This window comes from Paracoccus sp. (in: a-proteobacteria) (assembly GCF_030538655.1).
Lineage (GTDB): Bacteria > Pseudomonadota > Alphaproteobacteria > Rhodobacterales > Rhodobacteraceae > Paracoccus.
This window is the reverse complement of sequence record NZ_JAUNTO010000003.1, coordinates 56,593-170,184: the sequence shown is the minus strand read 5'-3', so window position 1 is coordinate 170,184 and position 113,592 is coordinate 56,593. Positions and strand designations below refer to the sequence as shown.

Genomic DNA, 113,592 nt, shown 5'->3' with positions numbered 1-113,592 from the left:
GGTGGTCCGCCACGGCGGCGCCGGGCTGATGGTCAGCGAGATGGTCGCCTCGACGGAAATGGTCACGCCCCGCCCCTCGACCCGTGCCGCCGTGCGCGCCAAGGCCCTGACCGAGAGCGATGCGCCCGTCAGCGTCCAGATCGCCGGGCGCGAAGCCGGGGCGATGGCCGAAACCGCGCGGATCGTTGCAGGAATGGGGGCGCGGGTCATCGACATCAACATGGGCTGCCCGGCGAAAAAGGTCACGGGCGGTTTGTCGGGCGCGGCCTTGATGCGCGATCTGGATCTGGCGCTGTCGCTGATTGCCGCCGTGCGCGATGCGGTCGCGGTGCCGGTTACGGTCAAGATGCGGCTGGGCTGGGACGACGACTGCCTGAACGCTGCCGAACTGGCCGCGCGCGCAACCGATGCGGGGGTGGCGATGCTGACCGTGCATGGTCGCACGCGGGCGCAGTTCTATACCGGGCAGGCCGATTGGGCGGCGATCCGCGAAGTGGCGAACCTGCCGGGGCGACCACCTTTGGTCGCCAATGGCGATGTGGTCGATGCCGCCAGTGCCCGTGCCGCGCTGGATCAGTCGGGGGCCGATGCGGTGATGGTCGGGCGAGGTGCGCAGGGCGCACCGTGGCGGCTGGCGCAGATCGCGCATCAGTTGTGCGGCACGTCTGCGCCGGTGATCCCGGTGGGCGCGGCTTTGGCCGATTCGGTGGCGGCGCATTACGATGAGATTCTGTCGCTCTATGGCCGCGACCTGGGCCTGCGCGTCGCGCGCAAGCATCTGGGCTGGTATGCCGATGCCAACCGTGCCGATCCGGCGGGCCGCGCCGCGCTGATGCGCGCGCCGGACACGGCGGCAGCCTTTGCGCTGATCCGTTCGGTTTATGCGGATGCGGCGGGCGATCCCTCGGCGCAGGTGGCCGCATGACGCCCGCTGCCCCCACCCCGGTCTTTCCCGGCGCGGAATGGGAGGCGCTGCCGCTGCCCGCGCTGATTCTGGATGCCGAGGGTCGGGTGTTGGCCATCAACGAAGCGGCCGAGGTCTGGTTGAATTTGTCGCGCCGCAGCCTGCTGGGCCAGCGGATCGAGGATGAAGGCAAGGCCAGCCGTTTGCGCATCGCCCCTTCGCTGGATGATCTGATCGCACGGGCCTTTGCCGCGGATGATGCGCAGATCCTGCCGGGGGTGCGCTTTGACATCGGCGACCGGGCGGGGCGGCATCGGTCGCGCGTCGGCACGCTGCACGCCGCGCGCACGCCGCGCGGTTCGGGCGTCACGCTGATGATCGTGCCTGATAGCGAGGCCAATCAGCGCAAGGTCAAGACGGCGGCCCGCAGCGCCATCGGCATGGCCGAAATGCTGGCGCATGAGATCAAGAACCCGCTGGCGGGTATTCGCGGCGCGGCGCAGTTGATGGCGATGAACGCCTCGCCCGAGGATCGCGAGATGGCGGAAATGATCGTCGCTGAATCGCGCCGCATCGTGTCGCTGCTGGATCAGGTGGAACGGTTCGGCGATACCTCGCCGCCGCATCAGGTGGCGGTGAATGTGCATGACGTGCTGGAACGGGTGCGCCGGTCTGCGCTGGCGGGCTTTGCGCGTGGTCTGACGCTGGTGGCGGAATATGACCCTTCGCTGCCACCTGCGATGATTGATGCGGATCAGATGACGCAGGTGTGCCTGAATCTGGTGAAAAATGCCGCCGAGGCGATCAGCGCATCGGGCACCGGCGGCACGATCCGGTTGCGCAGCCTGTATGACGGCGGGGTGCGGCTGACTGGCCCCGTCAGCCGCCCGTTGCCCTTGCAGATCGAGATCGAGGATGATGGCCCCGGCCTGCCGCCCGAAATCGCCGATCAGGTGTTTGAACCCTTTGTTTCGGGGCGGGAAAATGGCACCGGGCTGGGGCTGGCGCTGGTCAGCAAGATCATCACCGATCACGGTGCCGCCATCCGGGTCGAATCGCGCCCCGGACGCACAGTTTTCCGCATTTCGCTGCCAAAAGTCGCTTGAGAAAGGATATGTCATGGACGGAACGGTTCTGATTGCCGATGACGACCGCACCATCCGCACCGTATTGACGCAGGCGCTGACGCGCGCGGGGTGCCGTGTTCACGCCACCGGATCGCTGGCCCAGCTGGCCAAATGGGTCGAGGAAGGGCGCGGTGATCTGGTCATCACGGATGTGATGATGCCCGATGGCAACGGTATCGACCGGATTCCGGCCATGCACAAGGCGCGGCCCGATCTGCCGGTGATCGTGATTTCGGCGCAGAATACCATCGTTACCGCCATCCGCGCGACCGAGGCGGCGGCCTTTGATTATCTGCCCAAGCCGTTCGATCTGCCCGAACTGATGGCCAAGGCCGGGCAGGCGCTGTCGCGCCGTCCGCGCCGCAGGCCCGACCCTGCGCCTGATACGGCGGCGGCGCTGCCGACCGGAGATGGCGTGCCGGTGCTGGTCGACGAAGGTTCCGCCACCGGCGCCGCGCTGCCGCTGATCGGGGCGGCCCCCGCCATGCAGGCGCTGTTTCGGATGGTGGCGCGGGTGCTGAACGCTGATTTGCCGGTGATGATCGCGGGCGAGGCGGGCGTCGGTAAAACCATGGTGGCGCGATCATTTCACGATCTGTCGGAACGGGCGGGGCGCGGCTTTGCCGTGCTGACAGCGGCGGATGCGGGGGATGCCGCCATCGCCACGGCTGCCGCGCGGGCGGCGGGGGGCACGCTGGTCATCGAAAATCCGGTCGGCTTTGACGCCGCCGCGCAGGCCCGTCTGATCGGCATGATCGAGGGATGGGAATCCGGTCCGGGGGCCGACCGTGCGCCACGCATCGTATCCACCACCGGGCCTGATCCGCAGGCTGATGTGGCTGCGGGCCGGTTGCGCGCGGATCTGTATTACCGGCTGGCCGGGGTGATGGTGGCGGTGCCGCCGCTGCGTGCCCGCGTCGATGACATCCTGCCGCTGGCGCGTCACTTGCTGACCCGCGCGGCTGCGCAGGGCCTGCCGGAACGCAGCCTGTCCGACGAAGCGGCGGCCCTGCTGCGCGCCCATCCCTTTCCGGGCAACGTGCGCGAACTGGAAAACCTGACCCGCCGTCTGGCCCTGACCGCCAGTTCCGCCGCCATCAGCGCCGCCGAGGTGCGCGAGGTGTTGGCCCAGTCCACCGCCTATGGCGTGCCTGCCGGTCTGGGCGGCGAGGGGCTGGCGCAGGGCGGGCAGGCCGCAGCCAGCGTTACCGCTTCGCCCCCGCCAGCCGGGGCACGGCTGGCGGATTCGGTCGAGGCGCATCTGCAACGCTATTTCGATCTGCATGGCGATGCGCTGCCGCCGCCGGGCCTGTATGATCGCATTTTGCGCGAAATCGAAAAGCCGCTGTTGCAGGTGGCGCTGGACGCCACGGGCGGAAATCAGCTGCGCTGTGCCGATCTTTTGGGGATCAATCGCAATACTTTGCGCAAGAAATTGACCGAACTGAATATCGAGGTGACAAGGCGCCGCAAACTGATGTAAAACCGCCACATGTGACAGCGGCACCGTATCGCCGCTGCAACAGGTAGCGCCGCAAAAGACGGCGAGGCGGGACATATGACAGGCCGGCTGGCAGGCACGACTCGGAACAGACTGGCGCGGCTGCGCCGTCATCGCCGCCTTGTAAATGCGGGGGTTTTTCTGCTGTTCGCGGTTGGCGTGGTGCTGGTCGCGGCAACGGTTCTGGTGCTTGGTCCCTTTGGCGCCCGGTCACAGGGGCGGGTGCTGCGCTTTGTGCTGCTGCTGGACCTGCTTTATCTGATCGTGCTGATCGGCATTGTCGCCGCGCGTCTGGCGCGCATGGTCAGCGACCGCCGCGCGCTTGCCACCGGATCGCGGCTGCATACGCGTCTGGTCGCGGTCTTTACCGGCCTGACGCTGGTGCCTACGGTGTTGGTGGCCGTCATGGCCGGGTTTCTGGTTAACATCGGGCTTGAGGCGTGGTTTTCCGACCGGGTGCAACAGGTCGTCACCACCTCGCAGGCCGCTGCCGAGGCGTATCACGACGAACACCGCCGCGATCTGACCGAGGATGCGCTGGCTCTTGCCGGGGTGCTGACCCGCGCGGGCCGCGCCAACCCGCTGATCGAAGACGGCGTGCTGCGCGAATTGCTGGCGCAGGGGCAGGGGCTGATTCAGCGCGGGCTGCGTGAAGCCTATATCATCGACGGCGCAGGCACGATCCGCGCACGCGGTGAACGCAGCTATCTGTTCTGGTATGAACAGCCCGCCCCCGCCGAACTGGACGGCGCACAGGCCAACGGGTTGGTTTTGCTGGAGGATTGGCCGAATAACGAATACCGCGCGCTGGTGTCGCTGTCGCCTTTGGCCGATCGTTATCTGTATGTGACCCGCGATGTTGACGGTCGGCTGCTGGGCCTTTTGGACGATACCCGCGCCACCGTGGGCGAATACCGTCAGCTTGAACAGACGCGGGGGCGGCTGCTGGCAGAGTTTTCGGCCGTGTATCTGGGCTTTGCGCTGCTGCTGGTGGCCGCGGCGATCTGGCTGGGCTTCTGGTTTGCTTCGCGCCTGTCGCGCCCCATCGGTCTTTTGGCCGAGGCAAGCGAAGAGGTCGGCGGCGGTAATTTCGATTTCCAGATCCCCGAACCCGACACAGGGGACGAGATCCAGACCCTGGGCGAAGCCTTTAACCGCATGACCCGCCAGTTGAAAACGCAGCGCGAGGAACTGATCGAAAGCTATCGCAGCAGCGATGAACAGCGGCGGTTGTTCGACAACGTGCTGTCCTCGGTCACGTCCGGTGTGATCGGGCTGGATGCTGCGGGCGAGATCGACTTTCTGAACCGTTCCGCCATGCGGCTGCTGGGGCTGGATGCGGCGCGTGATATTGACGCGCTGCTGGCCGAGGCGGTGCCGGAATTCGCGCCGCTGTTCGACCGGCTGTCCGCATCCGTGGCGGAAACCGTGCAGGACGAGGTGCGCCTGAACCGTCAGGGCCGCGTCGAAAGCCTGCTGGTGCGGATGGCGGTGCGTCGAGGCGCGGGGGGCGGGGTCGAGGGCTATGTGGTGGCCTTTGACGATGTGACCGAACTGGTCAGCGCGCAGCGTATGGCCGCCTGGGGCGATGTGGCCCGCCGCGTTGCACATGAGATCAAGAATCCGCTGACGCCCATCCAACTGTCGGCCGAACGTCTGCGCCGCAAATTCGGCGCCCTGGCGGGCGAGGCTGACCGGGCGGTTCTGGATCAATATGTCGATGTCATCATCCGCCAGACCGGCGATCTGCGCCGCATTGTGGATGAGTTCAGCCGCTTTGCCCGGATGCCCGAACCTGACCGCGCCGAAACCGACCTTGCCCGGCTGCTGCGCGATTCCGTGCTGATGCAGCAGGATGCGCTGAAAGGTGCGGTGCAGGCCGATATTCCCGATGATCCGGTGATCGTCGATTGTGATGCAGGCATGATGGCGCAGGTCTTTACCAATCTGCTGAAAAACGCCGGTGAAGCGGTCGAGGAACGCGCCGGTGCCGCGCCCGACGGCTGGCAGCCGCGCATCACCGTGCGCATGGACGCCGCCCCCGATACCGTCACCATCGGCATTCAGGATAACGGCATTGGTCTGCCGCAGGATCGCACCCGCCTGTTCGAACCCTATGTGACGATGAAATCGCAAGGCACCGGCCTTGGCCTGCCGATCTGCAAAAAGATCGTCGAGGAACATGGCGGCAGCCTGACCCTTTCCGATGCCGAAGGCCAGCCCGGCGCTTTGGCCGAAATCCGCCTTCCGCGGGAACGCAACCCGGTGCGCGGAACCGCGCGCCGCCACAAACAAGAACAGACAGGCACGACATGAGCGACATCCTGATCGTCGATGACGAACGCGACATTCGCGAACTGATCGCGGATATTCTGGGCGACGAGGGCTTTCAGACCCGCACCGCCGCCAATTCAGACGAGGCGATCAGCGCGCTGAACGCCGCCGAACCGGCGCTGATGATTCTGGACATCTGGCTGAAAGACAGCCGGATGGACGGCATCGACATCCTGAAACAGGTGAAACGCAACAACCCCGAAGTGCCGGTGGTTATCATATCCGGTCATGGCAATATCGAAATCGCCGTCGCCGCGATCAAGCAGGGCGCTTATGACTTTATCGAAAAGCCCTTCAATATCGACCAGTTGATGGTCGTCATCAACCGCGCGATGGAAACCAGCCGTCTGCGCCGCGAAAACTCTGCGCTGAAAAAGGGCGAGACGCGCGGGGCCGAGATGCTGGGCAATTCGGCCGCGTTCCGCCGGTTGCGCGACAATCTGGACAAGGTGGCCAAATCGAACGGTCGGGTGATGCTGACCGGCGAACCGGGCGCGGGCAAGGAACTGGCCGCCCGCTATGTCCACCAGCACAGTCCGCGCGCCGATGCGCCCTTTGTCACCGTCCCCTGCGCCTCGATCGCGCCCGAGCGGATGGAGGAGGTGCTGTTTGGCCGCGAAACCCCCGAACGCGGGGTCGAACCCGGCCTGCTGGAACAGGCCCATGGCGGGGTGATCTATTTCGACGAAGTGGCCGATATGCCGCTGGGCACCCAGCCCAAAATTCTGCGGGTGCTGACCGAACAACAGTTTCAGCGGGCTGGTGGTGCCGACAAGGTGCGCGTTGATCTGCGTGTCATTTCGTCCACGCATCGCGATCTGCCCACCGAAATCGCCGCCGGGCGGTTCCGGCAGGAACTGTTCGACCGGCTGAACGTGGTGCCGGTCGTGGTGCCCGCCCTGTCCGACCGGCGCGACGACATCGGCCCGCTGGCCAGCCACTTCATCGACCGTTTCCACGATGAACAGGGGCTGCCCGCCCGCGAATTGCCCGATGAAACCGTGGCCGCACTGCAAGCGATGCGCTGGCCTGGCAACATTCGGCAGTTGCGCAACGTGATCGAGCGGGTGCTGATTCTGGGCGACGGCACCGGCCCGATTCAGCCCGCCGAGCTGGAACCGCAGGGCGCGACGCCCGACAACAGTGAAACCCTGTCGCTTGGCCCGCAGATCACCGCCATGGCCCTGCGCGAAGCCCGCGAGATGTTTGAACGCGAATACCTGCTGGCGCAGATCAACCGATTTGGCGGCAATATCAGCCGCACCGCGCAATTCGTCGGGATGGAGCGCAGCGCCCTGCATCGCAAGCTGAAATCACTGGGTGTCGTCGGCGGTGTGCGCGGTGAAGATGACGAGATCAGCGGCAAATAACCGCGCCAGTCAAACCCAGCGCAGCGTCAGGGCGGTTTTCGTCCACGATACGTAAACCGCCCCGTGATCGCGCCTTGCGTCGCAAAGTCGCTGCTTGCAAGGGAAAGCCCGGCCGCAGGGCCGGGCTGGCAGGGCAAAGCGCCCTGTGTCGTGGAATGCAATCAGTTCGGGATCGCGGCGGTGATGCCCTCGACGTAAAAGTTCATCCCGGCCAGTTCCTGATCGGTGGCAACCTGCCCATCAGCCAGCCAATCGCTGCCATCCTGTTTTTTCAACGGCCCGGTGAAGGGGTGATAATCGCCCGCTGCGATCTGGTCTCGCAGCGCCTCGGCCTCGGCCTTGACCTCGGCGGGCACGGCGTCGGTGATGTCGCCGATGACGACTTCGCCATCGCCGATACCCAGCCAGACGCCTTGGCTTTCCCAGGTGCCGTCCAGAACCTGACCGACGCGCTTGATATAATAGGGGTCCCAGTGGTCGATGATCGAGGCCACGCGCGGGTTGGGCGCAAAGTTCGACATATCCGACGCCTGACCAAAGCCCAGAACCCCGGCTTCCTGCGCCTTGGCCAGCGGTGCGGTGGAATCGGTGTGCTGCATGAACACATCCACACCTTCGGCGATCAGGGCGGCGGCGGCGTCAGCCTCTTTCGCGGGGTCGAACCAGCTATAGACCCAGACCACCCGCATTTCGACATCCGGGTTCACCTTTTTCGCGTGGATATATGCGGCGTTGATACCTTGGATCACCTCGGGGATCGGGAACGACCCGATATAGCCGATCTTGTTCGATTTGGTCATGCGGCCCGCGATGGTGCCGATCACCGCGCGGCCTTCGTAAAAGCGCGCGTCATAGGTGGATACGTTTTCCGCCGTCTTATAGCCGGTGGCATGTTCGAATTTCACATCCGGGAACCGCTGCGCCACGTTGATGGTGGCGTCCATAAACCCGAACGAGGTGGCAAAGATCAGCTTGTTCCCCGCCAGCGCCAGTTGTGTCAGCGCGCGTTCGGCATCGGCGCCTTCGGGGACGGATTCGATATAGCTGGTCTCGATCCGGTCGCCATATTCAGCCTCGATCGCCTGACGGCCCAGATCGTGCTGATAGGTCCAGCCGCCGTCGCCGACCGGGCCGACATAGATAAAGCCGACCTTCAGCGGTTCGTCCTGCGCGATGGCCGGGATGGCCAGCGACAGCATCGCGGCGGCGCTGACCGCGCCAAGGATTGTCCTGCGTTTCATTTCACCCTCTCTGTTGGCGCTTTATCGCAGCGCGTGGAAATTCTGGCCCAGTGATCCGGGCGCGCCGCCACCTGCGCGGCGGCTGTATTTTTGCCGGGCTGAAATCAGCACCAGCACGATAATCGTGGCAAGATAGGGCGCCATCGACAACAGTTGCACCGGCACGGCGACCCCCGCGGCTTGCAGGCGCAATTGCAGCACGGTGACGCCGCCGAACAGCCATGCCCCGGCCAGCACGCCAAGCGGCGTCCAGCCGGAAAACACCACGATGGCCAGCGCGATCCAGCCCGCGCCCGCCGTCATGCCCTCGGTCCATTGCAGCACGGTGGCGATCGAGATAAACGCCCCGCCGATCCCCGCCATGGCCCCGCCAAAGGCAATCGCCCCCATGCGTATGGCGCGAACCGGATAGCCCAGCCCATGTGCGGCCTCGTGGTTTTCGCCGACGGCGCGCAGGATCAGCCCGGCGCGCGACCGCGACAGGAACCACCAGATCAGCGGCACCATGGCCAGCCCGACCCAGATAATCCAGTTCAGCCCCAGCGGTCCGGCGGCCATCGCGGGCGCCTTGACCCCTTCGTAGTTGCGCCCGAACATCGCGGCCAGTCCCAGCCCGAACAGCGTCAGTGCCAGACCGGATGCGACCTGATTGGCCAGCAGATGCTGCGTGACCACCCCGAACAGCAGCGACACGAGCGCCCCGGTCAGCGCGGCGGCGGCAAAGCCGATGAACGGATTGCCGGTGACATAGGCCGCTGCAAAGCCCGCCAGCGCGCCAGTAATCATCATCCCCTCGACCCCAAGATTCAGCACGCCCGCGCGTTCCACCACCAACTCGCCAAGCGCGGCGAACAGGATGGGGGTGCTGGCGGCCAGCAGCATCAGGAACAGCGATAGCGGGTCGATCATGCCACAGTTCCTTTATAGACAGCGCAAATAGCGGTCATCACAGGTTTCCTCGCAAGATCAGTAACAGCATCAGCGCGAAACCCGACCAATATGCAGCGCGTTCGGTCCAGTGGGTGGCTGTGACGGGCGCGGGTTGTTTGGTGACTTTAGTCGACACGGGATGCCCATTGACCCATTGCCACAGCCATTTGATCGTCTTGAACGGCAGGACAAAAACTGCCCATCCCAACAGATGATAGACGCCCGCGATGGCGATCAGCCCGGCAAACAGCATGATCCCCTCAAGGGGCGAGGACAGCTGTATAAAAAACATTGCGACAGTCAGCAAGAAACCGAACATGCCGCCGAAAAAAAGACCTAAAAGAAACGTGCCAAGAAAACTTAGGGGGCTCGGGATCGCTGCGGGCAGATGATCGTGACCCTTCATGCGGGCGTCCTCCAACGCACCCGGAACCGGGTCAGCAGATCAAAGGCCAGCAGAAAGAACAGCAGCATCCCCTGAAACACCTGCACGCTGGCGGCGGGCAGGTTCAGCATCAGCTGCGCCAATTCCCCGCCGATATAGGTCAGCGCCAGCAGCAACCCGGCCAACAGGATGCCCACAGGGTGCAGCCGCCCCAGAAAGGCGACGATGATCGCGGTAAAGCCATAACCCACGCCGATCTTGTCGGTGATCTGGCCTGCGGGGCCTGCCGCCTCGAACAGGCCGGCCATTCCGGCCAATGCGCCCGACAGGCCAAGACAAAAAGCCACCAGCACCTGCGGTCTGACCCCGGCAAAGCGGGCCGCGCGCGGGGCAAGACCAGCGGCGCGGATGTGCAGGCCGCGAATGTGGCGGTCCATCAGCAGCCATGTCGCCAGCACCGCCACCATTGCCGCGACCACGCCCCAATGCGCGCCGGTCCCTGCGATCAGCTCCGGGTTCGATGCGGCAGGATATTGCTGCAAATTGCGCGATCCGGGAAAGCCGAAACCCTCGGGGTTGCGCATCGGGCCAAAGGCCATCCACGCGGCCACCCGTTGCGCCACATAGACCAGCATCAGCGACACCAGAATTTCCGACGCCCCGAACCAGTTTTTCAACAGCGCCGGGATCATCCCCCAGGCCCATCCGCCCGCCGCGCCTGCGATAACCATGGCCGGGAAAATCCACCAGCCCGGCGCGGGATACATGGCCAAAGCCACCGCCGCGCCGCAGATCGCACCGATGATATACTGCCCCTCGGCGCCGATGTTCCAGATGCCCGCGCGAAAGCCCACCGCCAGCCCCGAAGCGATCAGAATCAGCGGCGCGGCCTTGATCAGCAGTTGCGGCCGGGAATAGCTGGCTGCCGCGCCGAACAGCGGATCGAAAAAGATCGTGCGGATCGCTGCCACCGGGTCAAAGCCCATCAGCGCGAACAACAGTCCGCCGGTCAGCATCGTGGCCAGCACCGCCGCTACCGGCGCGCCGAACTGCCACAGGCGCGATCCCTGACGACGTGGCTCCAGCCGGATCATATCCGCGCCTCGGCCATGCCATGCGCCCCGCCCAGCATCAGGCCGATCTGGTCCAGCGTCAGCCCTTCGGTCGGGCGGGGTTCGGACAGGCGGCCTTCGTTCAGGGCGCAAAAACGGTCAGATAGTTCCATAAGCTCGTCCAGATCCTGAGAAATCACGATCACCCCCGCCCCCGCGCGCGCCAGATCCAGCAAAGACTGACGCACGGCGGCGGCGGCCCCTGCATCCACGCCCCATGTCGGCTGGTTCACCACCAGAACGCGGGGGTTTTGCAACACCTCGCGCCCGATAACAAATTTTTGCAGGTTGCCCCCCGACAGCGCCCGCGCCGCCGTGCCGGGGCCGGGGGTGCGCACGTCGAAATCGCGGATCACCCGTTCGGCAAAGGCGCGGGCCGCGCCCCGGTCGATCAGCCCGCCGTGCAACAGCGACTGGCGCTGTGCAGCGGTCAGAATGGCGTTATCGGTCAGGCTGAAATCCGGCACGGCGGCATGGCCCAGTCGATCCTCGGGCGCGGCCAGCAGCCCGGCGGTGCGGCGCGCTTCTGGCCCCGATTGTGACAGATCGTGCCCGTCCAGCGTGATGGTGCCGGGGTGCGACGTCACCTCGCCCGACAGCGCGGCCAGCAGTTCTTCCTGTCCGTTCCCGGCGACACCGCCGATGCCCAACACCTCGCCCGCACGAACGATCAGGCTGATGTCGCGCAGGGCCGTGCCCTCGGCCGTGGGGGCGGGCAGCGACAGTCCGCGCACCGCCAGCAGATCCGCGCCCGCCTGACGCCCGCTGCGGTCGATCTGGCGCATTTCCGCGCCGACCATCATCGCCGCCAGTTCGCGCGCCGAATGCTGGCGCGGATCGACCGAGCCGACCACGCGGCCATGCCGCAGGATCGTGGCGTGATCGCAATGGCCGCGGATTTCCTCTAACTTATGGCTGATATACAGGATTGCCGTGCCGCGATCGGCCAGCTTGCGCAGGGTCGAAAACAGCAGGTCCGATTCCTGCGGGGTCAGCACGCTGGTCGGTTCGTCCATAATCAGCAGCCGGGGGTTTTGCAGCAGGCAGCGGATGATTTCGACCCGTTGACGTTCGCCCGCCGACAGCGTGGCCACCAGACGCCCCGGCACCAAGGGCAGGCCGAAATCGCGGCTGACCTGCGCGATTCGGTCGGCCAGTTCGCGGCGGGGCGGCGGGTTTTCCATGCCAAGCGCCACGTTTTCCGCCACGCTGAGCGCGTCGAACAGGCTGAAATGCTGAAAGACCATCGCCACGCCTGCGGCGCGGGCAGCACGCGGATCGGCGGGGATATGGGGGCGGCCAACCAGTTCCATGCGACCATCATCGGGCCGCACAAGGCCATAGATCATCTTGACCAGTGTTGATTTCCCGGCGCCATTTTCGCCCAGCAACGCATGGATTTCGCCCGGCGCGACGGTGAAGGACACGTCGTCATTCGCCCGGACACCGGGATAGGACTTGCCCAAGCCCTCTGCGCGAAAGATCGGCTGGTCCACACCCGCCCCCTTGATATTTGTCCGTCCGGTCAGATTAGCCCTGAACCGGCGTAACCGGCAATTGCACAGATCGTGCGTCGCGCCTAGGTTGCCGTCATGTCACAGCCCGCCGATCTGCCCCGCTTTATTCACCTGCGCTGCCATTCCGAGCATTCTTTGCTGGAAGGTGCCATTCCCGTAGGCAAGCTGGCCAAGCTGGCCGCTGCTGCCGGAATGCCCGCCGTGGCGCTGACCGATACCAACGCCATGTTCGCGGCGCTGGAATTTTCCGTCAAGGCGGTGGGCGAGGGCGTGCAGCCGATTATCGGCTGTCAGATCACGCTGGCCCCCGATGGCGCGCCTGCCGGGCCGGTGGTGGCGCTGGCGCAGAACAGGGCGGGCTGGCTGAACCTGATGGCGCTGTCATCCTGCCTGTATCTGCGGCAGGGCGGTGCCGCGCCGCATGTCACGGTCGAGGAACTGGCCGCCCATGCCGAGGGGCTGATTCTGTTGACCGGCGGGGCAGAAGGCAGCATCGGGCAGATGATCGCCGCCGGTCACGCGGATGCGGCGCGCGATCTGGCGCAGCAACTGGCGGCGGCCTTTCCGGGGCGGCTGTATGTGGAATTGCAGCGCCATCACGATGCGGGCGGCAACCCCGTCCCGGCCGAGTCGGCGTCGGAACCCGGCCTGATCGCGCTGGCCTATGATCTGGCCCTGCCGCTGGTCGCCACCAATGACGTCTATTTCCCCAAGCCTGAAATGTATGAGGCGCATGACGCGCTGATCTGTATCGCTGAAAAGGCCTATGTCGATCAGCCGCAGCCCCGTCGCCGCCTGACGCCGCAGCATTACTTCAAAACCCCCGAGGAAATGGCGCTGCTGTTCGCCGATCTGCCCGAGGCGCTGGAAAATACCGTCGAAATCGCCCGCCGCTGCGCCTTTGCCGTGGCCAAACATGCGCCCATTTTGCCGCGCTTCGCCGATGACGAGGTGAACGAACTGCGCCGTCAGGCCAAACAGGGGCTGGCTGACCGGCTGGCGGTGATTCCTCATGCTGTGCCGGTCGAGGAATATGAAAAACGGCTGGATTTCGAACTGGGCATCATCGAACAGATGGGCTTTCCCGGCTATTTCCTGATCGTGGCCGATTTCATCAAATGGGCCAAGGACCACGATATTCCGGTCGGGCCGGGGCGGGGGTCGGGCGCGGGGTCTCTGGTCGCTTATGCGCTGACGATCACCGACCTTGACCCGCTGCGCTATCACCTGCTGTTTGAACGGTTCTTGAACCCGGAACGGGTGTCGATGCCGGATTTCGACATCGACTTTTGTATGGATCGCCGGGAGGAGGTGATCCACTACGTCCAGCAAAAATACGGCGCGGATAAGGTGGGGCAGATCATCACCTTTGGTGCGCTGCTGTCCAAGGCGGCGGTGCGCGACGTGGGCCGGGTGTTACAGATGCCCTTTGGTCAGGTGGATCGCCTGTCCAAGATGATCCCGGTCGAGGGGGTCAAGCCGGTTTCCATCACCAAGGCCCGCGCCGACGAACCCCGCCTGCGCGAAGCCGCCCGCGAAGAAGTCGTCGCCCGCCTGCTGGATTACGCCGAACAGCTTGAGGGTCTGTATCGCAACGCATCCACCCATGCCGCCGGGGTGGTGATTGGCGACCGCCCGCTGGATCAGCTGGTGCCGCTGTATCGCGATCCGGCATCGGATATGCCGGCGACTCAGTTCAATATGAAATGGGTTGAACAGGCCGGGCTGGTCAAATTCGACTTTCTGGGCCTGAAAACCCTGACCGTCATTCAAAACGCCGTCGATCTGATTAACGGCGGTGGCCGGGCGCTGCATATCGCCGCCGATGGCCGCCGCCTGTATGACCCGCCCGAGGGCGCGGAAAATCAGATCAACGCCATCCCGCTGGATGACAAGCCCAGCTACGACCTGTTCGCATCGGCCCGCACGGTGGCAGTGTTTCAGGTGGAATCCAGCGGCATGATGGACGCGCTGCGCCGGATGCGCCCGACCTGTATCGAGGACATCGTGGCGCTGGTCGCCCTGTATCGCCCCGGTCCAATGGAAAACATCCCGACCTATTGCGAGGTCAAGAACGGACTGCGCGATCTGGAATCCATCCATCCCAGCATCGACCATATCCTTGCCGAAACGCAGGGCATCATCGTTTATCAGGAACAGGTGATGCAGATCGCACAGGTGATGGCGGGTTACAGCCTTGGCGGGGCCGACCTGCTGCGCCGCGCGATGGGCAAAAAGATCGCCGAGGAAATGGCCAAGGAGCGGCCGAAATTCGTCGATGGCGCGGTGGCGAACGGGGTCAACGCGAAAAAGGCGGGCGAAGTTTTCGACCTTTTGGAAAAGTTTGCCAATTACGGTTTTAACAAGTCCCACGCGGCGGCCTATGCCGTGGTCAGCTATCAGACCGCATGGCTCAAGGCGAACCACCCGGTCGAATTCATGGCGGCGGTGATGAACTGCGACATCCATCTGACTGACAAGCTGGCGGTCTATAAACGCGAGGTGGATCGCATGGGCATCGAGATCGTGCCGCCTTGCGTCAATCGCTCGGCGCCGCGGTTCACGGTGGTGGATGGGCGCATCCACTATGCCCTTGGCGCGCTGAAGGGCGTGGGGATCGAGGCGATGCGGCTGATTGCCGATGCGCGCGGCGACACGCCCTTTGCCGATCTGACCGATTTCGCCCGTCGCGTCGATATGAAGCGGGTGGGCAAGCGCCCGTTGGAAATGCTGGCCCGCGCCGGGGCCTTTGACGCGCTGGATGCGAACCGTGCCCGCGTGCTGAAATCGCTGGATGCGCTGGTCGCGTGGTCGGCGGCGGTGCAGGAACAGGCGGCCTCGAACCAGTCGTCGCTGTTCGGTGGTGGCGAGGATCTGCCGCCGCCCCGCCCGGCGACCGCCGCTGTCTGGCTGCCGACCGAAAAGCTGGGCGAGGAACATACCGCCATCGGTTTCTATCTGTCGGGGCATCCGCTGGACGATTACCTGCCCGCCCTGCGTCGAAAAAAGGTGCAGACTCTGGCGGAAATCGTGGCGGATGCGGCAGGTGGTCCGCTGGTGGCCAATATTGCCGGCACTGTCGGCGCGCGGCAGGAACGCAAATCGGCCAAGGGCACGCAATACGCCTTTGTCAGCCTGTCCGACCCGACCGGCCTGTATGAAGTGACGGTGTTTTCCGACCTGCTGAACGCCAACCGCGACAAGTTAGAGCCGGGGCAGAATGTGGTCTTGCAGGTCAAGGTCGAACCCTCGGGGGATGAGGTCAAGCTGCTGGCCAACAGCGTCACTCTGCTGGATCAGGTAATTGCCGATGCGGGGGCGGGTGCGCTGGCGGTGGAAATCGCAGATGCAGGCGTGGTGCCACAACTGGCCGAGATGTTGGCCCAGATCGGGCAGGCGGTCAGCGCCAGCCCCCGCGCGCGCGGCCCGATCCTGCTGCGCCTGCCTGACGCCGGGCGGATCGTGGAAATTCAGGTGGCCGATAACCTGCCTGTCACCCCGCCCGCGCGACAGATGCTGCGCGCCGTTCCCGGCGTGCTGGACGTGATCGAACAATGAACCGCCGCGCGAGGTGGGCGGGTCGCATTAGGGCCACTCGGGCAGGCAAGCGGCCCGTTCGCGGTGCCTGGCGGGGCGAAGTCGCGTCACAACAGCGATGCGACACGTAGGCAGCGGGTGTTACAACCCGCGCCCTTCCTCGGGCCACAGCACGTTGCCATATGCGGCCCGCAGATCGGCCTTGACCACCTTGCCGGTGGCCCCCAGCGGCAGGGCCTCGACAAAGATCACCATGTCGGGGATTTGCCAGCTTGGCACCTTGCCCTTGTAAAATTCCAGCAGTTCCGTCTCTTCAAGGCCGGATTGCGGGCGGCGCTGCACGATGACCACCGGGCGTTCGTCCCATTTCGGATGCCGCGCGGCGATGGCGGCGGCATTGGCGACCTTGGGATGGGCGATGGCGATGTTTTCCAACTCGACCGTGGAAATCCACTCGCCCCCGGACTTGATGATGTCCTTGGATCGGTCGCGGATAATCATGAAGCCGTCGGCGTCGATGGTGGCGATGTCGCCGGTGTCGAACCAGCCATCCCATGTCAGCGCCGATTTTTCCTGTGCAAAATAGGTGTCCACGATCCAGTGCCCCTTGATCTGTAATTCACCCTGCGTCTGCCCGTCATGCGGCAAGGGCTGGCCGTCCTCGCCCAGAATCCGCAACTGCACCCCCAGCAGCGGGCGGCCTTGCCCCTGCCGGATGAGGTCGGCCTGATCGGCGGGCAGGGCGTCGTGCTTGGCCAGAGGGAAGTTCATCGTCCCCAGCGGGCTGGTTTCCGTCATGCCCCACGCGTGGATCAACTCGATGTTGTGGCGGTCGCGAAAGGCTGCGCGCATCGACGGGGGCAGGGCCGATCCGCCAACGACTGTGCGCGTCATCGACGACACATCCGCCCCCGTCGCCTCGATCCCGGCCAGCAGGCCCATCCAGATCGTCGGCACGCCCGCTGATAGCGTGACCCGTTCGGCCTCAATCAACCGGGCCAGGTTTTCGCCGTCCAGCCGCGGGCCGGGCAGCACCAACCGCGCGCCGGTGGCGGCGGCCATATAGGGCGTGCCCCATGCGTTGACGTGGAACATCGGCACCGCCGGCATCACCGTATCACGCGCGGTGACGCCAAAGCCTTCTGCCTGATTGCCGACCAGCGCGTGGAGCAGGGTCGAGCGGTGCGAATAGACCACGCCCTTGGGGTTGCCGGTCGTCCCCGAGGTATAGCACAGCGAGGACGGCGCGGTTTCGTCGATCTCGGGCCAGGGAAAGGCGGGATCGCCCTCGGCCAGCAATTCGTCGTGAAACAGCAGGCCGTCGATCTGGGCGGCGGCGGCATCATCACGCGGCCCCAACAGCACCACGGCGCGCAGGTTGGGCAGTTGGTCACGGATTTTCGCCACCAGCGGCATAAAGGTGGCGTCGATGAACAGCATCCGGTCGGTGGCGTCGTTGATGATGAACACCATCTGTTCCGGCGACAGGCGCGGGTTGATGGTGTGACAGACCAACCCTGCCCCCGGAACGCCGAAATACAGTTGCAGGTGGCGCATGTTGTTCCACGCCAGTGTGCCGATACGGTCACCCGGCTCCAGCCCCCGCGCCAGCAGGGCCGAGGCCAGACGCCGCGCGTTCTGCCCCAACTCGCCCCATGAGGTGCGGTCGAAACCGCCCTCGGTCCGGGCCGACACGATTTCAGTGCCGCCGTGATACAGTTCGGCATGTTCCAGCAGGCTGCTGATAAGCAGGTGTTTGTGCATCATGCGGCCAAGCAGCATGTTTATCCCCCCGAATTCCTCTGGGTTCGTATGATGCTGTTGGGCTGCGGCACTGTCCAGCGGCCATTCGACGCATGGCAGACATGCGCCGGCAAACTGGTAAGGCGGGGCCGGGCTACCTATCTGAGTGGAATGAAAACCTCGATCCTTGACCTTTCCCCCGTGACCGAGGGGTCTGACCCCGCCGCGTCGTTCCGTAACTCGATCCGTCTGGCGCAGGCCGCCGAGGGTTGGGGCTATCACCGCTTTTGGTTGGCCGAGCATCACAACATGGCCGGAATCGCCAGCGCCGCGACGGCGGTGCTGATCGGGCATGTGGCCGAACATACGAAAACCATCCGCGTCGGCGCGGGCGGGATCATGCTGCCCAACCACGCGCCGCTGGCCGTGGCCGAGGCGTTCGGCACGCTGGCCACCATCCACGGCCCGCGCATTGACCTGGGGCTGGGGCGCGCGCCGGGCGGTGATGGCGCGGTGATGATGGCGCTGCGCCGGGGCATGGCGCGCAACGACCAGTTCCCCGATGATGTGATCGAGCTGCTGACCTATCTGGGCGATCCGCAGCCGGGTGCCCGTGTCGCGGCGCATCCGGGGCAGGGCACATATGTGCCGGTGTGGATTTTGGGGTCGTCGCTGTATGGCGCATCTCTGGCGGCGGCGCTTGGGCTGCCCTATGCTTTTGCCAGCCACTTTGCCCCCGGCGATCTGGATCAGGCGGTGCGGCTATATCGTGAAAAATTCCAGCCCGGCCCGTGGGGCGATCAGCCGCGCTTTATGCTGGCCGCCAACCTGATCGCGGCCGATACCGACGAACAGGCCGCACGGCTGCGCACCAGCCAGCAGATCAGCTTTTACCGGCTGCGCAGCGGCAATCCCGGCCTGATGCCGCCGCCGGTCGATGATCTGGATGCGGTGGTGCCGCCCCAGCATCAGGCGGCGGTGAACGCCGCGCTGGCCGTCAGCGCCGTGGGTGGCCCCGATACCGTGCGCACTCAGCTTGGCGCGCTGATCGACCGCTATCGCCCGGACGAGCTGATCCTTGCCGGACATATCTTTGACCCCGAGGCGCGGCTGCGCAGCTATCAGATCGGTGCAGAAGTCCTTGGCCTGACGCCGGTTTCCGACTAACCGGGCGTATGGACGACAGATTCGAGATATTCCTGGCCTGCGCGCCGGGGCTGGAACCCGTGTTGCTGGCCGAGGCGCGGGCCATCTGGCCCGATGCCGCACAGGTCGCGGGCGGAGTCACGATCACCGGCGGCTGGTCCGATGTCTGGCGCGCGAACCTGAACCTGCGCGGGGCGACGCGGGTTTTGGCGCGGATCGGGTCGTTCCGGGCGATGCACCTTGCGCAACTGGACAAACGCGCCCGCAAATTCGATTGGGCCGCAGTGCTGCGCCGCGATGTGCCGGTGCGCGTTGATACCACTTGCCGCGCCTCGCGCATCTATCACGCGGGCGCAGCCAGCCAACGCATCGCCCGCGCCATCGCCGAAACCCTTGGCGCGCCGGTGGTGGACAAGGGCGAGGCTATTACGATCAAGGCCCGGATCGAGGATGATCTGGTCACGATCAGCGTCGATACCAGCGGCGATTCCCTGCACAAACGCGGCCATAAGGCGGCGGTGTCCAAGGCGCCGATGCGCGAAACGCTGGCGGCGCTGTTCCTGCGCGACTGCGGCTTTTCCGGGGCAGAACCCGTGCTGGACCCGATGTGCGGTTCCGGCACCTTTGTGATCGAAGCGGCAGAGATCGCCGCCGGGCTGCAACCGGGCCGCACGCGCGACTTTGCCTTTCAGCAGCTGGCCACAGCCGATCCCGCAGCCCTTGCCACACTGCGCCAGCCCATTCCGGTCCGCACCCCCGCCGCGCGCTTTTACGGCAGCGACCGTGACGCAGGGGCCATCCGCGCCGCCAGCCAGAACGCCCAATCGGCGGGCGTAGGCGGGTGGTGCGATTTCCAGACCCTTCCCGTCTCGGCCCTCGAACGCCCCGAGGGCCCGCCCGGTCTGGTGATCGTCAACCCGCCCTATGGTGCGCGGATCGGCAATAAAGGTCCGCTGTTCGGCCTGCATGCCGCGCTTGGCAAAACCCTGCTGGACAAATTCGGCGGCTGGCGCGTCGGCATCGTCACCAGCGAGGCTGGCCTTGCCCGTGCCACCGGATTGCCGCTGCTGCCGCCCGGCCCGATCGTGGACCACGGCGGCCTGAAAATCCGCCTGCACCGCACCAACCCGCTGCCCTGAAGGCATATTTGGTCTTCAAATATCCGACGGGATCGCCGGGTCGCCGCCACCAGTTCGAGGCGGCCCGGCGATGGGGCGGGAAACCCCCCGGCTTTTGTGCGGCGTGCTAAACCCCCAGCCGATCCCGCAACGCAAACCAGCTCATCCCCGCGACCAGCAGCGGCCAGCGCAGCAAGGCACCGCCCGGAAATGGCGGCACCGGGATCGTGGCCAGCGTGTCAAAGCCCGCCGCCTGCCCGCGCACCGCCTCGGCCATCAGCCGCCCGGCCAGTGTCGCCATGGCAACGCCGTGACCGGAATAGCCTCCGGCGGCCAGAGTATTCGGCGCAGGCCGCATCAGGCAGGGCATCCGGTTCATGGTGATGGCCAGCGTGCCGCCCCAGGCGTGGGTCAGTTCGACATCCTTCAGCCCCGGATAGACCGACAGCAGATGCGGGCGCACCTTGGCGCGAATGTCGGCTGGGAAACGATAGCCCAGATTCTCGCCGCCGCCAAAGATCAGTCGGCCATCTTCTGACAGCCGCCAGTAATTCACCACAAACTTGCTATCCGCGACGGCGATGTTTTCCGCCAGCACCTGCGCCGCACGATCCCCCAGTGGCGCGGTGGCGACGATGAAATTGTTGATCGGCATCACTCGCGCCGCCACCCGTCGGTCCAGCCCGCCCAGATAGCCGTTGCCCGCCAGAATGACGTGATCGGCCAGCACCCGGCCGTGATCGCATTGCACCACGCTGGGCCTGCCCGCCGCGTGGCGGATGTCGCGCACCAGCGAGGCTTCAAAAATCTGCGCCCCGGCATCCTGCGCCAGCCGCGCCATGCCGATGGCCAGATTCAGCGGATGCACATGCCCCGCCCCCCGGTCCAGATCGCCGCCGATATAGGCATCCGAGGGGACCAAGGCGCGAAACGCCTCGCGGTCCAGCGGCTGCACCTGATCGTAACCGTAATCGCGGGCCAGACGCTCGGCCATGTCATGGGCGTGGCGCACCTCTGCCGCCGTGCGGCAGGCATGGGCCACGCCGTCATGCACGGCCACCCCGGCCTGCGCGGCCAGATCGCGGGTCAGTGCCTTGGCATCTTCGGCCATGTCCCACAGCTTGCGCGCGGTATCGCGGCCATAGCGCGTTTCCAGCCAGTCCACCTCTTGCCGCTGGCCCGACCCGATCTGTCCGCCATTGCGTCCCGAAGCGCCAAAGCCGACGCGATGCGCCTCGATCACCGCAACCGACAGCCCCGCCCGCGCCAGATGCAGCGCCGCCGACAGGCCGGTGTAACCCGCACCGATCACCGCCACATCGGCGCGCTGTTCCCCGCGCAAGGGTGGCTGCGGATCAAAGGGCAGCCGCGTTTCGGCATACAGGCTGGGCGGGTATTGCCCGGCGCGATCATTGGCAAACAGCAGGTTCATGGCAAGCCTCTGAGATGATCCACAGTGCAGGAAAGCCACAGGCGGGCAGGGCTGGCTTCAGCGCGCCACCTCTGGTCGGATTTCCCTTTGCGCCACAGCATAGCGGGTCACACCGGCCAAGGCGATGTCTGGCGCGTCAAAGGGACGCGTGTCGGATGTTGTAATGGCTGTCGGGGTGTGTTCTGATCGCAAACCGCCTATATCCGTGCCAGCCCGCCGTCCGGGGGGCTGGCTGTCAGGATGTCGCCATGTCTCTTTCTCGTCGCCGCATGGATGTTGCCCGGATGAAGGCGCGGGCGCGAAAGATTTATCCGCACGACAAAAAGGCCAAAGTGGCACATCATCTGGCGCTGTGTTCGTGCTGGATGTGCGGCAATCCGCGCCGCTATCTGGGCGAAGCGACCATGCAGGAACGCAAGGCCCCAAAGGCTGCGGATTGGGAATAGCCTGTCGCGCGCGTGGAAACGATCATCGGCGCTGCGGCAGGCCCCGCGCAGCCGCACAGATCACGCCGCCCGTGTGCCTTGTCGGGGGCAACGATGCCACATGGAAATCACACGTTCAGCAGCAGATGTTCGCGTTCCCACGGGCTGATGACCTGCAAGAATTCTTTGTATTCATTGCGCTTGACCGATTCGTAGACGTCCACGAACTCGCTGCCCAAGACGCCGCGCATCGGTTCGCTTTCAACCATCAGGTCCAGTGCGTCGCCAAGGTTATAGGGCAGTTCGTCCTGCGACATATAGGCATCGCCAAGGCATTCCGGGCGCGGGTCTTCGGCTTCGGTCAGGCCCAGATAACCGCAGGCCAGCGATGCGGCCAGCCCCAGATAGGGGTTGCAATCCATCCCCGCCAGCCGGTTTTCCACCCGCCGCGATTCCGGGCTGGAAATTGGCACGCGCAAGCCCGTGGTGCGGTTGTCGCGGCCCCATTCCAGATTGATCGGCGCTGCAAAATCAGGGACATAGCGGCGATAGCTGTTCACATAAGGGGCCAGCAGGGCGACGGCGGCGGGCAGGTGTTTCTGCATCCCGGCGATGAAGTGCAGAAACTCGGGCGCCTCGCGGCCCTGCGCGTCGGAAAAGATATTCTTGCCGGTCTGTGCGTCCACCACGGAATGGTGAATGTGCATGGCGCTGCCCGGCTCGCCCTCGATCGGCTTGGCCATGAAGGTGGCGAAACAGTCGTGGCGCAGCGCAGCCTCGCGGATCAGGCGCTTGAAGTAGAAAATCTCGTCCGCCAGCGCCACCGGGTCGCCGTGGTTCAGGTTGATTTCGACCTGACCCGCGCCGCCCTCTTGCAGGATGCCGTCGATCTCGAACCCCTGCGCCTCGGCGAAATCATAGATGTCGTCGATGACCTTGCCGTATTCGTCCACCGCCGACATGGAATAGGCCTGTTTCGCCGCCGCCCGCCGCCCCGTGCGGCCCATCGGCGGGATGATCGGCTGGTTCGGGTCGATGTTGCGGGCGACGAGAAAGAACTCCATTTCCGGCGCGACGACGGGCCGCCAGCCGCGTTCTTCATACAGGCTGACGATGCGTTTCAGCACATTGCGCGGCGCGATGGGGACGGGCTGGCCCTGCTGGTCCAGCACGTCATGGATCACCTGCATCGTGTAATCGGCGGTCCAGGGCGCGGCGGTGGCGGTGGAAAAATCAGGCCGCAGCACCATGTCGGGTTCGGTAAAGGCGCCCTGCGGGTTGTCGGCCCATTCCCCGGTGATCGTCTGCAAAAAGATCGAGTTCGGCAGGTAGAATTTTTCCTGCCGCGCGAATTTCGATGCGGGCATGGCCTTGCCACGTGCCACACCGGCGATGTCGGCAACGATACATTCCACCTCGTCCAGCCGCTTGCCTTCGGCATAGCGGCGGGCGGCGGTAGGGGTGTGGTTCAACCAGTCGGGGGTCATGGGTCACCTGTTGCAGCGGCCAGCGCCGGATGAGTTTCAGTAAGCGCAGCTTTGACATTGGCGCGGTCGGTGGCGCTGCGGTTCTGGCCGGCTTTCCATTTGCCTTTGATGTCGGTGATGGCGATCTCGACCCCGACGATGCCGCGTTTCATGGCGGTGATGTAGCTGCCCGGCGCGTCGGTCACGGCCCAAGGCTCGGGCAGCGCGGTTTCCATCTGCCGGGTCAGCGCGTCGATCTGATCGCCCAGCCAATCCGCGTCATCGCGCAGGTAGGCGATGCCGCGCACCTGCACCATCAGATAGTTCCACGTCGGCACGACCTTGCCGGTTTGCGCCTTCGCCTCATACAGCGCCGGGGTGATATAGGCCTGCGGCCCCTGAAAGACCACCAGCACATCGGCCCCGTCAAGCCCGCTCAGTTGTGGGTTGGCGCGGGCCAGATGCGCGCGCAGCCAACCGTCAGCGGTCATCTGGAACGGCACTGCATTCGCGGTCAGCGCCCCGGCGTTCGAGATCAGTAAACCCAGCGGATGCGCCGCGATCAGGCCCGCCAGCATTTCGGGCCGGGTTTCCGCGAAATGGGGCGGGCAATACATCAGGCCGCCTGTCTTGGCTGTTTGAAGAACGCCTCGATCCGGTCTGCAATCATGCCGCTGGATTTCGCCTCGTCCATGCGGGCGCGGGCCTGTTCCAGCAAGGCGTCAGGGACGGCGCCGCCTCGAAACTCCATCAGCCCGCCGACGAAGCGATCCTCGAATTCCGGGTGGGCCTGCACGGTAAAGGCCCGGTCGCCGTAAACCAGCGCGGCGTTTTCGCAAAAGCCGTTGCGGGCAAGCACGATGGCATCCGGTGGCAGGGCCGTCACCTGATCCTGATGCCAGGCGTTCAGCGTAACCGGCTGGCCGTCAAAGTCGTAATCCTGCGCGCCCACGGCCCAACCGCCCGCGTATTTTTCAACCGTGCCGCCCAAAGCTTGCGCGATGATCTGATGGCCAAAGCAGATGCCGACCATCGGCACATGGGCGGCATAGGCGCGGCGGATGAAATCTTCCAGTGGCGGGATAAAGGCGTGATCTTCATAAGCGCCGTGGCGCGATCCGGTCAGCAGCCAGCCATCGGCGTCGTGGATGGATGCCGGGAACTGCATGTCCTCGACATGGTAATGGCTGAAATCAAAGCCCCGCCCGGCCAGCATCCGGGTGAACATATCGGGGTAATCACCCATCTCTGATTTAAGCAGATCGGGCGACTGGCCGCATTGAAGGATACCGATGCGCATGGGAACCTTTGGGTTTTTGCTTTGCGCCAAGGGTATGTGCCGCGCGGGGGGCTTGCAAGAGGCGCGGTTGCAGCGGGGGCGCTTCGCCCCCCGCACCCCCCGAGGATATTTTCAAACGAAAGACGGGCTGGCCGTGCTGCAATGGGCGCGCTAGGCTGAGCAAAATTACAGTGAGGATCGCCCATGCCCGGCCTGCGCCCTGATATTGACCCCGATGGTTTGCTGGAATTTTCGGTGGTGTTCACCGACCGGTCGCTGAACCATATGTCGCAGAAATTTCAGGCGGTGATGCGTGATCTGTCGTCATCGCTGCGCGAGGTTTACGGGGCCGATCAGGTCGCCATCGTGCCGGGCGGCGGCACCTATGCGATGGAATCGGTGGCGCGGCAGTTCGGGCGCGATGCCCATGCGCTGATCCTGCGGAACGGCTGGTTCAGCTATCGCTGGAGCCAGATCTTTGAGGCAGGCGGTTTTGCGCGCGAGGTGACGGTGGCCAAGGCGCGGCCCGCAGGGAACGAGCCGCAGCCCGCCTATGCGCCTGCGCCCATCGAGGATGTGGTGCAGCAGATCCGCGAGGCGCGGCCCGATGTGGTGTTCGCGCCGCATGTGGAAACCTCGGCCGGGCTGATCCTGCCCGATGATTACATCACCGCGCTGGCCGCCGCCGCGCACGAGGTGGGAGCGCTGATGGTGCTGGACTGCATCGCATCCGGCGCGATCTGGGTGGATATGGCGGCGACCGGCGTGGATGTGCTGATCTCGGCCCCGCAGAAAGGCTGGTCGGCGTCGCCCGCCGCCGGGCTGGTGATGCTGTCAAAACAGGCAGCGGCGCGGCTGGCGGAAACCGACAGCGACAGCTTTGCCTTGGACCTGAAGAAATGGCGCGCGATCATGGCCGCTTATGAGGATGGCGGCCACGCCTATCACGCCACCATGCCGACCGATGCGCTGGTCGGGCTGCACAGCGCCATCGAGGAAACCCGCGCCATGGGGTTCGAGGCCGCGCGCGAAGCGCAATGGCGCCTGGGCGAGAGTGTGCGGGCGATGCTGGCCGAACGCGGCATCCGCTCGGTGGCGGCCAAGGGTTTTGGTGCGCCGGGGGTAGTGGTGTCCTACACTAGTGATCCCGACATCAAATCAGGCAAGAAATTCGCCGCCGAGGGGATGCAGATCGCCGCCGGCGTGCCTTTGCAGGTGGGCGAGGGTGTGGATTTTTCGACCTTCCGCCTTGGCCTGTTCGGGCTGGACAAGTTGCAGGATGTGGACGGCACCATCGCCCGGCTGCGCGCTGTGCTGGACAAGGTGCTGCGCTAAGCCTCGTCTTTCGTTTCCAAATATCCTTTGGGATGAGGAGATCAGGAAAAGGTCCGGTGGCCCTTTTCCCCGACCCTGGGGCGTAGCCTATTCCTCGTATTGGCCGTGCTTGTTCACCCGGCCTTCGGGCAATTCGCCCCCGGCGTTCATATTGGCGCGGTTCCACAGGATCGAGCTGACAAAGGCCATGGCGATGAAGCTGGCACCCAGCAGGCCGGTGATCGCCTCGGGGATGTGCCACATGGTCTGACCGAACATGATGATCGACAGGATCAGGATCGACCAGAACGCGCCGTGTTCCAGATAGCGGAACTCGGCCAGCGTGCCGCGCTCGACCAGCATCACCGTCATCGAACGCACATACATCGCCCCGATGCCGAGGCCGATGGCGATCAGGAACAGGTTTTGCGTCAGTGCGAACGCCCCGATCACGCCGTCAAAGCTGAAGCTGGCGTCCAGAACCTCAAGATAGAGGAACCCGCCCAGACCGGCCTGCGCGGCCCCGCCTTTGCCCGGTGCACCCCAGCGGTCCAGCACCGCGCCAAGCGCATCGACGGCCAGATAGGTGACGATCCCCCAGATGGCGGCGAACATGAAGGTCGGCTCGTCCCGCACCGGCAGCAGCCAGACGAAAAACAGGATGCAGATCAGCACAAAGCCGACCTCCATCCCACGGATCGACCCGGCCTTGCGAAGCTGCCGTTCCAGCCCGCCGATCCAATCGACTTCTTTGGACTGGTCAAAGAAATAATTCAGCGCCACCAACATCAGGAACGCCCCGCCAAAGGCGGCGATGGGCAGATGCGCGTCGCCGATCAGTTCGGCATAACGCTCGGGCTGGGTCGCGGCCAGCTTGATCGCCGCGATTGGCCCGATCTGCGCCGCGATCACGACGATCAGCAGCGGAAACAGCACCCGCATCCCAAAGACGGCGATCAGGATACCCCAGGTCAGGAACCGCCGTTGCCAGACCGGCGTCATCTGTTGCAGTTTGTTCGCGTTCACGATGGCATTGTCGAAGGACAGCGAGATTTCCAGCACCGCCAGCACTGCCGCGATAAACAGGAACGACAACATCCCGCCCATGGTGCCGCTGTATTGCCAGCCCAAAAGCCCGGCCAATGCAATTCCGGCGACGGTTACGATAAGGGGCCACTTCAGATAGGAAAGGGTCGAGCGCATGTTGCATCCTGTGCCGGTTTGGCGGTCAGTTAGGAGGCCGCTGACAGCACTGCAAGGGCGGGTGTCATGATTGCGCGATTTTGTTGCTGCGGCACATCGCATTTGCGCGAAAAGGGATGAAAATGACGAAATATCGCCGCTTTGCGATTTATTACACGCCCCCGCCCGGTGATCTGGCGCGGTTCGGGGCGGCTTGGCTGGGCTGGGACAGCGCGGCGGGGCGGGCGGTGGATCACCCCGCGTTAAGGGGGCTGGACCCTGCGCAGATCGCCGCGCTGACCGCTGTGCCTCGCCGTTACGGGTTCCATGCCACGCTGAGGCCGCCCTTCGCGGCGGTGCGTGGCGAGGGGGCGCTGGCCGAGGATCTGGCGGCGCTGGCCGCGCGGTTGCCGCCGGTGGATGCGGGTGATCTGGCGTTGGCACGGATCGGCGGGTTTCTGGCGCTGGTTCCGCAGGCGCAGCCCGGTGCGCTGACCGATCTGGCGGCGGCGCTGGTGCGCGGACTGGACGCGCACCGCCCGGCCCTGACCCCGCAAGACCGCGCCCGGCGTAACCCTGACGCGCTGTCTCCGCGCGAACGCGCCCTGCTGGATCGTTGGGGCTATCCTTGGGTGTTCGAGGCGTTTCGCTTTCACATGACCTTGACCGGGCCAGGGGTGCCCGAGACTGTCGAGGATGCTTTGCGTCCGGTGCTGGACCTGATGCTGCCCCGGCCCTTGGTGATTGATGCCGTCACCCTGTCGGGCGAGGACGATCAGGGCCGGTTTCACGACATCGCGCGTTATCCCTTGCTGGGGTAGCGGCGTGGGGGCCTATGGCGCTGCCGTTCTCCAAGGCGGGCATTGGGGCAGGCAAGCCGCCATCACGTTGCGACCTGTGACCGGCGTGTTATTCAGTGGCCGCCCGCTGCGGGTTTACCGCGCAGGGCGGCGATGGCGGGGTTGATGATGTGCGCCACGACAGGGATCAACGCCAGCCCCAGCAGCAGCCCGAAGATGCCGTCAAAGAACGCCGTCACCACCCATGCCGCCGCGCCGGGGGCCGCAGGCAGGGCTGACGCGGCAGCCTGGGCCATGTGATGCACCCATTCATAGGGCTGATGCTGGCCCAGTTCATGCAGGCCATGGACGACGATCTGACCGCCGACCCACAGCATCGCCGCCGTGCCGACGACGGTCAGGGTTTTCATAAAGCCGGGCATGAATTTCACGATGCCACGCCCGATGGCAGCCCGCGCGCCACGCCCGTGGGTGGCCAGCCAGACACCGAAGTCATCGGCCTTCACCACCAGCGCCACGAAACCATAGACGGCGGCGGTGATGCCGATGGCGACGATCATCAGGATAACGGCCTTGGTCAGCACGTTGTCATCGGCGGGGATGGTGGACAGGGCAATGGTCATGATTTCGGCGGACAGAATGAAATCGGTCTTGATCGCGCCTGCGACCCGCGCTTCTTCCAGCGCGGCACCTTCGCCCTCGGGGTGGATATGCGCCTCACTGTCGTGGTGGGGCTGTATCATGTGCCAGATTTTTTCCGCCCCCTCAAAGCACAGATAGGCCCCGCCCAGCATCAGCAGCGGCGGGATCGCTTGGGGTGCGAACACCGACAGCAGCAGCGCGATGGGGGTCAGGATCACCAGCTTGTTGAAAAGGCTGCCGCGGGCGATTTTCCACACGATGGGAATTTCGCGGCTGGCGTCAAAGCCATGCACATATTTTGGCGTGACCGCCGCATCGTCGATGACGGCACCGGCCGCCTTGGCCCCGGCGCGGGCGGCCTGCCCTGCCACATCGTCGATAGAGGCCGCCGCGACCTTGGAAATCGCGGCCACGTCGTCCAGCAATGCGATCAGCCCGCTCATCCCGATAATCCTTCGTGCTTTAAAAGACGATCACTGGCGCAGGTCGCCGCGCGGTGCAAGGGGGATCAGGGGGCGATCTGCGGCCACAGCACGATGGCCGCCGCGCCGATGACCAGCACGGCCAGCAGGATGATCCAGAACCAGCCGCCACCGCCTTCACCCTTGGACGAGGGGCGGCCCCGTCCGCGAATCACGATCTCGCCCATGTCCGAGGGCAGGGCGTGGCCAAGCGCGCGGTCCAGCATCAACCGCGCGCGGGCGGGAACCAGCACCGGCGTGACATCCCCGGCGATTACGGCGATGCGTTCCTGCCAGCCGCGCACCCGCGCCGCATCCGCGCCGGTCGCCCCCGTCGCCCCTGGCAGGCCAAGCGCCACGCGCGCCGCCAAAAGCTCGGCTGCGGCCTGATCTTCGGGGGCGTCGGCGATGGTTTGCACGGCAGCATCCAGCAACGCAGGGTCGGTGGGGGCGCGACCTTTTTGCGCCGCTTCGATCAGGGTGGTCGCCTGCGGCACGGGCAGGCTGGCCAGCGTTTGGCGCAAAAGGCCGGGCTGGATCGGGACCGGCTGTCCGCCTGCCGGGGCAAAACCCGTGCCCATGGCTTGCGCACGGGTCAGGGCCACCAGCCATGCCAGCGCGCTTAATCCGCTGGTTTCCTGCTGGCCTGCATCGGTCCATATGTGGTGGAACACCGCCTGCACGGCGGCTTCGGCCTTTTGCCGGTCGTTCAGCACGGACAGGCAGATGGCATGCAACCAATCCGCCGTCAGCCGATACAGCGAATCAAACGCGCCGCGATCACCCTTGGCGATACGCGGGATCAGGTTTTCGGCCGCTGCCCGGCGGTTTTCCTGCACCCTTTGCCCCATTCTTGATCTTTCCGGCAGGTTAGGCCGCGCCGTCTGGTGATGCAACGCCCCGCACCTTGCGGTCGGCGGATGAATGCGCGATCAAGCACCGAATGAGACGAAAGGGCAAGGCGATGCTGGATCAGAATGCAAAACCGACCGAGGACATCGACCTGCGCGAGGTCTTTGGTATCGACAGCGATATGAAAGTGCGCGGTTTTGCGGAACGCAGCGACCGCGTGCCGGAACTGGACCCGACCTATAAATTCGACCCCGACACCACGATGGCGATTCTGGCCGGGTTCGCCTATAACCGCCGGGTGATGATCCAAGGCTATCACGGCACCGGCAAATCCACCCATATCGAACAGGTGGCGGCGCGGCTGAACTGGCCCTGCGTGCGGGTGAACCTTGACAGCCATGTCAGCCGGATCGACCTGATCGGTAAGGACGCGATCAAGCTGGTCGATGGCAAGCAGGTGACGGTGTTTCACGAAGGCATCCTGCCCTGGGCCTTGCGCAACCCGACCGCGATTGTGTTCGACGAATATGATGCGGGCCGCGCCGATGTGATGTTCGTGATCCAGCGCGTGCTGGAGGCGGACGGCAAGCTGACACTGCTGGATCAGAACGAAGTCATCACGCCGAACCCGTTCTTCCGTCTGTTCGCCACAGCCAACACGGTGGGTCTGGGCGACACCACGGGCCTTTATCACGGCACCCAGCAGATCAACCAGGGCCAGATGGACCGCTGGTCGCTGGTGGCGACGCTGAACTATCTGTCCCACGACGCCGAGGCCGCCATCGTTCTGGCCAAGGTGCCGCAGTATAACAACGAAAAGGGCCGCAAGATCATCGGCCAGATGGTGACGCTGGCCGATCTGACCCGCACGGCGTTCATGCAGGGCGATCTGTCCACGGTCATGTCGCCGCGCACGGTCATCAGCTGGGCGCAGAACGCGCGGATTTTCGACAATGTGGGCTATGCCTTCCGCCTGACCTTCCTGAACAAATGCGACGAGCTGGAACGCCAGACGGTGGCCGAGTTTTATCAACGCCTGTTCGACGAAGAACTGCCCGAAAGCGCGGCGGCGAAGGCAGGGTAGGGGCGCGGGGGGCGTTGCCGGAACAGCGGTTGCGGCCTTTCTGCCTTGGTCAATCCAGTCGTTTCGCAGATGAAGCCGATTGAGGATATTCTGACCGCGGGCAATGTCGCGCCAGACTATATGTCCATCCGTTGCAGTGGGCTGTGGATGACGATGGCAAAATAGGCAGGCCGCGCGCAACCGGGCAAAAATCCTCACCGCGATGTGTTGGACAAAGAAGAAGTGCTTGTGCATCTTGCCGCCAGAAACCATGCGGAGCGAAATGGCGCCGATGCGACAGACGTGTTTCCCGATGTCATGGGAAATGCCCATCGTGTCGCGCGGTCGTATCGGGGCAGGTTTCAGGACAACGACAGCAGAAACGCACGCTCTGGCGTTCCGATGCGGGTTTCGATACGGACACAAAGTTCTGCGTGCTGCCGGGGCCGGGCACAGGGAATGAAACCGTGTCGAGGGCGCGGGAATGCCGCGGTTCACCCGGCGCATCGGTGCCTTGTTATCCAAATCTGTTCAGATGATCGCGCGATCCAAAAGGTGCCGCCATGACCGATAACAGCCTTGTCCTGATCTCGTCCGACGGGTCGCGCCGCGTGGTGGATCAGATCGACGGTCTGACGGTCGAGTTTCGCGGCAAAGGCAGCGTTGTGGAAATCGGCGAAGGGGCGGTGTTTCGCAATTCACATCTGATCCTGTCCAACCGTGGGTATGTGTCCATCGCCAAAACCCACCCGCGCGGTATTCTGAACACGACCGCCGATATGTCCGGCGATGGTGAGGGGAAATCACTGGGCATCGGCTTTGGCTCTTCGATCGAGGGATGCCGCTTTGCGATGGCCAATGAAACCGGCGTGTCGATCACGATTGGCCAGCGGTGTATGCTTAGCACGAATATCACCTTTCGCGGGGGGGACGGGCACACCATCTTTGATCCCGACACGCGTAAGGTGCTGAACCGCACCCGGCCCATTGTGATCGGCGATCACGTCTGGATTGGCGCGGGGGCCACCCTGACCAAAGGCAGTCAGGTGGCCAGCCATTCGGTGGTGGCGACGATGGCCGTCGTCACCCGGCGATTCGATCAGGAACATGTCGCCATCGCGGGCAATCCGGCGCAGATCGTGCGGCGCGGCATCGACTGGGATCGTCGCTATATCGACAGATTTGTGTGACGGGCTGCATGGTCGGCCCATTCCGGCGCGCGGCCCTTTGACAATGCCGCCATTCCGGCAGACAACAATCCTATGCAAAAGACCGACAACCCCGCCGATCCGTTCAAGAAAGCCCTGACCGAAGCGACCCGCGCCTTGGCCGAGGATCACGAACTGAATGTCACCTTCACCGCCGACCCGGCGGGCGTGTCGGGCGACACCATGCGCTTGCCGCAGGTCAGCCGGCGGATGACGCGCGATGAAGTTCTGCTGGCGCGCGGCACCGCTGATGCGCTGGCGATGAAGCTGCGCCACCATGATGCGCCGATCCATGCCCGCTATGTCCCTGCCGGGCCGATGGCGCGCGAACTGTATGAGGCGATGGAGACGGCCCGGTGCGAGGCGTTGGGCGCGCGCGACATGCCCGGCGCGCTGTCGAATATCGACGCGAAAATCGGGGCCGAGGCGGATAAAAAGGGCTGGGCACAGATCAAGGCCGCGTCCGATGCGCCGCTGTCGGTGGCGGCGGGGCTGATCTTGCGGCAGGCGGCGACGGGGCGGGCGTTGCCGCCCGGCGCACAGCATATCGCCGATCTGTGGCGGCCCTTTGTGGAACAGCAGGCCGGGGGCACGCTGGACGATCTGTCTGCGGCCCTGGCTGATCAGGCGGCATTCGCGCGGCTGGCGCGGCAGGTCATCAGTGATCTGGGCTATGGCGATCAGCTGGGCGACGACCCGGATCAGCCCGAGGACGAGGCCGAGGACGACGCCGAACAGCAGGACCGCACCGGCGAGGAACAATCGGCCGAGCCTGACGATGGCGAGGACGCCGAGGCGTCCCCCGAACGCAGTCAGGAACGCCAGCAGGACGAACGGCAGGCGCAGGTTTCCCTGGACGATCAATCCGACGAGGAAATGGCGGATGAGGCGGAAATGCCCGATTCCGAGATGCCGCCTGATCTGCCGCCCCCCGTCAGCGAGGCTTCGGCGGAATATAAGGTGTTCACCCAAGCCTTTGACGAAGAAATCCGCGCCGAAGATCTGGCCGAACCCGCCGAACTGGAACGGCTGCGCGCCTATCTGGACAAGCAGCTGGAACCCCTGCGCGGGGCGGTGTCGCGGCTGGCCAACAAATTGCAGCGCCGCCTTCAGGCGCAGCAGAACCGCAGTTGGGAATTCGACAAGGAGGAAGGCGTTCTGGACGCGGGACGCTTGGCGCGGGTGGTGGCGAACCCGACGACTCCGCTGTCGTTCAAGATCGAAAAGGACACCGAGTTTCGCGACACGGTGGTGACGCTGCTGATCGACAACTCTGGTTCGATGCGTGGGCGGCCGATTTCGATTGCGGCGATCTGCGCCGATGTGCTGGCCCGCACGCTGGAACGGTGCAGCGTCAAGGTGGAAATCCTTGGCTTTACCACCCGCGCGTGGAAGGGCGGGCAATCGCGCGAACAATGGCTGAAGCAGAACCGCCCCGCCGGACCGGGCCGTCTGAACGACCTGCGCCATATCATCTATAAAGGGGCCGATGCGCCGTGGCGGCGGGTGCGTCCGAACCTTGGGCTGATGATGAAGGAAGGCTTGCTGAAAGAAAATATCGACGGCGAGGCGCTGGAATGGGCGCATCGGCGGATGGTCAAACGGGCCGAGGCGCGCAAGATTCTGATGGTGATTTCCGACGGCGCGCCGGTGGATGACAGCACCCTCTCGGTGAACCCGGCCAATTATCTGGAAAAGCACTTGCGCGACGTGATCGCCATGGTCGAACGGCGCAAACAGGTGGAATTGCTGGCCATTGGCATCGGCCACGACGTGACGCGATACTATGACCGTGCGGTGACGATCACCGATGTCGAACAGCTTGGCGGCGCGATGACCGAACAACTGGCGGCGCTGTTCGATACCGACCCGCGCAAACGCGCGCGGGCCTTGGGCATAAGCGGGGCGCGGCGGGCGGGTTAGGCCGCCCCCTTACACCAGCAGTTCCGACAGAATGTCGTCCAGCGTGATGTCACGAAAGGCGAAACCGGCGGCGGTCAGCCGCTTTGTCAGCGCGGTCAGGTTTTCCGGCGCGGTGCTTTCGACGCCCAGCAGGATCGAGCCAAAGTTGCGGGCGGATTTTTTCAGATATTCGAACCGTGAAATATCGTCATCCGGCCCCAGCAATTGCAGGAAATCGCGCAGCGCGCCAGGGCGCTGCGGCAGGCGCAGCACGAAATAGCGTTTCAGCCCGGCGAACCGCTGTGCGCGTTCCTTGACATCGGGCAGACGTTCGAAATCGAAATTGCCGCCGGAACAGACGCAGACAACAGTTTTGCCGCGAATGTCGTCCAGATCCTGCAACACGTCGATGGCCAATGCGCCCGCCGGTTCCAGCACCACGCCTTCGGTGTTCAGCATTTCCAGCATGGTGATACAGATGCGGTTTTCCGGTGCCAGATGCACATCCGAGGGCGAATAGCGCCGCAATTCGGCAAAGGGCAGCGCGCCGATGCGGGCCACCGCCGCGCCATCGACAAAGCCATCCACGGCGGGCAGGGTGACAGGCTGGCCGGTTTCCAGTGCGCCTTGCAGACTGGCCCCGCCCAAAGGTTCAGCAAAGGCCAGCCGGGTTTCCGGGGCCTGTTCACGCAGATATTTCGACACCCCCGACGACAGCCCGCCGCCGCCGACCGGCAGCACCACCAGATCGGGGGCGCGGCCCAGCTGATCCAGCATCTCCATCGCGACGGTGGCCTGCCCCTCGATCACATCGGGGGAATCAAACGGCGGCAGGAACTGCGCGCCTTGCTGCGTGCAGAAATCCTGCGCGGCGGCCAGCGTCTGGTCGAAATAATCGCCGGTCAGCACGATTTCCACGCAATCGCCACCAAAGACACGAGTCTTGTCGATCTTTTGTTTCGGCGTCGTCACCGGCATAAAGATCGTGCCGCGCGCGCCGAAATGACGGCAAGCAAAGGCCATGCCCTGCGCATGATTGCCCGCGCTGGCACAGACGAAATGCGCATCCGCGCCGTCACGCCCCTCCATATGCTTGCGCATCGCGTTAAACGCCCCACGCAGCTTATAGCTGCGCACGGGGGTCAGATCCTCGCGCTTGAGCCAGATATCGGCACCGTATCGGGCCGACAGAAAGTCATTGCGTTGCAGCGGCGTGGCGTCGAACAGCGACCGGATGGCAGCGGCGGCCTGACGGACAGAGGGGGCAAAGGGTTCCATACCCCGCCCATGCCGCGAAAGCGGCGGATTGGCAAGGGTCAGCGCAGATCACGCCCTTCGACATAATGGCCGTAAAGCGTGGTGCAGATCGACAGCGACAGAAGCGTAAAGATCCACGCACCGACCGCTGCCACGATCACCAGCAGCGGGATGCTGTCTGGCGATATGTTCAGCAGCAGATAGCCTATGAGTCGAAGCGTCTGTTCGCCAAGAAATTGCAGCACGAACAGAAAGAACGCCAGCGCCAGCAGCGTGCCAGTAATGCCCCGTGTCGCGGTCCATGCCGTCGTCAATGGCTTTTCCACCTGAACCGCAGCGCCGGGCAGTGCGACAGACAGCCGCAGCATCAGCAGGGCGATTGCGATACCTATCAGCGCAGCGACTGCCATTGCGCCCGATATGGCATTCGTAAGCGACGCAATTGCCACAAGAATGTATCCAAGCGGCGCTGCCGCCGCGAAGGCCAGCAGCCCGATCTTCAAGGCGGTCACGATATACGCGGCCAAGGGTCCGGCGGGCAGATGTGGAACAAATCCCTGCGGCTGGTTCAGCAGCGCAAAACGATGCCAGTTCACGCCCATGACGGCGGTGGTGATCAGCCAGATCAGGCCCGTGGTCAGCAGCAGCAGGATATTTTCAAGTGCGCCCAGCGGCATCCTTGGCATAGACAGCATGAGGGAGCCGAGCAAAAGGAGTTGCACCAGCATCGGCAGCACCGAAATGCGGACCGCCTGCCCCAGATTGGCGGTCAACTGCCGCCACGAATGGGTCAGGATGCTCAGTGCCTTCATTTTGTCTCCGGCTGCGATGGTGCGGCATTGTTATTGCCCCGCCCCACTTGTGGCAATCGCCGTTCCGTCCTATCCCGTCGAAAATTCGACAAGGGGTTAACCGTATGACTGACGCGCCGAAAAAAGTCGTTCTGGCCTATTCCGGGGGCCTTGACACCTCGATCATCCTGAAATGGTTGCAAACCGAATACGGCTGCGAGGTCATTACCTTCACCGCCGATCTGGGGCAGGGCGAGGAACTGGAACCCGCGCGCGCCAAGGCCGAACTGTTGGGGATCAAGCCTGAAAACATCCACATCGACGATCTGCGTGAAGAATTCGTGCGCGATTTCGTCTTCCCCATGTTCCGCGCCAATGCCCTGTATGAAGGGCTGTATCTGCTGGGCACCTCGATCGCGCGACCGCTGATTTCCAAACGTCTGGTCGAAATCGCGCATGAACATGGGGCCGATGCCGTGGCGCATGGCGCGACCGGCAAGGGCAACGATCAGGTGCGGTTCGAACTGTCCTGCTATGCGCTGGACCCGGCGATCCGCGTCATTGCGCCCTGGCGCGAATGGGATCTGACCTCGCGCACCAAGCTGATCGAGTTTGCCGAACAGAACCAGATCCCCATCGCCAAGGACAAGCGCGGCGAGGCCCCGTTCAGCGTCGATGCCAACCTGCTGCACACCTCGTCCGAGGGGAAAGCACTGGAAAACCCCGCCGAGCAGGCCCCCGATTACGTCTATCAGCGCACCGTGAACCCCGAGGACGCGCCCGACACGCCCGAATATATCGAAGTGACCTTTGAACGCGGCGATGCGGTGGCGATCAACGGTCAGGCGATGTCGCCCGCGACCATCCTGACCCGGTTGAACGAATATGGCGGGCGTCACGGCATCGGGCGGCTGGATTTCGTGGAAAACCGCTTCGTCGGCATGAAGTCGCGCGGCATCTATGAAACCCCCGGCGGCACGATCTTGCTTGAAGCGCATCGCGGCATCGAACAGATCACGCTGGACAGCGGCGCGGGCCATCTGAAAGACAGCATCATGCCGCGCTATGCCGAACTGATCTATAACGGCTTCTGGTTCAGCCCCGAACGCGAGATGCTGCAAGCCCTGATCGACAAATCGCAGGAACACGTCACCGGCACGGTGCGGCTGAAACTGTATAAGGGCAGCGTGAATTGCGTTGGCCGCTGGTCGGATCATTCGCTTTATTCCGAAGCGCACGTAACCTTTGAAGACGACGCTGGCGCTTATGACCAGAAAGACGCGGCGGGCTTTATCCGCCTGAACGCGCTGCGGCTGAAACTGGTCGCAAACCGCAACGCGCGGGTGAAGTGATCGAACCGCCCCGCCACACCGGCGGGGCGTTTTCCATTTGGGGGCGGTGATGATCGCCTCACCCGTATATCAGGCTATGGGTATCCAGATTTCAACGACGCCGCGCCCGGTTTCAGGATCGAACCTGCTGTCATAGCGTTCAAAATCGGGCCGCTTTTCCGGGGTCAGACCAAGATCGGTCAGGCTTTGGTTCCAGATGGTGTAAACGGTTTTAGGCAGATCGGCGATGTGACCTTTGTGGCTGAACACCGCATAGCGGCCTGCCGGAATGTCAATATGCTCCATTCCGTCGCTGTGGCCCGCTGCCTCAAGCCCGGCGACATAGCGGAACCGACCAGCATCATCGGCATCGCAGCACACACCATACCATATGCCGGCAATGGCATTGCTGACGTCCCTGTGCCGGGCGTTGAACGCAGACCAAAGGGGCGGAATCACGCTGGTATCTTCAAAGCTGCACATTGCGCCCAACCCCACGACACGAAATGCCGCGCGGTCCCGTATTTCGGGCTTTGCCACGTTGACGATCATCTCTTTCTTCATTTCCATAGGCTCCATAAGCGATAGGGAACGGACCGAACGGACCTTGCGAACCGTGCTGGGCAGCACGCCAAAATAGCCTGCAAAGGCCCGCGTGAACGCTTGATGAGAGCCATAGCCTGCATCAAACGCGATGCTCAGCGGCGTATTCTCACTGTCGGCAATTGACCGGGCCGCCAGTGAAAGGCGGCGCCCCCGCATATAGGACATGATCGAAAACCCCGTGTTTTGGCGAAAGACACGGCACATATGAAAGCCGCTGACGGCGCATCTGTCCGCGATCACATCAATCGTGATGTCCTTGTCTGGCAGGTTCGTTTCGATTTGCCAGATGATCTTGTCCAGCAAGGCCATGAGGGTCTCCTTCGGTTCACGGCATGGGTATCCCATAATCATGCGGCCCCGTGCTTGATCGTTCTTGCTGGTTTGCGGCAGCCGATATTACGTGATTACGTGTGTTGCAGCAGATCCGCCGGTTTGCTGTTTGCAAGGCCACTGGCCCGGCTTGAACCGGCCCGCAAAGCGATTACCTGACAGCGGCGGCGCAACCTGCCGCGCCACAAAAGGAACCTCTTCATGTCCTCCTTATTCCAGCCCCTGACCGTCAAGGACGTCACCGCCCGCAACCGCATCGCCGTGCCGCCGATGTGTCAGTATATGGCCGATGACGGGCTGGCGAATGACTGGCACCGGGTGCATTATGGCGCGCTTGGGCAGGGCGGCGCGGGGGTTGTCGTGGTCGAGGCGACGGCGGTGTCGCCCGAGGGGCGGATCACGCCGAACTGCCTTGGCCTTTGGAACGACGAACAGGCCGAAAAGCTGGCTGACATCGCGCGGCTGATCGCGGCGCATGGCGCGGTGCCGGGCATCCAGATCGCCCATGCCGGGCGCAAGGCCAGTGCCAACCGCCCGTGGGATGGCGACGATCATATCCCCAACGATGCGCCCAAGGGCTGGCAGACCATCGCGCCCTCGGCCGTTGCCTTTGGCGGCCATCTGGGCAAGGTGCCGACCGAGATGACGCAGGATGACATCGCCCGTGTCCGCGCCGATTTCGTTGCCGCCGCGATCCGGGCGCGCGATGCCGGGTTCCGTTGGCTGGAACTGCATTTCGCCCACGGCTATCTGGCGCAGAGCTTTTACAACGACAAAAGCAACCAGCGCGGCGATGAATACGGTGGCAGCCCGGAAAACCGTGCCCGCTTTCTGATCGAAACCCTGCGCGATGTCCGCAAGGTCTGGCCGGAAAACCTGCCGCTGACCGCGCGTCTGGGGGTGCTGGAATTCGATGGCCGCGACGAGGCGCAGATGGCCGAAACCATCGCCCTGACCACCCGGTTCCGGGATGAGGGGCTGGACCTGCTCAGCGTCAGCGTGGGCTTTACCACGGCGGACGGACAGATCCCCTGGGCGACGCCGGGCTTCCTTGCGCCCTATGCGAAACGTATCCGTCAGGAAACCGGGCTGCTGGTGTCGTCGGCGTGGGGCTTTGACGAGCCGGGCTTTGCGCAGCAATGTGTAAGCGACGGCACGCTGGATCAGGTGCTGATCGGCAAGGCGCATCTGGCCGACCCGCACTGGACCTATCTGGCCGCCACCCGGTTGGGCGTCGAAAATCCGGCAGACGTGCTGCCCGATCCCTATGCGCATTGGCTGCGCCGCTATCGCTTCGCTGGTTAAGCGGCTTTTCATCGGGCGGCGGTTGCGGCAGGATGCGGCCATGACACACGCCGCCCGCGCCCCCCGCCCCGCCCGTATCGCCATCGTCACCGTGTCCGACCGCGCCGCGCGCGGCGAATACGAGGATAAGGGCGGCCCCGGCGCAGAGGAATGGCTGCGCGGGGTCATCACTTCGCCCATGGAGATTGCGCGCCATATCATTCCCGACGGGCGCGCGGGCGTGGCCGAAACCTTGCGCGCGCTGGTCGAGGGGGGTAGCGACTTGATCCTTGTCACCGGCGGCACCGGCCCGGCCCCGCGCGACGAAACGCCCGAGGCGCTGGCCGATGTGATGGAAAAGGAACTGCCCGGCTTTGGCGAGGAAATGCGCCGCGCATCCTTGGCCGAGGTGCCGACGGCGATCCTGTCGCGCCAGACGGCGGGCATCCGCGACAGCAGCCTGATGATCCTGCTGCCGGGCAAGCCCGCAGCCATCGCCACCTGCCTGAACGCAGTCTTTGCGGCTGTGCCCTATTGCCTCGATCTGATCGGCGCGGCGCGGGTTGAGACCGACCCGGCGCGGATCAAGGCGTTCCGGCCCAAGGCTGGGTGATCGGCGGCGGTTGATCTGCCCCGGCAACCGGCGGCCTGTCTTTGATGCTTGCCGGTGTGCCGGCAGATGTTCTTGCGCATATGCCTGAAAAGATGAACGATCGTTCGCGTGGCACAGTTCCGTGCCGCATCGTGCAGCCGAAAGGACAGCCCTTGCAGAATCTGCCTGTTTTTCCCGACCTGAACGGGGCCTCGGTCTTTATCACCGGCGGCGGGTCCGGCATCGGTGCCGCCTTGACCGAGGGCTTTTTGCGGCAGCGGGCCAAGGTGGCCTTTTGTCAGCGCAGCGATGCGGGGGCGTTTTGCGATGCGATGGAGGCGGCGACAGGCAACCGCCCGCTGTTCCTGCCCTGCGACATCACCGACATGGCTGCGCTTGGGGCGACGCTTGATGCCGCAGCAGCGGCACATGGCCCGGTGACGGTGCTGGTGAACAATGCCGCCAATGACAAGCGGCACAATCTGATGGATGTGGACGAGGCGTTTTTCGACTGGTCCATCGCCATCAACCTCAAAGCCTATGTCTTTGCGGCCAAGGCTGTGGTGCCGGGGATGCGGGCGGCGGGTGGCGGGGCGATCATCAATTTCTCTTCGATCAGTTACATGATGGGGAATGCGGGCTATCCGCTGTATGTGGCCGCCAATTCAGGGATCAACGGGCTGACGCGGGCACTGGCGCGCGAGTTCGGGCCGGATCGCATCCGGGTCAATGCGCTGGCGCCGGGCTGGGTGCTGACACAAAAGCAAAAGGATCTGTGGGTCACGCCCGAAGGGCTGGCGGCGCATCTGGATCGCCAATGCCTGAAAGACCCGCTGGAACCCGAAGATATTGTCGGTGGCTGCCTGTTTCTGGCGTCCCGCGCCGCGCGCGCGATGACCGGGCAGGCGCTGGTGATCGACGGCGGTGTGGTGGTGACGGGATGATCTTTGATCCGCGCCCCTGCGAACTGGGTGAAGGGCCGCTGTGGCACCCGCTGCGGGATCAGTTGTTCTGGTTCGACATCACCGGCCAGCGGATGCTGTCGCGCGACGATCACCCGCAGGAATGGCGCTTTCCCCGGATGGTGTCGGCGGCGGGCTGGGTCAGCCGGGATGTTCTGCTGGTCGCGGATGAATGCAGCCTGTTCCTGTTCGACCTGAGCACGGGAACGGCGACGCCGCTGGCCGATCTCGAAGCCGACAATCCTGTGACCCGATCCAACGATGGCCGTGCCGATCCGCAGGGCGGGTTCTGGATCAGCACCATGGGTAAAAGCGCGCAGCCGGGCGCAGGCGCGATCTATCGCTGGTATCGCGGCGAATTGCGCTGCCTTTTTCCCGGTATCACCATCCCCAACGCCATCTGCTTTCCCCCCGACGGGCGGAGCGCATATTTCACCGACACCGTAACCCGACAGGTCATGCGGGTGGCGCTGGATGCGCAGGGCTGGCCGGTGGGTCAGCCAGAGCTGTTTCTTGACCTGGCGCCCGAGGGGCTGAACCCTGACGGTGCCGTGATCGACACACAGGGGCTGATGTGGCTGGCCGAATGGGGCGCGGCGCGGGTGGCGGCCTATACGCCTGATGGTGCACGGGTGCGCACGATCAGCTTTGACGCGCCGCATAGCTCGTGCCCGGCGTTTGGCGGCGATACGCTGTATTGCACCACCGCGCTGCAAGGCATGGATGCGGCGGCGCGCAGCAGATACCCTGCCGCCGGGCAGACCTTCATGGCCCCCGGCGTGGCGCAAGGACAGGCGGAGCATCAGGTGATCCTGTAACGGCCCCCGGCATTTTGGGTCTGGAAATATCCTCCGGGATGAGGAGGATCAGGAAAAGGTCAGGCGCACCTTTCCCCGACGAATGGGGTGGCCCCCCGGCCTTGCGGCTGCCCCGCTAGACCGCATCCCAGGCCGCCACCACCGCCCGCGCCCTTGCCGCCACCACCGCGGCATCATCGCCCGGCTTATACAGCGACGATCCGATGCCAAAGCCCGCCGCCCCCGCCGCCCGCCAGTCCGCCATATTGGCCACCGACACGCCGCCAACCGCCCACAGCGCCGTGCCGGCAGGCAATACCGCCCGCATTGCGCGCAGCCCGGCGGGGCCAATCAACTCGCCCGGAAACAGCTTCAGTGCCGTTGCGCCAGCGGTCAGGGCGGTAAAGGCTTCGGTCGGGGTCATCACGCCGGGAAAGCTGTCCATCCCGGCGGCGCGGGTGGCGGCGATGACTGCCGGGTCGCAATTGGGTGACAGCACCATCCGCCCCCCCACCTCTGCCACCTGCCGCGCCTGATCCGGGGTCAGCACCGTGCCCGCGCCGATTTGCGCAGCCTTGCCGCAATCGCGCGCCAGCGTGGCGATGCTGACCAGCGGGTCGGGGGAGTTCAGCGGCACCTCGATCCGGGTGATGCCCGCACCGATCAGGGCGGCGGCTATGGCGGGGGCCTCGGGCGGGGTGAGGCCGCGCAGGATGGCGATCAGGGGGCGGCTCATGCGGGGATTCCTTGTGCAAAGGCGGTGAAAAGCCCGGTCAGCGTGGCGTCCTGCGCGGGCAGGATGCTGACCGGCACGCCCTGCGCCGTCAGCGCGCGGGCATACAGGCCGGACAGACCATCTGCGCCGATCACCATCACATCGCAGCCCAGCCACCACGGGCGGGCGGCGGCCAGTTCCCAGCCGATCAGCGTGCCCGACAGCCGTGCCCGCGCCAAGGCCGGGTCCAGCCCGGTCAGCAGCATTTCGGCCCGGATCTGGAACAGCCCGGCATAGCCCGCCGCAGGCCGCGCCATCGCGTCGGATACCGCTGCATCAAAACCCGGCCCGTCGGTTTCCGTTCCGACCGAGTGGCGCAGCACCGACTGTCCGGCCAGCAGGCCGAACAGTTCGCCGGTCATGAAGGTTTTGAAGTTGCAGATTTCCCCGGCGGAAATGCGCACCCATTTCGTATGCGTGCCGGGCAGGCAGGCGATGCCGTCAAAATCGGGCTTGTGCGCCAAAAGCCCGGCGATCTGGGTTTCCTCGCCGCGCATCACATCGGCGGGGGTATCCTGCCGCACGCCGCAGACGATGCTGACCGGGCGTCCGCCCGGATCGCCCGGCACCCGCACCAGCCGGGGAACGGCGGGGCAGGGGGCGGAAACATAGGGGGCCTCGACCCAGCCCTGACGCGATCCGAGCATGCCGCAGGCGATCACTGGCACTGCTGGCCAACCTTGGGTCATATCGGCCAGCACAGCCGCGAAATCATCGGGGCGCAGCACGCCCATCCCCTGATCCGATGCGCGGCTGTCCACGATCCGTGCCCCCGCCATCGCCCAGACACGCAGGTTCGTCGTGCCCCAGTCGGCGGCAATCCAGTCGATGCGATGCGTGTGATCTGTCATAGGCGCTGTCCTTCGATGACGGCGATGGTCTGGGGGAAAGCGGGGGGTAACGCCACCCCCTGCGCCATCAGCGCGGCACCCGACAGCGTGACCGGCGCGTCACAAATCGCCGTGCGGGCGCGGGGGTGGCCGGACGGACGCTCGATCAAGGTCAGGCGATAGCGCGCGGCGGGGTTCAGCCCGGTCAGCCGCAAGGGGGTGGGCAGGATCGGCGCGGCGGTCGCAAGGCTGGCGGCAAAGACTATAAAGCGCGCACCATCGGCGGCGATCTGCATTTCGGCCACGGTCTCGGGCGCGGTATCCAGCCGCCAGATGTCGCCCGCCATCATCCAGCCCCGGTTCGCCTTCCACCATGCGGTGATGCGGTGCAGGGTGGCGGCCTCATCTTCGGTCAGCTCGCGCGGGTCCATCTCGAACCCCATGTGCCGCTGTGCCGCGACCCATGCGCGCAGGGTCATCGGCAGGATGCGCCCCGAGGAATGGCAGATGCGCGGCCCCACATGGCTGCCGGTCGCGCAGGCGGGCAGAAAGGCCGCGTCATGCTGAATGCGCAGTCGTTCCACCGCGTCATTGCTGTCGGACAGCCAGACCCGTGCACAGCGCGTCAGAATGCCGCCGTCGATCCGCCCCCCGCCCGAGGCGCAGCTTTCGATCTCGACCCCCGGATGGGCGGCGCGCAGCCGGTCCAGCAGCGCATAGGCCCCGCGCGTCTGCGCCGTGTCGGGAAAGGGCGGCAGGCGGTTGTGGTCCCATTTCAGGTAATCAATCGGCCAGTCGGTCAACAGCGCATCGAGCCGGGCAAAGATATGGGCGCGCACGTCCTGTCGCGCCATGTCCAGATGAAACTGGTTGCGCCCCCTGATCTGATCTTTGGGGCCAAGCACCCAATCAGGGTGCGCGCGGAACAGGTCGCTGTCCTCGGAAATCATTTCCGGTTCGATCCACAGGCCAAAGCTCATCCCAAGGGCGTGGATCTGTTCGATCAGCGGGCCGAACCCTTGCGGGTATTTCGACGGATTGATCTGCCAATCGCCCAAGGATGTCGTGTCGTCATCGCGCCGCCCGAACCAGCCATCGTCCAGCACGAAACGTTCCGCGCCAAGGGCGGCGGCGCGGCGGGCGATGTCGGTTAGCTCAAAGGGATCGTGGCGGAAATAGACCGCCTCCCAACTGTTGTAATGCACTGGGCGGGGCTGACGCGCGGGCGGCAAGCGGTCGCGAATGGTGCGCTGCATCGCGATATTGATGCTGTTCAGCCCCTCATCCCCGCGCATCAGCCAGATTTCGGCGGTCGCAAAATCGGTGGCGGGCAGGCGTTCCGACCCCGCGGTGTCGCCGATCTGGATCATCCGCCGCCCGTCGGGCAGTTCTGCGGCAATCATGCGATGTCCGCCGGACCATGCGTAATGGATCGCATGGGCCGTGCCATCGGTGTGGGTGGTGCCGGGGGCGGACAGGATCACATGCGGCACGTGTTCGTGCCCCGACCGGCCGGTGCGCGCATCGGTCATCTGCGTGCCGCGCAAGGGCATCGTCACCGGCTGGAACTCGCGCAGCCAGCGGCCGGAAAAGGTGGTGATCTGGTCCAGCGGCGCGGGCACCGGCAGGGTGAGGGACAGATAATGCAGGCTGACGGGGTGTTCGCTGCGCAGATGGGCGGTGACGACGATCATCCCGTGCGGGCGCGGGGCCAGGCGGAACTCCAGCGCCAGCCCGTCCGCCTGATGGGTCAGGTGCAGCGTATCGCCCTGATGCCGTGCCTCGGTCAGCCGCCAGTCGGGTTCAACCGGCCCGCTGGCATCATAGGCCACCAACCCCGGCGGGCCGGGAAAGCTGTGCCGCGCCTCGGGACACAGCGTCAGCGGCGGCAGGGCGTCCAGCATCCCGCCGCTGACTCCGCCCTCGGCGGCGGTGGTCAGGGCGGCCAGATCCTCGTCCTCCGGCAGTCGCGGTCCCCAATAGGCGCAGCGCGCCATGCCGCCACCCGATACCAGAACCAGCGTCTGCGCCCCGCTGTCTACCCGCCAGCATCTCATTTCACCGCACCAAAGGTCAGACCGGCGATGAAATGGCGCTGCATCAGAAAGAACATCAGCACCGGCGGCAGCGCGGCCAGGATCGAGCCGGCGGATACCAGATGCCAGGCCGCGATCCATTGCCCGTTCAGGCTGTTCAGCCCCGCCGTGATCGGTTGCGTGCCCGCCCCTTGGGTCAGCACCATCGCCCAGAAATAATCGTTCCAGATAAAGGTGAACACCAACACCGCCAGTGCCGCGATGGCCGGGCGCACCAGGGGCAGCACGATGAACAGGAAGATCTGCCATTCGCGCACACCCTCGACCCGCGCGGCCTCGATCAATTCGCGCGGCAGGGCCTTGATGAAGTTGCGCATGAACAGGGTGCAGAATCCGGTCTGAAAGGCGATGTGGAACAAGGCCAGCCCGGTGGTGGTGTTATACAGACCCATGGTCACGGTCAGGTCGCGCACCGGCACCATCAGGATCTGAAACGGCACGAAATTGCCCGCCACGAACATAAAGAACACCAGCATCGACAGGCGGAATTTGTAAACCGCCAGCGCAAAGCCGGTCATGCAGGACAGCGCCACCGCGCCGATCACGGTGGGGATGGTGACCTTGAAACTGTTCAGCAGATAGCTGGCAAAGGGCGAATTGCGGAACACATCGGCATAGTTTTCCCACGCAATCCGCGAGGGCATACCGAAATAATTCCCTGCCGCCAGATCGCCGGACGGGCGCAGCGATGTCATCGCCACCCCCAGCAAGGGCAGCAGCCACAGGATCAGCATCACCGGCAGCGCGACCTTATACAGCCGCTGCGCTGCGGGCGTCATGGTCTGGATGGGGCGCGGGAACATCTTACAGCCCCCTTTCGTCGCGCCACATCTTCCAGATGAAGCCCGAGATAAAGATCATCATGATCCCGAACAGCACCACGGCAATGGCCGCGCCGTAACCCATGCGATAGCCATATTCCGACAGCGCCTGTTCATACATGTAATAAGACAGCACCCGCGACGACCCGAACGGCCCGCCCGAGGTCATGATCGAGACAAGATCAAAAGACCGCAGCGCGCCGATTACCGTCACCACCACGGCAATAAAGGTCGCGGGACGCAATTGCGGCAACACCACATGCCACAACAGCCGCCAGCCGCGCGCTCCGTCAAGGCGGGCGGCCTCGATCTGGTCGGTGGCGACGGCATTCAGCCCGGTCAGATACAGGATCATGCAATAGGCGATCTGCGGCCACAGTCCCGCCGCGATGATGCCATAGGTGACATATCGTTCATCCGCCAAAATGGCGATGCCGCGCCCGGTGAACCATTCGATCAGGTTGTAGAACAGCCCAAAGCCGGGGGCATAGAACCATGCGAACATCAGGCCCACCACGACCTGACTGATGACAAAGGGAAAGAAGAACAGAGACTTATAGATGCGCATCCCGCGCACCGTCTGGTTCAGGAACAGCGCGATGGCCAGCCCGGCCGGCACCGCCAGCATATACAGTACCAGCCACAGCAGGTTGTTCTTGAGGCTGGTATAGAACGCCTCGTCCCACCACAGTTCCTGATAATTCGCCAGCCCGATCCAGCGCATGTCGCCAAGGCCGTTCCAGTCGTGAAAGGAAATCCAGATCGACTGAAAGATCGGGATCACGACATAGACCGCAAACATCGCCATGCCGGGTGCCAGAAACAGCCAAGGCGTCAGGCTGCGGCTGATCCGGCGGCGGCGGGGCGTGGCGCGGTGAGGCAAGACAGGCATGGCGCATCCGATAAAGGGGGCGGGCCGTCAAAGCCCGCCCGATGTGGATCAGTTGGCGTAAACGCGGGCGCGCATCCGCTCTAACCGTTCAAGGATGGTGTCCAGACGTTCGGGGCGGACCATGAATTCCTGAAAGCCCTCCATCCCGGCTTTGGCCATCTCGGCGGGGGCGTCGCGGTCAAAGAATTGCGCGATGCCGCCGGTGGCGGTGGACAACAGCTCGAACCCTTTGATCAGGAAGGGGTCGTCATCCACCTCGGCATGGACGTTGATCGGCAATTGCCCCAGCGTCTTGTTCATCTGGGTCTGCACTTCGGGCCGGGCCATGAAGGCCAGGAACAGTTTCGCATCCTCGACGTTCTTCGCGCCCGCAGGGATGTGGATGCTGTCGGTCGGCGCCTCTTCGGCGCGGGGAATGCCGGGGTTGATCGTCGGGAAGGGCATAAAGCCCAGATTGTCATTCGTCATCCCGCCATCCTTGAACGCCGCCACGGCAAAGTTGCCCATGACGAAATTCGCCGCCCGGCCCTGCACGATGTTTGACACCGCGTCCTGCCAATCGACCGCCGCGTGATTGGCGCTGGTATAGGGCACGACCTTGGCCCATTCGGCAAAGACCGCGCGCACGGCGTCATCCGTCCACGGGATTTCGCCATTGGTCAGCTGCATATGCCAGTCATAGCCATTGGTGCGCAGCGACAGATAGTCAAAGATCCCCGCCGCCGGCCACAAAGCGCGGGTGCCGGTGGTCAGGCAGTCGATGTTCGCGGCCTTGAACTGTTCGCAGGCGGCGATGAAATCGTCCCATGTTTCGATGGAATCCGGGTCAACGCCGACCTGTTCATAGACATCGGCGTTATAGTAGATGCCCCACTGATAATAGGTATAGGGGATGCCCCATTGCTTGTCGTCGATGGTCATGGACGACAGGGCGGGGGCCAGGGCGTCTTTCAGGCCGTGTTCCTCCCACACGTCTGACACGTCCTGAAACTGCCCGGCTTCGACAAAGGGGGCCATGCGGTTGCCCGCATACCAGTTGGCCAGATCCGGTGCATCCGCCGTCAGAAAGTTGCGGATGGCGGTTTTATAGCCCTCGTGGTCGAACAGGTTCACCTGCACCTTGATGTCGGGGTGTTCCGCCTCGAAGGCTGCGATCAGCTCGTCAAAGGCGGCCTTGGGGGCGGGGTCGGATGCGTCGTGATTGATGACCAGTGTGCGCTGCTGCGCCGCCACCGGCGCGGCAGTGGCCAGCAAGGCCGCCAGCACCACCAGCCCGTGTTTCAGTTGAGCCATGGTATCTCCTCCCGTTTGGTTCCAATTAATGAAACTTTGTTTTGATTATTGAAACTGTGCGCCGAATCGCCTAGCCTGTCAACAGAAACGGGGGGCAGGTGACGGTGAACATGCGGGCGCAATCGGATGGGACGGTGGGGCGAACGCTGGCCGTGCTGGACCTTGTGGCGGCATTTGACCGGCCCGTGCGTTTCGCCGAACTGCTGCCTGTGGCGGAACTGCCCAAGGCGACGCTGTATCGTTTCCTGCAAGTGCTGGTGCGGCAGGATATGCTGATGTTTGACGAAGACCGGCAAAGCTATGCCCCCGGTATCCGGCTGGTGCGACTGGCCCATGCGGCCTGGGCGCAATCCAGTCTGGCGTCGGTCGCGCGCGATGTGCTGGACCGTCTGGCTGCCGAACTGGGCCAGACGGTGCATCTGGCGCAACTGGATAACGGCGCGGTGCTGTATGTCGATAAACGCAATGCCGCGCAGCCGGTCGAGATGTTTTCGCAGTCGGGCAAGGTTGGCCCGGCCTATTGCACCGGCGTCGGCAAGGCGATGCTGGCGTATCTGCCCGATGACCGGCTGGCCGATGCGATCAGCCGCCAGTCGTTTCATCGCCATACGCCGAATACACTGACCACGCCCGACGCGTTGCGCGCCGATCTGGCCCGTATCCGCGAACGCGGCTATGCGCTGGATGACCAGGAGCACGAGGCAGGCATCGCCTGTATCGCCGCGCCGATCCTGTCGGGCAGCGGGCGGATGCTGGGGGCGTTGTCGGTGACAACGACGACTGCGACAGTGCCGCGCGCTGATCTGCTGGCGCTGGCGCGGCCGGTGACAGTGGCCGCGCGCGAAATTGCCAGTGCCGCCGAGGCGTGGCGCTTCCCCGAACGGCAATGAGGTTCCCATGTCCGGTGTCCAGCTAGCCCGTATTACCAAGGATTTTGGTCAGCACCGCGTCATTCATGGCGTCGATCTGGTGATAGGGCAGGGCGAATTCTGTGTCTTTGTCGGGCCTTCGGGCTGTGGCAAATCCACCTTGCTGCGGATGATCGCCGGGCTTGAGGAAACCACCGACGGCCAGATCAGCATCGGCGGCGAGGACGTCACCGACGCCGATCCCGCCGACCGGGGCGTGGCGATGGTGTTTCAGACCTATGCCCTGTATCCGCATATGACCGTGCGCCAGAACATGGGCTTTGGCCTGAAGATGAACGGCCATCCCCGCGCCGAAATCGCCGCCAAGGTGGCCGAGGCGGCGCGCATCCTGAAGCTGGACCCTCTCTTGGACCGCAAGCCCGCCGCCCTGTCCGGCGGGCAGCGTCAGCGCGTCGCCATTGGCCGGGCCATCGTGCGCGGACCAAAGGTATTTTTGTTTGATGAGCCGCTGTCCAATCTGGATGCCGAACTGCGCGTTGAAATGCGGGCCGAGATCGCCCGCCTGCACCGCGAAATCGCCGCGACGATGATCTATGTCACCCACGATCAGGTCGAGGCGATGACCATGGCCGACAAGATCGTGGTGCTGCGCGCGGGGCGGATCGAACAGGTCGGCGCGCCGATGGATCTGTATGACGACCCGGACAACCGCTTTGTGGCGGGGTTCATCGGCTCGCCCGCGATGAATTTTGTTGCGGGGCAGGCGCGGGGCGGACAGGTGCAGACGGCGGCCTTTGGCGCCATCCCCGCCCCGCATCTGCCAGATGGGCGCGAGGTTGACATCGGCCTGCGCCCCAATGCGCTGCGGTTGACGGATGGTGATGGGTTCCGCGTCGAGATGGCCGAAAATCTGGGTGGCGTCAGCTATGTCCATGTGACCGCGCCATCGGGGGAAAAGCTGATCGTGGAAACCGACCGGCGGCTTGATCCGGCGGGGGGCGGGCAGGTCGGGCTGCGGTTTGATCCTGCCGATGCGTTTTTCTTTGACACTGCCAGCGGCCAGCGGCTGCGCTAGGGGAGGCCCATGAAAATCACCGCGATCGAAACCTTTATCGTGCCACCGCGCTGGTGTTTTGTGAAAATCAGCACGGATGAGGGCATCTGTGGCTGGGGCGAACCCGTGCTGGAAGGCCGCGCTGCCACCGTCGCCGCCATGGTCGAGGAATTGTCCGACTATCTGATCGGGCGCGATCCGGGGCTGATACAGGATCACTGGACGGTCATGTATCGCGCCGGTTTCTATCGCGGCGGCGGTATTCACATGTCGGCCATCGCGGGCATCGACCAGGCGCTGTGGGACATCAAGGGCAAAGCTTTGGGCGTGCCTGTTCATTCCTTGCTGGGCGGTCAGCAGCGTGACCGTATCCGCGTTTACAGCTGGATCGGCGGCGACCGTCCCGGCGACACCGCCCGCATGGCGCGGGATTGTGCCGACCGCGGCTTTACGGCGGTGAAAATGAACGGCACCGAGGAAATGCAGTTCATCGACAGCCACGCCAAGGTCGATCAGGTGCTGGAGCGGGTGCAGGCCATCCGCGACGAGATGGGACCGGATTTCGGCATCGGCATCGACTTTCACGGCCGCGTTCACCGCCCGATGGCCAAGGTGCTGGCGCGCGAGTTGGAACCCTTCCGCCTGATGTTCATCGAGGAACCCGTGCTGTCCGAACATGCCGAGGCGCTGCGCGAGATCGCCAACCATTGCAGCACCCCGATCGCCTTGGGCGAGCGGCTGTTTTCCCGTTGGGATTTCCGCGACATTCTGGCGGGCGGTTATGTGGACATCATCCAGCCCGACCCCAGCCATGCGGGCGGTATCACCGAAACCTATCGCATTGCGGCCATGGCGGAATGTCACGACGTGGCGCTGGCGCTGCACTGCCCGCTTGGCCCTATCGCGCTGGCGGCGAACCTGCAATTGGATGCGGTGTGTTACAACGCCTTTATTCAGGAACAATCGCTGGGGATTCACTATAATCAAGGGTCTGATCTGCTGGATTACCTGACCGATCCCGGTGTGTTCGACTATCAGGACGGCTTTGTCGCCATCCCGCAGGGGCCGGGGCTTGGCATCACCGTGAACGAAGAAAAAGTCCGGGCAGCGGCGGCAGAGAGCCACCGCTGGCGCAACCCCGTCTGGCGTCACGCCGACGGCAGCTTTGCCGAGTGGTAATCATGCGTCAGATCATCCGACTGAATGATAACTGGATCTTTGCCGAAGGGTTTGACCCCGCATGGATCGCCGCACCGATGCAGGGCGCGGCGGTCAACCTGCCCCATAACGCCGTTGATCTGCCGCAGAGCTATTTCGACGAGACCTGCTATCAGCGCGCCTTTACCTATCAGCGGCGGTTGCCACGTGGTGACTGGGACGGGCGCCGGATCGAGCTGCTGTTCGATGGGGCGATGGCTGATGCGTGCGTCTGGATCAACGGTGTGCAGGTGGCTGCCCATCCTGACGGCTACACCCCCTTCACCGCCGATCTGACCCCGCATCTGGCGGATGACAACCTGATTACCCTGCGCATCGACGGGTCCGAAAACCCCGCGATTCCGCCCTTTGGCGGGCAGATCGACTATCTGACCTATGCCGGGCTTTACCGCGATGTCTGGCTGCGGGTGCTGCCCATGCGGCATATCCGCGGCGTCCGGGTGCTGACGCCTGATGTGTTGGCCGATGACAAGACCGTCGCCTTCGACGCCGATCTGTCCGCCCCCGGCCCGCTGCTGGCGATCTTGCGCGGCCCGGACGGCACGGAAATCGCCCGCAGTGATGGCGCGCCGATGACCGGGCTGCGCGACATCCAGCTATGGTCGCCCGAAAGCCCGGCGCTCTATACGCTGGAGCTGTCCTTGCCCCAAGGCGACCGCCTTACCCAACGGTTCGGCTTTCGCAGTGCCGAGTGGCGCGCGGACGGGTTTTTCCTGAACGGCGAACGGGTGCAGTTGCGCGGGCTGAACCGGCATCAGGCGTTTCCCCATGCCGGTTACGCGGCTGGCCGCCATGCGCAGGAACGCGACGCCGAGATCTTGCGCTTTGATCTGGGCTGCAATCTGGTCCGGTCCTCGCATTACCCGCCCAGCCCGTGGTTTCTGGACCGCTGCGACGAAATCGGGCTGATGGTGATCGACGAGATTCCCGGCTGGCAGCATATCGGCGATGCGGTGTGGCAGGATGCGGCGGTGGCTAATACCGCCGCGATGATCCGCCGCGACCGAAACCATCCCTCGATCATCATCTGGGGCGTCAGGATCAACGAAAGCCCCGACTGCCACGATCTTTATACGCGCACCAATGCCACCGCGCGCGAACTGGACCCGACGCGGCAGACAACCGGCATCCGCTGCATCACCGACAGCGAATTTTTGGAAGATGTCTATGCGATGAACGATTTCGTGCTGGACGAATCCGAACAGCCCGGCGTGAACCGCCCCCGCACCGCGCTGCGTCCGGTCCCCGAGGTGACGGGCCTGAGCCGCGCTGTCCCCTATATCGTGACCGAATTCAACGGCCATATGTTCCCGACCAAGGCAGGCGACCCGGAACTGCGGCAGATGGAACATGTCATCCGTCATCTTGAGGTGATGAATGCCGCCTATGGCGATCCGGCCATCGCGGGCAGCGTCGGCTGGTGCATGTTCGATTACAACACGCACAAGGATTTCGGCGCGGGCGACCGCATTTGCCATCACGGCGTCATGGATATGTGGCGCGAACCGAAATTCGCCGCCTATGCCTATGCCAGCCAGAAACCGCCGTCCGAAGGCATGGTCATGCAGCCCGTCACCTGGTGGGCACGGGGCGAGCGGAACTTTGGCGGTATCCTGCCGCTGATCGTGCTGACCAACTGCGATGAGGTGGAATTTGACTGTCTCGGGATCAAACGCCGCGTCCAGCCCGACCGCGAGCGCTTCCCGCATTTGCCGCATCCGCCGGTCATCATCGATCACCGCCATATCAGTGCCGAAGAACTGGGCCTGTGGGGCATGGCCTGGCACCCCGGCACGTTGCGCGGGCTGATTGACGGGCGCGAGGTGATCCGCCGCGATTACGTCGCCGACCCGCTGCCCACCCGGCTGGAGATTGCCCCCGACGCGGACCACCTGCCCGCTGATGCCGACACCGACCTGCGGGTCATCATCCGTGCGCTGGATCAGGTCGGCAACCGGCTGCCGTTTCTGGCGGGGGCGGTGCGGGTCAGCATCGACGGCCCGGCCCGGCTGATCGGCCCGGATCTGCGGCCCTTGCAGGGGGGCACCACCGGAATGTGGCTGCGGCTGACGGGTGATCCGGGCGACATCCGCATTACCGCTGAACTGGCACAATTTCCGGTGGCGCAGGCTGTGGTTACGGTGGTGCCGGGCTGACAGGCTGCGGCGGCTTGCGCCTTTCGTTCCCTCGGTTCTGACGGGGCGCGTCGTTTGGGGGCGATGGGTGGTGCGCGAACTCTGGGCAAGGGCAGCATCCGCAGCCTGTTTCGTTTACCAGACGGTCACGGAATCGTTGACATGTAGTAAAACTTCATATCACTGTAGCTTTACTAGAAGCGGCAAAAGCGCCGCCTGTCGGGAGGTAAACATGACATTATCCGTGCTGAAGAACGGCGCCGCTGTGCTGGCCCTGACCGTTACCGGGGCCGCCCTGCCCGCGTCGGCGGGGGAATTGATCTATTGGTCGATGTGGAACGAAAACGAACCACAGGCCGAGGCGCTGAAAGACATCATGGCGAATTACACCGCCGCCAACCCGGACACGACCTTTAACGTCGTGTGGAACGGTCGCCAGAACCAGACCAAGCTGCGTCAGGCACTGGCCGCGCGCACGCCGGTCGATCTGATGGATCAGGACAGTGACCAACTGGCGGGCGGTCTGCAATTGCAGGATCAGTTACGCGACCTCTCGGGCGATCTGACGGATGAGGTCAAGGCGGCGCTGCTGCCCGGCGTGCTGTCCCTGTATGGGCAGGGCGACACGATCGCCCAGCTTCCCTATATCTATAACACCGTCAATTTCTGGTATGACAAAGAGGCGCTGGCCGAAATCGGCGCTCCGCCCGCGACATGGGACGATCTGATCGCGCTGTGCGGTGCCGCGCGCGCGGCGGATACGCATCTGCTGGTAATCGAAGGCAATGTCGCCTTTTATAACGCGGCCTATTTCTCGCATTATCTGGCGCGCAGGAATGGCGCGGATGCGATGCTGGCGGCCTTTGCCGACAAATCCGGCGAGGGGTGGAACGACCCCGCCGTGCTTGAGGCAGCAAAGGCCGGGCGTCAGCTTTGGGACGCTGAATGTATCGCGCAGGACGCGCGCGGGTTCCAGTATCCCGCCGGGCAGCAGACCATCGCCATGGGCGAAACCGTGGGCGAGCTGGTCGGATCATGGTTGCCGACCGAGTTGTCGGCCACCACCGGGCCGGATTTCGGCTGGGGTGCGTTCAATTTCCCGGCTGTCGCCGATGGCAAGGGCAAGACCACCGATCTTGAGGTCGCGATGGTGTCGATCGCGATCCTGAAAGATGCCCCCAATGCTGATGAGGCGGCGGGTTTCCTGAACTATCTGATGGGGGCCGAGGCGCAGACCCTGCTGGCCGAAAAGGGCGGCGTTGGTGTGACGCGCGGCGGTGTGACATGGCCCGGCGCACTGGCCGAGGCCGAAACGGCGGCGGCCGAGGCAACGGCGCTGACCCCCTATGGCGGTGGTCTGAACGTGCTTTACCCGGAATTCACCTCGCAGGTGTTGCAGCCGGAATATAACCGCATGTTCCTGGGCGAAACGACGCCGGAACAGTTCGTCGAACGGCTGGTCGCCGAGACCAGGAAATACTGGGACAGCCAGAACTGATCTGGCCGCTGGCTGACCGCGTGTTCCGGTCGGCCAGCTACCCTGTCGCACTCTGCATGAAAAGGGGCGTCGCATGATCCGCCGCCGCATGGTCTTTCTGTTTCTGGCGCCTGCGCTGGTGCTGTATCTGGGGCTGATGATCCTGCCTGCTATTCAGGCGTTTCAGCTCAGCTTTTATTCGACCAGCGGTTTTGGCGATGATCCGGTCTGGGTCGGCTGGCGCAATTACATCCGGCTGTGGGGAGATCCGATCTTTTGGCGTTCGGTGCGGAACATGCTGTTCGTGCTGGCCATCGGCGGGGCGGCGGTTTTCGCGCTGGCCTTTCTGTTCACCATGCTGCTGAATTCCGGCATCTGGGGCAAAAAGCTTTTCCGTGCGCTGATCTTTCTGCCCAATATGATCGCCGTGGTGGCGATCACGACATTCTGGTCCTTTGTGTTCACGCCCCGTTATGGCCTGCTGACCAGTCTGCTCAAGGCGCTGGGGCTGAACGATCTGGCGGCGACGGCATGGACAGCACCGGAAAACGTGCTGGGTGCGATGCTGGTCGGTCTGATCTGGGTGTCGGCGGGATTTTTCACCATTCTGGTGCTGGCCGGTGCCGATAAAATCCCGCAGGACATGTTCGAGGCCGCGCGTCTGGAAGGTGCATCGAATTTCCAGATTTTCCGCTATGTCACCCTGCCGATGATCTGGGACATCGTGACCATTGCCGTGGTGCTGTGGTCGATTCAGGCGATCAAGCTGACCGAATTTCCCTATGCCTTTGGCGGCCCGAATATCGACCAGAATCTGTATACCCCGGCGATCTATCTTTACATCATGGGCTTTGGGCAGCGCGAACCCGTCTATGCGCTGGGCTATGCCTCGGCCATTGGTGTCGCTTTGTTCGTCTTTACCCTTATCACCATTGTCGGGCTGCGTCTGCTGATGAAGCGCGACCGGTTGGAGTATTAAGATGGCACATCCCGCAAACCCGAAGGTCCGTTCCGCACCCGGCCCCATACGTCGCGGGATTGGCAGGACGTTGACCTATCTGATTGTCGCAGGCTGGTCGTTCACATCGGTGTTCTTTGTGGTCTGGGTGATTTCGGCATCACTGAAAACCAACCGGCAACTGTTCCGCGAGCCATGGTCGCTGCCGCTGGACCCGGTGTGGGGGAATTATGTGAAAACATGGGTCAGCAACCGTTTCGGCGATTATTTCCTGAATTCCGCGCTGGTGGTGTCGGCCTCGGTGCTGGGCATTCTGATCGTCTCGGTGCCTGCCGCCTATATTCTGGCGCGGGCGAAATTCCGGGGGCGGGGGGCCATGTCCAGCTTTTTCGCCTTTGGCATGGGGATTCCCTATCCGCTGCTGTTCGTGCCGATCTTTGTCATCATGAACCAGATGCGGCTGGGCGACAGCCTGACCGGGTTGACCATCGCCTATATCGCGCTGTCGATCCCGTTTTCGATCTATGTGCTGGAGGGTTTTTTCACATCCCTTCCCAGCGAGCTGGAAAACGCGGCGGTGATCGACGGCTGTTCGGATTTTCAGGTGTTCCGGCATATCATGCTGCCCCTGGCGATGCCGGGGGTGGCGACGGTGGCGATCCTGAATTTTGTCGGGCTGTGGAACGAATATCAGTGGTCTCTGGTGCTGCTGAACAGCCCGGAAAATCGCACGCTGTCGCTGGGGATCTATGCGCTGATTACCTCGATGCAATATTCGGGGGGTGATTGGGTGGCGCTGTTTGCGGGCGTGACCATTGTGATGGTGCCGACGGTGATCCTGTTCATTGTGCTGTCGGAAAAGATGATCTCGGGCATTACCATGGGCGGTGTGAAATGATGGCGACCCTGACCGCGCGCAGCATTTCCATGCCGATGGCATGGCTTGGCCCGCCCTGTCCGATGCCGCGTTATCGCTGGCAACAGCCGATCCCGGTCAGTGATGCCCCGCCTGCGGGGCTGGCGGGGGACGAGGCCGCGCATCTGTTCAACTGGGGGGACGACAGCATCCTGCCCTATCAGGTGCAGGACCGTTACGACCGCAACCTGCGCAATGCCGCGATCAAGGTGCTGGAACTGGAAAACGACCGTTTTCGCGCACGCGTCGCACCGGGGCTGGGCGGGCGGCTGACCAGCCTGTTCGACAAGGTGCAGGGGCGCGAGTTGCTGTTCGCCAATCCGGTCTTTCGCCCCGCCAACCTGGCGGCGCTGAACGCGTGGTTTTCGGGCGGGGTGGAATGGAACGGGCTGACGCCGGGCCACAGCCCCAGCACATGCAGCCCGGTTTTCGCCGCAAAGGTGGATACGGGCAAAGGCCCGCTGCTGCGGCTGTATGAATTCGACCGCACCACCGAATGTGTCTGGCAGATCGACCTGTTTTTGCCGCCGGGGGACGGTCCTTTGGCCATTCATGGCCGGATCATCAACCCTAACGATACCCCCGCGCTGGTCTATTGGTGGACCAATATCGCCGTTGCCACGCCACCGGGCGGGCGGGTGCTGTCGCCCTGCGATCATGCCATAGAACACGTTCTGCCCGATAATCATCTGGAGCGGATGGATTTCCCGCGCAGCCCTGACGGCTCTTATCCGGGGAACTGGCGCGGGGCGGCCTCGGTGTTCTTTCGGGCGGGGCGGGCTGTGCGCAATGTCATTGCCTGTGTCGATGACACGGGCCGGGGGCTGGCGCATATCGGCAGCGCGGTTCTGACCGGGCGCAAGTTCTTTTATTTCGGCACCGCGCCGGGCGGGCAGCACTGGATGGATTATCTCAGCCAGCCGGGGCAGGGGGATTACGTCGAAATTCAGGCCGGCATCACCCCGCATCAGAACCAGCGTTTGTCCTTGGGCGCGGGGCAGGTGCTGGACTGGACCGCCGTTCTGGCCCCGGTTCAGGTTCCGGGGGCGCATGATCCCGATTATCGCCGCGCCACCGATGCGCTAGAGATGGTGCTGCCTGCGGTGGGGGAACTGGAGGCTTTCCTGCAAGATGCGGCGCGGCTGCCTGCTACCACAATCCTGTCCACCGGCGCGCCATGGGGGCGGCGTCATCAGGCGCTGACCGGGCGGATGTTGGCCGTGCACCTTGATTTCGCCACCGCTCACCCCGCCGATTTCTGGGACGATCTGGCCGAGGGGCGTGCGCCGCGCGCGGGTATGCCCGATGGCTTTGCCCTGTCGTCGCTTTGGCTGGCCCGACTGCGCGGCCTTGGCGATGACTGGCGGGCGCAGCTTTTCCTGTCTGTCGCCGCGCTGGATCGTGGCGACCGGGAACAGGCGACGGCGCTGGCCCGTGGCGCGCTGGTGCAGCACGATCATTGGCTGAGCCATCGCCAGCTTGCGTTGACCGAGCCGGATCACGCGACCGCGCATTATCTGGCGGCATGGGCGGCAGGCGATGCGCCTGCATCATTGGCGGCCGAGATTGCCGATCATCTGCGTCGGCGCGATCCGGCGGCACTGGCCGTCTTTATCGCCGGTCTGCCCCCGGATGTGCAGGATCACGAACGTATCCACCTTGCCCGCGCCCATGTCGCGGCGCAGGCGGGGGATGCCGACCTGCTGGCCGATCTGCTGAGCCGCGATTTCGCCACCATCCGCGAGGGCGAAACCGTAACCGAAGACCTGTGGAATGCGCTGATCGCCCTGCGCGGGCAGACCCTGCGCGACACCCCTTTGCCGCCGCATCTGGATTTCAGGATGGTGGCCGACGATACCGAGGAGACCCCGAATGGCGCGTGTTGAACTGCATGGCATCAGCAAAAGCTTTGGCGCACACAAGGTCATCCACGCCGTCGATCTGACCATTGAACATGGAGAATTCATCGTCCTTGTCGGTCCCTCGGGCTGTGGTAAATCCACCCTGTTGCGGCTGATTGCCGGATTGGAAAGTGTGACGGCGGGGCGGTTGGACATTGATGGGCAAGATATGACCACGGCCCCGCCGGTGGCGCGCGGCATCGGCATGGTGTTTCAGTCCTATGCGCTGTATCCGCATATGACCGTTGCCGAAAACATGGGCTTTGGCATGAAGATCGCCGGAAGGCCGCGCCGCGAGATCGCCCCCCGCGTGGCCGAGGTCGCCCGTCTGCTGCAACTGGATCACCTGCTGGATCGCAAGCCCAAGGCCCTGTCCGGCGGGCAGCGTCAGCGCGTCGCCATCGGGCGGACGCTGGTGCGCAACCCGCCGATCTTTCTGTTCGATGAACCGCTGTCCAATCTTGATGCGGCGCTGCGCGGCGATATGCGGGTAGAGCTGTCGCAACTACACGCGCGGCTTGGCAATACCATGATCTATGTCACGCACGATCAGGTCGAGGCGATGACGCTGGCCGACCGGATCGTGGTCATGCGCGATGGCAATGTGGAACAGGTCGGCACGCCGCTGGAACTGTTCAATCATCCGGCCAACCGCTTTGTCGCCGGGTTTCTGGGGCAGCCGGCGATGAATTTTGTCTCGGTTCAGGTGGCGGCCGGGGTGGTGGTGCTGCCGGGCGGGGCGCGGCAGGCGCTGCCCGACCGGGCGGCGGCGGCCGTCGAACTGGGCATCCGCCCCGAAGATGTCCGCGTCAGCGATACCCCCGCCGATCTGGCGCTGTCGGTCGATGTGGTGGAACAGCTGGGCGATGAAACCATTGCCCATGGCTGTCTGGCCGACGGTCAGAAATTCGTCGCCCGCCTTGGCAAGCAGCATCCGGTGCGGGCGGGCGAGGTGGTTCATCTGATGCCCGACACTGCCCGGCTGGCGGCCTTTGATGCGGCGGGCCAGAACCTGTTGGCCGATCCGGGGGCAGGTGTGTAAATGACCGATGACAAACAGCGCGCGGGCCTGACGCCCGCCATGCCCTCCGCTGACGAGATCACGCCTGTCGCCACCGCAAATCTGCTGCAACGGGTGCGCGCCGCATTGCCGGGGTTCAGCCGGGCGAACCATCAGGTCGGCCAGTATCTGATCGGTGCGCCTGCGGAATTCATGCATCTGCCCCTGAACCAGATCGCCGCCCGTGCCGGGGTCAGCGAACCCAGCGTTCTGCGCTTTTGCCGGGGGTTCGGTTTCAACGGCGTGGCTGATTTCCGCATCGCGCTGGCGATGACGCTGGCGCAGGGCGAGGATGCGGATACGGCCCTGATCGAACCCGCGCTGGCCGACAAGGCGATGATGAACCGCCCCCGCAAAGAGGCCATCGCCGCCGAGGCACTGCGCCATCTGGGCGATGCCCAGTCGATCCTGCTGGACGGCGGATCGACGATGCAGGTCTTTGCCCGCCATCTGCGCGAGGCACCCGGCCTGATCGTGATGACGACCGGGCTGAATGTCGCCGCTGTGCTGCATGGCGCGGCGCAGCACCGGTTGATGCTGCCCGGCGGGTTGCTGCGCCCTGAATCGCAGTCTCTGGTCGGTGAATTGGTGGAACATACGCTGGCCCGGCTGCGCTTTGACATCGTGTTTCTGGGGGCCGATGCCATCGACCCCGATTTCGGCCTGTCCACCTATAACGAGGCCGAGGCCCGCCAGAACGGCCAGATGATCGACGTTTCGGCAAAGGTGGTGGTTCTGGCTGACAGCACCAAATTTCGCGCGCCGCGCCTGCATCGTTGCTGCGGGCTGGATCGCGTCGATCTGATCGTGACCGATGACGCGATCCCCGATGATATTTACGACAAGCTGACGGATCGCGGCGTGACCGTTGTGCGCGTTGCCACGCCTGAAAGGAAGCCATGATGACCAATTTTGCAACCGAACGGGAAATCCGTCAGCAGCCGCAGGTCTGGCGCGATTTTGCCCCCGCGCTGACCGAACAGGCCGATGCGTTGCGCGCCTGGATCGCGGCGCGCGACCATGACCAGGTGTGGTTTTGCGGGGCCGGAACATCGGCCTTTATCGGCGAATCGCTGGCTGTCACGCTGAACGCCGGTCCGGGGTCTGCGCGGTTCCGGGCGGTGCCCTCGACCGATCTGGTCGGCACGCCGCAGAATTATGTGCGCGACGGGCTGCGTGTGCTGGTGGTGTCCTTTGGTCGTTCGGGCAACAGTTCGGAAAGCGTCGGTTCCCTTGATCTGCTGGATACCCATGCGCCGGGCTATGACCGGCTGCACATCACCTGCAACGCGTCCTCGGTGCTGGCGACACGGGCGATGCCGGACGGTGCGGCGGGTCAGTTCAGGGCGCTGATCCTGCCTCCTGAAACCGAGGATGCGGGCTTTGCCATGACCTCCAGCTATACGACGATGTATCTGTCGGCGCTGTCGGTCTTTGCGCCGCCTGCGGATGGCGTCGTGGCGCAATGGGGGCGGGTCGCGGATGCGGCCGAAAGCATCATCGCGCAAGGGTTCGCGCAGACGCCCGACCTGCCGGGGCGTGCGGTGTTCCTGGGTGCGGGCGCCCTGGCCGGGGCGGCGCGGGAATGCGCGCTGAAGGTGCTGGAATTGACGGCGGGGCAGGTGGTGACGATGTTCGACACGCCACTGGGCTTTCGCCACGGACCAAAGGCTGTCGTGAACGACACCACGCGCATCTTTGTTCTGGGATCGGCGTATCCGCAGACCGCGCGCTATGAGGCGGACCTGATCGACGAGCTGGGGCGGCAGTATCAGGACGGCATTGCCACGCGGCTTGTCCCGTCGGGGGGGCTGGATGACGCATGGTCGGTGCCGCTGCATGTGATCCCGGCGCAGATTCTTGCGCTGCAATGGGCGCAGGCGCTGGGGCTGAATGCCGACGATCCTTTTGCCGGGCGCAACCTGACCCGCGTGGTGTCGGGGGTGACGCTGTATCCCTTTGACCGGGGCGCGGCATGAGCGGTGCGGGCGGCATCGACGTTGGCGGCACCAAGATCGAGGCGCGGTTGCTCGACGCCTCGATGGCCGAGCTTGCCCGCCACCGTATGCCGGTGCCGCGCGGCGATTATGCCGGCGTCGTCGATGCCGTGGTCGCGATGACCGGCTGGCTGCGCGAACGGGGCGGGGCCGATCTGCCGGTTGGTGTGGGTCTGCCCGGTGTGATCGACCCGGCGACAGGGCACGCCACCACCGCGAACCTGCCTGCGACAGGCCGCGCCATCACCGCCGAAATCGCCGCGCGCGTCGGGGGCGGCGTCGTGTTTGCCAATGATTGCAAGCTGTTCACCCTGTCCGAGTCGTTGGGCGGTGCGGCAGAGGGGGGCGAAACCGTCTTTGGGCTGGTCATCGGCACAGGGGTTGGCGGCGGTGTCGTGCATCGGGGGCGGCTGGTGACAGGTATGGGCGGCCTGCCGGGCGAGGTGGGCCATTTCGGCCTGCCCGCGCATCTGGGCCTGCCGGTCCTGACCTGTGGCTGCGGCGCGCGTGGCTGCTATGAAACGCTGCTGTCGGGGGAAGGGATCGCCCGGCTGTCGGCCCATGCAACCGGCCAGCCCATCCCCGCCGCGCAGGTGTTCGCCCGTGCGGCGGCGGGCGATGCCGCAATGGTGGGCGTGACGGATCAGTGGTTCGCCCTGCTGACCGAATTGCTGCTGACCCTGAACCTGACCATTGATCCCGATGTGGTGGTGATCGGCGGCGGCGTTTCTGCCGTGCCGGGGCTGGCCGACCGCGCGCAAGCCCTGATCGACGCCCGCGTTCTGCGTGGCACCCGCGCGCCCCATATCCGCATCGCGCGGTTCGGCGATGCCAGCGGCGCGCGTGGTGCCGCCCTGTTCGCCACCCGCCAGAACGAGGTAACACCATGAAACTGCTGCGAGACACCATGGACCGCAACCGGGCGGGCCAGCCGGTCGCCTTGGTCTCGGTCTGTTCGGCGCATCCTCTTGTGCTGGCTGCCGCCATGCGTCTGGCTCAGACGCTGGATCAACCTCTGCTGATCGAGGCGACCTCGAACCAGGTGAACCAGTTCGGCGGCTATACCGGAATGCGCCCGGCTGATTTTGTGCAATGGGCGCGCGATCTGGCCCAGCGCCACGGCACCGCGCCCGAGCGGCTGTATTTCGGCGGCGATCACCTTGGCCCGCAGGTCTGGCGGCGCGAACTGGCGGCGGATGCGATGGCCAAGGCGCGCGATCTGATGCGCGCCTTCGTCAAGGCCGGTTTTACCAAGATCCACCTCGACTGTTCCGAGGGCTGCGCGGGTGAGCCCGCTCAGGTCGGCGACGCGGTTTCGGCGGATCGTGCCGCCGATCTGGCCGCTATCTGCGAGGGGGTGGCCCCCGATCCGCAGGCGCTGTCCTATTGTTTCGGCACCGAGGTTCCCCCGCCCGGCGGCGCGCGTGCGGATGAAAACCACGACAGCGTTGCGCCCACCGATCCGGCGGCGGCGGCGGCGACGATTGCGGCCCACCGCGATGCCTTTGCCGCGCGGGGGCTGGATGCGGCATGGCCGCGCATGGTGGCGCTGGTCGTGCAGCCGGGGCTGGAGTTCACGCCCGATCATGTGATCCGCTTTGACACGGATCAGCCGGATCTGCTGTCGCCGGTGCTGGACCCGCACCCCGGCATGGCGTTCGAGGCGCATTCGACCGACTATCAAGCCGATGATGTCTATCCCGACCTTGCCCGGCGGCATTTTGCCGTTCTCAAGGTTGGCCCGGCCCTGACCTTTGCCATGCGCCGCGCGCTTTATGCGCTGGACGCGCTGGCGGCGTGGCAGGGGGCGGCCATTGGCCTGCCCGCCGTGATGGAGGGCTTGATGCGCGACGACCCCGACCCCTGGGCGGCGCATTATCAGGCCGAGGGTCAGGCCCTGCGCGATCTGTTGCATTTCGGTTATGCCGACCGTATCCGCTATTACTGGACCCGGCCTCAGGCGGTGGCGGCGGTCGATGCGCTGATGGCCGCGCTGTCCGGCCCACGCCCCGCCGCGCCGGTGCTGGATCAGGTCTTTGCCCCCGCGATCATCGCACGGGCGGCTGACATGGATGATCTGCCATGGCCCGAGGCGCTTGTTCTGGCCGAGGTTCAGGGCGTATTGCTGCCTTATTTCGCATGTCAGACGGGGGCAGCATGAGCGACGATCAGGGCGCATACTGGCTGGTTCCCGCGCGGCTGTTTGATGGCCATACCATGCACAGCGGTGTGGCGGTCCGCCTGCGCGGGGCCGAGGTTCTGGAATGGGCCGCCATTGCCGATCTGGGTGACAGGGCCGATCTGCGCCACCACGATGGCATCGCCGCGCCAGGGTTGATCGACCTTCAGGTGAACGGCGGCGGCGGGGTCTTGCTGAACACCAGCCCTACGCCCGATGGGCTGCGCGCCATTGCGACAGCGCATCGCGCCCTGGGCTGCGCCTTCTGCCTGCCCACGCTGATTACCGACGCGCCCGAGGTGCTGGACCGCGCCACCGATGCCATGCTGGCGCTGTGGTCTGCCCCCGACCGGGGCGGCGTCGCGGGCCTGCATATCGAGGGGCCGCATATCTCGATCACCAAGCGCGGCACCCATGATCCGCGCTTTATCCGCCCGCTGGATGACCGCACCCTGAATTGCGTCGCCCGCCTGCGCGAGCGTGGGGTTCCGGTGCTGATAACCGTCGCCCCCGAAGCCTGCGCGCCGGGGCAGATCGCGCGGCTGGTGACGATGGGGGCGGTGGTGTCCATCGGTCATTCGGCCGCAGCGCCCGATCAGATCGCCCGCGCCATGGCCGAGGGCGCGCGCAAGGGCACCCATCTGTATAACGGTATGACCGGGATGGCCGGGCGCGATCCGGGTGTGGCCGGGGCGCTGATCGACAGCGATCTGTGGCTGGGCCTGATCGCAGATGGCCATCACGTCAGCGAAGCGATGATCCGGCTGGCATGGCGGGCGCGACCTGCGGCGGGACGCATGATCCTTGTCTCGGATGCGATGCCGACGGTGGGCGGGCCGGATCACTTTACCCTTTACGATCAGGTCATCAGGGTTGCCGATGGGAAACTGGTGAATGCCGAAGGCTCGCTGGCTGGCGTGCATATGGCATTGCCACAGGCGCTGCCCCGCGTCACCCGCATTCTGGATGACGACGGTGTGCAGGCGCTGACGGCGGCAAGCTCGACCCCGGCGGAACTGATGGGGTTGAGCGGGCTTGGCCACCTGCGCCCCGGTGCCACGGGGGGGGTCACGCTGCTAGGCCCCGATCTGACGAGGGCCGAATGGCTTGGGGCTGCGCCTGCGGGCAAGGACCGCCCGGCCCGGTAAGCTTGTGACCACGGGCAGCGTTATCTGCGATCAGGGCAGGGCAATGGTTCCGGCATCGCAGCAGCCTGCGCCGTGTTTCCTGTGTGTCTTAGATACGCATTACCCGAACAGGTGCAGCATCAGCGGTGCGATGATGGCCGTCAGCACGGCGTTCAGGCCCATGCCAATGCCGGAAAAGGCACCCGCCGTCTGGTTTACCTGAAAGGCACGGGCTGTGCCGATACCATGCGCCGCCACGCCCACGGCAAAGCCGCGCGCCCGCCAGTCGCGGACCCGCAGCAGGTTCAGCAGCGGCGTGGCGCAGATGGCCCCGATCATCCCGGTCAGCAGCACCAGAACGGCGGTCAGCGTCGGCTGGCCGCCGATCTGTTCAGCGATCCCGATGGCCACCGGCGCGGTGGTCGATTTGGGTGCCAGCGAGGCCAGCACATCGCGCGGCAGGCCCATGACGCGCCCGATCAGCAGGGCCGAGGCCACCGCCGTCACCGACCCGGCGACCAGCGCGGCGATCAGCGGCAGTGCCGCCCGCCGCACCCGGCGCAGGTTGTCGAACAGCGGCAGGCCAAGCGCCACGGTCGCGGGGCCAAGCATGAAATGCACGAATTGTGCGCCCTCGAAATAGGTGGCGTAGTCCGTGCCCGTCGCCATCAGCAGCGCGCCCAGAACCGCCACCGCGATCATTACCGGGTTCACCCAGCTTCGCCGACCCGACAGGCGGAAACAGGCGTCTCCGATCAGATAGGCGACCAGCGTTGCCGTCAGCCACAGCAGCGGCCCCTGTGACAGATAGGACCAGATCAGCACCGCGTCATTCATCGTCGGGCACCCGCGCCAGCCGTGCTACCGTGGCAAAGACCAGCGCCCCCACTCCGATAGCCAGCACCGTGGACAGGATCAGCGCCAGTGCCAGTCCGACACCATGGGCACGGATCAGCGGCAGATGCGCGATCACCCCCACGCCCGCCGGGACAAAGAACAGCGACAGATGCGCCAGCAGCCCCTGTGCGACAGGCCGCAGCCGGTCGGCCAGTGCCGGGCGGATCAGGCAACTTGCGACCAGCAGCAACAGCCCCAGCACCGGGCCGGGCAGCGGCAATCCGGCAAAGCGCGAGATCACCTCACCCGCCAGTTGAAAGCCAAGTATGATCGCCAAAGCAGGAAGCATGTTGGCTGATTAACGCAAAACCTCGCTTGTGCCACCCCCTTGTATTTTGTGGGAATGCGGCGTTGCGGCTCTATATCTTGCGTGAAGGTTGACTCGGGCGCGGGTCCCCCCGACAATCCCCGGCTAATGCACCGATTCTGATGGACCCCGCCCTTGCGCTTTGATCGCCTGCGCCTGAACGGCTTCAAAAGCTTTGTTGACCCCACGGATCTGGTCATCCGCGAGGGGTTGACCGGCGTCGTCGGCCCGAACGGCTGCGGCAAATCCAATCTGTTGGAGGCCCTGCGTTGGGTCATGGGCGAAAACCGCCCCACCGCCATGCGCGGCGAAGGGATGGAGGATGTGATCTTTGCCGGCACCGCCCGCCGCCCCGCCCGCGCGCAGGCCGAGGTGGTGCTGACCATCGACAACCGCGACCATCTGGCCCCCGCCGGGTTCAACGCCGACGACCATATCGACATCACGCGCCGCATCACCCGCGACGCCGGGTCCGCCTATCGCATTAACGGGCGCGAGGTGCGGGCGCGCGATGTGCAGATGCTGTTCGCGGATGCCTCGACCGGGGCACACAGCCCGGCGCTGGTGCGGCAGGGGCAGATCAGTGAATTGATCAACGCCAAACCCAAGGCGCGGCGGCGTATTCTTGAGGAAGCGGCGGGGATTTCCGGCCTGTATCAGCGCCGCCACGAGGCCGAGCTAAAGCTGAACGGCGCCGAAACCAACCTGACCCGCGTCGATGACACGTTGGATCAACTGGGCGCGCAGGCCGCGTCCTTGGCCCGGCAGGCCCGCGCGGCGGCGAAATACCGCGAGATCGGCGCGGCCTTGCGGCAGGCCGAAGGCGCGCTGCTGTTTCGCCGTTGGGCCGAGGCGGATGCAGCCCGCGCCGCCGCCGCCGAGGCGCTGTCCGCCGCCACATCTGCCGCCGTTGTGGCCGAGGCGGCGGCCCGCGCCGCCACCGGCTTGCGCGAACAGGCGGAATCGATGCTGCCGCCCTTGCGCGAGGAAGAACAAATCGCAAGCGCCGTCCTGTCGCGTCTGCTGGTCGAGGCCGAGGCACTGGACGAGGCCGAATCCCGCGCGGCGGATGCCATCGAAGCCTTGGGCAAGCGCATCGCGCAGCTGGACCGCGACATCGACCGTGAAACCGCGCTGAACCGCGATGCCGGGCAGATGGTGGAACGGCTGGCCTGGGAAAAGGCCGAAATTGACAAGGCACATCACGGCCATGAGGCGCGGCTTACCGAGGCCGGGACGGTCGCCGATCAGGCCGCCGAGGCGCTGACGGCAATGGAAACGAAACTGGCCGAACTGACCGGCGCCAGCGCGCGGCTGGACGCGCAGCACCAATCGGCACAGCGACTGGCGGGTGACCTGCGCGAGATGCAGACCCGCGCCAGCCACGCCGCCGATCAGGCTGAAACCGCCGCCACCCGCGCGACCGAGGCCGGAACCGCAGCCGAAACCGCCTTGCAGCAGGCCGAGGCGGTGCAATCCGATGCCCGCACCCAGGCCGAGACCGCCGAAGCCACCCTGAGTGCCGCCGAAACTGCCCGCGCCGAGGCCGAGGTAACGGAATCGCAGGCCCGCGCCGCCCGCGCCGGGGCCGAGGGCGAAGCCGCCGCGCTGGCCGCTGAAATGGCGGCGCTGCGGCGCTTGGTCGATCGTGGCCGCGCCGGGGGTGATGCGGTGCTGGATCAGATCACTGTCGCGCCCGGCTATGAGGCAGCTTTGGGCGCGGCCTTGGGCGATGATCTGCGCGCCGGGCTGACGGATACGGGGTCAGGCTGGCACAGCCTGCCGCCTCTTGACCCGGTGCAGCCGCTGCCGTCCGGTGCCGCGCCGCTGGCCCCGCATGTCACCGCCCCGCCCGCGCTTGCCCGGCGGCTGTCGCAGGTCGGGATTGCCGGGGGCAATGCCGCCGCGTTGCAAGCGGGGCTGCGCCCCGGTCAGCGGCTGGTGACACAGGGCGGCGATCTTTACCGCTGGGACGGGCTGCGGGTGATGGCAGGCGAGGCATCGTCATCGGCAGCGCTGCATCTGCAAAAGGTCAACGAACTCAAGGCGATCACCGCGCAGGCCGACACCGCTGCCCGCGCCGCCGAAACCGCCGCTGCCACGCATGAGGTGGCCCGCGCCGCGCTGACCGACGCCGCCGGGGCCGAGAAAACCGCCCGCGACACCCGCCGCGATGCCGACCGCGCGTTGTCGGATGCGGCCCGTGCCGTGTCGCGCGCGGAATCGGATCTGTCGCTGGCCCGCTCGCGCGCAGAATCCGCCCGTGCCGAACTGGCCCGCCACCGTGCGGATGCCGCCGATGCCGGGGCGCGGTTGGCGCAGGCCGACCGGGCGCTGGCCGATCTGCCCGACCGCGCCGCCGCCGCCGAGGCCGTCGAACACGCCCGCACCGGGGTCGAGGCGGCGCGCATCGCTACTCTGTCGCGCCGGTCCGCGCTGGACGAACTCAGACGCGAAGGCAACGCGCGGATCAAGCGTTTGCAGGAAATCGCCAAAGAATCCAGCGGCTGGCAGTTGCGCCTGACCGATGCGGGCACCCGCGCCGCCGAACTGTCCGCCCGGCGCGACGCTGCGGCAACCGAACTGACCACGGCACAGGCACAGCCCGCCGAGCTGGCCACCCGCCGTGCCAGCCTGACGGAACGGCAGGCACTGGCTGACACCCGCCAGACCCGCGCCCGCGCCGCGCTGGATTCAGCCGATATGGCGCTGCGTGATGCCGCTCAGGCCGAACGTGACGCCGAACGCGCCGCATCCGATGCGCGCGAAGACCGGGCCAGCCGTCAGGCGCGCAGCGACGCGGCGCGCGACGGTGAAACGGTGGCCCGCGCCCGCATCGCCGAGGAAACCGACGGCGGCACGCCTGACAGCTTGCGCGCCACGCTGGACGATGCCGCGACCGAAACCCCGGCTGCGGCTTTGGAAGATCAGATTGCCCGGCTGCGCAGCCAGCGGGATGGCTTGGGCGCGGTGAACCTGCGCGCCGATCAGGACAAACAGGAACTGGAAACCGAACGCGACCGTCTGGCCGGTGAAAAGGCCGATCTGGTCGAGGCCATCCACAAACTGCGCGCGGGTATCGGCAGCCTGAACCGCGAGGGGCGCGAACGGCTGCTGGCGGCCTTTGATACGGTGAACAGCAATTTCAGCACCTTGTTCACCACCCTGTTCGGCGGCGGCGAGGCGCGGCTGGTGCTGGTAGAATCCGACGACCCGCTTGAGGCCGGGCTGGAAATCATGTGCCAGCCGCCGGGCAAAAAACTGGCCACGCTGTCGCTGCTGTCAGGTGGCGAACAGACGCTGACCGCCCTGGCGCTGATCTTTGCCGTGTTCCTGGCCAACCCCGCCCCCATCTGCGTGCTGGACGAGGTGGACGCGCCCCTGGACGATGCCAACGTCAGCCGGTTCTGCGACATGCTGGATGAAATGACGCGGCGCACCGACACGCGCTTTCTGATTATCACCCATCACGCCGTCACCATGTCGCGAATGGACCGGCTGTTTGGCGTAACCATGGTGGAGCAGGGCGTCAGCCAGCTGGTCAGCGTCGATCTGAAACGCGCCGAGGCGCTGGTGGCCTGACGCGCCCGCCCCGTCTTTCGTTTGCAAGTATCCCACGGGGGTTCGGGGGTGTGAAACCCCCGTCTTGGGGTGCGACGGCAGTTTATCGCGAACCATGCGGAACCTGTCACGCGCCCTTGCGTTCGGTTCCAGCTTGGCCAATCATCGGGGCCGAAACGCAATCCTTTCAGAAAGGACAGAACCATGGCTTTCACACTTCCCGATCTTCCCTACGCCCATGACGCGTTGGAAGCTGTCGGCATGTCGAAAGAAACGCTCGAGTTTCACCACGACATCCACCACAAAGCCTATGTCGACAAGCTGAACGAGCTGATCGCCGGCACCGAATGGGAAGGCAAGTCGCTGGAAGACATCGTGACCGGCACCTATCAAAAAGGCGCGGTCGCCCAGAACGGTATCTTTAACAACGCCAGCCAGCACTGGAACCACACTCAGTTCTGGGAAATGATGGCCCCGGAATCCAGGATGCCGTCCGAGGTTGAAGCCGCACTGAAAGAATCGTTCGGTTCGGTCGAGGATTTCAAAAAGAAATTCACCGAAGCAGGTGTTGGACAATTCGGTTCCGGTTGGGCCTGGCTGGTCAAAAAGGCCGATGGCGGGCTGGAGATCACCAAGACCGAAAACGGCGTCAACCCGCTGTGCTTTGGGCAGACCGCGCTGCTGGGCTGTGATGTGTGGGAACATTCCTATTACATCGACTTCCGTAACAAGCGCCCGGTTTATCTGCAAAACTTCCTTGAAAAGCTGGTGAACTGGGAAAACGTCGCCTCGCGCATGTAATCCGTGCGAGGGTGTGTCTGGGGGCCTGCCGGGGGAAACTCTGGCGGGCCTTTTGGTGGTCAGTCTCTGGGCTTTTATCCGGTCTGCGGCGTGCCTGCCTTGTTGAATGGCCCGTGTTGCCCATCGTGGCCCGCATAAATTTCCGCGCTACGCCCGCCAGACCCTGCGCGGCATTGGCAAACCGGGTGCCAAGCGTATAAAGACGGGCGACAGGACAAGACAGCGGAAAGACCCGATGGCCAACCAGAACGACAGTTTCATCGACGAGGTGACAGAAGAACTGCGTCGCGACCGGATGTATGCGACCTTTCGTCGATATGGCTGGATCGGGATCGCGGCGATCCTGCTGGTCGTGGGCGGGGCCGCGTGGTTTGAATATCAGAAATCGCGCGAACAGGCGAATGCGCAGGCATTTGGTGACGCGGTGCTGGCGGCGGAACAGGCGGCGGATCAACCGGCGGCACTGGCGCAGGTCGATACCGCCGGTTCCCCGCGCCGCGCGGCGCTGACCGGGTTGCTGGCGGCGGGTGCGCAGGCCGATGCCGGGCAGGATACTGCCGCTGCGGCGCAGCTAGAGCAGGTGGCGACCGCTCTGGGCCAGAATGACGCGGCGCTGCGCGATCTGGCGCGGCTGAAACTGGTGCTGGTGCAAGGGGAAGCCATGGACCCGGCCACGCGCGATGCGCTGCTGGCCGATCTGGCCCGCCCCGGCGCGCCGTTCGAACTGTTGGCGCTGGAACAGCAGGCGGTGGCGCTGATTGGCGCGGGCCGCATTGATGACGCTGCGGTGCTGATCGGCCAGATCCAACAGCGCGACGGGCTGAGCGAAACCTTGCGCCGCCGCCTGTCCGAGACGATGATCGCCCTAGGCGTCGAACCCGATCCGGCACAGTCCGACGCGCCGACGATGAACTGAGAACACCGGGAACTGAGAACACCGGACAAACGGCCAAGAGGGACGAGGACATGACCACCTTTTCGCGCATTCGTGCCACCGGCCTTGCCGCGTTGCTGCCGGTTGCCCTGCTGGCCGCCTGCGGCGAGCGCGAGATCATCCTGCCCGGCCAGCGGCTGGACCCGCTGGCGGTGGCATCGCCCGATGGCCCGGCGGTGATCGGTGCGCCCGCGCCCGCCAGCATCGCCCTGTCGCTGCCCGCCATGCGCGCCAATGCCGACTGGACCCATCGTGCCGGGAACGCTGCCCATGATCCGGGCCATGCGGCGCTTGGCGCTGGCATGACGCTGCAATGGGCGGCGAGCATCGGTTCGGGTGATGCGCGGCGGTTCCGTATCACCGCCGATCCGATCATCTGGGGTGGCATGGTGTTCACCCTGGACAGCCGCGCCAATGTGGTCGCAACCAGCACCGGCGGCGGCACGATCTGGCAAACCAGCCTGCGCCCCGCGACCGAACGCGGCGACAGCGTTTCGGGCGGCGGTATTTCGGCCGAAGGCGGACGCATCTTTGTCACCACCGGCTATGGCGAGCTGGTGGCGCTGGACGCCCGCAGCGGCGGCATCCTGTGGCGGCAGCGCGTCGATACGGCGATTTCCGGTGCGCCTGCGGTGCAGAACGGCGTGGTCTATGTCGCGGCGCGCAATGGTGTCGGCTGGGCCGTCCGGGCCGAGAATGGCCGGGTGTTGTGGCAGACCAATGGCATCGGCGCACCAATGGGGGTGATGGGCGTGTCGGCCCCGGCGGTGTCGGGCAATACCGTGGTGTTCCCCTTTGCCTCGGGGCAGTTGCTGGCGGCGGAAACCGCTGACGGCATGACACAGTTTTCCGCGCAGGTGGCGGGGACACGCACCGGACGCGCCATTGCCGCCATCCGAGACATGACCGGCGATCCGGTGATCGCGGGCGGGCGGCTGTATGGCGGCACCTCATCGGGGCGGATCACGGCCTTTGATCTGGGCACCGGGGCTGAAATCTGGTCGGCGCGCGACGGGGCCAATTCACCGGTGGTCGTGGCGGGCGGTTCGATCTTTGCGGTGAACGATCAGGCAGAACTGATCCGTCTGGACGCCGCCACAGGCGGGGTGATCTGGCGCGTCGCGCTGCCCTATTACACCACCGAACGACCCCGGCGGCAGGATCGCATCTTTGCCAGCTATGGCCCGGTTCTGGCGGGCGGGCGGCTGTTTGTGGCCAGCAGCGATGGCGTGTTGCGGGTGTTTGATCCGGCATCCGGCGCGCTGACCGGCCAGGCGGCCATTCCGGGCGGCGCTGCGGCGGCCCCTGCGGTTGCCGGGCAAACCTTGTATGTCGTCAGCCGCAACGGCCAGCTTTTGGCATTCCGATGAGCTTTACCCTCGCTATCGTTGGCCGTCCGAATGTCGGCAAATCGACCCTGTTCAACCGGCTGGTCGGTAAAAAGCTGGCCTTGGTCGATGACCAGCCCGGCGTCACCCGCGACCTGCGCGAAGGCGCGGGACGCCTTGGCGATCTGCGCTTTATCGTCATCGACAGCGCCGGTCTGGAAATGGCCGAGGATGACAGCCTGCAAGGCCGGATGCGCCGCCTGACCGAACGCGCCGTGGACGAGGCGGACGTGTGCCTGTTCGTCATCGACGCCCGCGCGGGCGTGACGGCGGCGGATGAATATTTCGCCGAAATCCTGCGCCGCCGCGCCAAGCATGTGCTGCTGGCCGCCAACAAGGCCGAGGGCCGCGCCGGTGAGGCAGGCGCGATGGAGGCGTATTCCCTGGGCCTGGGCGAGCCGATCCGCATTTCTGCCGAACATGGCGAGGGGATGGAGGATCTGTATCAGGCGCTGATGCCGCTGGCCGACCAGATCGAGGCTGACCGCCCCGCCCCCATCGCCGCCGAAACCGATGTTGATCTGTCTGATGAGGATGCTGAAACCGGCGAAGGTGCCGACGACTGGCGCCCCAGCGAGGCCCGCCCGCTGCAACTGGCCGTCATCGGTCGCCCCAATGCGGGCAAATCGACGCTGATTAACAAGATCATCGGCGAAGACCGTCTGCTGACCGGACCCGAGGCCGGGATCACCCGCGATTCTATCTCGGTGACGACCGAATTCATGGGGACGCCCATGCGGATTTTCGACACCGCCGGGATGCGCAAGCGCGCCAAGGTGACGGATAAGGTCGAAAAGCTGTCGGTCGCCGACGGGCTGCGCGCCGTCCGCTTTGCCGAAGTGGTCGTGGTGCTGCTGGACGTGGAAATCCCCTTTGAACAGCAGGACTTACGCATCGCCGACTATGCCGAGACCGAAGGCCGTGCGGTGGTCGTTGCCGCGAACAAATGGGACTTGGAAGAAGACAAGCCGCAAAAGCTGAACGAGTTGCGTGAGGCTTTTGAACGCCTGCTGCCGCAGCTGAAAGGCGCGCCGCTGGTCACGGTATCGGCCCGCACCGGCAAGGGGCTGGACCGGCTGCACAACGCCATCCTCAAGGCGCATGAGGTCTGGAACCGCCGCGTTTCGACCGCGCGCCTGAACCGCTGGCTAGAGGTGATGACCGAAAGCCATCCGCCCCCCGCACCCGGCGGGCGGCGCATCCGGCTGCGCTATATGACTCAGGTCAAGACCCGGCCCCCGGCGTTCATCGTCAAGGCCACCCATACCGACAAGCTGCCTGACAGCTATCAGCGGTATCTGGTGAACGGGCTGCGCGCCGATTTCGACATGCCGGGAACGCCGATCCGGCTGTTTTTCCGCGATCAGGGCGACAAAAATCCCTATCGCCACAAGGCCGATAAGATTAACCAATCCGGCGCGCTGGCCAAGCACAAGAACCGGCAAAAGCCCAAGGGCATGTGACAGGTCCGGGATGAGCCGGATAGACACCCGCCTGCGCAGCGTTCTTTCCCCGGCCTTCTGGCGACTGGCCGCGATCTGCCTGCCTGCCGTGCCCTTGCTGATGACCTTCGGCGTCATCTGGGACGATGCGGTCAAGGGGCTGGTAATGGCGGGCGCGGCTTATTCGGTTGGCTTTGGTGCCGGGCGCTCGGTCAGCGGCGGACGATGGCTGGTGATTGTGCTGGCGGCGGTGTCGATCGCGGCGGCGGCCTTTCTGGGCAGTCTGGCGGGGCAGTCCTTTGCGTTGATGCTGGCGATAATCGCCGTTCTGGCAGGGGCGTGCGGGGCGCTGGCGCTGCTGAACGAAGATCGCTGGTGGATTGCGCTGCAAGTGGTCATCGCCTTTGTGATCGCCAGCTATTACCCGCAGGCCATTCCCGGCGCGGCAGAACGTGGCGCGCTGGTCCTTGCGGGGGGCGCGGCGCAGATTGCCTGCGTATTGCTGCTGGGATGGCTGCTGCCTTTGTGGGCCGCCCCGTTGCCTGCCGCTGCGCCGAAAGAGCCGCCTACCCGCGGGTCGCTGCTGCGGCATGTGCTGCGTGCGGCGCTGGCGGTGACAGGGGCGATGTGGATTGCCCGCTCGTTAGGGTTACATCACGATTACTGGGCGCCGATGGCCGCGCTGATGGTGCTGAAGCCCGGCCTGACCGAAACCCGGACCCGAGGCATCGCGCGGCTGATCGGCACGGTCGGCGGTTCGGCCTTGGCCACAGGATTTGCGCTGGCGACCGGGCAGCAGGTGGCGGCGATGCTGGCTGCGCTGACGGTGGCCGCCTTTCTGTCATTTGCGCTGCAAAAGGCGCATTACGCGGTGTTCACGGCGGCGGTCACGATGACAGTGGTAACGATGATCGACCTTGCCCAAGGCGCACCACTGGCCAATGCTGAACAACGGATCATCGCGACGCTGATGGGGGGCGGACTGGCGCTGCTTTGCGCATGGGCGCTGCGGGACCGGGCGCTGCCGACCGATCCTGCACCGGATCGGCTGGACGGCAAGGTCAGGTGATCGCGCGGACCAGAACGGCGGTTTGCGATGCGACGCCCAGCACCGCGCCGATGGCCACAGTCGGGGCGCCGGTCATGGTGGCCACGGCAATCCCGATCAGTGCCCAGATCACGCCGACGGAATAAAATGACGAATCTCCGATCATGACCTGCACCGTCGCACCCGTTCCGGCGCAAAGCAGCATCGCCATCAGACCGGCCATTTCTGCACTGACGGCCATCTGGCTGCTGACGAACCATGCGATCGCCGCATAGGCCAGCACCGTAACCCAGCCCGCGAACAACCCGACCGCGCGGCTTTGGCGCACTTCTGACCCGATCCGCTGCCCCCGCACCACTGCACCAAGCGCCGAGATCAGCATCACCACTGCCAGCCCGACGCCGATCCAGGGCCGGTCTGGTCCGATCCAGGGCCAGATTGCCCCCGCGATCAGCGCACCGGCCAGCGGGGCCAGTTCCGTGGGCGTATGGTCGTTGTGGTGCTGGGCCGCGATCTGCGGCGGGGTTGGCGGACCGGCAAAACCGCGTGCCAGCGGTTTGGCCTGTCGGCCTTTTGCATAACGCTCATACCACCAGCGGTCATGGGCCATTCGCAGGGCATGAAGGGCCAGACCGGCCCAGATCATAATCAGCAACAGCCACAGCGCGGGCGGGCCGGGGCTGAACATTTTCAGCGCCAGATTCACATGATCGCCGCCCGGTGCGACGGCCCAATAGTTCAACACCAGCGCATTGGCGGATTGATAGGCCACAGCACTGCTCGCCCGCCCGGTAAATGCAACCTCGGGCGGGTAAGTAGCAGCAAAAACAAGTCCGCCGATGACGAACAAACCGACCGCCAGAACAGTGAATATGATGCTTGCACGGTTCATGCAGGCCAACGCATCAAGCCGTCAAACGGTTTCACACATCCTTGCAGCGGGTTGGTGGCGGTTTCGCAGGTCGATCAGACCAGCGTGCCATTCGCCGTCAACTGTCGCGCACCGCCCAGATAGCGCGACAGCGCCTCGGGCAGATCGACCGAGCCATCGGCCCGCTGCCCGTTTTCCAGAACAGCGATCAGGGTGCGGCCTACGGCCAGCCCCGATCCGTTCAGCGTATGCACGAATTCAGGCTTACCGCCGCCAGCGGGGCGATAGCGGGCGTTCATCCGCCGTGCCTGATAATCGCCGCAATAGCTGACGCTGGAAATCTCGCGATAGCGGTTCTGGCCGGGCAGCCAGACTTCGATGTCATGGGTGATGCGCGCGCCCGCGCCCATGTCGCCCGCGCACAGAACGACGGTGCGATAGGGCAGGTTCAGCGCCTCTAGCACCGCCTGCGCGCAATCAGTCATGCGGGCGTGTTCGGCAAGGCCAGCCTCGGCGTCGGTAATGGAAACCATTTCCACTTTCTCGAACTGGTGCTGGCGCAGCATGCCCGTCGTGTCGCGGCCCGCGCTGCCCGCCTCGGAGCGGAAGCATTGCGTCTGCGCCACCATGCGGCGGGGCAGGGTGGCATGTTCGACCAGATCGCCATTGACGGTGTTGGTCAACGTCACTTCGGCGGTGGGCACCAGCCACCAGCCTTCGCGGGTCTGATAGCTGTCCTCGCCGAATTTCGGCAACTGCCCGGTGCCCAGCATCATGTCGGACAGGACCAGAACCGGGGTCCATGTTTCTTCCAGCCCGTGCCGGTCGATATGCAGATCGACCATGAACTGCCCCAAGGCCCGGTGCAGCCGCGCCACCGCGCCCTTCAGCACCACAAAGCGGCTGCCCGACAGTTTGGCGGCGGTTTCAAAATCCATGCCGGGTTTCACGCCGGGGATGTCGAAATGTTCGCGCGGCTGGAAATCCAGATCGCGCGGCGTGCCCCAGCGGCGAATTTCCACGTTATCGTCTTCGTCTTTGCCATCGGGCACGCTGTCCAGCGGCAGGTTCGGCAGGGCCAGCAGCAGATCGCGCAGTTCCGCGTCCAGCGCGGCGGCCTCGGCCTGCATCCGGGTCACGTCATCCTTGCGGGCCGTCACCTCGGCGCGCAGGCGGTTGAATTCCTCCTCGTCGCCGCGGCCCTTGGCGGCACCGGCCTGTTTGCTGGCCTTGTTTATGTCCGATTGGGCGGCCTCAGCCTCGGCGATGCGGGCGCGGCGTTCGGCATCCAGCGCCAGAATTTGCGGCGAAACCGGCGACAGGCCGCGACGGCCAAGGGCGGCGTCAAAAGCGTCGGGATTGTCGCGGATGGCGCGAATATCGTGCATGGCGGGCCTCGTCAGTCGGATTTCGCCCCGTCCATAACCCAAGCCCGCCACTGGCGAAAGCCCGCGCGGTGCCGAAATTGCCATGCCGTCGCGGGGGTGGCGGTTTATTCGGTGCAGAACAGGCGATAGACGGTGGCGATCACCTCGGCGGCTTTGGGGGCGGCGATGGAATACAGTCGTGTCTTACCTTCGCGGCGGCGCGTGGCCAGCCCATCGGCGCGCAGCCGGGCCAGTTGCAGACTGACGGCAGCCTGACGTTGACCCGGCAGCTGTTCCAGTTCACCCACGGCGCGTTCGCCGCCTGACAGGTGGCACAGGATCATCAGCCGTCCTTCATGGGGCAAAGCCTTCAATAGCGCGGCGGCCTCGGTTGCGCGGGCGATCATGTCGTCGGGGGAAGGGCCGGGTGATCGGGAACGGTCATTTGGCAGGTGCCTTGTTCAACAGCCCGGTCAGTGCCGGGTAAAAATGCCGCGCGCCGGGATAACCCTCGATCCGGCCCAGTTCCTGCCCGCGATGCAACAGGATGAAGGTCGGCGTCAGCCAGGCCCGCCGGTCCAGTGCCAGCCCGTCGGGAAAGGGGCCGTCCATATCCACCACCAGCAAGGGCGCGGCGCGGCCCTGCGGGCTGACGGCATAGCCCGGCCCGATTTCCGCACGCCATGCCGCACACCACTGGCAACCGGGGCGTTCGACCATCAGCAGCCGCAAAGGCGCGGTGGTCCAGTCGATGCGATGCGCGGAATCGGCGGCACCTGCCGGGGCCGCAAAGCCCGCAGTCACGGGCACCAGCCCCAGCAGCAAAAGGATCATCAGATGACGCATCGTGCGCGCTAAAATATCGCTGCCGCCTGTCAGCGGCAAGCGGCTGCGCGGGCTTCACATCCGTGCAGCGCCCGCCTATGCCGGGGACAGCAACAGGGGGGCGACGATGGACGATCTTTTGCAACCGCTGCTGGACGGTCAGCGCCGCGCCTTGTCGCGGGCCATCACGCTGATCGAATCGACCCGCCCCGACCACCGCCAGCGGGCCGAGGCGCTGATCGCCGCCTTGCCGCCACAGCCGGCGGCCTTGCGCATCGGGCTGTCTGGCACGCCAGGGGTGGGGAAATCGACTTTTATCGAAGCCTTTGGCATCCGGCTGACCGGGCAGGGGATGCGCGTGGCGGTGCTGGCGGTTGACCCGTCATCGGCGCGGTCGGGCGGCTCGATCCTGGGGGACAAGACGCGGATGGAAACCCTGTCGCGCGACCCCAATGCCTTTATCCGCCCCTCGCCCAGCCGGGCGGAACTGGGGGGCGTTGCCCGGCGCACCCGCGAAACCATTCGTCTGTGCGAGGCGGCGGGCTTTGACGCGGTGCTGGTGGAAACGGTCGGTGTCGGACAGTCGGAAACGCTGGTGGCAGAGATGACCGATCTGTTCGTGCTGCTGCTGGCCCCGGCGGGTGGCGATGAATTGCAGGGCGTCAAGCGCGGTATCATGGAAATCGCCGATATGATTCTGGTGAACAAGGCTGATGGCGAATTGCTGACCACGGCGCGGCGCACGGTGGCAGATTACACCGGCGCGCTGCGGCTGATGCGCCGCCGCCCCGGCGACCCCGAAGGCTTTCCCCGTGCGATGCCGGTCTCTGCCGCCACTGGCGAGGGGTTGGATGCGGCGTGGCAGGCGATGCAGGAACTGACCGATTGGCGGCGCGATCAGGGCTGGTTCGACCGCCGCCGGGCCGAACAGGCGCGCGGCTGGTTTCTGGCGGAACTGCGCGCCGGTCTGCTGGCGCAGCTGGATACGCCTGCGGCGCGGGCAGAACTGACCCGGCTGGGCGATGCCGTTGCCACCGGCGATCTGCCGCCGGTGACGGCTGCGGCGCAGATGCTGGCGCAGCTGCGTGATGGTGGCGGCGCATGATGCAGGGGCCGGGCTTTACCTCGCATATGGATCTTGCGCTGGATCAGGCGCAGCAGGCCGCGGCGCGGGGCGAAGTGCCGGTGGGCGCGGTGCTGGCCGATCCGGCGGGCCGCGTGGTGGCGGTGGCGGGCAACCGCACCCTTGCCGATCACGACCCGACCGCCCATGCTGAAATCGTGGCCATCCGCGCCGCCTGCGCCGCTGTCCGGTCGCAGCGGCTGCCCCGCTATCGGTTGTGGGTCACGCTGGAACCCTGCGCCATGTGCGCCGCCGCCATTTCCGCCGCCCGGATCGAGGTGCTGTATTACGGTGCCGACGACCCTCGATCCGGCGGGGTGCGGCATGGCGCGCGGGTGTTCGACCACCCGCAATGCCACCATCGCCCGCAGGTCTATGACGGCATCCGTGCCGATGAGGCCCGCGACCTGCTGCAACGCTTTTTCAAGGAAAGACGATGACTCCGCATATTATCTTTGATCTGGGCAAGGTGCTGATCGACTGGGACCCTGAACTGGCGTTCCTGCATCATTTCCCCGACCGCCCTGCGGTGCGCGACTGGATGGCGCGGGTGGATTTCGACACGTGGAACTATGCTCAGGACGCCGGGCGCAGTTTTGAGGCGGGGCTGGCCGTGGCGCGTGCGGCATTGGGTGAGGATGCCGTGCCGTTGCAGGATTATCTGGACCGCTTTCCGGCCACCATCGCAGATCCGGTTCCCGGCACGTGGAACATCGCCAATGATCTGAAGGCGCGCGGCCACCGCATGTTCGCCATCACCAATTGGGCGCAGGACACATGGCCCGCCGCGTTGCGACTGTATCCCCGGCTGACCACGCTGTTCGAGGACATCATCGTTTCGGGTATTGAAGGCATGGCCAAGCCCGATCCGGCGATCTGGCGCCTGCTGCTGGATCGTCGCGGGCTGGCCGCGCCCGACTGCCTGTTCATCGACGACAACGCCGCCAATGTCGCCGCCGCCCGCGCCCTGACGCTGGACGCCGTGCAGTTCACCAGCGCGCCCGCGCTGATCCATGCGCTGCAACAACGCGGGATCGCTTGCACCCCGCCCGCTGCGCCCGTATAGGGGATGCAACGCGGGTGTAGCTCAATGGTAGAGCCGCAGCCTTCCAAGCTGAAGACGTGGGTTCGATTCCCATCACCCGCTCCAAATCACAAGATCGGCCCCCCTCGCCTTGTTTTGCTGGTGATTTCTGCATTTTTAGCGGTTTCCACATTTGCCAAGGCGCACGAATCCGTCAACATTAGGGAACGTGCGATATGGGCCTGTCCTGCATAAATGGATGGCGGTCTTTCATCCTGCGCGGTCGAGTCGCCGATGTTCAACACCTTTGATGCAGTCTTCGGACGCCTTGGCTTGGGCGTGCCCATGCGCTGCCATAATCTGATATTATGAGCGGCTTTCTTGCGCCAACAGGCAGCCAACGGCCTTGCGCATCGCGCGGGAAGAACGGTTTTCAAGGCCAGAACCACATCACCTGTGCCGGACCATTTGCCCAAGCGATACGGTGGCTGGCCCGGCGGCGCGGTTCTGTGCGGCAAGGGTCATCGCAACCAAGACAACCCAAAGCGTATAGCGCGGCATCGGGAAACCTTTCCAAATTTCCGCGCGACAGGAACCGTTGACCGCGACATCACCGTGACGTGCCGCTTTCGGTGGCAAGGCCATTGCGGCGGCGGCATCTGCCCCTATGTTTGATGCGGACCGGCCTTGTGGCCATGGAAAGGAACAGGATGTCCCGGAACGCCATGCAACGATTGTCGTTTTACCTGCTGATCGGGCTGACGCTGTATGCGTCGCTGGGTGGCGCGGGCTGATAAGGGGGCGGATCATGGCACAGCGTTACGGCGGACAGTTTTCCCCCGATGGCAATACTCGCGATCATCGCGGCGGCGATCAGCGTCCGGCCCCTGCGGCCCCGGCGCGGGCGCGGCACCGGCTGGAATCGCGCACGAAATGGATCACCATCGCCGGGATACCCCTGCTGATGGGGGCCTTTTGGCAAGACCCGACCGGCATGGCCGCGAATTTGCTGGGCTTTGCCGGGCTGGCTTCTGGTATGTGGATGACGCGCGAAGGCTTGCAGGCCGAGGCCGCCTATGACGCCCGCCGCACCGCCCGCCGCCCGGCGATTCCGCGCAAGCTGTTCGGTGCGGTGCTGACTGGGCTGGGGCTGGGTGTGGGGGCATGGGCACCCGATGCGCTGGCCGGGGCGGGCATCATCGGCGTGGCCGGGGCGGCGCTGCATATGCTGGCCTTTGGCATGGACCCGATGCGCGACAAGGGGATGGAGGGCGTTGATACCTTTCAGCAAGACCGCGTGGCCCGCATCGTCGCCGAGGGGCAGGGCTATCTGGACAGCATGAAGGACGCCATCCTGCGCACCGGCGAGCGTCGGCTGGAGGCGCGGGTCAACATGTTCGAGGCGACGGCCCACAGCCTGTTCGATCAGGTCGAACAGAACCCCGGCCATCTGACCGCTGTGCGCCGCTATCTGGGGGTGTATCTGCTGGGCGCGCGTGATGCGACGGTGAAATTCGCCGACCTTTATGCGCAGACCCGCGACCCGCGCGTGCTGGCCGACTGGGAGGCTTTGCTGAACGATCTGGAAACCAATTTTGCCGCCCGCACCCGCTCGCTGCTAGAGGGCGGGCGCACGGATATGGACATCGAAATCTCGGTTCTGCGTGATCGTCTGGCGCGCGAGGGTGTCCGCCCCGAGATGAAATCGCTGGAAAGCCGCGACGATCCGGGCTTTGCCGAATGGCTGCGTGATCTGGACAAAGACAAGGTTCGGCGCTGACGTGCCTCGCTTTGCGTTGAAAATCGAATATGACGGCGGCCCGTTCGCCGGCTGGCAGGCGCAGGCTGACCGCGATACGGTTCAGGGGGCGGTGGAAACGGCGCTGGCGGCGCTGGATACGGGCTTTCGCGATGGCGCGCGGATCGCGGCGGCGGGGCGCACCGATGCGGGCGTTCATGCCACCGGGCAGGTGGCGACCGCCGATTTGCTGCGCGACTGGGATACCTTCCGGCTGGCCGAGGCGCTGAACTGGCATCTGAAACCTGCCCCGGTCGCGGTGCTGGCGGCGGCGCGGGTGCCCGATGATTTCCACGCCCGGTTTTCGGCATTGGGGCGGCGTTACCGCTTTCGCCTGCTGGCGCGGCGGGCACCGGCGACGCATGACCGGGGCCGGGTCTGGCAGATCGGCCATGCGCTGGACGCCGATGCGATGCGGGCGGGGGCGGCGCATCTGATCGGGCAGCACGATTTCACCACCTTCCGGTCAACCATGTGCCAAGCGGCCAGCCCGGTCAAAACGCTGGACGGGATCACCATTACCGAACATGTCGTGCCGCATGGCACCGAATACCGTTTCGATCTGTGGGCGCGGTCGTTTTTGCACAATCAGGTGCGCTCAATCGTCGGCACGCTGGAACGTGTCGGGGCAGGGGCATGGTCGCCGGATCGCGTGGCCGAGGCACTGGCAGCGCGCGACCGCGCGGCCTGCGGGCTGGTCTGCCCGCCGCAGGGGCTGTATCTCAGCGGGGTGGATTACGCGACCGATCCCTTCGTCTGACAGGCAGGCACCTGACAGGCAGGTGGGATCAATGGTGGCGGCGGCGCGGGCGTTCGTCGCGCAGCACCACGACCTTGATGGTGTTCCAGATGATCCACAGATCCATGCCCAGGGTGCGCTGTTCCTGATAGATGCTGTCGATCTTCAGCTTGGCAGGCAGGCAGCGGCGGTAATAGGCGGCCTCGGTCGCCTCGGCGCTGCGGCAGTTTGCCATGATCCGGTCTTCGTGCCGGTGATAGATCAGCGTTGCCAGCCCGGTCGCACCGGGGCGGCAGCGCAGCACGCGGGCATAATGCAGTGGAAAGCGTTCCACATATTCCGGCAGCGGCGGGCGTGGGCCGACAAAGCTCATGTCGCCGCGCAGGATGTTGAACAGTTGCGGCAATTCGTCGATCCGGGTGCGGCGCAGGAAATGGCCAAAGGGGGTGATGCGCCAGTTCTTGTGCGCGCCGGTCGCGCCGAAATCGGCCTCGTCCCGGATCATGGTGCGGAATTTCAGCTGCGTGAAGGCCTGACCCGGCGCGCGCATCCGCTGCGCGCGATACAGCAATGGGCCACCCTCGATCAGCTTGTGCAGAATGGCGACGATCAGCATCACCACCGACAGCGGGATCAGCAGGATGATCGAGGCCACGATGTCGAACAGCCGCTTGCCCAGAGGCATGACAGGCTTGGCGGGCAGCAGGGATTCGGTGTCAAGCCCGGAAACCAGAGGCGGGGCAAGGGCTGCAACCTTGGCCGCATTGCTTCTGTTCCAGTCCTGGTGAATTGTCACTGCCTGATCCGGGGTTGCTGACATGCAGAAAAGCAGTTTTGCGGGTAACATAGTAAATATCGCTTGGAAACCCCGCCAGAGTTGTGTGGCAGGAAATGCTTGCAGGAATAACACACATCCGCCACTCTGACCGCCTGATGACCGGGATGTGAGGGAATATGCGCAAGTTTATGGTGTTGCTGGATGACTCGCGCGAATGCCTGAACGCGATCCGCTATGCCGCGATGCGCGCCTCGCGCACGGGGGGCGGTGTGGTGGTGGTGTCGGTGATCCGCCCCGACGAAATCCAGCACGGCTTTGGCGTCGCCGATGTCATGCGGGCCGAGGCGATGGAACGGATTCAGGCGCATTTCGACGTTTATGCCAAATGGATGCGCGATAAAAAAAACGTCGAACCCGAACTGGTCGTGCGTGAAGGCGACCCCGCCGATCAGTTGATCGCCTATCTGTCCGAGGATTCCGAAATCGGCGTCATCGTGCTGGGCATGGCCAGTGAAAAAGGAGCGCAGAACCCGGTGGTCAGTCGGCTGTTGCGCGATGTGGGCATGTTGTCGGCGCCGATCACACTGGTGCCCGGCGATCTGGACAAGGACCGGCTTGAGGCGATCAGCTAGGGCCGCTTGACCCACGGCCCGGCGCCCCCCATATGAGTGCAACAAAGGAGCCGCCGATGTTCATTCAGACCGAAACCACGCCGAACCCGGCAACGCTGAAATTTTTGCCCGGTGAAAGCGTGCTGGGCGCACAGGGAACCGCCGATTTCCCGACGGTGGAATCTGCCGCAGCCTCGCCCCTGGCCAGCCGTATCTTTGCGGTGCCGGGCGTGACTGGCGTGTTTCTGGGCGCTGATTTCGTGACCGTCACCAAGGCCGATGATACCCCTTGGGATCATCTGAAACCGCCGGTTCTGGGCGCGATCATGGACCATTACCAGTCCGGTGCCCCGGTGATCGAGGGGGCCGCAGGGGCTGCGGCTGCGGGCGGACATGCCGATCACAGTGGCCCGGATGCTGAAATCGTTGGCCAGATCAAGGAATTGCTGGATACCCGTGTCCGCCCCGCCGTGGCGCAGGATGGTGGCGACATCACTTTCCACGGCTTTGATCGCGGCATCGTCTATCTGCATATGCAGGGGGCCTGTGCCGGTTGCCCCTCGTCCACGCTGACGCTGAAAATGGGCATCGAAAATCTGCTGCGCCACTATATTCCCGAAGTGGTCGAGGTGCGCCCCGTTGCCTGAGCCGCTGGTTCTGGCCTTTGACACATCGGCCGCGCATTGCGCGGCCGCTTTGCTGTCGGGCGACCGGGTGCTGGAATCCCGTCATCAGGACATGGCCAAGGGTCAGGCCGAACATCTGTTTCCGCTGCTGGAACAGATGCTGGCCGGGGCGGGCAAGGGCTGGGCAGATCTGGATGTGATCGGCGTTGGCATCGGGCCGGGAAACTTTACCGGCGTGCGCATTTCCGTGGCCGCCGCGCGTGGGTTGGCCCTGTCGCTGGGTGTTCCGGTGGTCGGCGTCACCACGCTTGAGGCGCTGCGCCACGGGTTGCCCGGCACCGTGATGGCCAGTGCCGATGCACGTCAGGACCGGCTGTATGTGCAGCTTTTCGACGGCGCCGGCACGCCGCCGGTTCTGTGCGATCTGGACAGCCTGCCCATCCTGCCCGCGCGGGCCGAGCCGCTGTGCGTCGGGCATCACGCCGATCGCATCGCAGCCGCCTGTGGCGGGCAGGTGGCCGCGCCCGTCTTTGCGCTGCCCGTCGCCATCGCGCGGATCGCGGCAGCCCGTCGCGACAACCCCGGACCGCCGCCCGCGCCGCTGTATCTGCGCCCCGCCGACGCGGCACCTGCGCGCGATTCCGGCCCGGTGATCCTGACGTGACGCCTGCTGATCTGGCCGCGCTGCACGCCCGTTGCTTTACCGTTCCAAGGCCGTGGAATGCCGATGAAATATCGGATGTCCTGTCTGCGCCGGGGGCCTTTTTGCTGCGGGTAGGCGACGGCTTTCTGATTGGCCGTGCCATCGCGGGCGAGGCCGAGTTGCTGACCGTCGCCGTCCCGCCCGAGATGCGGCGGCAGGGGGTAGGCCGCGCGTTGCTGCGCGGTTTTGCATCGGCGGCGGCACAGCGCGGCGCTGATGAGGCATTTCTTGAGGTGGCGGCGGATAATGCGGCGGCGCGGGCGCTGTATGCGGCAGATGGCTGGACGGATGCGGGGCGGCGGCGTGGCTATTACGGGCCGGGGCTGGATGCGCTGGTGCTGCGTAAGCTGCTGGCAAAAGACGCATCTTCCTGAAAAAGCCCGGCAAATGATCGGGACTATGCCGGGGCGCGGGCAATTATGCGGTTGACCGTCCTCTGTGCTTGCGCCCTATAATCCCCTGTCCTGCGGGCAGAGTCGCCCGCCAAAAACAGGTGAGGAATCGCAATGGCGATGATGAAATTCCGTTTGCTGGGCGGGGCTGCTGTGATGGCGCTGTGTTCCGGCGCTGCGATGGCCGATCCGGCGCTGATCTTTGATCTGGGCGGTAAATTCGACAAATCCTTTAACGAAGCGGCCTATGTCGGTGCGAAACGCTGGGCCGATGAAACCGGAGGCAGCTATAAGGAACTGGAAATGCAGTCCGAGGCGCAGCGGGAACAGGCCCTGCGCCGCCTGTCGGAAACCGGCGCCAATCCGATCGTGATGACCGGCTTTGCCTTTGGCGATGTGCTGAACAAGATCGCGCCCGATTATCCCGATACGAAATTCGTCATCATCGACATGGTGGTGGAACAGCCCAACGTGCAATCGGTCGTCTTTACCGAAGAACAAGGGTCTTATCTGGCCGGTGTGATGGCGGCGATGGCTTCGCAAACCGGCACGGTCGGCTTTATCGGCGGGATGGACGTGCCGCTGATCCACAAATTCGAATGCGGCTATGCGCAGGGCTTCAAGGCCACGCGGCCCGATGGCAGGGTGCTGGTTAACTATACCGGCACCACGCCCGCCGCATGGAACGATCCGGTCAAGGGGGGCGAGCTGGCCCGTGCGCAGAAATCGCAGGGCGCGGATGTGATCTATGCCGCAGCGGGCGGCACCGGCATCGGCATCCTCCAGGCCGCCGCGGACGAAGGCATCCTGTCCATCGGTGTGGACAGCAACCAGAACCATCTGCATCCGGGCAAGGTGCTGACCTCGATGGTCAAGCAGGTGGATAATGCCGTTTACAACATCTTTTCCGGTGGTCCCGACGCGGTTGAGCCGGGGGTCAAGGTCATGGATCTGTCGGTCGATGGCGTCGGTGTGGTTGTCGATGACAACAACCGTGATTTGGTCAGCGCCGAAATGCAGGCCGCCGTGGACGAGGCCAGGGCCAAGATCATTGCCGGTGAAATCAAGGTGCATGATTACATGGCTGATAACCTCTGCCCGGTGAATTGACGCATGGCGACAGCCGAACATCCGGCACAGGGGCGGCGTGATGCCGCCCCCTTTGCCATCGAACTGCGCGGGATTTCTAAGGCATTCGGTCCGGTTCAGGCGAACCGCGACATCAGCCTTGCGGTGCCCCGTGGCACGATTCAGGGCATCATCGGCGAAAACGGCGCGGGCAAATCCACGCTGATGTCGATCCTTTATGGTTTCTACAAGCCCGATGTCGGCGAGATTCTGATTAACGGCCAGCCGCTGAGCATTGCCGATTCCATGGCCGCGATCCGCGCGGGCATCGGCATGGTGTTCCAGCATTTCAAACTGGTGCAGAATTTTACCGTTCTGGAAAACATCATTCTGGGGGCCGAGGATGGTGCCCTGCTGCGCCCCTCGCTGTCCAAGGCGCGCGGTGTGTTGCGCGATCTGGCCGCCGAATATCAGTTGAACGTCGATCCCGATGCGCTGATCGAGGAACTGTCGGTCGGGCATCAGCAGCGGGTGGAAATCCTCAAGGCGCTGTATCGGCAGGCCGACATCCTGATTCTGGACGAACCGACCGGCGTCCTGACCCCGGCCGAGGCGGATCACCTGTTCCGCATTCTGCGCGGGCTGCGGGATGAGGGTAAAACCATCATCCTGATTACCCATAAGCTGCGCGAAATCATGGAGATCACCGATAACGTCGCGGTCATGCGCCGTGGCGAGATGGTCGGCCATGTGCGCACCGCCGACACCAACCCCGAAGAACTGGCCGAGTTGATGGTGGGCCGCAAGGTTCTGCTGAATGTCGATAAACGGCCCGCCAGCCCCGGCGCGCCGGTCTTGCAGGTGCAGAATCTGCGGATGGTCGATGCCGATGGCGTGGAACGCCTGCGCGGCATCAGTTTTGACATCCGCGCCGGCGAGGTGTTGGGGATCGCGGGTGTTTCGGGCAACGGGCAGACGCAACTGCTGGAAATTCTGGGCGGTTTTCCTGAAAGTGGCGCCCGGATCGACGGCGCTGTGCAGGTCAACGGCCAGCCCTTGCCGCTGAGCGGGCGCGGTGCCGATGCGCGCAGCCGCCGCCGCGCCGGGATCGGCCACATCCCCGAGGATCGTCAGGTCGAAGGGCTGATTATGGATTTCGCCGCATGGGAAAACGTTGCCTTCGGCTATCACGACGATCCGGGCTATGGCCGCGGCCTGTTCATGGATCGTGCGGCGATCCGCGATGATGCAGCGGGCAAGATCGAACGCTTTGACATCCGCCCGCCAAGCTGTGATCTGGCGGCACGCAATTTTTCCGGCGGCAATCAGCAAAAGATCGTCTGCGCCCGCGAGATCGAGCGGAATCCCGACCTGTTGCTGATCGGCCAGCCCACGCGCGGTGTGGACATCGGCGCGATCGAGTTCATCCACAAGCGCATCATCGCATTGCGCGACGCCGGCAAGGCGGTGCTGCTGGTCAGCGTCGAACTGGATGAAATCATGGCCCTGTCCGACCGCATCGCGGTGATGTTCGACGGCCGTATCATGGGCGAACGTCTGCCCGGCCAGACCTCGGCCGGGGAATTGGGGCTGCTGATGGCCGGTGTGACGGGCGACGCGCCCAATATGCAGGGGGCGGTCTGATGGCGCGGTCGGATGCCTCCGGCGGGGATATTTATAAACGAAAGACGCAGCCTGGCTGTGGCGCGGCTGTGCCGGGTGGCGATGTGGCATCCGGCAAGATACGAAAGGCCCCGTGATGGAAAAGATGCCGAAATGGGCCGATGTGATCCTGACACCGCTGATTTCGCTGTTGCTGGCCTTTGCCATTTCCGCGCTGGTCATTCTGGCCATCGGTGAAAGCCCGTATGAGGCGCTGAAAACCATGGTGACGGGTGCGCTTGGGTCCAGCTATGGCTGGGGCTTTACGCTGTATTACGCCACCAATTTCATCTTTACCGGGCTGGCCGTGATGGTCGCCTATCACGCCGCCCTGTTCAACATCGGTGGCGAGGGGCAGGCCGCGATGGGTGGCCTTGGTGTGGCGCTGGTCTTGCTGGCGTTTCCGTGGCCGCATTGGGGCATTGCGCTGCCTGCGGCCATGGTGGGCGCGGCGCTGTTCGGGGCGGCCTGGGCGCTGATCCCCGCCTGGCTTCAGGCCAAGCGCGGCAGCCATATCGTGATCACAACGATCATGTTCAATTTTATCGCGGCGGCGGTGCTGAACTATCTGCTGGTGAATGTGCTGCGCCCGATGGGCAGCATGGACCCGGCCTCGGCCCGGTTTCCGGCGGAAACCCACCTGCCCAAGATCAGCGAGATTTTGGCGCAGATCGGCATCGCATGGGGCCGCAACACGCCGGTCAACATTACCTTTCTGATTGCCGTCGCCGCCTGTGTGCTGGTTTGGCTGCTGATCTGGCGCACCCGTCTGGGGTTCGAGATCCGCGCCTTTGGCAAATCCGAACCCGGCGCGCTGTATGCCGGGATCAGCCCGGTGCGGATCACCGTCATCGCCATGTTGATTTCGGGCGCGCTGGCCGGGCTGATGGCGATCAATAACGTCATGGGCGAGGCTGAACGTCTGGTCCTGAACAACGTCGAGGGCGCGGGCTTTATCGGTATCGCCGTGGCGCTGATGGGGCGCAACCACCCCTTTGGAGTGCTGCTGGCGGCGCTGTTGTTCGGCTTTCTGTATCAGGGCGGGGGCGAGCTGGCGCTGTGGACCTCGATCCCGCGCGAATTGATCGTGGTCATTCAGGCGCTGGTCATTCTGTTCACCGGCGCGCTGGACAATATGGTGCGGATGCCGCTGGAGAGGCTGTTTATGGCGCTGCGGCGCAAGGGGGTATGATGGACTGGCTTGCGCCCTACCTGCCCGCCTTTCTGGCCGCCTATTCGATCCAGATCATCGGCGTGATGTCGCCCGGCCCGGCGGTGGCGCTGATCCTTGGCGTCGGCGCGCGGCAGGGGCGGCGGGCGGCGCTGATTACGGCGCTTGGGATCGCCTGCGGTGCGGGGATGCTGGCCTTCGGCACCGCGCTTGGTCTGGGGGTGCTGTTGCAGCAGGCCGCTTGGGCTGGCACGGCGCTGCGCTGGCTGGGCGCGGCCTATCTGGCTTGGCTGGCGGTGATGGCGTGGCGCAAGGCGCTGGCTCCGCCGCGCGTCACCGTGGCGCAGGTTGACCGCACCCACGCCGCGCGCCTGTTCGGTGTGGCGCTGTTGATGCAACTGACCAATGTCAAGGCGCTGGTGTTCTGGATGGCGGCGGTCAGCGCAGGCCCGGCGCAGACCGCGCCCGTGGCGGTGCTGCTGGTCTTTGCGGCGGGCGGGTTTCTGCTGTCTCTGGCCGGACATGCGCTTTACGCCGTGCTGCTGTCATCTACCCCGGTGCGGGCGGCCTATAACCACGCCCGCCGCTGGATCGAGGCGGCTCTGGGCGGATTTCTTGCGCTGATGGCCCTGCGCATGGCAACGGAGCGCGCGTGATGGACTTTGCCACGATCCTGCAAATCCTCGATTCCTCGCTGCGGTTGATGACGCCGTTGCTACTGGCCTGTCTGGCGGGGCTTTATTCCGAACGCGCGGGCGTCTTTGACATCGGGCTGGAGGGCAAGATGCTGATGGCCGCCTTTGCCTCGGCCACGGTGGCGGCTGTGACGGGGAATGTCTGGCTGGGGCTAATGGCCGGTGTGCTGGGGGCGCTGCTGCTGTCGCTGGTGCATGGGCTGGCCTCGATCACCTTTCGCGGCAACCAGTTGATTTCCGGGGTGGCGATCAATTTTCTGGCTGCCGGGCTGACCGTGTTGTTGGGGCAGCGTATCTTTGGGCTGGGCGGGCGCACGCCCTCGCTGACGCCGGGGGCGGAACTGGATGCCAATGCGGGCGCGTTCCGTGACTGGCTGGGCGGGATCGTCGGCCCCGAAACCGTCACCGCGCTGACCACCATGCCGCGTTTCAGCGAAATCACCCTGCCGCTGGCCGAGACGCTGCGCCCGGTGCCGCTGATTGGGCCGATCTATGCTGAACTGATTTCCGGGCATACGGCGATGGTCTATGTCGCCGTGCTGATGGTGCCGCTGACCTGGTGGGTGCTGTATCGCACCCGCTTTGGCCTGCGGTTGCGGGCAGTGGGGGAAAACCCGGCCTCGGTCGATACGGCGGGCGTTTCTGTCGCCGGGCTGCGTTTTTCGGCAGTGATGATCTGCGGCGTGCTGTGCGGTATCGCCGGGGCCTATCTGGCGACCGGGCTGAACGCCGGTTTCGTCAAGGATATGACCGCCGGTCGCGGCTTTATCGCGCTGGCGGCGCTGATCTTTGCCAAATGGCGACCCTGGGCGGCGCTTGGGGCGACCTTTTTGTTCGGTCTGCTCGAAGCACTGGCGATCCGCTATCAGGTGCTGGATCTGGGCTTTATTACCGTCCCGTCCATGGTGATGAGCGCGCTGCCCTATGTGCTGACCGTCATCATTCTGGCGGGCTTTGTCGGCCGCGCCATCCCGCCCCGCGCCGGAGGAGAACCCTATGTCAAAGAGCGTTGAGCTGGCCCGTCTGATCCAATCGCGCGCGGGCGATGCGCCGCCGGAATACGGGCTGATCCTTGGGTCGGGGCTGGGGCATCTGGCGGGCAGGGTCGATGGTGTGGCCATCCCCTATGACGACCTGCCGGGCTTTCCCCATGCCGGTGTGTCGGGCCATGTGCCGCAACTGGTCATCGGTCAGCTTGAGGGGCGGCGTGTGGCCGTGTTCGGCGGTCGCTCGCATTACTACGAATCCGGCCGCCCTGATGCGATGCGCTTGCCGCTTGAGGTGCTGGCGGCGCTTGGCTGCGACCGGCTGATCCTGACCAATGCCGCCGGATCGCTGCGCGAAGATATGCCGCCGGGCAGTCTGATGCTGCTGTCGGATCACATCGCCTTTGCGGGCACGAACCCGCTGATCGGGGAAAAGACCGACGCCCGCTTTGTGCCGATGACGCAGGCGCATGACCCTGGCCTGCGCGCGGCGCTGACCGCCGCCGCCGATGCCGAAGGCGTGGCCTTGCCGCAGGGAGTCTATGGCTGGTTCTCTGGCCCGTCTTTCGAAACGCCTGCCGAAATCCGCGCGGCACAGGTGCTGGGGATGGATGCGGTGGGCATGTCCACCGTGCCGGAAATCATCCTCGCCCGGTTTCTGGGGCTGCGCTGTGCGGCCATTTCGGTCATCACCAATATGGGTGCCGGTCTGTCCGACGAAAACATCAGCCACGATCATACCAAGGAAATGGCCCCGCTGGGTGCCGCCAAGCTGGAAAAGCTGCTGCGCCGGATGCTGCGCGACGGGGCCTGACCGGCGCGCGTCTTTCGTTTGAAAATATCCTCGGGGGGTGAGGAGGATCAGGAAAAGCCCATGGCTTTTCCCCGACGAACGCACGGCCCCTTTGGGGGCGGGCCGACGCGGAACGCGGCGTCGGGGGGCAGACGGCCCCCCGTGCACGTTTGTCACAGGGCGGGCGGCTGTTGTGGTTAACCCGCCCCGATCAGCGATGCGATCTGTTCGGCGGCGCGATTCAGCCCGGCATCATCCAGCCGGTCCACCGCAATCACCGCACGGTCGCGGTCGCCATAGCGGGCGCGGTGCCGTTCATAGCGCGGGTCATAATGATCGCGCATCAGCCCTTGGGCCAGCCCGGTCCAGTCCCCCGCCGTCGCCTGCGCCAGCCATTCCTGAATGCGTTCGGCGGGGTGCAGGGGGCGCAGGTGCTCGATGATTGCGGCGGCTTCGGTCGCCGCATCGGCATAGGTGGCGGCGATAAAGCGGGCGCGTTCGGCCAAGGGCACCGACAGGCGGATGCGCGGCGCAGAGCAGAGCGCCTGCCATACGCTGCGCGGCACGGTCAGCGCGCCGATGCGGCTGCTTTCAGCCTCGAACAGGACCGGGCGCGTCGGGTCCAGCCGCTCCAACGCGGTGGCCAGCCGACCCTCGAACAGCTTTTGCCCCGGCTGGCCACCCGGCATCGCGCCGAACAGCGATCCTCGATGATTGGCCAGCCCCTCAAGGTCGATGACCTGTGCGCCGCCCGCCGCCAAACGCGCCAGCACCGCCGTTTTGGCCGCGCCGGTGTTGCCGTCCAGCACAACCACCGGCGCGGGCACGCCAAGGTTCTGTACCCGGTCCACCACCAGCCGCCGCCAGGTCTTGTAACCGCCCTCGATTCGGCCCACGCGCCAGCCGATCTGCGACAGGATCACCCCGAACGATCCCGACCGCTGCCCGCCGCGCCAGCAATAGACCAAGGGCCGCCAGCCGCCCGTCATTCCCGCCAGCGGCCCGGCAATATGGCGCGCGGCATTGGCGGCGACCAGCGCCGCCCCCAACTTGCGGGCGTCAAAAGGCGAGACCTGTTTATAGATCGTGCCGACCTGTGCGCGTTCCTGATCTGACATAACCGGCAGGTTGATGGCGCCCGGCAGATGATCCTGCGCATATTCCGACGGCGACCGCACGTCGATGATGGTATCGAACCCGGCCAAGGCCGGGTCCGCGACCGAAGTCAGGGAAAGCCCGCGCAAGGCGGGATCAATAGACCCAGACCGGGGTGCCGATGGGCACCTGATCGTAAAGGCTCATCACGGCTTCGTTGCGCATCCGCAGGCAGCCGTTCGACACCGCGCGCCCGATCGAGTTCGGCTCGGTCGTGCCATGGATGCGGATGGCGGTGTCGCGGCCCTGCGCATCATACAGATACAGCGCCCGCGCGCCCAAGGGGTTGCGCGGCCCGCCGGGCATCCCGTCCTTGTAACGCTCATAGGCGGCGGGGTTGCGTTTAATCATCTCGTTCGTGGGGCGCCAGCTGGGCCATTCGACCTTGCGGCCCACGGTGGCCTGACCCTTCCACACCAGTTCGTCGCGTCCCACGGCAACACCGTAACGGATCGCCCGGCCCGGCGCGATGACGTGATACAGGTAAAAGTCGCGGCTGACGACGACAATGGCGCCGACCGGGAAATCTTCGCGGATGGCGACCTCGGTCGGGGCATAGGGGTCGCGCGTAGCGGCAGCCGGTGTCGCGGCCTGTGCCATAACCAGCGACGGCGCGGCGATCAGCGGCAGGGCAAGCGACAGCATCTGGCGGCGTTTCATCGTCAAATTCCCGGTAACATCACAAATTTCGGCCATGCATATACGCTGCGGCAGGGGGCGCGCAACTCAATCCCGCGTCATCGGCCCTACATCGGCGGGTTTCCCTTGACGCGGCGGGAAGGCACCCACATCTGTCAGGCATGGATCACGCATCGCCACATCGCCATCCGCGACGGGCTGCCGCGCGCGCCCCGCATCTGTGCCGGGGCCGCGGCGGGCGTGGGTGCCGCTGTCATCAGGGCGCACGGCGGCGGCTGGCGCGGCAAACGGCACCTGCCGCGCGCGATCCGATGCGCCCTTGTCATCCGCTGCATCTGACCTTGCCGCCTCTGGTGGTGAGGCTGATGCAGCATGTGCCCCGGCGACCGCAGGGGCCGCCTCGTCCCGACCGCAACCCCATGACACTGGTTTTTGCGACAGGACGAACCCATGACCAACACACCATCTTTCGCCGCTGATCCCGCCGCCACGCAGGACAGCTTTCTGACTATCGAGGGGATGAGCTGCGCCGCATGTTCCGGCCGGGTCGAGCGCGCGTTAAAGGCGCAGCCCGGCGTGCAGGCCGCCGTGGTCAACCTTGCCACCGGCAGCGCCCGCGTGACCCATGAGGCCGGGGGCGATCCGCAGGCGCTGGCCGATGCTGTCACCGCGCAGGGCTATCCGGCCAGCTTGCGGCAGGCTGGCGCGCGGCGTGATGCTTCCAGTGTGCAGATGCGCGAAACTGACAGCCTGCGCCGCCGCTTTTTGATCGCGCTGCTGCTGACCTTGCCGGTTTTCGTGATGGAGATGGGCGGCCACGCCGTTCCGGCCTTTCACCACTGGCTGCATGGCGCGGTGGGGGAACGCCCGCTGTGGATCGTGCAGATGCTGCTGACTTTTGCGGTTCTGGCCGGGCCGGGGCGGCTGTTCTTTGCCCACGGCATCCCCGCCCTGTTGCGCGGCGGGCCAGAGATGAACAGCCTCGTGGCGCTTGGGGCCGGGGCGGCGTTTGCCTATTCCACGGTGGTGACGCTGGCACCCGACCTGCTGCCCCCCGATGCGCGCCATGTCTATTTCGAGGCGGCGGCGGTGATCGTGACGCTGATTCTGATGGGCCGCTGGCTCGAAGCGCGGGCGCGCGGACAGGCGGGTGCGGCGATCCGGCACCTGATGGAACTGACACCCGATACCGCCACGCTGCTGCGCAATGGCCAGCCCGTTACTGTTCCCGCCGCCGATCTGATGCCCGGTGACTTGATCCGCCTGCGCCCTGGCGAGCGTGTCGCCGTGGACGGTGAGATCACCGAAGGCACCGGCACCATCGACGAGGCGATGCTGACCGGCGAACCCGTGCCGGTGACGAAAGGTCCCGGTGATCCGGTGACGGGCGGCACGGTCAACGGATCTGCCGCGCTGGTGGTGCGCGTCACTGCGACCGGCGCGGATACGGTGCTGTCGCGCATCGTGACTCTGGTCGAGGACGCGCAGGCCACCAAGCTGCCGGTGCAGGCGCTGGTGGACCGGATCACCCGCATCTTTGTTCCGGCGGTGATGGCGCTGTCGGCACTGACCTTTGTGCTGTGGCTGATCTTTGGCCCCGGTCTGGCCGAGGCGTTCGTCGCGGCCGTATCGGTGCTGATTATCGCCTGCCCCTGCGCGATGGGGCTGGCGGTGCCGGTCTCGATCATGGTCGGCACCGGGCGCGGGGCGGAACTGGGCATCCTGTTCCGGCGCGGTGACGCGCTGCAACGGCTGGCCGAGGCCAAGGTGGTGGCCTTTGACAAGACCGGCACCCTGACCCAAGGCGCACCGGCGCTGACCGGGCTGCGCAGTGTGCCCGGCTGGTCGCGGGATGATGTGCTGCGGCTGGCGGCGGCGGCTGAATCGCAATCCGAACACCCGCTGGCTGCCGCCATCGTCGCGGCGGCGCAGGGGCTGGATCTGCCTCTGGCGCAGGATGTGACCGCCACCGCGGGGCGTGGCCTGACGGCGCAGGTTCAGGGCCACGCGCTGCTGATCGGCAACCTTGCCGCGCTGACGCAGGCCGGGGTGACGCCCGCCCCGGAACTGCAACAGGCCGCTGATGACTGGGCCGGGCAGGGGGCGACGCCGGTGCATCTGGCCGTTGACGGCACCCACATCGCTGCGATGGCCCTGGCCGACCCGGTGCGCGAGGATGCGGCGGCGGCAATCCGGGGGCTGCACGATCTGGGCCTGCGCACGGGGATGATTTCCGGCGATACGCCGGCCACGGCGCAGGCGGTGGGGGCAAAGCTGGGCATCGACCAGATCACCGCCGGCGTCCTGCCTGAAGGCAAGCTGAATCAGATCCGTGCCATGGGGGCGGGCAGCGTTTTTGTGGGCGATGGCATCAACGATGCGCCTGCGCTGGCTGCGGCTGATACCGGCATCGCCATCGGCACCGGCACTGATGTGGCCATCGAATCGGCGGATGCTGTGCTGTCAGCGGGCGATCCCTCGGGGGTGGTGCGCGCCATCAGCCTCAGCCGCGCGGTGATGCGTAATATCCGGCAGAACCTGTTCTGGGCCTTTGCCTATAACATCGCGCTGATTCCGGTGGCGATGGGGGTGCTGGTGCCGTTTGGCGGGCCGCAACTGTCGCCGATGCTGGCGGCGGGGGCGATGGCGATGTCATCGGTCTTCGTCGTTACCAACGCCTTGCGGCTGCGGCGCGCGCCGTGATTGCGCGGCGGGCGGTCCTGGTGGGCATGGCGGCGCTGCCTTTGGGCGGTGCCGCGGCGAACGGGGCAGGGCCGCGCATCGTGATGCTGGGCGACAGCCTGACCGAAGGCTTTGGGTTGGCTGCGGGCTATGGGCTGGTGCCGCAACTGGAACGCTGGCTGGCGCAGGAGGGCACAGCCGCGCGGATCGTCAACCACGGTCTGTCGGGCGACACCACCTATGGCGGGCGGGTCCGCATCGGTCGGGCATTGCGGGGCGGCGCCGACGGGGTGATCGTCGCGCTTGGCGCCAATGATCTGCTGATGGGCTGGTCCGCCAGTAGGGCCGAGGCAAACCTTGACGCAATCCTGACCCGCGCGGGCCGGGGCGGGCGTCCGCTGTTGCTGGTCGGCATCGACGCGCCGATCCGCGACCGGGCGCGGCGGGCTGAATGGAGGGCGATCTGGCCCCGGCTGGCCGCGCGGCATGATACGCTGCTGCTGCCCGATCTTTATGCGCCGATTACCGCCCTGCCGGACGACCGCCGGGCGGCCTATCTTCTGGCGGACGGGGTGCATCCATCAGCGCAGGGGGCCGCATTGCTGGCGGCGCATCTGGGACCGTCGGCGCAGGCGCTGCTGGCGCGGATCGCGGCCCGCCGGTAAAGGGCGGGCCGCATGGCAAGGGTGCGGGTCAGTGGCCCGTGTGGCCCGCTGCCGGTGCCGCATCGGGCTGGCGGGCGTTATCGACCGTTGTTTTGACATCGACCGTGCCGCAATCGCCGAAATCCAGCGTGAACCTGACCACATCGCCATCCTTCAGCGGCTGATGCAGGCCCAGGAACATGACGTGATCCGCGCCGCGCTGCATCGGGTGAACCTCTCCGGCGGGAATGGTGATCCCGCCCTCGATCGGAACCATCTTCATCACGCCATCCACTTCGCGGTGGGTGTGCATCTCGGTCCGTTCGGCCAGATCCGAGGTGACGTTGCCAAGGGTGCAATCCACCTCGCGGTGGTTGTCCAGCAGCATAAAGGCCGCGCCGGTCTGCGGGTTGGAGCTGCGGGCATAGGCATCTGTGACCGCCACGGCGTCATGGGCCAGAACGGCCACGGGAAACAGCGCCGCGCAGGCGGCGAAAGTCAAGGTTTTCATGATGTTGTCCTGTCGTTATCGAAAAAGATTTCAAGGGTTACGACAGGACAACCGGCGGATCGCGGGCGCTGTGAGGCGGAATGTCGTGCGACTGGCCGCTGTCGGGACCGACGGTCCAGCCGATCCGGCGCGGCTGCGGCAACAGCCGGTCAGGCTGGCCCGCATCGGCGATCGCCGCCAGCAGCGACAGCGCCATATCGGGGCAAAAGTGGTTCTGTTCGACCGGCTGGCCCTGATCGTCAACGGCAATGCTGATGGTGACGCTGCCGGCACAGATCACGATCTGCCCGGCCACCTGTGCCTGACCGCGCGCCGACCCAAGCGCGATGCCGGTCACGACCAGAATCAGGATCAGTGCAGAGTGGACCAGACGAATCATGCCGCCGATTAAGGCATTCCCCGCCTGCCTTCGCAATCGCCCACATAGATATACGAAAACCCCGCCGGACAGGCGGGGTGATTTATCGCGATCCTGCCGGGGCAGGAATCAGGCGGCGGCGCCTTTGGCGATCTCGCGCTTGATCTTCAGCGCGCGGGGCGACAGTTCGTCGTCCTTGGCCTTGGCCAGAAACGCATCCAGACCGCCCCGGTGATCGACCGAGCGCAGCGCCGCAGCGGAAATCCGCAGCGAATAGGACTGGCCCGTGGTTTCCGACAGCAGGGTCACGTCGTTCAGGTTCGGCAGAAACCGGCGACGGGTCTTGTTGTTGGCGTGGCTGACGTTATTGCCGGTCATCGGCCCTTTGCCGGTCAGTTCGCAAACGCGCGACATGATCTTGTTCCTTCGTTGCAGCGGGCGGGCACCGCATTGGACCGGCTGCCGCCAATGTGAAAGGGCGCCGCGAGGCAGCGCCCGGAATTCTGTTCGCGGGTGGATATACGCCACAGCCCCGCGCGTCAAGCCCCGGCTGCGCTTTTCGCGCCCTGATCCGGCACTGTTCCGGCATAGGCCTGTTCGATCTCGATCAGCTTTTCCTTGCGCCACAGCCCCCCGGCATAGCCGGTCAGGCGGCCATCGGTACCGATGACGCGGTGGCAGGGAATTACGATGGCGATGCGATTGCGGGCATTCGCGCCCGCCACCGCCCGCACCGCCGAGGGCTGGTCCAGATCGCGGGCCAGTTCGGCGTAACTGCGTGTCTGGCCTGCGGGAATTTCGCGCAATGCTTGCCAGACGCGTTGCTGGAACGGGGTGCCAAGCAGCGCCAGCGGCAGGTCGAACCGGGGCTGGCGACCGGCGAAAAAGGCAGTCAGCTGTGCCTCGGTCGCGTCGGTGATGGCGGTGCGGCCCAGCCCGATGCGGCCTTGCGCGGCCTTTGAAACTTGCCGCAATTGTGTGGGCAGGGCCTTGCGGTCGGTGAATTCCAGCAGATGCAGGGCCGAATCATCGGCAATGGCGATCATCCCGCCAAGGGGGTGTCGATCCAGTCGGCGCGCAGGTCGGCACTGCCGCGCAGCACGTGGGGCGGGTGGCCGAACAGCCGCGCGAATGCCTGACGAAAACCTGATGCCGAATCGAACCCTGCGTCCAGTTGCGCGTCGATCATGCGTGAACCTTTCGTGATGGCCCGTATTCCGGCGCGCAGGCGCAGGGTGCGGGCATATTGCAGAAATGTCTGGCCAAAGTGGCGGTGGAAAGCGCGGCGCACGGTGGAAGGGTCCAGCCCTGCCGCCGTCAGGTCGGCCTCGGACCAGCGCCGCGCCGGATCGGCGTTCAGCCGCGCCACCAATCCCGCCACCAGCGGATCACCCGCGGCCTGTGGCTGGCCGGGATGGCAGCGACGGCAGGGGCGGAACCCGGCGGCAGCGGCCTGTGCGGCGGTGCGGAACCAGCGACAGTTTTCGGGGCGCGGCTTGCGCGCCGGGCAGGTCAGGCGGCAGAACACCCCGGTCGAGGTGACGCCGACCAGCGCCCGCCCCTCGAATGCGGGATCGCGGGCGAGCAGGGCGTGATACAGGGTGTCGGTGTCAGGCAGCGTGGTCATGGTGTATCCTTTCTGCCCCGGATTAACCGATTCGCCCCACCCCTGCGCCGCAAAATCGGGCGTTTATTTCCCGCGTTCCGGTCAGGGCCGGATCTCGATCTCGGTGCCGATGCGGGCGGCGGCGAACAGTTCGCGCATCTCGCTGTCGGATATGGCGATGCAGCCTGCGGTCCAGTCGCCCGGTAACACCTCACCCGCCGGGCGCTGGTTGGGCTGGCCGTGGATAAAGATGTCGCCGCCGGGGTCCACCCCCGCCGCCCGCGCCCGCGCGCGGTGGCCAGGCTGCGGATAGTCGATCCCCAGCGACAGGTGATAGGCCGAACGGTCATTGCGGCGGTCGATGCGGAACACGCCTTCGGGCGTTTTGCCGTCGCCCTGCCGCGTCTTGTCGCCATCCGGCGCAAAACCCAGGGCAATGCGATAGGTCTTGATCGCCTGCCCATCCCGCCACGCCGTCATGCGACGGTCGGATTTGTCGATGGTGATGCGGTCGATCTGCCCGGTCAGCGGCACATCGCGCGGCGGCACGGGCAGTGGCAGCGATGGCACCGGCGGGCGAGGGGCCAGCCACAACAGCCAGACCGCCAGCACGATCAGCGCCAGCGTCAGAACGGAAAACAGCCGGGCCAGCCGCTTCATTGCAGATCGGCAAAGGCGTCTTGCAGGCGCTGCGCCGCCTGTTCCACGCGGGCGCGCGGCGTGGCCAGATTGAACCGCATAAAGCCGTCCCCCCCCAGGCCAAAGCTGGGGCCGTGGTTGGCGGCGATCCGGGCGGCCCGTTCCACGCGGGCAGTAAACTCGGCCTGGGCCATCCCGGTGCCGCTGAAATCCACCCACGCCAGATAGGTCGCCTGCAACGGCATCGAACGCAGGCCGGGAATGGCGTTCACCGCATCGTCAAAGATGCGGCGGTTGCCGTCCAGATACTGCACCAGCGCATCGACCCATGCCGCGCCCTCGGGGGAATAGGCGGCGGCGACCATATCCGGGCCGAACAGGCCGGGCGAGATACCCAAAGCCGCCAGTCGGTCCTGAAACCGCCGACGCAGGGCCGGATCGGCGATGATCGCATTGCCCAGATGCGCGCCCGCGATGTTGAAGGTCTTGGTCGCAGAGGTCAGCGTGACCAGCCGGTCGGCAATGTCAGGCGCGGCGGTGGCGGTGGCGCTGTGGCGCGGCGTGCCGGGCAGCACCAGGTCGTGGTGTATCTCATCACTGACCAGAACCAGATCGTGACGGCGGCAGAACTCGGCGGTGGCGCGCAGTTCCTCGACCGACCAGACGCGGCCGCCGGGGTTGTGGGGCGAACACAGGATCAGCATCTTTTCGCGCCCGGTCATCGCCGCGTCCCATGCGTCGAAATCCATCTGATACAGCCCGTCACGCAGCACCAGCGGCAGTTCGGCCACCTCGCGCCCGGCGGCACGGATGATGCGGGCAAAGGCGTGATAAACCGGCGTCATCAGCGCCACCCGGTCGCCGGGGCGGGTATAGACATCGACGGCGATGCCGGTGGCGTTGACCAGCCCGTGGGCGGACAGAATCCAGTCGGGCTGCACCGCCCAGCCGTGGCGGGTCTGCATCCACCAGCGGATCGAATCGGTATAGGCGGCATTCGCACCCGGATAGCCATAAATCCCGTGCGCGGCGATTTTGTCGACCGCGCGCTGAACGGCGGCAGGCGGGCGGAAATCCATGTCAGCCACCCACATGGCGATGCCGTCATCGGGCGCCACGCCATAGATTGCCTGCATGTCATCCCATTTGTTGCATCCGGTGCCCACGCGGTTGATCGGCTGGTCGAAATCGGGCTGGCTCATCTGGTTCTCCGCATGTTGGTTGATCTTGTTTAGGGGGATTGTTGCTTATGGCCAAGGCTTGGCCTAGATCACGACCATGACATTACGCCCGATCCTGATCCATCCTGACCCGCGGCTGAAAAAGGTCGCAGACCCGGTGGTCCGCATCACGCCCGAGGTGGAAACCCTTGCGGCGGATATGCTGGCCACGATGTATGACGCGCCCGGCGTCGGGCTGGCTGCGCCGCAGATTGGCGTGAACCTGCGCGTTTTCGTGATGGACGCCACCAAAGACCCCGAGGCAGAGCCGCGCCCGATGGTGCTGGTGAACCCGGAAATCGACTGGACCTCGGACGAGCCGAACACCTATGAAGAAGGCTGCTTGTCGATCCCCGACCAATATGCCAGCGTAACCCGACCCAAACAGGTGCGGCTGCGTTGGCTGGGGCTGGATGGCGCGACGCATTCCGAGGAATTTGACGGTCTGTGGGCGACCTGCGCCCAGCACGAGCTGGATCACCTGAACGGCATCCTGTTCATCGACCATCTGTCGGCGATCCGGCGGCAGATGATAACCCGCAAGATGGTAAAGCTGAAACGTGACCAAGCGCGCGCCTGACAGTCTGCCGACCGGCAAGGTTCGCCCTGTCGTCATGCACCCTGATCCGGTGCTGCGGGCGCGGGCCGAACCTGCCGGTTATCTGGATGGCAATGCGCTGATGGAACTGGCGGGCGATCTGTTCGCCACCATGTATGCCGCGCAGGGCCGGGGGCTGGCCGCGCCGCAGATCGGTGTGTCGCGCCGCGCCTTTGTCATGGATGCCGGCTGGAAAGAGGGGCGGCCCGATCCGATCCTGATGCTGGACCCGGCGATCATCATGCGATCCGATGTGTACGACGAGGCCGAGGAAATGTGCCTGTCGATCCCCGGTCAGCCGATTACGGTATCGCGCCCGACGGGGATCGAGATCCTGTATTATGATCTGAATGGCATGTGCATCAGTCGCGGGCTGCAAGGGATGCCCGCGCGGATTGCCCAGCACGAGCTTGACCATCTGGAAGGTCGCCTGATCGTGGATTACCTGCCGTGACCGTTCGCCCGTTCCTGCCCTATGGCGATCCCCGCCTGCACCGCCCCGCCGATCCGGTCGAGGCAGTGACGGAAACCGTGCGGATGATCTGGGACGACATGATCGACACGATGGAGGCCATGCCCGGCGTCGGGTTGGCCGCGCCGCAGATCGGGATCATGTTGCGGCTGGCAGTCGTCGATGCCTCGGACAAGCGGAGGCAGGCGGTGCGGATGGCCAACCCCGAGGTGCTGCACGCCTCGGTCCAGATGCGCGCGCATGAGGAGGCCAGCCCGAACCTGCCCGGCGTATCCGCCAGCATCACCCGCCCCCGTGCCGTGACCGTGCGGTTTCTGAACGATCAGGGGCAGATCGAGGATCGCGATTTCGTCGGGCTGTGGGCGGTATCGGTGCAACATCAGATCGACCATCTGAACGGGCGGGTTTATGTCGATCATCTGTCGCCCCTGCGCCGCAAGATGCTGGTGCAGAAATCAGCCAAGCTGGCGCGAAAATAGTCAGCGCTGTGCCTGTTTCATCGCCGGTGCCTCCGGCGGGGATATTTATCGAACAGAAGATGCCGGGGCGGTGAATTGAATTTCATCGCTGCGCGGGGCAAAGGGGAAAGGCTGTTTTCATCGACGAGCCATGATGCCCCTGCGATTGACCCGCCCCCGTCTTGCGGTCCTGCCCCTGCTGGCGGGGCTGTCGTTGGCGGCCTTGTCGCTGACGCCTTCGCTGGTGCCGCGCGACTGGCTGACGCAGGGGGTTCTGGCAGGGCTGTCGATGGGGTTGGGATATCTGGTCATGCAGGCGCTGCTGACCATGTGGCGGTCGCTGGGGATTGCGGTGCTGACCGGGCGCGCCGCGGATGCGGGGCATCTGATGGCGGCGCTGCCGGTCATGGCGCTGGTCGTGGCCTGTCTGGCGCGGGCGGGGGCGTGGCAGGACGATATCCGGTCGCGCGTCGGTCTGCCGCCCGCGGATGAGTTCAGCATCGTCTGGATGTCTGTGCTGGCGCTGGCGGTTTTTGCTGTGCTGTTTGTGATCGGCTGGCTGGTGCAGGGCCTGTTCGACATACTTCGGCGGCGGCTGGCGCGCTATATTCCGGTGCGGATGGCGAATGTCATCGGGCTGTTGCTGGCTGCGCAGCTGGTGGTCATCGTAACCCGCGACGGGGTGGTGAACCGGCTGCTGGCGGTGGCGGACGCCAGCTTTGCCGCCGCCCAGCAATTGACCGACCCCGATACGCCTGCCCCCGCCGAAAGCTGGCGCGCGGGTGGGCCGGGGTCGCTGATCGACTGGGCGATGATGGGCAAGCCGGGGCGGGATTTTGTGCTGTCGGGTGCTGATGCCGCGACTATCACGGCTGTGACGGGTCGCCCGGCGCGTGACCCGCTGCGCATCTATGTCGGGCTGGCGCAAGACCCCGACCCGCAGCGCCGGGCCGCCATCGCCCTGGCCGAGATGGATCGGCTGGGGGCGTTTCGGCGCAAGGTTCTGGTGGTGGCCAGCCCCACGGGCACCGGCTGGCTGGACCCGGCCGGGCATGATCCGCTGGATTATATGCACGACGGCGACATCGCTACGGTGGCGGTGCAGTATTCCTATCTGCAAAGCCCGCTGGCGCTGATCTTTGAGACGGATTCGGGGCTGGAGCAGGCCAGCGCGCTGATGCGGCTGATCCATGACCGCTGGCGCGCGATGGACCCGGACACGCGGCCTCGGCTGTATATGGCGGGGATTTCGCTGGGGGCGTGGTCATCCATGAATGCGTTCAACGTGTTTCAGATGATGAACGATCCTGTTGATGGCGCGCTGTGGGCCGGGCCGCCGTTTCCGTCGCAACTGTGGCGGCAGGCCGTGGCCGCGCGCAACCCCGGTTCGCGCTATGTGCTGCCCGAGGTGGGGGCGGGGGATCTGGTCCGCTTTGCCAGCCAATATGCCGCGCCGGATCGCTCGGGGCGGCCATGGGGGCGGACGCGTATCCTGTTCTTGCAATATGCCAGTGATCCGATTGTGTTTTTTGACGCGACCTCGGCCTGGCGCGCGCCGCGCTGGATGCGCGAGCCGCCCGCGCCCGATGTCTCGCCCTTGCTGGATTTCGTGCCCATCGTGACGCAACTGCAACTGGGGCTGGACATGATGCTGAGCAAGGTGCCGCCGCCCGGTTTTGGCCATGATTACCACGCACATGACTATATCGCCGCATGGGCCGCCGTCAGCGCCCCCGACGAATGGAGCGAGGATCGCGCCGCCCGGTTGCGGGCGATCTGCGGGCAAGAGGTGATCGGATGCGCGCCCGACGGTTAATCCTGCGGTTGGCGGTGGTTGCGGCGCTGATCCTGACTGCGCTGGCGATCAATACCGGGCGTAATGTCGCGGGCTGGGTGCCACTGGCGGAAACGCCGGACCAGCGGCGGGCGGAGCTGGCCCCTGCGTGGCGGCTGGTGCGCCCGGCCCGGCCGGGGCCATGGCCTGTGGCGGTGCTGCTGTCGGGCTGCGACGGGGTGCAGGATAACATGGACCGATGGGCGCGGTTCTTTGCCGCGCAGGGCCGGGCGGCGCTGATCGTCAACAGCCACCGTCCGCGTGGGCTGGACCGGCGGCAGGCGTGGCGTGCGGTCTGTGCAGGTCAGGTGCTGACCGGGGGCGAGCGGGCGGGCGATCTGGCCGTGGCTGTCGCCGCGCTGGAAAACATGGGTTTGCGCGGCGATGACGTGATTGTGTTGGGCGCCTCTCATGGCGGGTGGACCGCGATGGAGCTGATGGCGCAACTGGCCGATGGCGACCCGCCGCCCGGTCTGACCGCATGGCCCGAACCGCCCGCGCAACTGGCCGCGCGGATCAGCCGTCTGGTGCTGCTGTATCCCTATTGCGGCTTTGCCAGCCGGGCCGGGGGCGATTGGCCAGCGGGCGTGCATGGGCTGATGATTCTGGCCGAGGAGGACCGCATCGTTGACCCGGACGCCTGCCGCGCAATGGCCGGGCAGGGGCTGCCGCTGGATGTGCATATACTTGCGGGGGCGGATCATGGTTTCGACCAGCGCAGCCGATCCGTTCTGTCGCCCTTGCGGTTCAATGCCGCCGCCACCGCGCAGGCCGAGGCGCTGATCGGGGCATTTGCATCGCCGCCGCAGGCCGGGCTATGACAGGCCCCGCACAATCAGCAGGAGGGTGCGATGCGTGTGATCTTTATGGGAACCCCGGATTTTTCGGTTCCGGCGTTGAAGTCGATTGTGGATGCCGGGCATCAGGTGGTCGCGGTCTATTCACAGCCGCCGCGTGCCGCCGGACGCGGGCAAAAGCCGCGGCCATCCCCGGTTCACGCCGCAGCCGAGGCTTTGGGCCTGTCCGTGCGCACGCCTGAACGGCTGCGCGATCCCATTGAACAGGCTGAATTTTCTGCGCTAAGGGCGGATGTGGCGGTGGTCGTGGCCTATGGGCTGATCTTGCCGCAGTTGGTGCTGGATGCGCCGCGTCTGGGCTGTGTGAATATCCACGCCAGCCTGTTGCCGCGCTGGCGCGGGGCGGCACCGATCCATCGGGCGGTGATGGCGGGGGATGCGGAAACCGGCGTTGCCATCATGCAGATGGAGGCGGGGCTGGACACCGGCCCGGTGCTGGCCGAGGCACGCTGCCCCATCGGGCCCGAGGAAACCACCGCCGATCTGCACGACCGGCTGGCGGCGATGGGGGCGGTGCTGGTGGTGGATACGCTGCCCCGTCTGCCGCTGCCTGCGCGCGCGCAGCCGGATGCGGGCGTGACCTATGCCGCCAAGATCGACAAATCCGAAGCCCGCGTGGACTGGACCCGGCCTGCGGCCGAAATTGATCGGCAGATCAGGGGGTTGTCGCCGTTTCCCGGCGCGTGGTGTGATGTGGCGGGAGAACGGGTCAAGCTGCTGCGGTCGCGGCTGGCGGCTGGCTCGGGCCAGCCGGGCGCGGTTTTGGGCGGGTTTGTGGTCGCCTGCGGCGATGGCGCGGTTGAGGTGCTGGAGGCGCAGCGGGCCGGGAAAAAGCCGATGACGGCAGAGGACTTGCTGCGCGGGTGGGATCTGCCCGAACGGTTGGGCTAGGCCGCGCGCCCCAGGCTGCGCATTTGGGCAAACAGCAAGCGGCAGCGGGGGCGGCGCAACGGCAGCGGGCGTTGCGTGGCGGTTTCGGCGCAACAGCGGTTCAAATTGAGCCAGTATTTGTTGGGTTTTGGGCTGCACAACCCATGCACCGCCTGTGCACAGGCTGTACACAACCTGTGCACAGGCAGCGGGCGTTGCGCGGTCGGGACATGGCGCCAACGCTCGAAATGAGGCGGCGGGCGGGCGGCGCTGCGGGTCATCCCGGCCCGACCGCCAACCGAAAGAGACCAGCGCATGATGCCCCAGCCCCCAAAGGCCCGATGGTTTCGCAGCCTGCATAATACCGAAAATCTGATTGTCCTTTACAATATCCGGGAGGCGGGCAGCACCGCCCTTGTGACGGGCGCTGGTGCCAAGGCCATTGCGACGGGCAGTTGGCCGGTGACCGCCGCAGGCGGCAGAATGACGAATTCGCGCGGGCGGAAGGGTTTGTTCATCTGTTCGTCCGGGCGGCATCGGCACCGCATGGGGCGGGCGCATGATCGCGGTGATGTTCGAGGCTGAAACGACGCCGGGCACGCAGGCCGAATATCCGGATCATGCCGCAAGGCTGCGGTTGCTGCCGGATCAGATCGCCGGGTTCATCTTGATTGAACGCTTTGCCAGTCCGAGCGTGCCGGGCAAGGGTCTGTCACTGTCATTTTGGCGGGATGAGGCAGCGATGACGGCTTGGCGCAGCCTGCCCGCGCATCACAAGGCGCAGGCGGCGGGGCGCGATCATGTCTTTGCCGGTTATCGGCTGAGGGTGGCGGCGATGCTGCGCGATTATGGCACGGCCAGGCGGGCCGAGGCACCCCGTGACAGTGTTTGAATGTCTTTCCAGAAGGGGGCGTCGCGCGACAGGTTGCCCGATGTGGCGAGATCGTGTTCATGGAAAGAGCATATGGAACGGGCCTTGCCATGACGTGTCGTTCTATGCGCCATATGGGGGCGGCGTTGCTATGCTTTCCGCGTGTTTTCGTGTTGGGGGATGCTATCGTGTTCTGGTTTTACCCGCGCTGCACCATCATGCCTGCAAGGGGATGGCTGCAACGCCAGACTGCGGCGGTGCCTGTCCGGCTGCTTGACCTGTTTTTCGCGGCACTGTTGACGTTTGGTCTGGCCGGTGCGGCCTTGTCCGATGATGCGGACGAGGCCGATCTTTGGTTGATTGCGGATCGGTTGGCCAGCGTGGCCGGGATCGACGAACTGACCCAGACATGCCCGGCGGATGTCTGGAAAACGCGGCGGGGGTTATGGCAGAGCTGGGTCGGTGACAGCACGACATGGAGTTGGCGCCGATGCCGACAGGATGTCGCGGGCTGTCTGGACCGCTGTATCAACAACCGGAACGGTTCGGCCTGTCTTGCGGCGGCGCGGGTGATCGAAAGATCTGATCTGGAAATTGCGGCTCAACCTCGATTCGATATGGCAAGGCGGCAAGGGTTTTCCCTTGCCTGTGCCTTGGGGTCGCCGTCGGCCTGCACGAACCGGGGGGCATCCCTGCGGAACGCCAGGATCCGGCAGGATCAGTTGTCCCAGGACCGATCTGAGGAATTTTACAGCTGTCTGATGCGCACATTCTCGATCGCCTGTTCCGCCGATAACGCCTGGGGCTGTTCGATGGAGGGGCAGGCGTTTCAATTGGGTGAAGGGCATCCCGTCGATCTGAAAAAAGCCACCGCCCGGTTTCTGCGGGCCTGTTCGATCAGTGCAACACCCGAGGGTGAGGACACCGAAGTCGCCCCCTGCAGGTTCGCCAGACAGCGGCTTGAGTTGATCGCAGAAGGAGACTGAACGGGAAACGGGCGGCGATGTGCCGCCCGCGCCTGTGTCAGCTTACAGCGCCCCGTGGCAATGCTTGAACTTTTTGCCCGAGCCGCAGGGGCAGGGGTCGTTGCGTGACGGGTTGCCCCATGTCGCCGGGTCGTTTTCATCAAAGCCGGGGGCGTGGGCGGATGCGGCACCGCCTTCTGCTTCGGCGTGTTCGGGGTGCTGTGCGGCCTGTGCCGCCGCCTGCTGTTCGGCGAACTGGCGCATCATCGCCTCGCGTTCGGCCTCGGTCAGCGGGCGGATCAGGGACAGTTGCTTGGTCACGTCGCCGCGCAGACCGTCCAGCAGCGATTCGAACAGTTGGAACGCTTCGGTCTTGTATTCCGACAGCGGGTCGCGCTGCGCATAGCCGCGGAAACCCACGACCGAGCGCAGATGTTCCAGCGTGACCAGATGTTCGCGCCATTTCTGGTCGATCATCTGCAACAGGATCTGCTTTTCGACCTGACGCATGGTGTCTTCGCCGAACTGGGCGGTCTTGTCGGCCATAAAGGCGTCGGTCGCGTCTTTGATGCGTTCGGTGATGATTTCCTGATCGGTGCCTTCCTCGGTGGCCCAGTCGGCGATCGGCAGGTCCATGTTCACACTGTCGCGCAGGGCGGCCTTTAGTCCATCGTTATCCCATTGTTCGGGATAGCTTTTCGGCGGCATGTATTCCGCGATCAGATCGTCGATGACCTGATGGCGCATATCGGCGGTGATGTCGCGCAATTCGTCGGTTTCCATGATCTCCAGACGCTGGCTGAAGATCGCCTTGCGCTGGTCATTCATCACGTCATCGAATTTCAGCAACTGTTTGCGGATGTCAAAGTTGCGCGCCTCGACCTTGGCCTGCGCACGTTCCAGCGACTTGTTGACCCAGGGGTGAACAATGGCCTCGCCTTCCTTCATGCCCAGGGTGGACAGCACCTTTTCCAGCCGTTCCGAGCCGAAGATGCGCATCAGGTCATCTTCGAGCGAGAGGAAGAACAGCGAGCGGCCCGGATCGCCCTGACGTCCCGAACGACCGCGCAACTGGTTGTCGATGCGGCGCGATTCGTGGCGTTCGGTGGCCAGAACGAACAGACCGCCGGCATCCAGAACGCGCTGTTTGTCGGTGGCGTGATCCGCCTCGATCTGCGCGCGCAGGGTGTCGGGGTTCGCCTCGGGATCGGCGGCAAGCGCCTGCATCACCTTCATTTCGACGTTGCCGCCCAGCTGAATGTCGGTGCCGCGACCGGCCATGTTGGTGGCAATCGTGACCGCACCGGGTTTACCCGCATCGGCGACGATCTGTGCCTCGGCCTCGTGCTGGCGGGCGTTGAGGACGTTATGGGCGATCCCTTCGCGCGTCAGGATGCCCGACAGCATTTCCGATTTCTCGATGCTGGTGGTGCCGACAAGGATCGGCTGGCCCTTGGCGTTCGCCTCTTTGATGGCCTCGACCACGGCGGCGTATTTTTCATCGGCGGTGCGATACACGCGGTCATGTTCGTCAAGGCGCTGGATCGGGCGGTTCGTCGGCACCTCGACCACGCCGAGTTTATAAATCTCGGCGAATTCCTCGGCCTCGGTCGCGGCTGTCCCGGTCATGCCGGACAAGGTGTTGTAAAGGCGGAAATAGTTCTGGAACGTCACGCTGGCCAGCGTCACGTTTTCGGGCTGGATGGCGACGTTTTCCTTGGCCTCGATCGCCTGATGCAGACCGTCGGACAGGCGGCGGCCCTTCATCATCCGGCCGGTGAATTCGTCGATCAGCACGATTTCGCCGTCGCGGACGATATAGTTCTGGTCGCGGTGGAACAGCTTGTGCGCGCGCAGGGCCTGGCTGATGTGGTGAACGATGGTGGTCGATTCCGGGTCATAGAGCGTCTGCCCCTGCGGCAGAATACCCGCCGCCGACAGCATCTGTTCGACCGCCTCGTTCCCTTCCTCGGTGAAGGTGGCGTTGCGGGTCTTTTCGTCGATGGTGTAGTGGCTTTCGTCCAGCTGCGGGATAAAGCCATCAACGGCGCGATACAGATCGGAACGGTCCTGGCTGGGGCCGGAAATGATCAGCGGTGTCCGCGCCTCGTCAATCAGGATGCTGTCCACCTCGTCCACAATGGCGAAGTTATGGCCGCGCTGGACCATTTCCTCGATCGAGGCTTTCATATTGTCGCGCAGATAGTCAAAGCCCAGTTCGTTGTTCGTGGCATAGGTGATGTCCGCCGCATAAGCCTGACGCTTTTCCGGCTCGGGCTGGAACGGCACCACGACGCCGGTGGTCATGCCAAGCTGGGCAAAGACCTTGCTCATCCAGTCAGCGTCGCGTTTGGCCAGATAATCGTTGACGGTGACGATATGCACGCCCTTGCCGGTCAGCGCGTTCAGATAGGCGGGGAAGGTGGCGACCAGGGTTTTCCCCTCGCCCGTTTTCATTTCGGCGATATTGCCCTGATGCAGAAATATGCCGCCCATCAGCTGCGTATCAAAGGCGCGCAGGCCCAGGGCGCGACGCGCGCCCTCGCGGCAGTTGGCAAACGCCTCGGGCAGCAGGGCGTCCAGCGATTCCCCCGATTGCGCGCGCTGTTGCAATTCGCGGGTCTTTTCGATCAGCCCTTCGTCGGACCGGGCCTTGGCCTCATCCTCAAGCGCGTTGATCCTGGCGACCAGAGGGCGGGCCGATTTTACCTTGCGATCATTGGGCGTGCCAAAGATCTTTCTTGCCAATGCACCTAGCATTTCACCTTCGCGTTCATCAATGGCGCGCGGGGCCGGGGGGCCACTTGCCCGCACCCTTGATCCTGCCGTATTCAGGGCGTGAACGAAAAGCGGCGGGCGCGCCTTTTCGGGTTGCGCCGGATGTAGGCTTGCCCCGCCCGACTGTCAACGTCAGGCCCCCGCCGGGACGCGGAAAAGCCTGTAGAATACAAGGAATTTCGATGCGTCATTTCGCTTTTTCCGCTGCGTTCGCCCTTGGGGCGGTTCTGACCGCGCCTGCAATGGCGCAGGATGCCGATACTGTCGTCGCGACCGTCAATGACATGCCGATCACGCTGGGTCAGATGATCGCGATGAAACAGGGGCTGCACGATCAGGCCGCGGCGAACCTGCCCGATCAGGCGCTGTGGGATCTGATGCTGGATCAGCTGATCCGCACAACGGCGGTGGCGCAGCTGGGCGAATCCGGCATGACCGCCCGCGACAAGGCCCGGCTGGAGTTGGAACGCCGCGCCTATCTGGCATCCGCCGCGCTGGAAAAGGTCGCCGAGGTCGAGATCACCGATGCCGACATCACCGCTGCCTATGAGCGTATGTTCGGCGAGGCGGCCCCGATGACGCAATATTCCGCCGCGCATATTCTGGTGGAAACCGAGGCCGAGGCGCAGGACATCCGCCGCCAGCTGGCCGATGGCGCGGATTTCGGTCAACTTGCGCGCGAGCGGTCGAAAGATCCGGCCAGCGGCGCCAATGACGGTGAACTGGGCTGGTTCAGTGCCGATCAGATGGTGGCCCCCTTTGCCGAGGCGGTAAAATCCTTGCAAAAAGACCAGATTTCCGACCCGGTGCAATCCGATTTCGGCTGGCACGTGATCCGGCTGGATGACACCCGCCTGACCGAAGCGCCCAAGCTGGACGAAATCCGTCCGCAACTGGTCGCACAACTGCGCCGCGAAAAGGTCGATGCCGAGGTGCAACGGCTGGTATCACAAGCCACGGTTGACAAAACCGAGGGGCTGACCCCTTCGCTGATAAACAATACCGAATTTCTTGACGTGAAATAAACCGGGATCACAGCCATGGCCAAAGACGACGACAAGAAGAAAAAGAAAGCCGCCAAAACCAAGGATAAGGGCAACAAGGATAAGGGCAAGGTGAAGGCGAAAAAGGCCAAGGCCAAGGGGGTGGGGAAACAATCCGCCGCCCCGGCCAAAGCCGCCAAGCCGGTGTCGCCGCTGGCCCCCACGTCCTTTCCCGACCTGCCGGTGATTGCGGGCGTCGAATTCGCCAGCGCGGCGGCGGGCGTGAAATACAAGGGCCGCACC

At 65.1% G+C, this 113,592-nt stretch carries 107 protein-coding genes and 1 tRNA gene (2 of these 108 cut by a window edge); 68 read left to right on the top strand and 40 right to left on the bottom strand.

The annotated features are described in order from the left end of the window. From dusB to Q4G22_RS03715, 5 genes are all read left to right on the top strand, one after another. Window positions 1–925, top strand: partial view of a tRNA dihydrouridine synthase DusB gene (dusB, locus tag Q4G22_RS03735; protein WP_303384553.1) — the 3' portion only. 101 nt of this gene lie to the left of the window's left edge; the window shows 925 of its 1,026 coding nt (coding positions 102–1,026); its start codon lies beyond the left edge, outside the window; its stop codon occupies window positions 923–925. Next, window positions 922–2,010 carry a nitrogen regulation protein NR(II) gene (locus Q4G22_RS03730; RefSeq protein WP_303384552.1) on the top strand — a complete coding sequence of 363 codons (1,089 nt, stop codon included), beginning with the start codon at window positions 922–924 and terminating at the stop codon, window positions 2,008–2,010. Before dusB ends, Q4G22_RS03730 begins: the two co-directional genes overlap by 4 nt. 13 nt (window positions 2,011–2,023) lie before the next feature. Continuing rightward, entirely contained in the window at window positions 2,024–3,514 is a 1,491-nt protein-coding gene (locus Q4G22_RS03725) for a response regulator (protein ID WP_303384551.1), read from the top strand. Between the two features lie 75 nt (window positions 3,515–3,589). Continuing rightward, window positions 3,590–5,848 (top strand): PAS domain-containing sensor histidine kinase, encoded by a 2,259-nt coding sequence (locus tag Q4G22_RS03720; RefSeq protein ID WP_303384550.1) that lies wholly within the window; start codon window positions 3,590–3,592, stop codon window positions 5,846–5,848. Continuing rightward, the gene (locus Q4G22_RS03715; protein ID WP_303384549.1) at window positions 5,845–7,236 is read left to right on the top strand and encodes a sigma-54 dependent transcriptional regulator; all 1,392 of its coding nucleotides are present in this window, start codon (window positions 5,845–5,847) and stop codon (window positions 7,234–7,236) included. Before Q4G22_RS03720 ends, Q4G22_RS03715 begins: the two co-directional genes overlap by 4 nt. Before the next feature lie 161 nt (window positions 7,237–7,397). Here the strand turns inward: Q4G22_RS03715 and Q4G22_RS03710 are convergent, their stop codons facing one another. From Q4G22_RS03710 to Q4G22_RS03690, 5 genes are read right to left on the bottom strand one after another with little or no spacing between them, the layout of a single operon-like run. Next, window positions 7,398–8,477: a BMP family ABC transporter substrate-binding protein gene (locus Q4G22_RS03710; RefSeq protein WP_303384548.1), complete on the bottom strand. Its 1,080-nt coding sequence runs from the start codon at window positions 8,475–8,477 to the stop codon at window positions 7,398–7,400. Window positions 8,478–8,498: 21 nt separating this feature from the next. Next, complete coding sequence (locus tag Q4G22_RS03705; protein WP_303384547.1) at window positions 8,499–9,386, bottom strand: ABC transporter permease; 888 nt, start codon at window positions 9,384–9,386, stop codon at window positions 8,499–8,501. A gap of 37 nt (window positions 9,387–9,423) precedes the next feature. Then, window positions 9,424–9,813 carry a hypothetical protein gene (locus tag Q4G22_RS03700; RefSeq protein WP_303384546.1) on the bottom strand — a complete coding sequence of 130 codons (390 nt, stop codon included), beginning with the start codon at window positions 9,811–9,813 and terminating at the stop codon, window positions 9,424–9,426. Continuing rightward, window positions 9,810–10,886: an ABC transporter permease gene (locus Q4G22_RS03695; RefSeq protein ID WP_303384545.1), complete on the bottom strand. Its 1,077-nt coding sequence runs from the start codon at window positions 10,884–10,886 to the stop codon at window positions 9,810–9,812. The genes Q4G22_RS03700 and Q4G22_RS03695 overlap by 4 nt, the downstream gene beginning before the upstream one ends. Further along, window positions 10,883–12,400 (bottom strand): ABC transporter ATP-binding protein, encoded by a 1,518-nt coding sequence (locus Q4G22_RS03690; protein ID WP_303384544.1) that lies wholly within the window; start codon window positions 12,398–12,400, stop codon window positions 10,883–10,885. The genes Q4G22_RS03695 and Q4G22_RS03690 overlap by 4 nt, the downstream gene beginning before the upstream one ends. 96 nt (window positions 12,401–12,496) lie before the next feature. Here Q4G22_RS03690 and dnaE point away from each other — a divergent pair, with 96 nt between their 5' ends. Beyond that, window positions 12,497–15,979, top strand: coding sequence for a DNA polymerase III subunit alpha (dnaE, locus tag Q4G22_RS03685; RefSeq protein ID WP_303384543.1), 3,483 nt, complete (start codon window positions 12,497–12,499; stop codon window positions 15,977–15,979). Window positions 15,980–16,099: 120 nt separating this feature from the next. On the opposite strand, the gene Q4G22_RS03680 is transcribed toward dnaE, so the two are convergent. Then, window positions 16,100–17,722: a long-chain fatty acid--CoA ligase gene (locus tag Q4G22_RS03680; RefSeq protein ID WP_303384542.1), complete on the bottom strand. Its 1,623-nt coding sequence runs from the start codon at window positions 17,720–17,722 to the stop codon at window positions 16,100–16,102. A gap of 150 nt (window positions 17,723–17,872) precedes the next feature. Here Q4G22_RS03680 and Q4G22_RS03675 point away from each other — a divergent pair, with 150 nt between their 5' ends. Beyond that, window positions 17,873–18,868 (top strand): LLM class flavin-dependent oxidoreductase, encoded by a 996-nt coding sequence (locus Q4G22_RS03675; protein ID WP_303384541.1) that lies wholly within the window; start codon window positions 17,873–17,875, stop codon window positions 18,866–18,868. An 8-nt stretch (window positions 18,869–18,876) separates the two neighbouring features. Next, entirely contained in the window at window positions 18,877–19,986 is a 1,110-nt protein-coding gene (locus Q4G22_RS03670) for a class I SAM-dependent RNA methyltransferase (RefSeq protein ID WP_303384540.1), read from the top strand. 106 nt (window positions 19,987–20,092) lie between these two features. On the opposite strand, the gene Q4G22_RS03665 is transcribed toward Q4G22_RS03670, so the two are convergent. Further along, window positions 20,093–21,397, bottom strand: a complete 1,305-nt coding sequence (locus Q4G22_RS03665; protein WP_303384539.1) for an FAD-binding oxidoreductase — start codon at window positions 21,395–21,397, stop codon at window positions 20,093–20,095. 248 nt (window positions 21,398–21,645) lie between these two features. On the opposite strand from Q4G22_RS03665, the gene Q4G22_RS03660 reads away from it, so the two are divergent. Further along, a complete protein-coding gene (locus Q4G22_RS03660) occupies window positions 21,646–21,843 on the top strand; it encodes a hypothetical protein (protein WP_303384538.1) in 198 nt (65 codons plus the stop codon). Window positions 21,844–21,950: 107 nt separating this feature from the next. Here the strand turns inward: Q4G22_RS03660 and Q4G22_RS03655 are convergent, their stop codons facing one another. Genes Q4G22_RS03655 through Q4G22_RS03645 form a run of 3 tightly spaced genes read right to left on the bottom strand, consistent with a single transcriptional unit; the run spans window position 21,951 to window position 24,588 of the window. Further along, window positions 21,951–23,309, bottom strand: coding sequence for a glutamine synthetase family protein (locus Q4G22_RS03655; protein WP_303384537.1), 1,359 nt, complete (start codon window positions 23,307–23,309; stop codon window positions 21,951–21,953). Then, window positions 23,306–23,905 (bottom strand): FMN-binding negative transcriptional regulator, encoded by a 600-nt coding sequence (locus tag Q4G22_RS03650; protein WP_303384536.1) that lies wholly within the window; start codon window positions 23,903–23,905, stop codon window positions 23,306–23,308. Before Q4G22_RS03650 ends, Q4G22_RS03655 begins: the two co-directional genes overlap by 4 nt. Further along, window positions 23,905–24,588, bottom strand: coding sequence for a type 1 glutamine amidotransferase (locus Q4G22_RS03645; RefSeq protein WP_303384535.1), 684 nt, complete (start codon window positions 24,586–24,588; stop codon window positions 23,905–23,907). The genes Q4G22_RS03650 and Q4G22_RS03645 overlap by 1 nt, the downstream gene beginning before the upstream one ends. Window positions 24,589–24,771: 183 nt before the next feature. Between Q4G22_RS03645 and Q4G22_RS03640 the strand changes: the two genes are divergently transcribed. After that, window positions 24,772–25,902, top strand: a complete 1,131-nt coding sequence (locus Q4G22_RS03640; RefSeq protein WP_303384534.1) for an aminotransferase class V-fold PLP-dependent enzyme — start codon at window positions 24,772–24,774, stop codon at window positions 25,900–25,902. An 87-nt stretch (window positions 25,903–25,989) separates the two neighbouring features. Here the strand turns inward: Q4G22_RS03640 and Q4G22_RS03635 are convergent, their stop codons facing one another. Further along, window positions 25,990–27,084, bottom strand: a complete 1,095-nt coding sequence (locus Q4G22_RS03635) for a DUF475 domain-containing protein (RefSeq protein WP_303384533.1) — start codon at window positions 27,082–27,084, stop codon at window positions 25,990–25,992. A 122-nt stretch (window positions 27,085–27,206) separates the two neighbouring features. Here Q4G22_RS03635 and Q4G22_RS03630 point away from each other — a divergent pair, with 122 nt between their 5' ends. Continuing rightward, a complete protein-coding gene (locus Q4G22_RS03630) occupies window positions 27,207–27,884 on the top strand; it encodes a DUF1045 domain-containing protein (RefSeq protein WP_303384532.1) in 678 nt (225 codons plus the stop codon). A 92-nt stretch (window positions 27,885–27,976) separates the two neighbouring features. Here the strand turns inward: Q4G22_RS03630 and Q4G22_RS03625 are convergent, their stop codons facing one another. Continuing rightward, the gene (locus Q4G22_RS03625; protein ID WP_303384531.1) at window positions 27,977–28,948 is read right to left on the bottom strand and encodes a DUF808 domain-containing protein; all 972 of its coding nucleotides are present in this window, start codon (window positions 28,946–28,948) and stop codon (window positions 27,977–27,979) included. 65 nt (window positions 28,949–29,013) lie between these two features. Further along, entirely contained in the window at window positions 29,014–29,817 is an 804-nt protein-coding gene (locus Q4G22_RS03620; RefSeq protein WP_303384530.1) for a hypothetical protein, read from the bottom strand. Window positions 29,818–29,930: 113 nt separating this feature from the next. Here Q4G22_RS03620 and cobS point away from each other — a divergent pair, with 113 nt between their 5' ends. From cobS to cobT, 3 genes are all read left to right on the top strand, one after another. Further along, a complete protein-coding gene (cobS, locus tag Q4G22_RS03615; RefSeq protein ID WP_303384569.1) occupies window positions 29,931–30,902 on the top strand; it encodes a cobaltochelatase subunit CobS in 972 nt (323 codons plus the stop codon). A 542-nt stretch (window positions 30,903–31,444) separates the two neighbouring features. Then, window positions 31,445–32,071: an acyltransferase gene (locus tag Q4G22_RS03610; RefSeq protein ID WP_303384529.1), complete on the top strand. Its 627-nt coding sequence runs from the start codon at window positions 31,445–31,447 to the stop codon at window positions 32,069–32,071. A 72-nt stretch (window positions 32,072–32,143) separates the two neighbouring features. Beyond that, a complete protein-coding gene (gene cobT / locus Q4G22_RS03605; protein ID WP_303384528.1) occupies window positions 32,144–34,012 on the top strand; it encodes a cobaltochelatase subunit CobT in 1,869 nt (622 codons plus the stop codon). Between the two features lie 9 nt (window positions 34,013–34,021). Here cobT and ilvA read toward each other — a convergent pair whose 3' ends face one another. Beyond that, on the bottom strand, window positions 34,022–35,269 hold the full coding sequence (gene ilvA / locus Q4G22_RS03600) for a threonine ammonia-lyase IlvA (RefSeq protein WP_303384527.1): 1,248 nt from the start codon (window positions 35,267–35,269) through the stop codon (window positions 34,022–34,024). Between the two features lie 38 nt (window positions 35,270–35,307). Beyond that, a complete protein-coding gene (locus tag Q4G22_RS03595) occupies window positions 35,308–35,985 on the bottom strand; it encodes a hypothetical protein (protein ID WP_303384526.1) in 678 nt (225 codons plus the stop codon). Between the two features lie 158 nt (window positions 35,986–36,143). On the opposite strand from Q4G22_RS03595, the gene Q4G22_RS03590 reads away from it, so the two are divergent. Beyond that, on the top strand, window positions 36,144–37,391 hold the full coding sequence (locus tag Q4G22_RS03590; protein ID WP_368661456.1) for an argininosuccinate synthase: 1,248 nt from the start codon (window positions 36,144–36,146) through the stop codon (window positions 37,389–37,391). Between the two features lie 69 nt (window positions 37,392–37,460). On the opposite strand, the gene Q4G22_RS03585 is transcribed toward Q4G22_RS03590, so the two are convergent. Further along, complete coding sequence (locus Q4G22_RS03585; RefSeq protein WP_303384524.1) at window positions 37,461–38,285, bottom strand: AraC family transcriptional regulator; 825 nt, start codon at window positions 38,283–38,285, stop codon at window positions 37,461–37,463. Window positions 38,286–38,507: 222 nt separating this feature from the next. On the opposite strand from Q4G22_RS03585, the gene Q4G22_RS03580 reads away from it, so the two are divergent. The 4 genes from Q4G22_RS03580 (at window position 38,508) to Q4G22_RS03565 (ending at window position 41,962) form a co-directional block, all read left to right on the top strand. Next, complete coding sequence (locus Q4G22_RS03580; protein ID WP_303384523.1) at window positions 38,508–39,611, top strand: NADH:flavin oxidoreductase/NADH oxidase; 1,104 nt, start codon at window positions 38,508–38,510, stop codon at window positions 39,609–39,611. 40 nt (window positions 39,612–39,651) lie between these two features. Then, window positions 39,652–40,203, top strand: coding sequence for a molybdopterin adenylyltransferase (mog, locus tag Q4G22_RS03575; protein WP_303384522.1), 552 nt, complete (start codon window positions 39,652–39,654; stop codon window positions 40,201–40,203). A gap of 152 nt (window positions 40,204–40,355) precedes the next feature. Next, window positions 40,356–41,126 carry an SDR family NAD(P)-dependent oxidoreductase gene (locus Q4G22_RS03570; RefSeq protein WP_303384521.1) on the top strand — a complete coding sequence of 257 codons (771 nt, stop codon included), beginning with the start codon at window positions 40,356–40,358 and terminating at the stop codon, window positions 41,124–41,126. After that, a complete protein-coding gene (locus Q4G22_RS03565) occupies window positions 41,123–41,962 on the top strand; it encodes an SMP-30/gluconolactonase/LRE family protein (RefSeq protein WP_303384520.1) in 840 nt (279 codons plus the stop codon). Before Q4G22_RS03570 ends, Q4G22_RS03565 begins: the two co-directional genes overlap by 4 nt. Before the next feature lie 115 nt (window positions 41,963–42,077). Here Q4G22_RS03565 and Q4G22_RS03560 read toward each other — a convergent pair whose 3' ends face one another. Genes Q4G22_RS03560 through Q4G22_RS03535 form a run of 6 tightly spaced genes read right to left on the bottom strand, consistent with a single transcriptional unit; the run spans window position 42,078 to window position 48,648 of the window. Continuing rightward, the gene (locus Q4G22_RS03560; RefSeq protein WP_303384519.1) at window positions 42,078–42,677 is read right to left on the bottom strand and encodes a 2-dehydro-3-deoxy-6-phosphogalactonate aldolase; all 600 of its coding nucleotides are present in this window, start codon (window positions 42,675–42,677) and stop codon (window positions 42,078–42,080) included. After that, a complete protein-coding gene (locus Q4G22_RS03555; RefSeq protein WP_303384518.1) occupies window positions 42,674–43,567 on the bottom strand; it encodes a 2-dehydro-3-deoxygalactonokinase in 894 nt (297 codons plus the stop codon). Before Q4G22_RS03555 ends, Q4G22_RS03560 begins: the two co-directional genes overlap by 4 nt. Further along, window positions 43,564–45,603: an alpha-galactosidase gene (locus Q4G22_RS03550; protein WP_303384517.1), complete on the bottom strand. Its 2,040-nt coding sequence runs from the start codon at window positions 45,601–45,603 to the stop codon at window positions 43,564–43,566. Before Q4G22_RS03550 ends, Q4G22_RS03555 begins: the two co-directional genes overlap by 4 nt. Then, window positions 45,600–46,445 carry a carbohydrate ABC transporter permease gene (locus Q4G22_RS03545; protein ID WP_303384516.1) on the bottom strand — a complete coding sequence of 282 codons (846 nt, stop codon included), beginning with the start codon at window positions 46,443–46,445 and terminating at the stop codon, window positions 45,600–45,602. Before Q4G22_RS03545 ends, Q4G22_RS03550 begins: the two co-directional genes overlap by 4 nt. A 1-nt stretch (window position 46,446) precedes the next feature. Beyond that, window positions 46,447–47,355: a carbohydrate ABC transporter permease gene (locus Q4G22_RS03540; protein WP_303384515.1), complete on the bottom strand. Its 909-nt coding sequence runs from the start codon at window positions 47,353–47,355 to the stop codon at window positions 46,447–46,449. A 48-nt stretch (window positions 47,356–47,403) separates the two neighbouring features. After that, entirely contained in the window at window positions 47,404–48,648 is a 1,245-nt protein-coding gene (locus tag Q4G22_RS03535; protein WP_303384514.1) for an ABC transporter substrate-binding protein, read from the bottom strand. A 110-nt stretch (window positions 48,649–48,758) separates the two neighbouring features. On the opposite strand from Q4G22_RS03535, the gene Q4G22_RS03530 reads away from it, so the two are divergent. The 14 genes from Q4G22_RS03530 (at window position 48,759) to Q4G22_RS03465 (ending at window position 65,560) form a co-directional block, all read left to right on the top strand. Further along, window positions 48,759–49,538: an IclR family transcriptional regulator gene (locus Q4G22_RS03530; RefSeq protein ID WP_303384568.1), complete on the top strand. Its 780-nt coding sequence runs from the start codon at window positions 48,759–48,761 to the stop codon at window positions 49,536–49,538. A gap of 7 nt (window positions 49,539–49,545) precedes the next feature. Next, window positions 49,546–50,592 carry an ABC transporter ATP-binding protein gene (locus Q4G22_RS03525; protein ID WP_303384513.1) on the top strand — a complete coding sequence of 349 codons (1,047 nt, stop codon included), beginning with the start codon at window positions 49,546–49,548 and terminating at the stop codon, window positions 50,590–50,592. 9 nt (window positions 50,593–50,601) lie between these two features. Beyond that, window positions 50,602–51,750 (top strand): galactonate dehydratase, encoded by a 1,149-nt coding sequence (dgoD, locus tag Q4G22_RS03520; RefSeq protein WP_303384512.1) that lies wholly within the window; start codon window positions 50,602–50,604, stop codon window positions 51,748–51,750. A 2-nt stretch (window positions 51,751–51,752) separates the two neighbouring features. After that, window positions 51,753–53,945, top strand: coding sequence for a glycoside hydrolase family 2 TIM barrel-domain containing protein (locus tag Q4G22_RS03515; RefSeq protein ID WP_303384511.1), 2,193 nt, complete (start codon window positions 51,753–51,755; stop codon window positions 53,943–53,945). 211 nt (window positions 53,946–54,156) lie between these two features. Then, window positions 54,157–55,422, top strand: coding sequence for an ABC transporter substrate-binding protein (locus tag Q4G22_RS03510; RefSeq protein ID WP_303384510.1), 1,266 nt, complete (start codon window positions 54,157–54,159; stop codon window positions 55,420–55,422). Between the two features lie 73 nt (window positions 55,423–55,495). Then, a complete protein-coding gene (locus Q4G22_RS03505) occupies window positions 55,496–56,380 on the top strand; it encodes a carbohydrate ABC transporter permease (protein ID WP_303384509.1) in 885 nt (294 codons plus the stop codon). Window positions 56,381–56,450: 70 nt separating this feature from the next. Then, window positions 56,451–57,257, top strand: coding sequence for a carbohydrate ABC transporter permease (locus tag Q4G22_RS03500; RefSeq protein ID WP_303384508.1), 807 nt, complete (start codon window positions 56,451–56,453; stop codon window positions 57,255–57,257). Then, window positions 57,257–59,161, top strand: a complete 1,905-nt coding sequence (locus Q4G22_RS03495) for a DUF5107 domain-containing protein (protein WP_303384507.1) — start codon at window positions 57,257–57,259, stop codon at window positions 59,159–59,161. The genes Q4G22_RS03500 and Q4G22_RS03495 overlap by 1 nt, the downstream gene beginning before the upstream one ends. After that, the gene (locus tag Q4G22_RS03490; protein ID WP_303384506.1) at window positions 59,148–60,218 is read left to right on the top strand and encodes an ABC transporter ATP-binding protein; all 1,071 of its coding nucleotides are present in this window, start codon (window positions 59,148–59,150) and stop codon (window positions 60,216–60,218) included. The genes Q4G22_RS03495 and Q4G22_RS03490 overlap by 14 nt, the downstream gene beginning before the upstream one ends. Further along, window positions 60,219–61,139, top strand: coding sequence for a hypothetical protein (locus tag Q4G22_RS03485; protein WP_303384505.1), 921 nt, complete (start codon window positions 60,219–60,221; stop codon window positions 61,137–61,139). After that, complete coding sequence (locus Q4G22_RS03480) at window positions 61,139–62,215, top strand: SIS domain-containing protein (protein WP_303384504.1); 1,077 nt, start codon at window positions 61,139–61,141, stop codon at window positions 62,213–62,215. The genes Q4G22_RS03485 and Q4G22_RS03480 overlap by 1 nt, the downstream gene beginning before the upstream one ends. Continuing rightward, window positions 62,212–63,123, top strand: a complete 912-nt coding sequence (locus tag Q4G22_RS03475; RefSeq protein ID WP_303384503.1) for an ROK family protein — start codon at window positions 62,212–62,214, stop codon at window positions 63,121–63,123. Before Q4G22_RS03480 ends, Q4G22_RS03475 begins: the two co-directional genes overlap by 4 nt. Next, window positions 63,120–64,394: a class II D-tagatose-bisphosphate aldolase, non-catalytic subunit gene (locus Q4G22_RS03470; RefSeq protein ID WP_303384502.1), complete on the top strand. Its 1,275-nt coding sequence runs from the start codon at window positions 63,120–63,122 to the stop codon at window positions 64,392–64,394. Before Q4G22_RS03475 ends, Q4G22_RS03470 begins: the two co-directional genes overlap by 4 nt. Then, the gene (locus Q4G22_RS03465) at window positions 64,391–65,560 is read left to right on the top strand and encodes an N-acetylglucosamine-6-phosphate deacetylase (RefSeq protein ID WP_303384501.1); all 1,170 of its coding nucleotides are present in this window, start codon (window positions 64,391–64,393) and stop codon (window positions 65,558–65,560) included. The genes Q4G22_RS03470 and Q4G22_RS03465 overlap by 4 nt, the downstream gene beginning before the upstream one ends. Before the next feature lie 99 nt (window positions 65,561–65,659). Here the strand turns inward: Q4G22_RS03465 and Q4G22_RS03460 are convergent, their stop codons facing one another. Both Q4G22_RS03460 and Q4G22_RS03455 read right to left on the bottom strand, forming a co-directional pair. Next, window positions 65,660–66,376, bottom strand: a complete 717-nt coding sequence (locus Q4G22_RS03460) for an LrgB family protein (RefSeq protein WP_303384500.1) — start codon at window positions 66,374–66,376, stop codon at window positions 65,660–65,662. After that, window positions 66,369–66,725: a CidA/LrgA family protein gene (locus Q4G22_RS03455; protein ID WP_303384499.1), complete on the bottom strand. Its 357-nt coding sequence runs from the start codon at window positions 66,723–66,725 to the stop codon at window positions 66,369–66,371. The genes Q4G22_RS03460 and Q4G22_RS03455 overlap by 8 nt, the downstream gene beginning before the upstream one ends. A gap of 153 nt (window positions 66,726–66,878) precedes the next feature. Between Q4G22_RS03455 and Q4G22_RS03450 the strand changes: the two genes are divergently transcribed. From Q4G22_RS03450 to Q4G22_RS03425, 6 genes are all read left to right on the top strand, one after another. Next, complete coding sequence (locus tag Q4G22_RS03450) at window positions 66,879–70,325, top strand: chromosome segregation SMC family protein (protein ID WP_303384498.1); 3,447 nt, start codon at window positions 66,879–66,881, stop codon at window positions 70,323–70,325. A 183-nt stretch (window positions 70,326–70,508) separates the two neighbouring features. Further along, entirely contained in the window at window positions 70,509–71,105 is a 597-nt protein-coding gene (locus Q4G22_RS03445; RefSeq protein ID WP_303384497.1) for a superoxide dismutase, read from the top strand. A gap of 106 nt (window positions 71,106–71,211) precedes the next feature. Then, entirely contained in the window at window positions 71,212–72,021 is an 810-nt protein-coding gene (locus tag Q4G22_RS03440; RefSeq protein WP_303384496.1) for a tetratricopeptide repeat protein, read from the top strand. A 50-nt stretch (window positions 72,022–72,071) separates the two neighbouring features. Beyond that, a complete protein-coding gene (locus Q4G22_RS03435; RefSeq protein ID WP_303384495.1) occupies window positions 72,072–73,409 on the top strand; it encodes a PQQ-like beta-propeller repeat protein in 1,338 nt (445 codons plus the stop codon). Beyond that, the gene (der, locus tag Q4G22_RS03430) at window positions 73,406–74,890 is read left to right on the top strand and encodes a ribosome biogenesis GTPase Der (RefSeq protein WP_303384494.1); all 1,485 of its coding nucleotides are present in this window, start codon (window positions 73,406–73,408) and stop codon (window positions 74,888–74,890) included. Before Q4G22_RS03435 ends, der begins: the two co-directional genes overlap by 4 nt. A 10-nt stretch (window positions 74,891–74,900) precedes the next feature. Beyond that, window positions 74,901–75,938: an FUSC family protein gene (locus tag Q4G22_RS03425; protein WP_303384493.1), complete on the top strand. Its 1,038-nt coding sequence runs from the start codon at window positions 74,901–74,903 to the stop codon at window positions 75,936–75,938. On the opposite strand, the gene Q4G22_RS03420 is transcribed toward Q4G22_RS03425, so the two are convergent. The 4 genes from Q4G22_RS03420 to Q4G22_RS03405 form a co-directional block, all read right to left on the bottom strand. Then, on the bottom strand, window positions 75,931–76,809 hold the full coding sequence (locus tag Q4G22_RS03420; RefSeq protein WP_303384492.1) for a hypothetical protein: 879 nt from the start codon (window positions 76,807–76,809) through the stop codon (window positions 75,931–75,933). The two genes, Q4G22_RS03425 and Q4G22_RS03420, sit on opposite strands and share 8 nt — an antisense overlap. A gap of 74 nt (window positions 76,810–76,883) precedes the next feature. Further along, window positions 76,884–78,176 carry a serine--tRNA ligase gene (gene serS, locus Q4G22_RS03415; protein ID WP_303384491.1) on the bottom strand — a complete coding sequence of 431 codons (1,293 nt, stop codon included), beginning with the start codon at window positions 78,174–78,176 and terminating at the stop codon, window positions 76,884–76,886. A gap of 104 nt (window positions 78,177–78,280) precedes the next feature. After that, entirely contained in the window at window positions 78,281–78,562 is a 282-nt protein-coding gene (locus Q4G22_RS03410; RefSeq protein ID WP_303384490.1) for a helix-turn-helix transcriptional regulator, read from the bottom strand. Window positions 78,563–78,596: 34 nt separating this feature from the next. Next, window positions 78,597–78,989 (bottom strand): SoxS protein, encoded by a 393-nt coding sequence (locus Q4G22_RS03405; RefSeq protein WP_303384489.1) that lies wholly within the window; start codon window positions 78,987–78,989, stop codon window positions 78,597–78,599. 118 nt (window positions 78,990–79,107) lie between these two features. Here Q4G22_RS03405 and meaB point away from each other — a divergent pair, with 118 nt between their 5' ends. From meaB to truA, 6 genes are all read left to right on the top strand, one after another. Further along, a complete protein-coding gene (gene meaB, locus Q4G22_RS03400) occupies window positions 79,108–80,085 on the top strand; it encodes a methylmalonyl Co-A mutase-associated GTPase MeaB (RefSeq protein ID WP_303384567.1) in 978 nt (325 codons plus the stop codon). Beyond that, the gene (locus Q4G22_RS03395) at window positions 80,082–80,543 is read left to right on the top strand and encodes a nucleoside deaminase (protein ID WP_303384488.1); all 462 of its coding nucleotides are present in this window, start codon (window positions 80,082–80,084) and stop codon (window positions 80,541–80,543) included. Before meaB ends, Q4G22_RS03395 begins: the two co-directional genes overlap by 4 nt. Continuing rightward, the gene (locus tag Q4G22_RS03390; protein ID WP_303384487.1) at window positions 80,540–81,169 is read left to right on the top strand and encodes an HAD-IA family hydrolase; all 630 of its coding nucleotides are present in this window, start codon (window positions 80,540–80,542) and stop codon (window positions 81,167–81,169) included. Before Q4G22_RS03395 ends, Q4G22_RS03390 begins: the two co-directional genes overlap by 4 nt. A 10-nt stretch (window positions 81,170–81,179) precedes the next feature. Further along, window positions 81,180–81,253: transfer RNA gene (locus Q4G22_RS03385), tRNA-Gly, on the top strand. Window positions 81,254–81,935: 682 nt separating this feature from the next. Then, on the top strand, window positions 81,936–82,907 hold the full coding sequence (locus Q4G22_RS03380) for a 5-bromo-4-chloroindolyl phosphate hydrolysis family protein (RefSeq protein WP_303384486.1): 972 nt from the start codon (window positions 81,936–81,938) through the stop codon (window positions 82,905–82,907). Between the two features lies 1 nt (window position 82,908). Next, window positions 82,909–83,685, top strand: coding sequence for a tRNA pseudouridine(38-40) synthase TruA (gene truA, locus Q4G22_RS03375; protein ID WP_303384485.1), 777 nt, complete (start codon window positions 82,909–82,911; stop codon window positions 83,683–83,685). A gap of 28 nt (window positions 83,686–83,713) precedes the next feature. Here truA and Q4G22_RS03370 read toward each other — a convergent pair whose 3' ends face one another. After that, window positions 83,714–84,349, bottom strand: a complete 636-nt coding sequence (locus Q4G22_RS03370) for a sugar transferase (protein WP_303384484.1) — start codon at window positions 84,347–84,349, stop codon at window positions 83,714–83,716. A gap of 269 nt (window positions 84,350–84,618) precedes the next feature. Between Q4G22_RS03370 and Q4G22_RS03365 the strand changes: the two genes are divergently transcribed. From Q4G22_RS03365 to Q4G22_RS03320, 10 genes are all read left to right on the top strand, one after another. Next, the gene (locus Q4G22_RS03365) at window positions 84,619–85,074 is read left to right on the top strand and encodes a universal stress protein (RefSeq protein ID WP_303384483.1); all 456 of its coding nucleotides are present in this window, start codon (window positions 84,619–84,621) and stop codon (window positions 85,072–85,074) included. A 56-nt stretch (window positions 85,075–85,130) separates the two neighbouring features. Continuing rightward, window positions 85,131–85,700 (top strand): NifU family protein, encoded by a 570-nt coding sequence (locus Q4G22_RS03360; protein ID WP_303384482.1) that lies wholly within the window; start codon window positions 85,131–85,133, stop codon window positions 85,698–85,700. Continuing rightward, window positions 85,693–86,343: a tRNA (adenosine(37)-N6)-threonylcarbamoyltransferase complex dimerization subunit type 1 TsaB gene (gene tsaB / locus Q4G22_RS03355; RefSeq protein ID WP_303384481.1), complete on the top strand. Its 651-nt coding sequence runs from the start codon at window positions 85,693–85,695 to the stop codon at window positions 86,341–86,343. The genes Q4G22_RS03360 and tsaB overlap by 8 nt, the downstream gene beginning before the upstream one ends. Continuing rightward, a complete protein-coding gene (locus tag Q4G22_RS03350; RefSeq protein ID WP_303384480.1) occupies window positions 86,340–86,756 on the top strand; it encodes a GNAT family N-acetyltransferase in 417 nt (138 codons plus the stop codon). Before tsaB ends, Q4G22_RS03350 begins: the two co-directional genes overlap by 4 nt. 132 nt (window positions 86,757–86,888) lie before the next feature. Further along, on the top strand, window positions 86,889–87,884 hold the full coding sequence (locus Q4G22_RS03345) for a BMP family protein (RefSeq protein ID WP_303384479.1): 996 nt from the start codon (window positions 86,889–86,891) through the stop codon (window positions 87,882–87,884). A gap of 3 nt (window positions 87,885–87,887) precedes the next feature. Further along, window positions 87,888–89,486, top strand: a complete 1,599-nt coding sequence (locus Q4G22_RS03340) for an ABC transporter ATP-binding protein (protein WP_303384478.1) — start codon at window positions 87,888–87,890, stop codon at window positions 89,484–89,486. A 115-nt stretch (window positions 89,487–89,601) separates the two neighbouring features. Further along, entirely contained in the window at window positions 89,602–90,696 is a 1,095-nt protein-coding gene (locus Q4G22_RS03335) for an ABC transporter permease (protein ID WP_303384477.1), read from the top strand. Next, a complete protein-coding gene (locus Q4G22_RS03330) occupies window positions 90,696–91,331 on the top strand; it encodes a LysE family translocator (protein ID WP_303384476.1) in 636 nt (211 codons plus the stop codon). Before Q4G22_RS03335 ends, Q4G22_RS03330 begins: the two co-directional genes overlap by 1 nt. Beyond that, on the top strand, window positions 91,331–92,383 hold the full coding sequence (locus Q4G22_RS03325; protein WP_303384566.1) for an ABC transporter permease: 1,053 nt from the start codon (window positions 91,331–91,333) through the stop codon (window positions 92,381–92,383). The genes Q4G22_RS03330 and Q4G22_RS03325 overlap by 1 nt, the downstream gene beginning before the upstream one ends. Then, a complete protein-coding gene (locus tag Q4G22_RS03320; RefSeq protein ID WP_303384475.1) occupies window positions 92,367–93,170 on the top strand; it encodes a purine-nucleoside phosphorylase in 804 nt (267 codons plus the stop codon). The genes Q4G22_RS03325 and Q4G22_RS03320 overlap by 17 nt, the downstream gene beginning before the upstream one ends. A 176-nt stretch (window positions 93,171–93,346) precedes the next feature. Here the strand turns inward: Q4G22_RS03320 and mnmH are convergent, their stop codons facing one another. Continuing rightward, the gene (mnmH, locus tag Q4G22_RS03315) at window positions 93,347–94,393 is read right to left on the bottom strand and encodes a tRNA 2-selenouridine(34) synthase MnmH (RefSeq protein WP_303384474.1); all 1,047 of its coding nucleotides are present in this window, start codon (window positions 94,391–94,393) and stop codon (window positions 93,347–93,349) included. Between the two features lie 7 nt (window positions 94,394–94,400). Further along, a complete protein-coding gene (locus tag Q4G22_RS03310) occupies window positions 94,401–94,964 on the bottom strand; it encodes a L,D-transpeptidase (RefSeq protein WP_303384473.1) in 564 nt (187 codons plus the stop codon). Between the two features lie 105 nt (window positions 94,965–95,069). Between Q4G22_RS03310 and Q4G22_RS03305 the strand changes: the two genes are divergently transcribed. The 3 genes from Q4G22_RS03305 (at window position 95,070) to Q4G22_RS03295 (ending at window position 98,290) form a co-directional block, all read left to right on the top strand. Then, window positions 95,070–95,282 carry a hypothetical protein gene (locus Q4G22_RS03305; protein ID WP_303384472.1) on the top strand — a complete coding sequence of 71 codons (213 nt, stop codon included), beginning with the start codon at window positions 95,070–95,072 and terminating at the stop codon, window positions 95,280–95,282. A 111-nt stretch (window positions 95,283–95,393) separates the two neighbouring features. Then, window positions 95,394–97,646 carry a cation-translocating P-type ATPase gene (locus Q4G22_RS03300; RefSeq protein WP_303384471.1) on the top strand — a complete coding sequence of 751 codons (2,253 nt, stop codon included), beginning with the start codon at window positions 95,394–95,396 and terminating at the stop codon, window positions 97,644–97,646. A 26-nt stretch (window positions 97,647–97,672) separates the two neighbouring features. Continuing rightward, window positions 97,673–98,290: a GDSL-type esterase/lipase family protein gene (locus tag Q4G22_RS03295; RefSeq protein WP_303384470.1), complete on the top strand. Its 618-nt coding sequence runs from the start codon at window positions 97,673–97,675 to the stop codon at window positions 98,288–98,290. A 28-nt stretch (window positions 98,291–98,318) separates the two neighbouring features. Here Q4G22_RS03295 and Q4G22_RS03290 read toward each other — a convergent pair whose 3' ends face one another. The 7 genes from Q4G22_RS03290 to Q4G22_RS03265 form a co-directional block, all read right to left on the bottom strand. After that, window positions 98,319–98,780: a copper chaperone PCu(A)C gene (locus Q4G22_RS03290; RefSeq protein WP_303384469.1), complete on the bottom strand. Its 462-nt coding sequence runs from the start codon at window positions 98,778–98,780 to the stop codon at window positions 98,319–98,321. A gap of 37 nt (window positions 98,781–98,817) precedes the next feature. Continuing rightward, entirely contained in the window at window positions 98,818–99,159 is a 342-nt protein-coding gene (locus tag Q4G22_RS03285; protein ID WP_303384468.1) for a hypothetical protein, read from the bottom strand. A 108-nt stretch (window positions 99,160–99,267) separates the two neighbouring features. Continuing rightward, window positions 99,268–99,552, bottom strand: a complete 285-nt coding sequence (gene rpmB, locus Q4G22_RS03280; RefSeq protein ID WP_303384467.1) for a 50S ribosomal protein L28 — start codon at window positions 99,550–99,552, stop codon at window positions 99,268–99,270. A 125-nt stretch (window positions 99,553–99,677) separates the two neighbouring features. Next, window positions 99,678–100,184 carry a methylated-DNA--[protein]-cysteine S-methyltransferase gene (locus Q4G22_RS15690; protein WP_368661455.1) on the bottom strand — a complete coding sequence of 169 codons (507 nt, stop codon included), beginning with the start codon at window positions 100,182–100,184 and terminating at the stop codon, window positions 99,678–99,680. Next, on the bottom strand, window positions 100,181–100,765 hold the full coding sequence (locus tag Q4G22_RS15685; RefSeq protein ID WP_368661454.1) for a bifunctional transcriptional activator/DNA repair enzyme AdaA: 585 nt from the start codon (window positions 100,763–100,765) through the stop codon (window positions 100,181–100,183). Before Q4G22_RS15685 ends, Q4G22_RS15690 begins: the two co-directional genes overlap by 4 nt. Before the next feature lie 81 nt (window positions 100,766–100,846). After that, window positions 100,847–101,404 carry a murein L,D-transpeptidase family protein gene (locus Q4G22_RS03270; protein WP_303384466.1) on the bottom strand — a complete coding sequence of 186 codons (558 nt, stop codon included), beginning with the start codon at window positions 101,402–101,404 and terminating at the stop codon, window positions 100,847–100,849. Beyond that, the gene (locus Q4G22_RS03265; protein WP_303384465.1) at window positions 101,401–102,585 is read right to left on the bottom strand and encodes a MalY/PatB family protein; all 1,185 of its coding nucleotides are present in this window, start codon (window positions 102,583–102,585) and stop codon (window positions 101,401–101,403) included. The genes Q4G22_RS03270 and Q4G22_RS03265 overlap by 4 nt, the downstream gene beginning before the upstream one ends. A 76-nt stretch (window positions 102,586–102,661) precedes the next feature. On the opposite strand from Q4G22_RS03265, the gene def (Q4G22_RS03260) reads away from it, so the two are divergent. From def (Q4G22_RS03260) to fmt, 6 genes are all read left to right on the top strand, one after another. Next, window positions 102,662–103,183, top strand: coding sequence for a peptide deformylase (gene def, locus Q4G22_RS03260; protein ID WP_303384464.1), 522 nt, complete (start codon window positions 102,662–102,664; stop codon window positions 103,181–103,183). After that, window positions 103,164–103,655: a peptide deformylase gene (gene def / locus Q4G22_RS03255; protein ID WP_303384463.1), complete on the top strand. Its 492-nt coding sequence runs from the start codon at window positions 103,164–103,166 to the stop codon at window positions 103,653–103,655. Before def (Q4G22_RS03260) ends, def (Q4G22_RS03255) begins: the two co-directional genes overlap by 20 nt. After that, window positions 103,652–104,152, top strand: coding sequence for a peptide deformylase (gene def, locus Q4G22_RS03250; RefSeq protein WP_303384462.1), 501 nt, complete (start codon window positions 103,652–103,654; stop codon window positions 104,150–104,152). The genes def (Q4G22_RS03255) and def (Q4G22_RS03250) overlap by 4 nt, the downstream gene beginning before the upstream one ends. A gap of 145 nt (window positions 104,153–104,297) precedes the next feature. Further along, window positions 104,298–105,947 carry an alpha/beta-hydrolase family protein gene (locus tag Q4G22_RS03245; RefSeq protein WP_303384461.1) on the top strand — a complete coding sequence of 550 codons (1,650 nt, stop codon included), beginning with the start codon at window positions 104,298–104,300 and terminating at the stop codon, window positions 105,945–105,947. Beyond that, window positions 105,929–106,786: a dienelactone hydrolase family protein gene (locus tag Q4G22_RS03240; RefSeq protein ID WP_303384460.1), complete on the top strand. Its 858-nt coding sequence runs from the start codon at window positions 105,929–105,931 to the stop codon at window positions 106,784–106,786. Before Q4G22_RS03245 ends, Q4G22_RS03240 begins: the two co-directional genes overlap by 19 nt. Before the next feature lie 30 nt (window positions 106,787–106,816). After that, window positions 106,817–107,713: a methionyl-tRNA formyltransferase gene (gene fmt / locus Q4G22_RS03235; RefSeq protein WP_303384459.1), complete on the top strand. Its 897-nt coding sequence runs from the start codon at window positions 106,817–106,819 to the stop codon at window positions 107,711–107,713. A gap of 362 nt (window positions 107,714–108,075) precedes the next feature. Here the strand turns inward: fmt and Q4G22_RS03230 are convergent, their stop codons facing one another. Then, the gene (locus Q4G22_RS03230) at window positions 108,076–108,210 is read right to left on the bottom strand and encodes a hypothetical protein (RefSeq protein ID WP_303384458.1); all 135 of its coding nucleotides are present in this window, start codon (window positions 108,208–108,210) and stop codon (window positions 108,076–108,078) included. A gap of 41 nt (window positions 108,211–108,251) precedes the next feature. On the opposite strand from Q4G22_RS03230, the gene Q4G22_RS03225 reads away from it, so the two are divergent. Further along, the gene (locus Q4G22_RS03225) at window positions 108,252–108,584 is read left to right on the top strand and encodes an antibiotic biosynthesis monooxygenase (protein WP_303384457.1); all 333 of its coding nucleotides are present in this window, start codon (window positions 108,252–108,254) and stop codon (window positions 108,582–108,584) included. Window positions 108,585–108,673: 89 nt separating this feature from the next. Beyond that, window positions 108,674–109,549 carry a hypothetical protein gene (locus Q4G22_RS03220; protein WP_303384456.1) on the top strand — a complete coding sequence of 292 codons (876 nt, stop codon included), beginning with the start codon at window positions 108,674–108,676 and terminating at the stop codon, window positions 109,547–109,549. Window positions 109,550–109,591: 42 nt separating this feature from the next. Here Q4G22_RS03220 and secA read toward each other — a convergent pair whose 3' ends face one another. Further along, window positions 109,592–112,288, bottom strand: a complete 2,697-nt coding sequence (gene secA / locus Q4G22_RS03215; RefSeq protein WP_303384565.1) for a preprotein translocase subunit SecA — start codon at window positions 112,286–112,288, stop codon at window positions 109,592–109,594. 200 nt (window positions 112,289–112,488) lie between these two features. Between secA and Q4G22_RS03210 the strand changes: the two genes are divergently transcribed. Further along, complete coding sequence (locus Q4G22_RS03210; RefSeq protein WP_303384455.1) at window positions 112,489–113,331, top strand: peptidylprolyl isomerase; 843 nt, start codon at window positions 112,489–112,491, stop codon at window positions 113,329–113,331. Between the two features lie 15 nt (window positions 113,332–113,346). Further along, window positions 113,347–113,592, top strand: the beginning of a protein-coding gene (gene argJ / locus Q4G22_RS03205; RefSeq protein ID WP_303384454.1) for a bifunctional glutamate N-acetyltransferase/amino-acid acetyltransferase ArgJ. The gene runs 1,134 nt beyond the window's last position; only the first 246 of its 1,380 coding nucleotides appear in the window; its start codon is at window positions 113,347–113,349; its stop codon lies beyond the right edge, outside the window.

Bases quoted from the DNA above. Each gene is read 5' to 3' on its own strand.
- Q4G22_RS03730 (WP_303384552.1), top strand. From the start codon at position 922: ATGACGCCCGCTGCCCCCACCCCGGTCTTTCCCGGCGCGGAATGGGAG.
- Q4G22_RS03725 (WP_303384551.1), top strand. From the start codon at position 2,024: ATGGACGGAACGGTTCTGATTGCCGATGACGACCGCACCATCCGCACC.
- Q4G22_RS03720 (WP_303384550.1), top strand. From the start codon at position 3,590: ATGACAGGCCGGCTGGCAGGCACGACTCGGAACAGACTGGCGCGGCTG.
- Q4G22_RS03715 (WP_303384549.1), top strand. From the start codon at position 5,845: ATGAGCGACATCCTGATCGTCGATGACGAACGCGACATTCGCGAACTG.
- Q4G22_RS03710 (WP_303384548.1), bottom strand. From the start codon at position 8,477: ATGAAACGCAGGACAATCCTTGGCGCGGTCAGCGCCGCCGCGATGCTG.
- Q4G22_RS03705 (WP_303384547.1), bottom strand. From the start codon at position 9,386: ATGATCGACCCGCTATCGCTGTTCCTGATGCTGCTGGCCGCCAGCACC.
- Q4G22_RS03700 (WP_303384546.1), bottom strand. From the start codon at position 9,813: ATGAAGGGTCACGATCATCTGCCCGCAGCGATCCCGAGCCCCCTAAGT.
- Q4G22_RS03695 (WP_303384545.1), bottom strand. From the start codon at position 10,886: ATGATCCGGCTGGAGCCACGTCGTCAGGGATCGCGCCTGTGGCAGTTC.
- dnaE (WP_303384543.1), top strand. From the start codon at position 12,497: ATGTCACAGCCCGCCGATCTGCCCCGCTTTATTCACCTGCGCTGCCAT.
- Q4G22_RS03680 (WP_303384542.1), bottom strand. From the start codon at position 17,722: ATGCACAAACACCTGCTTATCAGCAGCCTGCTGGAACATGCCGAACTG.
- Q4G22_RS03675 (WP_303384541.1), top strand. From the start codon at position 17,873: ATGAAAACCTCGATCCTTGACCTTTCCCCCGTGACCGAGGGGTCTGAC.
- Q4G22_RS03670 (WP_303384540.1), top strand. From the start codon at position 18,877: ATGGACGACAGATTCGAGATATTCCTGGCCTGCGCGCCGGGGCTGGAA.
- Q4G22_RS03665 (WP_303384539.1), bottom strand. From the start codon at position 21,397: ATGAACCTGCTGTTTGCCAATGATCGCGCCGGGCAATACCCGCCCAGC.
- Q4G22_RS03660 (WP_303384538.1), top strand. From the start codon at position 21,646: ATGTCTCTTTCTCGTCGCCGCATGGATGTTGCCCGGATGAAGGCGCGG.
- Q4G22_RS03655 (WP_303384537.1), bottom strand. From the start codon at position 23,309: ATGACCCCCGACTGGTTGAACCACACCCCTACCGCCGCCCGCCGCTAT.
- Q4G22_RS03650 (WP_303384536.1), bottom strand. From the start codon at position 23,905: ATGTATTGCCCGCCCCATTTCGCGGAAACCCGGCCCGAAATGCTGGCG.
- Q4G22_RS03645 (WP_303384535.1), bottom strand. From the start codon at position 24,588: ATGCGCATCGGTATCCTTCAATGCGGCCAGTCGCCCGATCTGCTTAAA.
- Q4G22_RS03640 (WP_303384534.1), top strand. From the start codon at position 24,772: ATGCCCGGCCTGCGCCCTGATATTGACCCCGATGGTTTGCTGGAATTT.
- Q4G22_RS03635 (WP_303384533.1), bottom strand. From the start codon at position 27,084: ATGCGCTCGACCCTTTCCTATCTGAAGTGGCCCCTTATCGTAACCGTC.
- Q4G22_RS03630 (WP_303384532.1), top strand. From the start codon at position 27,207: ATGACGAAATATCGCCGCTTTGCGATTTATTACACGCCCCCGCCCGGT.
- Q4G22_RS03625 (WP_303384531.1), bottom strand. From the start codon at position 28,948: ATGAGCGGGCTGATCGCATTGCTGGACGACGTGGCCGCGATTTCCAAG.
- Q4G22_RS03620 (WP_303384530.1), bottom strand. From the start codon at position 29,817: ATGGGGCAAAGGGTGCAGGAAAACCGCCGGGCAGCGGCCGAAAACCTG.
- cobS (WP_303384569.1), top strand. From the start codon at position 29,931: ATGCTGGATCAGAATGCAAAACCGACCGAGGACATCGACCTGCGCGAG.
- Q4G22_RS03610 (WP_303384529.1), top strand. From the start codon at position 31,445: ATGACCGATAACAGCCTTGTCCTGATCTCGTCCGACGGGTCGCGCCGC.
- cobT (WP_303384528.1), top strand. From the start codon at position 32,144: ATGCAAAAGACCGACAACCCCGCCGATCCGTTCAAGAAAGCCCTGACC.
- ilvA (WP_303384527.1), bottom strand. From the start codon at position 35,269: ATGGAACCCTTTGCCCCCTCTGTCCGTCAGGCCGCCGCTGCCATCCGG.
- Q4G22_RS03585 (WP_303384524.1), bottom strand. From the start codon at position 38,285: ATGGCCTTGCTGGACAAGATCATCTGGCAAATCGAAACGAACCTGCCA.
- Q4G22_RS03580 (WP_303384523.1), top strand. From the start codon at position 38,508: ATGTCCTCCTTATTCCAGCCCCTGACCGTCAAGGACGTCACCGCCCGC.
- mog (WP_303384522.1), top strand. From the start codon at position 39,652: ATGACACACGCCGCCCGCGCCCCCCGCCCCGCCCGTATCGCCATCGTC.
- Q4G22_RS03565 (WP_303384520.1), top strand. From the start codon at position 41,123: ATGATCTTTGATCCGCGCCCCTGCGAACTGGGTGAAGGGCCGCTGTGG.
- Q4G22_RS03560 (WP_303384519.1), bottom strand. From the start codon at position 42,677: ATGAGCCGCCCCCTGATCGCCATCCTGCGCGGCCTCACCCCGCCCGAG.
- Q4G22_RS03555 (WP_303384518.1), bottom strand. From the start codon at position 43,567: ATGACAGATCACACGCATCGCATCGACTGGATTGCCGCCGACTGGGGC.
- Q4G22_RS03550 (WP_303384517.1), bottom strand. From the start codon at position 45,603: ATGAGATGCTGGCGGGTAGACAGCGGGGCGCAGACGCTGGTTCTGGTA.
- Q4G22_RS03545 (WP_303384516.1), bottom strand. From the start codon at position 46,445: ATGTTCCCGCGCCCCATCCAGACCATGACGCCCGCAGCGCAGCGGCTG.
- Q4G22_RS03540 (WP_303384515.1), bottom strand. From the start codon at position 47,355: ATGCCTGTCTTGCCTCACCGCGCCACGCCCCGCCGCCGCCGGATCAGC.
- Q4G22_RS03535 (WP_303384514.1), bottom strand. From the start codon at position 48,648: ATGGCTCAACTGAAACACGGGCTGGTGGTGCTGGCGGCCTTGCTGGCC.
- Q4G22_RS03530 (WP_303384568.1), top strand. From the start codon at position 48,759: ATGCGGGCGCAATCGGATGGGACGGTGGGGCGAACGCTGGCCGTGCTG.
- Q4G22_RS03525 (WP_303384513.1), top strand. From the start codon at position 49,546: ATGTCCGGTGTCCAGCTAGCCCGTATTACCAAGGATTTTGGTCAGCAC.
- dgoD (WP_303384512.1), top strand. From the start codon at position 50,602: ATGAAAATCACCGCGATCGAAACCTTTATCGTGCCACCGCGCTGGTGT.
- Q4G22_RS03515 (WP_303384511.1), top strand. From the start codon at position 51,753: ATGCGTCAGATCATCCGACTGAATGATAACTGGATCTTTGCCGAAGGG.
- Q4G22_RS03510 (WP_303384510.1), top strand. From the start codon at position 54,157: ATGACATTATCCGTGCTGAAGAACGGCGCCGCTGTGCTGGCCCTGACC.
- Q4G22_RS03505 (WP_303384509.1), top strand. From the start codon at position 55,496: ATGATCCGCCGCCGCATGGTCTTTCTGTTTCTGGCGCCTGCGCTGGTG.
- Q4G22_RS03495 (WP_303384507.1), top strand. From the start codon at position 57,257: ATGGCGACCCTGACCGCGCGCAGCATTTCCATGCCGATGGCATGGCTT.
- Q4G22_RS03490 (WP_303384506.1), top strand. From the start codon at position 59,148: ATGGCGCGTGTTGAACTGCATGGCATCAGCAAAAGCTTTGGCGCACAC.
- Q4G22_RS03485 (WP_303384505.1), top strand. From the start codon at position 60,219: ATGACCGATGACAAACAGCGCGCGGGCCTGACGCCCGCCATGCCCTCC.
- Q4G22_RS03480 (WP_303384504.1), top strand. From the start codon at position 61,139: ATGACCAATTTTGCAACCGAACGGGAAATCCGTCAGCAGCCGCAGGTC.
- Q4G22_RS03475 (WP_303384503.1), top strand. From the start codon at position 62,212: ATGAGCGGTGCGGGCGGCATCGACGTTGGCGGCACCAAGATCGAGGCG.
- Q4G22_RS03470 (WP_303384502.1), top strand. From the start codon at position 63,120: ATGAAACTGCTGCGAGACACCATGGACCGCAACCGGGCGGGCCAGCCG.
- Q4G22_RS03465 (WP_303384501.1), top strand. From the start codon at position 64,391: ATGAGCGACGATCAGGGCGCATACTGGCTGGTTCCCGCGCGGCTGTTT.
- Q4G22_RS03460 (WP_303384500.1), bottom strand. From the start codon at position 66,376: ATGAATGACGCGGTGCTGATCTGGTCCTATCTGTCACAGGGGCCGCTG.
- Q4G22_RS03455 (WP_303384499.1), bottom strand. From the start codon at position 66,725: ATGCTTCCTGCTTTGGCGATCATACTTGGCTTTCAACTGGCGGGTGAG.
- Q4G22_RS03445 (WP_303384497.1), top strand. From the start codon at position 70,509: ATGGCTTTCACACTTCCCGATCTTCCCTACGCCCATGACGCGTTGGAA.
- Q4G22_RS03440 (WP_303384496.1), top strand. From the start codon at position 71,212: ATGGCCCGTGTTGCCCATCGTGGCCCGCATAAATTTCCGCGCTACGCC.
- Q4G22_RS03435 (WP_303384495.1), top strand. From the start codon at position 72,072: ATGACCACCTTTTCGCGCATTCGTGCCACCGGCCTTGCCGCGTTGCTG.
- der (WP_303384494.1), top strand. From the start codon at position 73,406: ATGAGCTTTACCCTCGCTATCGTTGGCCGTCCGAATGTCGGCAAATCG.
- Q4G22_RS03425 (WP_303384493.1), top strand. From the start codon at position 74,901: ATGAGCCGGATAGACACCCGCCTGCGCAGCGTTCTTTCCCCGGCCTTC.
- Q4G22_RS03420 (WP_303384492.1), bottom strand. From the start codon at position 76,809: ATGAACCGTGCAAGCATCATATTCACTGTTCTGGCGGTCGGTTTGTTC.
- serS (WP_303384491.1), bottom strand. From the start codon at position 78,176: ATGCACGATATTCGCGCCATCCGCGACAATCCCGACGCTTTTGACGCC.
- Q4G22_RS03410 (WP_303384490.1), bottom strand. From the start codon at position 78,562: ATGATCGCCCGCGCAACCGAGGCCGCCGCGCTATTGAAGGCTTTGCCC.
- Q4G22_RS03405 (WP_303384489.1), bottom strand. From the start codon at position 78,989: ATGATCCTTTTGCTGCTGGGGCTGGTGCCCGTGACTGCGGGCTTTGCG.
- meaB (WP_303384567.1), top strand. From the start codon at position 79,108: ATGGACGATCTTTTGCAACCGCTGCTGGACGGTCAGCGCCGCGCCTTG.
- Q4G22_RS03395 (WP_303384488.1), top strand. From the start codon at position 80,082: ATGATGCAGGGGCCGGGCTTTACCTCGCATATGGATCTTGCGCTGGAT.
- Q4G22_RS03390 (WP_303384487.1), top strand. From the start codon at position 80,540: ATGACTCCGCATATTATCTTTGATCTGGGCAAGGTGCTGATCGACTGG.
- Q4G22_RS03380 (WP_303384486.1), top strand. From the start codon at position 81,936: ATGGCACAGCGTTACGGCGGACAGTTTTCCCCCGATGGCAATACTCGC.
- Q4G22_RS03370 (WP_303384484.1), bottom strand. From the start codon at position 84,349: ATGCCTCTGGGCAAGCGGCTGTTCGACATCGTGGCCTCGATCATCCTG.
- Q4G22_RS03365 (WP_303384483.1), top strand. From the start codon at position 84,619: ATGCGCAAGTTTATGGTGTTGCTGGATGACTCGCGCGAATGCCTGAAC.
- Q4G22_RS03360 (WP_303384482.1), top strand. From the start codon at position 85,131: ATGTTCATTCAGACCGAAACCACGCCGAACCCGGCAACGCTGAAATTT.
- Q4G22_RS03345 (WP_303384479.1), top strand. From the start codon at position 86,889: ATGGCGATGATGAAATTCCGTTTGCTGGGCGGGGCTGCTGTGATGGCG.
- Q4G22_RS03340 (WP_303384478.1), top strand. From the start codon at position 87,888: ATGGCGACAGCCGAACATCCGGCACAGGGGCGGCGTGATGCCGCCCCC.
- Q4G22_RS03335 (WP_303384477.1), top strand. From the start codon at position 89,602: ATGGAAAAGATGCCGAAATGGGCCGATGTGATCCTGACACCGCTGATT.
- Q4G22_RS03330 (WP_303384476.1), top strand. From the start codon at position 90,696: ATGGACTGGCTTGCGCCCTACCTGCCCGCCTTTCTGGCCGCCTATTCG.
- Q4G22_RS03325 (WP_303384566.1), top strand. From the start codon at position 91,331: ATGGACTTTGCCACGATCCTGCAAATCCTCGATTCCTCGCTGCGGTTG.
- Q4G22_RS03320 (WP_303384475.1), top strand. From the start codon at position 92,367: ATGTCAAAGAGCGTTGAGCTGGCCCGTCTGATCCAATCGCGCGCGGGC.
- Q4G22_RS03310 (WP_303384473.1), bottom strand. From the start codon at position 94,964: ATGAAACGCCGCCAGATGCTGTCGCTTGCCCTGCCGCTGATCGCCGCG.
- Q4G22_RS03300 (WP_303384471.1), top strand. From the start codon at position 95,394: ATGACCAACACACCATCTTTCGCCGCTGATCCCGCCGCCACGCAGGAC.
- Q4G22_RS03295 (WP_303384470.1), top strand. From the start codon at position 97,673: ATGGCGGCGCTGCCTTTGGGCGGTGCCGCGGCGAACGGGGCAGGGCCG.
- Q4G22_RS03290 (WP_303384469.1), bottom strand. From the start codon at position 98,780: ATGAAAACCTTGACTTTCGCCGCCTGCGCGGCGCTGTTTCCCGTGGCC.
- Q4G22_RS03285 (WP_303384468.1), bottom strand. From the start codon at position 99,159: ATGATTCGTCTGGTCCACTCTGCACTGATCCTGATTCTGGTCGTGACC.
- rpmB (WP_303384467.1), bottom strand. From the start codon at position 99,552: ATGTCGCGCGTTTGCGAACTGACCGGCAAAGGGCCGATGACCGGCAAT.
- Q4G22_RS15690 (WP_368661455.1), bottom strand. From the start codon at position 100,184: ATGATCGCCATTGCCGATGATTCGGCCCTGCATCTGCTGGAATTCACC.
- Q4G22_RS15685 (WP_368661454.1), bottom strand. From the start codon at position 100,765: ATGACCACGCTGCCTGACACCGACACCCTGTATCACGCCCTGCTCGCC.
- Q4G22_RS03270 (WP_303384466.1), bottom strand. From the start codon at position 101,404: ATGAAGCGGCTGGCCCGGCTGTTTTCCGTTCTGACGCTGGCGCTGATC.
- Q4G22_RS03265 (WP_303384465.1), bottom strand. From the start codon at position 102,585: ATGAGCCAGCCCGATTTCGACCAGCCGATCAACCGCGTGGGCACCGGA.
- def (WP_303384464.1), top strand. From the start codon at position 102,662: ATGACATTACGCCCGATCCTGATCCATCCTGACCCGCGGCTGAAAAAG.
- Q4G22_RS03240 (WP_303384460.1), top strand. From the start codon at position 105,929: ATGCGCGCCCGACGGTTAATCCTGCGGTTGGCGGTGGTTGCGGCGCTG.
- fmt (WP_303384459.1), top strand. From the start codon at position 106,817: ATGCGTGTGATCTTTATGGGAACCCCGGATTTTTCGGTTCCGGCGTTG.
- Q4G22_RS03230 (WP_303384458.1), bottom strand. From the start codon at position 108,210: ATGAACAAACCCTTCCGCCCGCGCGAATTCGTCATTCTGCCGCCTGCG.
- Q4G22_RS03225 (WP_303384457.1), top strand. From the start codon at position 108,252: ATGATCGCGGTGATGTTCGAGGCTGAAACGACGCCGGGCACGCAGGCC.
- Q4G22_RS03220 (WP_303384456.1), top strand. From the start codon at position 108,674: ATGACGTGTCGTTCTATGCGCCATATGGGGGCGGCGTTGCTATGCTTT.
- secA (WP_303384565.1), bottom strand. From the start codon at position 112,288: ATGCTAGGTGCATTGGCAAGAAAGATCTTTGGCACGCCCAATGATCGC.
- Q4G22_RS03210 (WP_303384455.1), top strand. From the start codon at position 112,489: ATGCGTCATTTCGCTTTTTCCGCTGCGTTCGCCCTTGGGGCGGTTCTG.